This window comes from Belliella filtrata (assembly GCF_022549775.1).
Classification (GTDB): Bacteria; Bacteroidota; Bacteroidia; order Cytophagales; family Cyclobacteriaceae; genus Belliella; species Belliella filtrata.
The window spans coordinates 1-92041 of the sequence record NZ_JAKZGP010000013.1; the positions used below are offsets into that span (position 1 = coordinate 1).

Below are 92041 nucleotides of genomic sequence, written 5' to 3' on the forward strand. Positions count from 1 at the left end.
TAGCTACAGATTGCAACTCATCCTTTAAATTTTCACTATTTTCATAGACATGCTCAGTGTTACTGAGAAATTCATTGGCTTTATCAGTAAGTTTTTCATTGAGTATTTTTATACTAATTTGAAAAAGTGTTAATCTTTCTGACATATTGGCTATAGTTCCTGTATGTGGTTTTTGGTCAAGTATAGCTTTTTGTTCATCAACGAGTTTATTTGTAAACTCTTGAAATTCTTCTTTCATATTTTCTTTTTTACAGTATTTCTGATTTTATTGGAAAAGGGATTAATTACTAATTCCTTTAAATGTCATTTTATTACTGGTCTGGTATCACTAGCCTATTGCCTTGATTTATTGAATCCTAATGATTACTGAATTTCACTACAAAGTTTATAATTGCTTTTATCTTAAAAAGATATCCATAATTAACTTATAGCCATTTGGCGTTTAGTTATAGTTTTTAGTAAACTTTACACTAATTTAAGAATTAGTTTCTAAAATCCTAAGTTAACATTCTTAAAATCTACCTTATCAAATTCTACATCTTTGTTTTTATCTCTGTTCGCTCTGTAAGTACCCTGATGTTTCTTTATTTCCTGTGGTATCATTGTCTAAAAAGCTTAATTTCCTACTAGTTTAATAGGGGTATTTCTTAAAAAATTGGCATAGTGTGTTTGGGGTAGGGGTAAATGGTACTAAACATATCTTTAATCCAATATTCAACCCCCGTACCCCTTAATCAAAAAATATCCATTCATACTTAACTTATTTACCCAGTTCTGCTGCTTAAGTGGGATCTTAATCCCAATTCATACTACTTGTATTTTATTAAAGGCAATACACAATTTATTAAAGGTAATTAAAGAAAAAGCAAGGTATTATATTGTTTGATAGCTTTTTGACTGATTAATATTTTGTAATTGATAATCAGTTTATTATAAGGAAGCGGGAAAATAATAGCTTGTAAAATTTGGAATTCAATTCTGAATCATACTACTTTTGTATCACATTGAAAGTCAAATAAGGCTTTAATGTACAGAGACACATAGATAAGAATAGGATTACCAAGGTGGTAATCAACTAGATGATTTTTAATATGCAGTTTAAACTGCAAAATCTTATCAAACTATGTTTAATATAACAGAATCAAACAATCAATTCCAACCGTCTAAAGATGTAAATGCTCCTTATCTTATTGGCGAGGAAAAAGCTTTTAAACTAAATGGTAGTGAATTACTCTATCCGTTCTCAAAACCTGAACTTTGGGGGCATTTGATTAATCAAGGTGGTATTATTGTAAGTATCAGTGAATTAAAGATTGCTACAATTGACCCAGAGATTAATAAACTACAAGCAGCACAGGATTATCAGGGAATCATTGATTTCTTAACTAACATACTGAAACCTAGTTGTAGAATTGAAGCAGCAAAGAAAGACATCTCAAATGCACAAGCACTCGTGGAAGGTACAAAAGCAGCCCCTGTTTACTCTTTAGTCACAAAGAGAACAATACATCAACAAAGCACAAAAGAAGGCTGGAACAACTCTAAAATAGCTAAAGAATTGGGTATAACATCACCTACTGTAAAAAGTGCAATTGCTAAAATTGAGACTGAAATCGAAGCTGCGAAAGCTAAAGAAGCGTAAAGACACCAACAAGAAAAACCAACTATCACTAGTTGGCTTTTCTATTTTTAAGGGAGATCAGGATCAAGAAAACCCAATTTTTACTAGATATTTATTAAAAATCTATATAAATATATACTATCTGAAAAATAATTTAATCAAGCTAAAAGTACTAATAACCTTGTGACTTATTTGTGACTAAGGAAAAGAAAAAACCCTGTAACTAACTGTTTTAAAGCTAATTACAGGGTTCATATGCAGAGAGGAAGGGATTCGAACCCTCGATACCCTCACGGGTATACACGCTTTCCAGGCGTGCTCCTTCAACCACTCGGACACCTCTCTAGTTGAATTGGAGTGCAAAGAAAATTATAAATTCTTGCCCAAACAAGCTTTAAACACTTTTTCTAGCCAATCACTCCCCCTTCTCCAGGGGAAACAGAAAGACTAGAAAACAGCAAAGAACCTAAACTTCTAACATCAAGCTACTTAAATCAAAAACACCTTTAAGACTGCGTGGTCAAGGACATCTCTCCTGCTATTGGCGTGATCAGCTTTCTTCTGATATCGTGGTCACTTGGCTCATTGGCTAGCAAAAACATCAACTTGGTCACTGCTGCTTCTGTAGTAATATCCCCTCCACTTAGTACACCTATACGTTTCAAATCCTTACTCGTCTCGTACCTTCCTTGAATCACCCGACCACCATTACACTGAGATACGTTAAGGATAATCAATCCCTGCTTTACTGCCCGCTCCAAAGAGGCGATAAACCATGGTTCACTTGGACTATTTCCTGATCCGTAAGTTTCTAAAACCACACCTTTGAGCCCATCGGTGGCAAAGCAGCTATCCATAAGCTTCTCAGTAATACCAGGGAACAACTTCAAAATCATCACCCTATTATCTAGCCTATTGAAATATTTCAACTTCCTTCCTTCTTCAAAAGGCTTGATAGCTGCATAGTTATAATCTATCACAATGCCAGACTCTGCCAATGGAGGATAATTTTCAGATTCAAAAGCATCGAAATGCACACTCTGTACTTTCTTTGACCTATTTCCTCTGAGCAGCATATGATTGAAAAAAATACAAACTTCTGGCACAACTGGTTTTCCATTGGCTTTGGCAGTAGCAATTTCCAGAGAAGTCATCAAATTCTCCCTTGCATCTGATCGCATCGCTGATATTGGAAGCTGAGCACCTGTAAAAATCACAGGCTTGCTGAGTCCTTTGAGCATATAGCTAAGCATAGACGCTGAATAGGCCATGGTATCTGTTCCATGAAGTACCACAAAGCCATCATAGCTATCATAATTTTCATAAATGATATAAGCCATATCAGCCCAGTGCTGCATATTCACATTGGAAGAGTCTATAGGTTCGGGAAACGAGATCACTGTAATGGCAGCATTCATGCTGGTCAGCGTAGGAATCTTTTCCAGGATTTGTCCAAAATTAAATGGAACCAGGGAGCCGCTATCATCATAGGCCATGCCTAGCGTTCCCCCGGTGTATATAATCAATACTGAAGATGTTATTTCACTTTTTGCTGCTGTATTGAGTCTTACGATTTTGTAATTCATGGCTGAAAACTATGAAAGATATTTTGGGTGTTATATTGGGTAATTTTTGATACTTCTTCTAATGTCGTCTCACAGAGGTCTGCCACCCGCTGTGCGATTACTGGAATATATTCTGGAGAATTTCGTTTTCCTCTATGAGGCACTGGAGCCAAATATGGCCCATCAGTTTCGAGGACGAGGTTTTCTAAACCTATCTCCCGAAGTACTTGATCCAGCCCTCCATTTTTATAGGTAGACACACCTCCGATTCCCAGCAGGAAGCCAAGGTCTGTGATCTGCTTGGCTTGGGCTACTGATCCTGTGAAACAATGAAAGATCCCTTTTAAGTTCGCATCTTTGGCTTCTTGAATCAAGGAAATTGTTTCATCCATTGACTCTCTACAATGCAATATCAATGGCCATTTTTTATCTTTTGCCCATTGAATCTGGATCTTTAAAGCCTCTTTTTGTTGCTCGAAATAAGTCTTGTCCCAATACAAGTCTAGCCCTGTCTCTCCTATCCCAGCAAATTCACGCTTTGAAATCCAATCTTCCATTACATAGAGCTCCTTTTCAAAGTCTTTCTTCACATCACATGGATGTAGTCCCATCATGGGTAGGCATTGAGTGGGATGATTTGCTTCTACTTCAAGCATGGCATCTATGGTTGTCACATCGACATTGGGCATGTAGATCTTGGAAACTCCAGCTTCAAATGTCCTCCGAATTACATCTTCCCGATCTGAATCATATTTTTCTGAATAGATATGAGCATGCGTGTCGGAAAATTGATTTGAATCCATGATGTAAGTTAATAAATAAATGCAAAACCTTCACTTGCCTGTAGCACTCAGGTAAAGTGATCAATACCTTCTACCTTTCCAAGTAGTATTCGAGGGCCAAAAATAACAAACTATCGTCGCCCATGCTGTAAAAAGATAATATATTTCAAATAAGATTAAGTTGAGCAAACTTACCTTCTGCCCTAGCTTTCTTTGGATAAGGATAATAAAAAAGGATTGCATGCACCATTTGGCAAACCAAAACAGCCAGCCTAAAAACACATAATTGATTAGTAAAAGAATAACAAGAGGAAGAAAAAGCGCTTGCAATGCCAGCAGTAATTTCAATTTGAAAGGTAGCCTCATAGCTCCATACATCCACCTTTTGCGCTGCATCAATAAAGCTGCAAAACTACGCTCTGCCTGGGTTGTGACCATATTTTCTTGGCTCACCAAATGAATTGCCTCAAAACCCTTTGCATGTATTGCCTTGGCTATTTGAAAATCTTCCGTCATCGAAAAACCTACTTCACCGAACCCACCTACTGACAAATAAGCCTCTTTAGAAATAAGCATGTTATTGCCCATGGTAGTCACCTGCTGACCAGTGTCTGATAGTACCTTGACCATTCCAAGGGTAAATAACCAATCTATATTTTGCATCTTCGCCAAAAACCCCAATCCTTCTACCTGAGTAATTCCAGTTACTAGCCCTCGTGGTTTTTGCTTTTTAAATCGCTTTTTGACTTTATCATCCCCTTCTATAGTGGCAGCATTTACCATACTTTTCACCCACGACCCTGGTACAATACAATCTGCATCTGTAAAAAGCAGGTATTCTCCTGAAGCATTCGGTATCATTTGAGCTAAAGCATTTGCTTTGCCATTGACAGCCTTATTTTCTATGTAAGATTCTATGCTTACCAACTGTGCATAAGGCTTACCATCAATCCATTGCTTAAGAATTTCTCCAGTATTATCCTCACTGTGATCATCAGCTAAAATAATTTCAAGTTGGTCGCTGGGATAGTCTATTTTTTCAAAAGCATGCAAGCAAGCTTGTAAAATTTTTGATTCATTGCGCGCTACCATGAGTATGGTGACTTTTGGCCATGTTTCATGAAGTTTCGCCGGGTAGCCACGGAAATTTGTACTCCACAAAATGATCAGAAACAAAAGCTGAGTTAATACTAACATCACCCCTATAATTTCGATAGCCACAAGTGTCATAGGGTGTCAGTTTGGAAATGATTTTGTTTGACAAACTCCAAATATGGTCCCAAAACTTGTTGTAGAATCGGAAAAGCCTTTGGTTGATCATGAAATACAATCACTGAGCCATTTCGAGTATATTTCTTCGTTTTTACCAAGCAGGTATCGCTAGATTGATCCTTATCATAGTCTCCAGATAGGACATCCCACATTACTAGCTCCATTTCGGATTTGATTTTTTCATACTGGCTTTTCTTCAATCTCCCATAGGGTGGCCTAAAGCAACGTACATCAATCCCCAATATAGATGAAATGATTTCGTGACATTTTTGAATATCTGCCAAGTAAAGCTCATCCTTGGTTTTGAAACCATTGAGGTGATGAAAAGTGTGATTACCTACTGCATGTCCTTCATTTAGTACACGCTGTGCTAGTTGAGGATACTTGCGGATGTTATCTCCAACCATGAAAAATGTAGCCTTCATTTCAAAGGACTTAAGCATGTCCAACACATAATCTGTCACTCCTGGAACTGGCCCATCATCAAAAGTCAAATAGATTTTATTGACATCCCTAGATTTGTTCCAAGTGAAACCCTTGAACAACCTAGGTATTATGCTTGGAACATGGTGTATGACCATAGTTTATTGGAATCTTAAGCTAAGCAATGTGATATCATCAGTCTTACCATTCCCGTTGGAAAAAGCATCAAGTTCTTTGAAAAATCCTTCATGAAAAACATCAGGATCTTCACACAATTTGGTTTTGATGTATTTTTCAAATCGCTCATCTCCATATTCTTCTCCCTCCAGGTTAAAACTCTCTGTCAAGCCATCGGTATACAGGTGAATATTGAATCCCTTGAGATGCTCCCTTTTCCCAACCTCCAAAAATGGTAATTCTTCAAAAGCCCCAAGTATAGTCGTGCCAGCTTGTAGCAATTCACTCCTCATCTCTGCTTCCCAACACAGGACAGGAGAATTATGCCCTGCATTGACATAGCTTAGCGATCTTTCTTTGTAATTGTAGTGCCCTAAGAAAAAGGTAATAAATCGCTCTCCTTTCGTATTGTCAAAGATAGTGAAGTTCAATTGCTCGACGATCATTTTGAGATCAGACGTACTTCGCAGTAAGGTCCTAAGTGCCGCCTGAAAATTGGACATGAGCAAAGCAGCGGGCATACCTTTACCTGAGACGTCCGCGATACAGAAAAATACCTCCTCTTCAGACTTCCAGATCAGGTCATAGTAATCTCCTCCTACTGTAGAATGCGGAATGTATGTCACCTTGGCTTTCAATTTCCCATCTTGAGGAAGAACAGCTGGAAAAAGCATCTTTTGTACATTTGATGCGATTTCAACTTCTTTTTTGAGGCGCTCTTGTTCAAGTTGGCGCTTAGCAAACCTTTTATTTTCTAATGCCACCACCAGGATGTTGGCAAGTGCTTGGGTAAAATCCAAGTCCAATTCAGCTTCTTCATCTTTTCTTTTCAGAAAAAGTACGGCAAGCATTTTGTCTTTGTGATACACGGGCAAGTATGTCGCCAATTCATCGAAAGAGTATCCTTCATCAACCACAATATTGAGTGATCCTTGAGACTTATCATCTTGAATCTTGTCCAAAGGTATCAGCTCTGGCACCTTGGATTTGATACCGTGAATGATGCTGAGATTATAGCCTTCTTGGCTGATCACATACAGCACGATAGAGCGAATATTGAGGTGAACTAAACAAGTAAACTTGAAGATATTAAGCAATACTGATGAAGGTTTGTTTTCATTGATTGCCTGGGTGATTTCAAGCAGTGCCTTTAGCTCTAATTCCTTCCTTTGATATTTTACTGTTTCTGTCGTCAACACGGATTCTTATTAAATGGTATTATGATCCATTAGCCCTTTTTTGGTAGCGAGGTAATAGTAATCCACACCTTGATTTGGCAAGTCTACATCATTAAAAACCTCTTCATCTGGACTTGCAAGACACTTGATATAGCCTTGATCATACAGAGACTGCAAGGTAGACAAAAGTACATCATCCTCCCAATCCAATGCATCTTTCAAGTAGTTGTAGTGCTGTACAAAGTACAGCTCATCTAACAAATCAAATTCTTTGGTAGTCATTGGTTATAATTTTAAAGTAAAATTATGGTTTTTTGATAGACTATACAGGATTTTTGGAATATTTAAGAGTATATACTCAAAAACTTACCCTTCCTTTCCATTTGTACCTGCCTCTTATACTCCATATTCCAACCACAATCACATAAAAAGGATGTATCATACTTGTCAATATCCTATGCTGCCAGGTGGGAAATACATTGAAATGACTACAAACTTTTCCAAGCACAAATCCCTCCACTACACACTTAGAAAACCAAAGGAAAATCAGTAGCAATAAACCCTCAAAACCATGCAAAACTGGAAATGCAATGGTGAAAATCCAAAAAAGCTGAAAGCAAAATGGAACCAATGAAAAAATACCGTGAACAAAATCATGTCCTCGCCACTTTGATGCCCAGCGAACCCGCTGCGAAAGCATTGTACCCCAATCACCATGTGAATTTGTGACTACCAAGGATGAGTTTGATCTCTCGTATGCTATAGCCTCACTCCCATACTTCTGTGCAATTTTTTTGAGTAAAAACTCATCATCACCACTAAGCAAGCTCCTATTTCCCTCATATCCTGAAACTTCCACAAACGCACTTTTCCTATACGCCAAATTGGCTCCGCTACACATCAAAGGCCTTTTCAATCGGATAGCTGTATGGGAAACCAAAATAATACTTGCCCAATCAAGCTGTTGAAAAGCATCAAAAAATCCAACTTTTTGCTTATTCATCACTGGACCTGCGACTAGCATCACTTTTGGATCAGAGAACTTTTCTAGCATACTCATGATCCACAATGGAGTAACTTCACAATCTGCATCTGTGGTAAATATCAAGTCCCCTTTGGCCTGGTTCACTGCCGCTTCTATGGCCGCCTTTTTGCCTTGATGAGAAGACCTCAAAAGTATATGCTGAGATGTATAGGTGCTATTTTTAATCAAATCTTCAAGCAATGCAATCGATCTATCTTCACTATGATCATCGATCCAAATCACCTCCATCGGCCTGATAATCTGCCGCTCTACAGATTCAAAAATCAGTCGCAAGTTACCCTCTTCATTGCGAAAGGGAACCAACATCGTCGCTTGATAATCACACCCTTCAGTCTTAGCAAATGATGTATTTCCTTGCCATAAAAGACCCAATAGGATCATCAATGTGGCATAAACAATCCCAAGAAAAAGGAATAATGTTATCATGAATAAGCGTAAATTGCGGAGATGAGTAAAATAGAGAAAAAAGCGCCAAAGGAAAAAATAATATTAGGAATAGATCCTGGAACCAATGTCATGGGCTATGGATTGATCCTGGTCGTGGGCAACAAGTACAGTCTTATTCAGTTTGGAGTGATTCATCTCAAAAAATACACAACGCATGAGCTAAAGCTCAAAAAAATCTTCGAAAGGGTCACTGGCATCATAGATGAGTTCCATCCAGACACTGTCGCTCTTGAAGCTCCTTTTTATGGAGAAAATATCCAATCCATGCTCAAGCTTGGCAGAGCACAAGGGGTAGCTATGGCTGCAGCACTTGCCAGAGAAATCCCCATTACAGAATACGCTCCAAAAAAAGTAAAACAATCTGTAACTGGAAATGGAAATGCCTCTAAAGAGCAAGTTGCCGAAATGCTCAAGACTTTATTAGGCATCAAAGAACTGCCAAAGCTTCTGGATGCTACAGATGCTTTGGCAGTGGCAATATGTCATCATTTCCATGAAGGAAGAATTCAAAGTCGTGGGAGAAATGCGGGATGGAAGTCCTTCTTAGAAGAAAACCCAGACCGAGTGAAAGGCAATTAGCCAGGTCACTTTTCTATTTCACCATGATAGATTGTCCTGCCTTGCTTGTTGATAACATCAAACTGTATTTTATCCGCATCCAAAGCAAATAACATAAAGCCTGCTTCAGATGCTGTAAACTTGGTATATGGCAAGGTCTTGCTCGGAGTCACTTCAGATGCGGAGCCTGATATGATCTGACGAATTCCATCCTTTTCGAGGTATTGCAAACTATGGTCATGCCCACTGATATACAGGTCAACTCCTAATTCCTTAAAATAAGCTTCGAGAGATTTTCTAATTGCAATGGTATCATAGCCCTCTGTCCTTCCTCCCGTGTACATCGGGTGATGTCCCACTACGATCTTCCAGCCGATTTCCTCATCCTTGCTTGTCAGCATCTCCTTCATCCATTTCTTTTGAGCTAATGTATCCGTTTTAGCTACATTCGGCCCATAAGTGGGATTATCATAAAACTGTGGGATAAGACTATTGGTATCTATAAATAGGAAAAGTGCTTTCTTTTCCGAACCTCTCACACCGATAGTTTTTGCAAAATATCGCCCTGGCATGTTCCATCTGCGCGAGAGCTTGCTGTACTCGACCTGAGCATCAGGATCACCTAGATAATCATGATTTCCCAAGATGGCATACCAATCGATCTGCAAATGGTAACTTTTATATATTTCTTCGAAGGAATACTTCCACAAGGGATCTTGCACACTTCTTACCCCATTTGGATAAAAATTATCCCCAGTAGAAATGATAAACCCGGGCTTATATTTGATTACCTGATGAAGAAGCTGGTCTGCCACCTCTAGCTGATGATCGTCACCATTTCTTCCCCAATCTCCTATCACGATAAATTTCCCAGATCGATCCGCAGGATCAATGGTCTGGGACTGAACTTCCAGTCCCAAAGCCATAAATGGTATTATGAATACTAAATAAATAAACCTCATACCTACCTATATCCTGGATTCTGAACCAATCTTGGATTTGTAGCCAATTCCCCTTGTGGAATAGGATAAAATCTCCTGTAGGTTTCTTGGTTTGTTTTGACGGGCAAGCCTGTAGCAGCATCCCTTCCCCATGCTGATTCATAAGTACCAAACCTAATCAAATCATTTCTCCTCCATGTTTCACCTGCCATTTCTCTGCCACGTTCATCTAGCAAAGTAGATAGGTCTATTGAGGTATAAGGGCTTGCATTTCTTATCGATCTAACCTGATTGACTAATTCTAAAGCACTTTGTCCCATTGGATCTGCCGCCCCTCTTAAGATAGCTTCTGCTTTCAAGAGCACAAAATCAGCGTACCTGAAGAGAACGAAATCATTTCTTGAGTCTCGGCTTGATGTCCATGTGCCATCTGGGGTATATTTTACATTTCTAGCTCCTTGTGCTATCTGCTGTGGCGACCTACCTCTATCAAAGGTCTCTACATTCACAAAAGCTATCTCCGGGTCATGATTGACATGATAAGCCCCATCCATCATTGGGCTTCCGTCATTATAGAATTGAGGACCAGCAAGCCATATTTGATTTCTAACATCATTTAGATCCTCTTCAAACAAGTAGTAAAAATCAGCCCAAGTATGTTGACAGTTGCCCACACTAATCGTAGTAGGCAAGCCATAGTTCACCCTTGAAAGTGGGTGTAGCGGAAACCTACCCAATCTCATTCCATTGGCACCAAAGTTTTGATCAAATGGAATAGCAAAGATTATCTCTCTAACCTGTGGGCCATTAGCTACATCAAACATCCCCATAAAATCTGCCTCTAGTTCAAAAGATCGATTTCCACCATTGCTAGTTGCATTCATGATCAAGTTGATCGATTCAAGGGCTTCTTGATACTTAGGAGTTCCAGCGTAAATCTCTGCACTCATATGTAATTTGGCTAGCAAGGCATGCGCCATCCAGAAAGTAGGCTTACCATAAGTCACCGTCCCAATTTCTTTGGACAAATAGGGTAAAGCATCATTGATTTCATTGACTAAGAAGTTGTATACCTCTCCACTACTGCTATTGGAAGGAAGCTCCAAATTCCCATATGCAGGACTGATAGGAACATTCCCGAAGAGGTCAAGTGCGAAGAAATAGTACAATGCACGCATGGTTCGGATTTCGGCCAAAGTCCTTTCCTTTGTTTCACTTTCAGGTGCTGGCTCCAAGGCTGCAAGTATCTCTCCACACAAGCTTACTCCCCTATAAGCCCATGTCCATGTAGTAGCGATATGTGGATGTGTCTCATCCCAAGTATGAAGATTGAGCTGAATGTATCGCCCGCCATCATAATAATCAGCTCCTCTAGCTGTCAGAACAGCTTCATCTGTAGACAATTCTTGCAAATAGTAGTAGTCTAGTGCAATGTTGTTTCTCATTTGCACATACACTGGCCCTGTCACAGAAGCAAATTCAGCTTCTGTTTTAGGAAAAACATCAGATGTATAACTGGACTCGATTGGCACATCCAAATCTGTACATGAGATCACAGCTAATGATAGTATTGTATAAAATAGTTTTTTCATGTTCTGTTAATTTTAGAAGTCTAAAGTCATCCCAAGCATGAATCCTCGGGTTCTAGGATAGAAATTATTATTATCAAACCCTGGAGTCAATCCACCGAGGTTTACTTCAGGATCAATGCCTGAATATTTGGTAAAGACAAACAGGTTGTTACCTGTCAGGTAGACATTTAAGTTTTTGACATGGCTGCGATTCACCAATGGGAAGTTGTAAGCAAGGGTAGCATTATCTACTCTTAGAAATGAACCCGACTCTAAGTACCTGTCTGAATAAAAATTGTTGTTGACATCCGTCATAGGTTCATCGGCAGCAGAAAGTGGAATGTTTCTCAGGTAAGCTTGACTTACACTGCTGAGCACTGCACGAGTTGAATTCAGGATTTGATTCCCATATACTCCTCTGATAAAGACGTTCAAAGACCAGTTACCATAATGGAAGTTATTACCTAATCCGTAAGTGAACTTGGGTTGTGCATGGCCCATAAGCACAGCATCTGCTGGAAATCTAGGTGCAGCAGTCACTCCACCGTCTGGAGTAAAGAATGTTGAGACGCCGTTCTCATTTCTTCCTGCCCAATGGTATAAGTTGAACAATCCAATGGGATAACCTTCCTTGATCAATTGGGTATTGACCCCACTTACACCAGCACCAGATCCTCCGGCAGTAGGTATGGAGTCAAGCTGATACTCGAAATTTGAAAGCTTCTCCACCCTGTTTCTATTATGCGCTATATTTCCAGTCACATCCCATCCAAACTTACCTTTTTGCATCAAATTGGCTTGTAGAGTAAATTCCACACCTTTATTAGAAATCTCTCCAACATTGGCTGTCATAGTAGGGTGCACAAATAGCGTAGTAGATACAGGATAGTAAAAGATAAGGTCTGAAGTGTACTTATTATACCATTCGACTGTACCGCTGATTTTACCTTTGAACATGCTGAAATCAAGACCTAAATTGAGCATGGATGTCTTTTCCCATCTTAAATCATCGTTAACATTGGCCACTGACCCCATCGCTTGTTCATATACCCCATTGTTGTAATACATCCCAGAGCTTCCAAACCTGAATACTGTCAACAAAGGATCAAAACCAAGTGAGTTACCCGTCACACCGTATCCAGCTCTAAGTTTTAGTTGTTGAAAAGTGCTTTGATTGGAAAGGAATCCTTCTTCGTGCATAAGCCAGCCGAAAGATGCCGCCGGGAAGTTCCCCCACCTATTTTGCTCACTAAATGCTGAAGATCCATCTCTACGCATGGATACTTGCAACAAGTATTTATCCAAAAAGGAATAGTTCAATCTTGAATAAAAGGAAATGATCCTCAATGGTACTTGACTAAAGCCACCATAATCTACCCGGATATTGCTAGAGCCAAGTCCCAAATTTTCAGCACCAGTCACATCTGACACAAAACCTGTGTTGGTAGATTGAAAGCCATCATTGTTCACGTCATTTTGCCATGAATACCCTCCTAATATTTTCAATTCATGAGACATGGTATTGATCGGAGTGTAATCGAAAAATGTCTCAAGCACTTTCCTTGTATTCTGCACACTGAAGCGCTTAGCGACACCGCCCGCTTGTAGACCAGAATAGGAAGTACCTTCATAATTGATCGGTAAGATAGAGGCACTATTTTGGTATTGCTTACCCTCAAACTTCTCCAATTGATAAGACCCTAAAACATTGACATTGAAATTCTTAGTAACATCAAATTTTGCTGATATAAAACCAAGAAGCGTATTATTCTGCCTTTCATCTTGATTCAACGCTATGATTCCAAGCGGGTTGAAATAGTTGGAGGTATGATCTATTGTGTTTTCCTTGAAGCTACCATCTGTATCATATACATTGACTGTAGGAAGGTAAGAAATCATCTGTCGGTATACTTCCTCTCTGACAAGCTTTTGATTGTCAAGTGAGTTGGTCAATTGAAAGTTTAGCTTAAACTTATCATTGAAACCTTTCTGATCTAAAGAGAATTGAGCTATCACCCTTTCTCTGCCTGATCCCCTTATGATACCTTCTTGATTGAAGTAATTCACACTGGCATTGAAAGTGGCACGTTCAGTACCCCCACCATAGCTTAGGGTATGATTCTGACTTACCCCTTGTCTGGTTACGACATCTTGCCAGTTGGTATTGACAAATGTTGTATCTCCTTGATTGACAATGAAGTCATTGTCATTTGGAAAGAGTCGCTGCTCATTTCGTGCAAGATAACCTCGTAACTCATCTCCAGTCATCATTCTAAGTGAATTTGAGGCATTTTCTAAACCAGCGTAAGCATGATAGCTAAAACCATATGTAGGTTGGGCTTTTCTGGTAGTGACCATAATCACCCCATTGGCTGCCCTACTCCCATAAATTGCCGTAGCAGAAGCATCCTTGAGCACTTCGATAGACACGATATTATCAGGAGCGACCAGGTTGATCGAAGCTCCTGGCACGCCATCTATCACATAAAATGGCTGCTGAGCCGCTCCTTCACGCAATGTGGATGCTCCGCGAAGCACGATATTCGCTCCACCATTCGGATTTCCATCTCTACTGATCACAAGGCCTGCAACTTTTCCTTGAAGAAGTTGCTCTGGTGAAGCAAGTACACCTCTATTGAATTCTTTTGGAGATACACTGGTCACTGAACTGGTAAGTTTCTCCCTACTTACTTCCCCATAACCAATCACAACGGCTTCTTCCAAGACATTTTCTGTACTTTTCAACCGAATAAGGATGTCAGTTTTGTTGCCCAACACCAATTCCATAGACTCATATCCCAACATTGAAATCACCAATACATCAGTTTCTTCCAGACCCGAAAACCTGAAATTCCCATCCATATCACTGATCTGACCTGTGTTCTTGTTTTTCACTTGAATGGTCGCCCCAAACAGTGGCTCATCAGTCTCTGCATCTATCACTTGCCCCTTAACCTCGACTTTTCTGACCTGGGCACTTGGTGAAGGTGATGTTGGTACTCTAGTAGTTGTGACTCTCTGTACCAAATGAACCCCTCCCTTTTCTACTATCTTTACTTGATGATTTTTTTCTATTTCTAAGATTACCTCTTGTAATTTTTTTCCATGAAATTGCTGATTTTTGATTTGAATACCTTTTAGCTCACTTGCATTATAGACCAAGTTCAAATTATGCTCTTTCTGAAGCATTTTAAGAACTTCCACTAGTGCCACCTCTTGGCTATCTAGTCGTGCCATGGCCAATTGACCATAACTGGGATGATTCAAACTTGCACTGTAAAGGAATACCCCTACGAGCAACCTCATCCAAACTGCTTTGAAGGCTGATTTTCGCCTTTTGTTTTTTTTCATTACTTTCGTATTTAAAGCGTATAAATTGGTTTATCTGCTTGACTTCAAGTCATTGGCGGTAGCCTGTTGATCGGTACCCGTTGGCGCGGGTATCGATTTACCGAACGACATATTGATCAGCACTGGTTTTGATTAATTCGTATTGATGATTTTTCAAGAGCTCCCCTATTGCTTGCATCACTACTTCTTTGTGTAATGTGGCATCTAAATTTGCCGAAAGACTCATATCTACTTCTGTAGAAAATTTGATTTCAAGCCCAAAATAGTTTGATAGTATTGTTGCGACTTGATACATACTGGCTTCTTCGAAGATTGCTCGAGCCTGATCAAGTCCATCGATCTCCGCTACTTTTCTCTTACTGATTTCTCCTGTCTGTTTATTGACCTTCCATTGATCCGACTTAGTCAAAAATGATTCTGCTTGTCCTCTGTATTTCACAGATACCAATCCACTCACCACAGTCACTTGCTGTTCGCGTGATTCTTTATAGCCAATGATTTCGAAGGATGTTCCAAGCACTTCTATGGATGTTTCTTCAAACTGTATCGAAAACGGTTTTGTAGGATCTTTGAAAACTTCAAAAAAAGCATTGCCCTCAAGTTTGACTTCTCTAGATTCACCAAACGCTTTGGGGTAATACAGCTTGGAGTTTGGCTTCAAGGTAACGATAGTCCCATCTGAAAGCGTCAATTCTCTAAACTCTCCAACTCCTGTACTTGCCATTAAGCCAGCACTAGGAGTATTAAAAAACACCATCAACCAGAACACTAAACCCAGGCCCACAAGTGGAATAATAGCTGCGGCGATTTTCCAGTTTCTGCTAGGGAATCTTTTGACTTTCCTATGATTCACTTGATCAAGCAAACGTCGTTTTGCTAAGCTTTTTCTAGCTCTAGACAGTTCAATAGGCTGACCTGACTGATCACCAATAGCATCAAGCCAATCATTTACTATTTTTTGTTCGGCTACAGTCGCTTCTCCCGAGATATAGCGATCGATGAGTTTTGAGAGTTTTTTCTTTTCCAAAGTTCCTTCGTTTGTATAGAAGTTCCTTTGGATCGCCTTTCTAACTATCCAAAAATCTGAATTAACACAAACTTAGCAATGAAGCTAATTTGGTAACAGGATGTTAATAATCTAGTAAGAAAAGGGGAGAGCTTTTTATTTGCAGTAGCCGCTTGATTTCTCACGGTCTGCTCTGATACTTGATGCATTTCTGAAATCTCTCGGGTACTATAACCTTCAAGTTCATGCAAAATAAATACTTGCTGTTCTTTGAGTGGAAGTGAAGATAATTTTGATTTTATAACATGGATCAACTCATCATACATCAGGTCCTTTACGGGATTTTCAGCTCGATCGTAGGAAGAAATCAAGTAGTCAAGATGCTTTCTTTTGATGCCTTGATCTCTAAAAAGTTTCAAGATTTTTTTTCTTAATGAAGCAAAGAGGTATGATCTGAGGTCATTTTGAAGAGCCGGGAAGGATTGATGTTTTTCCCATAAATTTAAAAAAAGCTCCTGAACCAAGTCTTCAGCATCATCCTGATTTTCCAGCGTATTGTTGGCATATTTGATCAGTTCCTCCCAGTGCCTATCAAAAATCATTGAAAATGCCTCCTTATCCCCTGAACGAAAAGCATCGATCAATGTCGCCTCCGAGTGGTATTTGAGAAGTATTTCCATGAGTACAAAGTTAGACTTAATTACATCTCACGATAACCACTCAAAGCGATACAACAAAATGTTGAACTGGGAATAATATAAAATTAATATACTTATAACAAAGCAGCGTTTGGCATTAACACCTATTCGATAATAGCTTGAGAAGATTACCCTCTCAAGCTATTAGTATACCTCAAACAAACCAAGAACAGTGTTCCTACCCTTTCATTTTCTTATACCTTAACAAAGCTTCCAAGAAATAATAGTCTGCATAAATTAGGGGAACATCTACTTCATTGCCACTAGGCAGGTTCCCTGTGCTGTGCTTTAACAGAAAATATGGATTGGCCTCACCTGAATTCAGGTATGTATCTGAACTTAAAGATTTCAACATATTTTCTGCTGCATCAAAATACTTCTGCTTTTGCTCACCATCAACATAAGTCGACAATGCTAATAAAGCTGAAGCCGTGATGGCAGCAGCTGATGCATCCCTTGGCTGCTTGTCAAATAGTGATGGATCAAAATGCCAATCAGGAACAAAACCATCTTCTCCTACATTGAAATCCCAAACAGGGATAAAATCTTCAGGCAATTTCGGGTGATCAAGAAAGAAATCTGCCAAACCAATAGCAGTTTCCAAAAACTGCTTGTCTTGGGTAGCGCGGTACATGGTCGTAAAACCATAAATTCCCCATGCCTGTCCTCTTGCCCAAGTAGAATTATCAGAGAACCCTTGTAATGTCTGCTGATGAAGAACTTCTCCATTTTTAGGATCATAATTGACCACATGGTAGGTGCTGAAATCTTCCCTGATATGATTTCTCATCGTTTGGGTAGCATGCTTTACAGCTACATCATAATATGTAGAATCTCCAGTAATCTCAGTTACATAGCAAAGCAATTCCAAGTTCATCATGTTATCCATAATGACAGGAAATTCCCAAGTGTTGATCTCTCCCTTTGATTTTCTCTTGTTCCAAGATTGGATGCTTCCAACTATCGGGGAATATCTTTTCAATAATGACTTTGCTGACTCAATCAGTATTTGATCATACGCTTTATTTTTCTCAAACCTCAAAGCATTGCCATAGCTACAAAACATCATGAAACCAATGTCATGATGACTTGTATTGAATTGGTTAGATTCCAATGAATGAGTCCAATCCAAAGCGGCATTTTTCCATTGCTCATCCCCCGTGTATTCATACATATACCAAAGTATCCCAGGCCAAAAACCACCTGTCCATTCATCGATTTGCAAATATTTGATGCTGCCATCAGCATTTACAGCATGAGGGTAGTCCTCGAAGTTTCCTTCAGTTTCTTTGAGCAAATTAACATAAAGTGGCTTTGCAGCTTCAAAACTTTGATTTACAAAATCGACACTTGGAACTTCAGATGCGGTCTCTTCTTGGACTTTTTCAGAACAGGCAAAAAAAAGTTGAAAAACCAATCCAAAAAGGAGGAAAATAGAGATTTTAGTATTGAAAGCTTTCATTTTTTTTAATTTTCATCGTAAACACATGATTGATCAATTGGACTTTGGCTTGTATGACCAAAGCTCGGTCGCTTTTCTGAAGAACAATGTCCCATCATCTCCCATCACCAATAGCCCCGTATCTTCTGCAATTTTAGTAACAGCCTTGGACGATGGATCAATTTTGAAAAGCATCCGGTTATCAGTCCCATAGATGTTTCCATCTGGGTGCAATACCAAAAATGCACTTCTCCAAATATGACTTTTGAACTCCGGAAAATCATAAAGCTTATGTGTGGAAATCAAGCTGTTGCTCTCAACATCAAAGATAAATAGCGTACCATCTGCCATACCCCAGATATTCCCGTCTGGCCCTTCGATCATCCCTGTGACCGCAGAAGCTCCAGCTACAGGAACTAATTCTTCCACCACTTCCATTCTGTCCAAATCCCACACAAACAATTTTGCTTCCTTGGTTTCTGGCATTTTTCCCAATCCTCCAGAAATGGTTGTACCTCCGATTAAAGCACCTTTGTTAAAAATCAAGCTCGAAATACCTTGTCTTGGTACAGGCTGCTCAAAAGTCTTCAATTCTTCTGAATCAATATCATAAATCACCAAAGCACCTCCTAGCTTGCCATACTCTGGAATCATCCCAAATGCCATTTTTCTTAATTCAGGAATTGCCGCTAAGGCAAAAGACCTACTTTGACCATCTATCTGACCCAGAGCTTTTGGATTGCTGTCTGCTATACTCCATTCATTTTTGGTATCCAAGACATAAAATTTCCCTTTAGGATAAATCCCAATATAGATTTTATCTTCAAAAACAGCCATTCCTTCTGTTTGATCTAAGCCCTTATGCTCTTGGTGAATTCCTGTAGTAGGATCAAAAGATGCATGCCCACCTGCCAAATATCCCCCCGTCCACACCTTTCCATCAGGACCAAAGGTGATCGCATTGATGGGAATAGGCTGCCCAGGGATTGCCAGTTTTGTGCTTTTTTCAGTCTTTGCTTTGAAGTTGTATTCGATCAGGTTTCCACCTGAGCTTAACATCAGAAGATCTCCGTTCTCTTTATGCAAAAATGCATTGGAAGTTCCTGATTCTTTCAAAATCACTTTACTTTTCCTAAAGTTTTTCTTTGGATCAAAAGCCAAAATATTGCCTTTGGAAGTCAGATATACTTGCTTTCCTGTCTTATCTGAGGTTATAGCTTTCATATCCATCCCTGTGATTTCCTGCTCAAACACCTTAGTTTTCAGGTTGTAAATTAGCGTCTCGCTACCCGCTGTGAGCAGTGCAAAAAGTCTATCTTCGCCATTTTTACCTGGAATGATTTCAAGGGAATAGACAAACTCTTTGTCTTGATATTTCTCTGGAAGCAAACTCTTCTTGCTACCTGTCTTTGGATCTATCTCAATCAGATGCGCACGCGAACCAATTCCTGCATACAAGAGCCCTGTTCTATGATGAAATGCCAAGCTTCTAACATAATTCTCCCCTTCCACGATTGGTCCATTTCCAATATCTGAAAATCCATGATCAGGATGATACCTGAAAATCCTACACCCAGGATAAGTCGCTCCAAAAACTTCTCGGTCAAAACCAGAAGTCAAATTCCACAGATAGGTCTCACCTTCTAATACAATGCCCAGGTCTTCGATTTCCTGAGTACCGGGCGTATGTTTGAATAGACTTCCATTTGCTCCAGGAATATACAGATCACCATCAGTTGATTGGGTAAGGTCCCACACCCCGTCAGCTTTTGGCAAAGGAACATCCAACACCAGCTTCTTTGATGCCACATCAAAAGCCAAAAGATGTGCTGGTTCTCCTCTGACTACCGTATAAATTAATGTATTGCCATTTTTATCATCGACAAACAAACTACCTTGAATCATAGAGGCGGTCAATTGGACTCCATGATTGACAAATTCAGCAGATTTCACTTCTTGTGCCTGTAGGGTACCGATGGCGATACAATTGAGCAAGAAAATGGAAATTACCCGAGTTAAAATCATCGCATTATGCTTTATCATTTTCAAAAAAAGAATTGACAAAATCATCATCATTCAGTTCTGGATAGCTTTCATATACCCTGTCTAACTCCTCTTTTTGACCTGGAGAAAGAACTTCTTTGGGGTTCAAGCACCAAATACCTTCCAATAATCCTTGTCTTCTCAAAATCTCGTGAATACCTGGAATACATCCATGGAAGCTATTTGCAGGATCAAACATCGCTGCATTGACATCTGTAATTGCGATGCCTTTTGTCAACAGTTTTTGGTAGCCTTCTCCATCACTTGAGGATTTGAAAGATTTGATTTCATCCAAAAGCGCTACAGCCTTCTGTGTCCAAACAGCCCAGTGGCCAAGCAATCCTCCAACAAATTCCTTTTCATAGGTTTGGCCATTGACATTGAAACTATATTTGGTCAAGAGGTCAGCTACAATATTGTCATCATTTCCAGTGTACATGGCAATCTCATCCTTGCGGCTGCTTGTGGCTACTGCCCGCATGACATCCAAGGTTTGGTACCTATTGAAAGATGCGCATTTGATTGCTTCCACATTGGGGATTTCGGCGAATCTTGACCAAAAATTAAAGCTGAAAATTCTACCTCCAACTGAAGGCTGTAAGTAGAAACCAAAAACAGGGATGATTTCGGCAACTTTTCTTACGTGTTCAAGAATTTCAGACTCTGACCATCCTTGTAAACCGCCCATACTTAGCAAACCCATATCATAACCATACTCCGAAGCCAATCTCGCCTCAGCTATGGCCTGATCTGTAGGGCCACAGATTCCTGCAATTTTCAAAAAAGGCCTGTCCAAATGCTGCTTTTCTACTTCCTTTGAAGCCAATCTGAGGACAGTTTCAAATAGATTGATCTTTGGATCTCTAATCTCAAATTGCGTCGAATGAACTCCTACAGCAATACCTCCTGCTCCAGAGGAAATATAATACCTTGTCAATTGCCGCTGTTTTGCCTCGTCCAAAGACCTATCAGCTCGCAATGCCAAAGGGTGAGCAGGTATAACTGTCCCTTGATGTAAATGTGTCTTTAACTTTTCGCTTAAATGTGTCATTAGAATTTACCTCCTCTTTCTTGAAAATGTGTTGATTTACCAAATTCATCACCGCCTTGCAGCATCCATGCCGCTGTGACATCAATGATTTCTCTGACAGAGACTTTCGGATAGCCAAAAATGCGATGGCTTTCAGAAGCATTATTGAGCAAAGCAGTACCCGTAGGTTCATTGACAAACTGTGGAATTTTACCAAACAATTCTCCGAATCTATTTGCAATCCACCTGATCGATAGTATCTCAGGGCCTGTCACATTGAGTATTTTTGCGGGAGCTTCAGCGTGCAACAAGGACCTGATAGCGATTTCATTGGCATCATGCTGCCAGATGACGTTTACATTTTCTGTACGAAGATCTATAGGGTTTTCATTCAATACCGACTTGGCAATTTCCATCATCACACCATACCTGAAATCCACGGCGTAATTGAGTCTATATATCAGTGTTTTAGTTTTGTTTTTCTTTGCGAAATATTCAAATACCCTCTCTCTACCAAGGCATGATTGAGCATATTCACCTATGGGATCGGGGGTAGTCTCCTCGGAAGCTCCTCCAGATGTCACAGGAACAAAAGGGAGCACATTACCTGAAGAGAAGACGACTAAATTTGAATTCTTGAATTTCTCTGCTACCCTTCCTGGCAAATAGGCATTCATGGCCCAAGTAAACCCTTCATTGCCAGTAGTTCCAAACTTATTTCCTGCCAAATAGATGACATTCTTCACATCAGGTAGATTTTGTAGCTTTTCATCATCAAGGAGATCACACACAATCGTCTCTATACCAACATCTTCAAGTGCCCTTTTCGCATTTTGGTCAGAAAACCTTGATGCCCCAATGATTCTTTTCTCTATACCTGCTGCTTTGCAAGCGTCTACTGCAAGCTTGCCCATACTCGGCCCCATTTTTCCTCCAATACCAAGAAGCAAGATATCACCTTCGATCTTAGCCATATCATGAATCAAGGCCTCAGATGGCATCGTCATCTCTTGCTCCAATGTTTTTAAATCTTTCATATTTTATATTTTCATTTTGTCTTACCAGAAGCATTTATTTAATAAAGAGTTGATAGAAATTCCATCCTGCAAGGCCAAAAAGCAAAAGCAATCCTATCATACCTACATACCTTGAAAACCAGCTATTCACATTATTCTTCATAATCTTTGCATCATTTGCTATGGCGAACATGGCCATACCTATGAAAGGAACAAGAAAAATGGTGACACTTTGAGCGAAAATGATCAGTTCTAATGGTAACTTTCCGAATATCAATGAAATACTAGCTCCGCACACCATTACCAAAGCGATGAAGCTTTTGACAATTTTATCATTCAAACTTTTTCCAAATCCTAATGAATCAGCCAACAAACTCCCACCCACGGTAGCATTGCCAACCAAAGAAGAAAAAGATGCTCCAAACAAACCTGCTAAAAACAAGTGAGATGCATAGGAGCCAAATAGTGGCTGCAAGGCCATGGACATTTCTGAGGCGCTATTCACCTGGATTCCCTGTGGATGCAATACGGCTGCCCCACAGATAATTACTACTGCACTCATCACACCCAAAATCATGATCCCTGTAGCACTTTTGTTCTCTCCCTGCTGTCCAGGCTTTCTGTTTTCCTGCACCAAATACGCCTGATAAAATGCTCCTACAATAGAAAAACATGATGCCACAAAGGCTATCAGCAATCCTTCAGACCCATCAGGAATCGATGGAATAAAACCATTTACAATCCTTGAGAAGGAAGGCTTGGCCAAAAAAACTGTCGTCAAAAAGGATAAAAGCATGATGCCCACCAATGTGATCATCAACCTTTCTAAGGTCTTGTAGAAGCTCCTAAAAAAAAGCAACGCAACTCCTAAAGCATTGAAAACCAAAACCCAAACCCATGCAGCTGTTCCAGAAGCTTCAGCGACAGCTATTCCCACACCAATGGAGTTTCCTGCCTGAAATGATGTAGAAACGAGAAAAACACCAAAACCAATCGTGATACCAGCAATTCTTCCCCATTTGGTTCTAATCAAAGAAAGTAAACTTTCTTGGCTACTGATGCCGATTCTAGCTCCCATCCCTGTAAAAATCAACATAAAGAAAATAGCGATCACCACTATCCAAAGCATGTCATAAGCATACTCAGCACCCAATCTGGAAGTTATGGTCATTTTGCTAGGACCGAAAACCAAAGCAGCGGTGATAATGCCTGGCCCTAAGGCCATCAATTTCAAGATAAGTTTATTGCTATTCTTTTGATTAGACATGATTATCTATTTTCTGTAATTGTATTTGCACTTATTGGAGGAGCTGAATTCCCCCATTCTTGTCTGATAAATGTCAAGATCGCAGCTAGTTCTTCATCTTTCATAAAGGAAAATGAAGGCATCATCTGTCCATTTTCTTTGTTTTCTAGGCCTTTCAGCAAGATTTGGATCAATGGCTCTTTGTTTCCCACCACTGCTTGACTACGTATCAAAGAAGGAAAAATGTCATGGACACCAGTACCATCTTCCTTGTGACAGGAAGCGCAATAGCTGCCATATAGCTGCTTTCCATCCATTCCAAGTTCAGCTTTTGGCTTCTCCCCTTTCAAAGGTTCTTTGGTTGTAGCTTTGGTCAAGCTAATTTTTAGGATTTTATCATCTCCTTGTAAAGGAAATCCAGGCTGAGGATTCCAATCATTGTTACTTGTCGCTACGTAAATCTCTCCCGATGGAACCACCGCCACATCTCGCAACCTGCCATAATGATTGTCAAAAAATACCGTTTCATCAATGATAGATTTTCCACCTTCGCTGAGCTTCAACACCCTCAGACTTTTCCCTTTCAAAGTGGTCAACAGCAAACTATTTTTCCACTCATCAATGGCCAAATCACCATAAAAATTAAGTCCAGCAGGTGCTACGACAGGGGTCCATGAATAGACAGGCTCAAGGGCTTTGTTGATTTTGGCAAATTGCTTTTCTGCTTCTAAATCATGAAATCCTTCAATATGTGGCCATCCATAATTTCCTCCTTTTTGAATCAAATTAATCTCATCTTCTATGGCATCTCCATGTTCAGAAGTAAAAATATTGCCCTTGTCATCCAGGGTAAGCCCCTGAATATTTCTAAAGCCTTTTGCCCACACATAGCTCCTGGGATCAGGATTATCTTTTGGAATGCTGCCATCCAGATTGATCCTCAAGACTTTCCCGTTGAGGCTTTCATCACTCTGGGCATTGTCGAAACCATATGCATCACCGGTCGCCCAAAGGATTTTTCTATCATGACTAAACTTGATCCTTGAACCATTGTGGGCTGTGTTCCCAGGAATTTCTAACAAAACTTGCGGAGAAACCAAAGCTTCATTCTGCAAGGTATATTTAACAAGTTTATTGGAAATGATGCTATCCACCATGACCGTGTAATTCACAATAACAAATGGGTTGTTTCCAAAATCAGGATGTACCGCCAAGCCCAACAAGCCTGCTGTCCTCTTTTTCCACACTTCATCAATCCTGAGTAGCTTTTGAATTTCGCCAGTTTGCAAATTGATCCGTGAGATTGTACCTAGCTGCTCATTGAACCAGAGGTATCCATCATCAGCATATTCCAAATCCCATGGAACATCAAGATCTTTTGCCAAAACCTCCACTTTCAACAGGCTTCTTTCAAGTGCTATGTTGTCGACCAATGGAAGTTCTAGCTCCTTATTCGATGAACAGGACAGTAAGACTGAAATTATTAAAAATATGGTAATTTGAATTTTCATGTTTTTAGATTCTTTTCAATGCTCAAAGAGAGAATTCAAAGTAGGATATACATTTTTTGGCAACCGGCACACCGAATCTGGAAAAGGAGGCAACCTGCCTGACAGATGTGCTTTTCATTGGTTGAATGGATGATTTGCTTTAGCAGCATTTCTTTCTTTTCATAGTGAATGCTTTATCTCTTCCATTGCTCATTGAAGGCATCATTTTTTTGAAATTTTCAACCTTGAAGGCTTTACAAAATCCTTTTTCATTTTCTCAGGAAGTAGGAATACCTGGCCTTTCTTATTGGCGAAGTAGAGTTTCGAAATATCATGTTTTTTACCATGTCCATCTGCCCAGAACGCATAGAAATCATCATGAACATTGACAGGTCTCCTTGCATATGAATGATTGCGTTCGCTATTGCTTGTCATTGTTTTGCGCTTCCAATTTTCACCTTGATCTGAGCTTGACCAAAGCACCATTTCACCACCTGTATTATAAGCCTGAGGCCCTGGAGAAGTAGGACCGATTACTATCCAATCACCTTTGGAATCTACATAGAGCGAGCCCATATCATAGTTATTGTCAGAGTCTGCTAAGTGCTTAATATCCCAGGCAGACCCGGTAAATCGCGCGGTAAACCATGACCTCGGCCCATTTGAAGGGCCTGATTGGTAGCCTTTACTCGTGAGATACAAAATGATGGGGTGACCCTCTCGGTCATAAGTCAGGTCATTGATGTATACATTCAACCCTAAAGAACTATAGTCTTTTACCAAAGCCGAATTATTAATGTCTTTCAGTGGGATTTCCTGTGTTTCTCCAAAAACATTTTGCCAAGTTTTCCCAAAATCACTTGTCTGTAGGTAGTACAGATTCGTTCTGTAATTGAGTCCATTTTCACCTTCTTTGTAAGGATGAAAATTGAATGTGGTTCCGACAGTATTTTCATATTGGCCACTTGTCTGATAATGACCCTCCTCAATGATTGCCAAATCCTTCCATTCAGAATAGGTGACACCATCCTCGCTAGTCATAAAACCAATAGTTCTCCTTGGCTTAGAAGGCTGGTTGGGAATCACATTTCGATCATAATGCGTAAAAAGGTTCAAGAAGCCATTGCCTTTTTGATACCAAGTCTGTAGATAGGAAAAATTATTCATAGCCACATTTTCTCCTTCTACCTCTTTAGTAGCAAAGACCTGTTCAAACTCGGAAATATCATATGGCTTGGAGCTCTTATGAATGTAAGCTGGTGTATTGGTTCCATGTGCAGTTGAAAAAATCCAGATGTAGCCTTCATCATCCATGTTCATCACGGGATTATCGTGTGCATTGTCAGTTTTCTTATCCAAAACAATCGTAGGTTTTGGTACTTTTTTACTTTTATGGTCAAAAAATGAAACTGCATGAAGCAAGGTTTTACCTTCTAGGTCCGAGCCTCCATAGCAGAAAAAGGTCTTATTTACTTCTTTTACATAAATTGAAAATGGGTAATGGTTTGCAGGATAAGTCCCAAGACCACCGCTGTATTTGTAGACGTACTCATCATTAGATGGCTGATCACTATACCAAATCCCCCGATACCCGTCATCCTTGACATTTAAAGTCAATACTTCCTGGGCAAAAAGTTCTGAATTTTGAATAATCAAAACTATTAAAACACTTAGTAATAGGGTAAGTCTCATACTGATTTCAGATTCAAATTAGTCAATGGGATTCCAGTCCACGAAATCAATTTTGATTTTGAGGACAAAAGTGTGATCATTCCCGCCACTCCACCGAAATGGAGCAGCAGGGATAATCGTGTTCTATGTGGGATTTATTTAGTAATTCGGATTCTGGGAAATTTTCGTAGGATTAATGTCAATCTGACTCTGCGGAATAGGGAATATTGACATATGAGGCTGCATTCCTTTGTCGGTTAGAAATGCTAAAGCCCTGTCAGTCCTTATCAAATCAAACCATCGGTGCCCTTCGAATGCTAATTCCACCCTTCTTTCTTGCTCGATGGCAAGCCTGAATGCTTCTTGATTTGGAAGACTAAGATTTGGATTTGAATTTGAACTTGTCTTGCTAGGCAATCCTGCTCTATTCCTGATTTGGTTCAAGTAATCAAATGCAGGACCATCCGCTACATACCCTTGCTCGTTCAATGCCTCGGCATACATCAAAAGCACATCAGCATACCTCAATACGATCCAATTATTGTCACTATCAAGGTTGGCAGCAGGAGTACCGGAATACTTTATTACATAATTATGATTTACAGTATTTCCATTTAGCACATAACTTGTGCGCATAGAAGCTTCTTTTCTTAAATCATTATCCTCATAAGCATTACTCATTTCTCCAGTAGGAATATTTTGTCCTAAGGGATTACCTACAGAAACCACAGCTGTACCTGAGCCTATTGGTGCAAACTGATTTGCGAATGGGCTTCCTTCGCCGCTAGAGCTACTTTTGAACTGAACTTCAAAAATAGATTCGGCATTGTTCTGATTTGCTGCTCCAAAGATCAATGCGTAGTCAGGTAAAATTTGATAACCTGTCTGAGCAGATGCGTCAATTAACTCTTTTAACTTTTGAGCTGCCTCTGGATAATTTCGAAGTGTAAGGTAAACTTTCCCTAAAAGTGCCATTGCAGCTCCTTTGGTTGCCCTACCAATGTCTCCTCCACTGTAAGTAAATGGCAAAGATTCTTCAGCGTCAATTAGGTCAGATATGATTTGAGTATAAACATTTTCCACAGGCTCTCTTCCATAATCATAACCTTGTTGGGGATTATTGATGACTGTTAAGACCAACGGCACATCTCCAAAAATCCTCACCAGGTTGAAATACATTAAAGCCCTCAAGAATTTAGCCTCCCCGATAAACCTGGTTTTCAAATTTTGATCCATTGGTACATCATTTATCTTTTCGATAACGATGTTTGCTGATTGGATACCTTGATAATGAGCATTCCAAGTATTGGCACTGATAGAGTTTACTGCCACATTTGTAAAATCGTCTACTGCTTGTAAATCCGCACCTGCATTAGGGTTGGTGATTTCAGTATTATCAGACCGCATATCCCCAATCACATGCATTGATGAATAATACTGCCCTCCATACTGGAGAGCACCGTACACAGCGGTGAGTGCACTCCTCATATCGTCAGCATTTCTATAGAAGTTATTGCTATTTAGTTGTGAGATTGGTGCTCTATCTATAAAATCTTCACTACAACTTGTTACTGTTAATAACCCAGCTATTCCAATTATCAATAAGTTTTTAATATTTTTCATCACTATATCTATTTAGAAGCCAAAGTTTAAACCAAACATAAATGAGCGGGCAAGGGGATACCCCCCAGCATCAACCCCTGGCACCAATGGACTACCTCCTTGTGCACTTACTTCTGGATTGAACCCTTCATACTTCGTAAAAGTGAAGGCATTTTGTACAGTAAAATTCACCCTCGCATTTGAAACCTTAAACCTATCCAATAGTGTAGAAGGTAATGTATAGCCCAAAGTGATGTTTCTGATTCTTAGAAATGAACCATCTTCTACAAATAAGGAAGTGATATTATTCACAACATTACTCCCTGCATAAGCATTGAAATTTCTATCTATCATTGGAGACACACCATCTCCTTGATCAGCTTCAGACTTCCATCCATTTGAAGCACTACGCAATACATTGTAAGAACCAGCATAATTGGCGTAATACCTTCTTGCTGCATTGAGTACTTCAAAACCTTGTACACCTTGTAGGGTAAATGAAAAATCAATGTTCTTGTAAGCAAAAGTATTGGTCATACCATAGGTGAAATCAGGGAATGGACTACCCAGAACGGTCCTATCATTTGCATCTATAACTCCATCACCATTCACATCTTCAAACTTCAACTGACCAGGCCTTGATTGCACTGTTCCATTTCCATTCAAGATTACTGCACTGTTCTCAATATCTTGTTGATTTTGGTAAACGCCTATCACATTGAAACCAAAAAAGCTTCCTGGAGGAGAACCGATCTGTGTGATGTGGGTCGGTGCTGTCGCCGAAGTTGCCTGTCTTGAAATGATTGGTGAGCCATCTGGGCCGAGTGCCAATACCTTGATATCATTGGTAGAAATATTGAAATCAGTAGTCCATTTAAATGCCTTGACCATATTTCTACTTGTAAGTGTATATTCAAATCCCTTATTTTGGATTTCACCAATATTTTGCAAAGCTGTAGCGTAACCTGTTAAGGTAGGAACTGGAACATTCAATAAAAGGTCTGAGGTTCTTTTGTTGTAGTAATCAAAGGACATATAGAATCTATCCCCAAACAAACCAAACTCCAAACCTATATCCAATTGCTTGTTTCTCTCCCAACCCAACCTGCTATTCGGTATATTGGTCAACCTGATACCGTTATTCAATGTGCCTGAGCCTGTCCCAAAAGGATAATTTTCTGGCCCAGTAAGACCAATTGAACCGTAATTGGTAATAAAGTTATTTCCTGTAAGTCCATAACTTGATCTCAATCTCAACTCAGAAATCCAACTAACATCCTTCATGAAGTGCTCTTCGGAAAGCCTCCACCCAAGAGAAATGGACGGAAATACTCCCCATCTATTTTCTGACCCAAACCTTGATGAACCATCTCTTCTCACTGTACCTGTAAGCAAATACCTGTTATCAAAGCTGTAATTAATCCTTGCCAAATATGAAATCAACGACCACTCTTCTTTTGAAGACAATGCACTGGTAATCAAACCCGCAGCATTCATCGTCTTGATTTCGTCGTTAGGGAAATTTGTTCCATTGATTCTGTTGAAATCAAACTGTTCTTGCTGAATGGTATAGCCTGCTACGACGTCAAATGAATGCTTTTCCAAAGATTTTGAATAGCTCAATGTAAATTCAGATAACCAATTTCTTGTTTCTGAAGTTGTATTCGTTCCAGTAGCTGGTTTAGTTGGATTCACACTGTTTGGATTGATGATAGAGGAGCTAAAAATATCTTCTCTAAAACTTCTCATATCAGCACCCACAAGCGTTTTGAAATTCAAATTGTCAACAATATTAATTTCTGCAAATGCTGTACCTAACAACCGAAGATTACTCTGCTGGTGAAAGTATTCGTTTGCAATTTTCACTGGATTATCTACCTCACTTGTACCTATGCCTTGTCCAGTAATTTGCGTATAATTTCCATTTTCATCATAAGGAGTCAAGTGTGGGCCAGCTGTAATAGCAGATTGAATGATTCCACCACCTTGCCAGTTGCCTTCAGCTAATGATTGATTGGAAAAGGTGTAAGATGGTGTAATATTTGCACCGACTTTAATTCTATCATTTACTTTTGAATCGACATTTACTCGAAATGAGTATCTCTTTAAGTCTGAATTGATTATAACCCCTTCCTGATTTAAGTAACCTCCAGAAATAAAATATTTTGTCTTGTCATTACCTCCAGAAAAATTCAACTGATAATTACTCATTTTTGCGGTTCTAAAAATCTCATCTTGCCAATTGGTTCCTTCCCCCAAAGATTCTGGATCACTGAATTGCTCTGGCAATAAATACATTACATTGTTTAATCTAACAGCGTTTGGGTCAGAAGCAGACCTGCCCGGAGCTGAATTAACCCATGCATTGTTTCTGGCCTCATTGATATAGCTAGCAAATTCAGTTGCATTCAACACATCTAATTGTCTTTCAACTTGCTGAATACCAGTACTGAGGCTAAAATCTATCTTTGAAACTCCAGATTTTCCCGACTTGGTTGTAATCAAAACCACACCATTTGATCCTCGCGACCCATATATGGCTGTAGCAGAGGCATCCTTAAGAACCTGAATATCTGCAATATCATTTGGATTGATTGTATTTAAAGGATTGTTCCTTTGATCAAAATCATTGGTAACTGGAAATCCATCAACAACATAAAGCGGCTCATTACCTGCCGTCAAGGATCCTGCTCCTCTAATTCTTACTGTAGCGCCTCCTCCAGGAGCACCAGTGGCTTGAGTCACTTGAACACCCGCCATTTGTGCAATCATAGCTTGATCTAAACTTGTGATTGGCTGGTCTTCAATCTGCCTTGAACTCATAGAGCTTACTGCACCCGTGATATCTCTTTTTTGTTGGGTTCCATACCCTACTACCACAAATTCTTCTAGGTCACTTTCTTCCTTTCTCAGCGTCACATCAATGCTATTTGAGGAACCAACTACTCGCCTTTCTCTTTGAAAACCCAAAAATGAAAAAACCAAAGTCTGCCCTTCATTAGCCTCTATTTCATAAAAACCATCAATATCTGTAACTGTACCATTGGAAGTCCCTTCCACCATGACTGTCACACCAGGTACAGGATCTCCCAAATCATCAAGCACCTTTCCTGAAACCGTCAAAAATTCAATTTCAATAACTTTAACCCTTTTTGTTTGCTTGTCTGCATTTAATATTACGCTGATCGTATTATTCACTTGCTTGAAACTCAAATCCGTCTGCTTTGCTATCTGTAAAAGATAGTCTTCTACACTGCCTGAGTTTGTGACCAGCGCTATGTTAGAACTTGTTTTTATTGCTTGATCTGTGTAGAAAAATTTGAAGTCTGTTTTATTCTCTGTCTCTTTAAAAAATTGTGCAAGCGTATAATTCCTTTTTTCCAATTTCAAGAATACCTGATCGATACTCTTTACCTGTGCTTTCGATGTGTTTGCCATTAAGGGGCCCAATGTCAAACAGAGCAATGCAACTCCTTTCAATATTAACTTGATTGACATAATTACCGCTAGTAATATTTTTTTCATATTTTTGGAAGTAGTAAATGAAACATTGATTTTAACTATGAATAGCAGCTACCACACGTCTTTTCATAGCTTATTAAGATTTGATGTTTGCAGGGACGTATTCGCAGTACGTTCCTGTTTTTTTATCAGTTTTTTTTATTCATAAGCCTATTTATTTGAATTCTATTAGCACTTCTTTATCTTTCAATTTGTAATCAAAACCTATAGAGGCACTCAGAACTTGAAGGACATTTTTGAGTGTTTCATTATTTTCAAATGTTCCTGATGCCAATAATTTCTTTTGCTTACCTCTAACGCTTATCTGCACACCATACCATCGTTCAAGTATAGTTACCATTTCGTCTATAGAAGTCTCTTCGAACCTAAGTACACCATCCATCCAAAGGATCCTTTGATTGACATCGACTATTTGTTTGTCCATCATAGACATATCTTTGGAAAGTACTGACTCCTCCCCTGGGTTGAGGATCAAGTAACCATCTTTATCCTCTAGGTTTAATTTCACACTACCCGTCAGTAAAGTGACGACTATCCTTTCTTTTGTGCTAAAAGAGGAAATATTAAAAGAAGTCCCCAGGGCAGTAGTTATAACCCCTCTAGAGGATACCCTGAATGGGTTTTTTTCATCTTTGGCGACATTGAAAAATGCCTCACCTTCCAGGGTAATGTACCGATCGGTGAGGAAATCCTCACTGTATGTAATCCTACTCTCTGAATTAAGATATACCGTAGAGCCATCAGGAAGATGAATTTTTGTTTTTTGACCTGCGGGATTATACCTTTCTATAGTTTTTTTGGCTAATACTTCATTTTTTGTATTTGATTTTTCAAAATCAAGTAGTGTAAATACCAGCATGGAACATATTCCAAAAATCAATAAAGAGGCAGCTATTCTTAACCAAACTGGCAACAAGCTTCTCCTACTCACTTTTTCTTTGAGCAATTGAGGTGTGGGGTATCCTTCCTTATTTTTGTTGATCTTATCCCATAAGGATTGGGAATCCCATTCTTTATACTGTGAAGTTGGTGACTTCTCTGACCATAGTTGAAGTATCTCTGCTGACATAAACTCCTCGCCTTCTGATGTATTTAGCCACGCAAGTAGATCCCTTGCCTGTTCCTGAGTCAATTCACCATTAAAAAAATCTTCTATTTGCTTTCTTCGATCCATTTTTCTCTTTACTTGATACATATAGCTCCAAGTATTCGATTTTACTCACGCAACTTTGAAAAAAAGTGAAAAACACCTACTAAGTCACCGCATACAAGTGTAAACGGTTGACAAACAGCAGTTATATATTTAAAAATTTAAATTAGTGCGTGCTGAAAAACGCCATCTGGAGAATAATTCCTTTAAATTTTTACTGATACATCATTTAACAGGTATTGTCTTTTAAACTGGAGCAAACTTATTCCATGAGCTATCTGAATTTGCTTGCTCCAGAAAATTTCTAAACTCGAAATTTTCGAGATAGCCTCAGGCATACCATCTCCTTCATTGGACTCATTCGAAGTATAGGTTTACACCTTCATTCGTCCGCTTTGAATCTGGCATACTGGAGACTTTTTCAGCAAGCCCTTAATCAGGGCTTAATCGATTGGGCTTAAAGAGACTGTAAGCATACCAAGTCGATATGCTAGTACTTCTTTATCTTCAATGAAAATATGGGGAAGAGCATTAAATTTATCTCTCTAAAAAATAGCATCGATCATCAATAAGAAAATACTTGCTGAAATGATTTTAAGTTTTTGAAGCTTATCTTTGATACCTTTTGATGCGCGGAAAATTTGATTTTCTACAGTTCTTTTGGATAAGTTTAATTTTTCAGCGATTTCGTCTGTACTCAGATTTTCAAAATTCTTCAAAATAAACACCTGTTTTTGACCTGGAGGAAGTTTCTCTATAAGCGCTGAAGATACTTGATGAAAATCTGAATAAATCAAATCTAACTCAGGGTCACTATTCGTTTCAAAACTTATCAAAGGGATTTTGTACTTTTGATAAGCAAAAAAGCGTGCTTCTTTCTTTGATTTTTTTATGACCAAAGAGCGCACAATAGCAATCATATAGGCATTGATGGAAAGTTCAGGATCAAGGTTGGCCCTTTTTTTCCAGATCTTCAAAAACACCTCTTGTACAACACCTTCGGCATCTTCATGGCAAAGGTTCATTTTTCTAGCAATGTGATACACCTTCTCTCCAAATAGCTGATAAAGCTTCCCAAAGGCTTTTTCATCCCCCTTAGAAAGATCCTCTACCAATTGACGAAGTGCTTGTTCTTTCATTTCCATTGCCATGATATAGCCATACGATCTATTGAGTACATTCCAAAGAAACTAATTATATTTCATCAATCAAAAAAAATTCCATGCAAGGTATATTTTTAATTCAACCCAACACTTTATTTAATACAGTGATAAATTTTCCTTTTGATTCTTTGTATTCCATGTTTAAGTTTGGCAAATGACTTCAGAAAAATGAAAAAACCTATCTTAATTACCCTATTTTTAATTTGGCTTACAAGTTGCGGTCGCCAGGAAATTTTGATTACCATTGACCCAGGAAATTATGACAGGATCGCTATTCCAATCAATATCTCCTTGAATGCCCCAATTGACACTTCAGGAGATTATCATCTTTTAGAAGCCAATTCTGGCAAAATATTTCCTGTAGAATTCTTAGACAGTATGACAATTTCATCATTCATTGATAGTATCAAATCTAATGAGCAAACTACCTTGAAACTGGTAAAAGGAACGAATAAATTAGCAAAAAAAAATTCCTTGGAAATCATTGAAAATCAAGATGGCGTTCAAGTAAGAATCGAAGGAAAAGACCTATTCTATTATCATAAAAAAATAAAATCACCTCCAATTGGAGAGTCTCAGCTTTATGCTAAAAGCGGTTTCATTCATCCTCTAAAAAGTCCAAATGGTGCTATACTCACTGACGATTTCCCTGCCGGACATATGCATCAGCATGCGCTATATAATGCATGGACAAATACTAGATTTAAAGGCGAAAAAGTGGACTTTTGGAATCAATTAGACAGTTTGGGAACAGTTGTTCATAAAGAGATACTTTCTAGTAAAGCAGGAAAAGTAATGGGACAAATAACGGCACTACTTAGTCATGCTAGTTTTAAGAATGGGGAAATTTTAGAAGAGAAGTGGGACATTAGAATCTATCCGGTGTCTGATTTCTTCATGTTTGATATCTACTCCGAACAAACAAATACGAGTAGTGACACGCTATTTTTGGAAAAATACATCTATGGAGGAATGGCATTAAGAGGAAGTCGTGCATGGAATCCTGATGATAGTATACACTACCAGCAACAATGGGAAGTTTTGAGTGACCAAGGCTTTACACTTGAAAATGTAAATCACACCAAAGCAAAATGGGTTAGTGTCAGTGGGAAAATATCAGATTCGGATGCTGGAGTTACTGTATTTGGATTCCCAGATAATTTCCGTTATCCACAATTTGTCAGAGTTCACCCGACTATGCCTTATTGGGTGTTTACCCCCGTCTTCGAAGAAGGGTTCAGCATCAAACCAGGAGAAACTTTCAAAAGCAAATTCAGGTACGTGGTACACAATGGAAAGGCAGATAAAAAGATGATGGAAATAATTCAAAAAAACCTAGAAGATCCTGTTATTATTACTGTTCATTGAAATTCAATCTAGGCCCCCTTTTGGGTGGTTTCTAGATTGAATTTCTGTACGCTATTGTATTTAGTTATTTTTTTATGCTCAATAACAAACCCCTTATTTTCCACCTAGACCTCTCATTCGGATATTTCCTCGAAGAAGTCGCATTATTTACAACTAAGGCCACAAAAAAAAGAATTAAAACTCCAGACAGTACTGGGAAAAACACATAAGCGTAGCCTAAATCCTTTATCTGAGAAGAGCCTGTCACAGCTATCAAAGCTGTAGCACCTCCAGGAGGATGGAGCGTTTTGGTGAGCTGCATGGCTATGATTGCGAAGGAAACAGCTAGTGGTGCTGACAACCACAGGATATCTGGTGTGATTTGATATATACTCACCCCTACCAATGCACTTATCAAATGGCCTCCTAGGAGATTTCTCGGTTGGGACAATGGACTTTGAATCACCCCATACACCAAAACACTACTTGCGCCAAAAGATCCAATTAAAAATAAGTTATCGCTTTCCACAAAAAAAATGTCTTGTATAAAAGCTATAATCCCAAGTCCAATAAAAGAACCCACAAAGGACCAAAAATTCTCTTTGAGGTCAACAAGTGTTTCTTTGTAAAATACATATTTACTAAGTCTATAGCTTCTGCTAATCTTCTTTCTCAACATTTACCTATAAATTGCTTCATTTAATGCTGCAAAATTAAGACTATAACATGGTAACAGAAATATAACCACAAAAAAAAGCCAACTCGGAAATCGAGTTGGCCTTACTATTTATTTGATTTTTTTGATTAGAAACTATAACCTAAAGATACTTTGAAACCTCTGTTATAGATATCAGCATTTGAATCTTTGAATACAGGTGAAGTACCGTAATCGTAGCTACCCTGGATATTCAAACCTCTTGGAAGGTTATAACCCACACCCACTACAAATCCTAAATCAGTTTTGGTAATCTCATCAGTTGCAAAACTGAATGATGACCCAAAAAAGTCACCTTCAAAAGTAGAAGATGTCAAAAATGAAGCTTGTGGACCTGCAAAGATGTTAAAACCTTCAGTTACATAAAGTCTTAGCAACAATGGAACGTCTACATAGTTCAAAATTGCTCTACTGTTTAGGAAATCATCGTTTTGGGTACCTTTTACGGAGTAGTACACCCCTGGCTCAATGGCTATCCTTGAACCCAGAAACAAGTTGGTATAAATACCACCATGAAATCCTACCCTGTTATCGTAGTCATTATTTGAGGCATCCGAACCGCCAAAATTAAAAAAGTTGGCACCACCTCTAATACCGAATCCACCGATAGCATCGTTTCTGTCATAATTCTGTGCATTGATTTCAAATGAAAAAAACGCTAGCACTGCGAATAATAAAATTGACTTTTTCATAATATATAATAGTTGGTTTTTTTCGTCTATTACTCTAAGATCATGCCAAAAAAGGCCAACAAGAATCGAAAAAAAACCAATAAAAATTAAAACAATCTCATTATCAGCCACTTATTTTTTTATCTACATAACTGGAGTTCATGATCCCTAAAGCACCCATATACTTCAACCCAAATTTTATAGTGTCTCCCACCTTATAATCTTTCGGGTTCAAGCCGAGGTTTAAGATGATCATGTCTGAACTTGCGCCTAGGATTTCGAACTCGCCATCTTCCGCTATAAGATACTTGGGGTCTACATCAAGAAGACCTATATCCAATATTGCCCTGAAGGATGATTTACCATATAGAGATTCATCTATCGCCAAAACTTCACCTTGCGGATTTGCTGCAAGTGAACCAGTGGGAAGCATTGGCTTTTCTTGCATTTCTATAATTTCAGCATACAGCTCAAAAACATCACCATGCATACCTGATATTACCTTTTCTTCAAAAAGGTCTACCCCAAAGTACAACGTTTCACCTACTCGGAAATGATTAACTCCCTTAGGTAACTGCTTGTGAAGCAAAAGCGGAATGGTAACAGAAGTACCAGCAGATACCCATGGGATTTTTTTATTAAACTTCAATTCTATGATTTGCTTGTATAAAGAAAGCTGAATAAGCTTGTCTGCTGACGGCATCACACCATTGAGGCAGTTTAGATTGGTTCCAAGCCCAATGATCTCAATATTGGGTAATTCAAAAATTTGAGCATAAAAATCGACTAAATGATCTCCCATCACACCCTCGCGAAGATCCCCTGTCTCTACCATGATGATGATTTTGTGCTTTTTACTTTGCTTTACAGCTTCTTCACTGATCCATCGGATAGTAGTCAGCTCACTATTTAAGCTCACATCGGCATATTTTACCATGCTTGGAATGTTTCGCTTTGATACAGGCTTGATGTACACTGTCTGAACATTGGCGTCTATTTCTTTCACTTTAGCCAAATTGCTGATTCTTGAATCATGAATTTCCTTCACCCCAAGATCTATAAGTTCTTTGAGATACTTCCTGTTTCCACAAAACAACTTGGAAACTACTCCCCAAGAAATCTCATCTGCCTTGAAGGTGCTTTTGAGATATTCAAAATTCTCTTTAAGTTTTCCCCTGTGCAGGTTCAAAAATGCCATTGTATTTTAAATTTACTCGCCACAATTTGATTGTGGCAATTTGTTCGAATTAGAATTTTATAATAAAGTCCTATTTATGTTTAAAACCTATATTGATGAATCTTGTCAAAGGCGACTATCTTTGTAATTAATAGCTCATCTTCCACTTTAAGCGATGCTTGATTCTAGATCATTTTTTCAACCTCATTTCAAGGTATTTGTTTGTAAACCCTAAACTCTCATACAGCTTTTTGGCAGGATTTTCTGGTTCTACATGAAGTGCAATATCTCCATTAGCCATATCTATAGCTGTTTTCATCAGCTTCTTCCCTACTCCTTTACCTCTTTGAGAAGCATCTACTGCGATATAGACCAGGATATTTTCAGGTATATATCCTGACATACCCGTTTTGTTTACCACCACTGCGCCAACGATTTGATTATTTTCCCTTGCCAAAACTGCAAATCCTCCCTTGTCAACAGCCTGATCCAAAGCGTAATCCAAACACTTCATAATATCATTCACAGGATCCCCATATTGCTCCAAATGAGTAAAAAGAAAATCTGCTACTTCTTTTTTCTGCAAATACGTTGCATGGTCTATTGCTGATAGGGTTTCAATTTTAAGCATACTTTATAATTTTATTTTGATTGATTCGATTTTTGAACATAATAAATAAGCAAATACATTGCTAAAGAAGCAAAAACTCCAAAAAAGTTTGGATCAAGCCCAAATGGCAAGTCAACTTCTAGCAGACTTAGCCCCGCTGTCACCGTGCCTCCGCTGATCATTGCCCAAAGAGCTGCTTGGGGACTTCTCCTGTTGGAAAACAATCCAAAAAGCACTGGAATCAGCAATCCTGACACCATGAAAGCATAGGAGTAAAGCATCAAGTCGAGTACATTTGTCATTTGCAATGCCACTATCAAGGCTAGGGTTCCTAAGATAAGGGTAAATAATTGAGCCCATCTGACTTGTGCATTTTCTGATAGGCTGTTGATCCATCTACCAAAAATATCCGAGCTGAGATTACCAGAAGCTGCCATTAAACATGAATCAGCTGTAGACAAAACAGCAGAAAAGTAAGCTGACATCATCAATCCCAAAATACCTGAGGGTAAAATTGTTCTTAACAAAACAGGCAAACCCATTTCTGGATCTAAAGCATCCACATCAATTATCAAAAGCCCTTGTTCGAATGCTACCCTAGATAGCAAGCCCAATGCTACCCCCATAAATGCCATAATTGGCCACTCGAATAAACCTGCAATAAACCAGGCCTTCTTCGCCGATGCTACGTCTCTACTAGCAAATATCCGCTGATACAAGGTCATCCCTATAAACCAAACTGGTAAAATTGTGATACCCCAATTGGCCAAATCTTGCCAGGTAAGGTTACTTAAGCTAAAAAATTCAGCTGGCAAAGTATCTTTGATCACATCCCAGCCACCGACATGATAATAAGATACTGGTAAACCAATAAAGATAAAACCAAGCATCAATACAATCCACTGAACAGTATCTGTGTAAATCACCGCTTTCAAACCTCCTAAAACGGTATAAACAACTGCTATCACGCCCATAATCCAGAGCGCATGATTGACTGAAAGCCCCTCGAAGGTTCCTGAAGCGAGTTTCGCACCAGCCAAGAGCTGTGATGAGGTAAACCCCAGATAACCTATCAAACAAATCATTGCTGCAACTAACCCCGCTCGACGATCAAATAAGTGCTGGATGATCTGTGGAAATGTATAAAAATTAGCAAATGCACGATCACTCTTAACCCGGGGTATTAAAAAAACAGCGGCTAACCATGCTCCTAACAGTCCTGTAAACAGCATCCAACTACCTGAAAGCCCCATTACAAAGCCCAGTCCTCCCAGACCTACTGAAAAACCTCCACCTACATCAGTCGCTACCACAGACAAACCAATGTGCCAGCTTCCAATATCTCTTCCCCCTACATAATAATCGTCCTGACTTTTATTGCGGCGCATGAAGTAGTAACCTACCCCAAGCATCACCAACATGTACCCGACGAATATGCCGAGGTCAATGAAATGCATCTATTTCCTTTCTTCTTGAGTGAGTAAAATTTTATCCAATATGCTAAAGTTACAAAATCCCAAGCCCGACAAAAAGTATATCCTTACCTAAATGAGCAATTAGCCAAATATTCAAATCATGCCTTCTTATAATACCATCAGACAAAAAAAAAGCTGGACTAGCCAGCTCTTTCTATTTTTAAATCTCCTTTGGTTTGTGTCCTCTACTTTGGCCTGTGTCTCACAGAGCATTCCAAAACCCTCAACTCAATCCCCTGTTGGATTGTGTCTCCACAAACCAATCTTCACAAATCAATAATTAAACATTATCACTACTAGCAATCGCAGAGAAGTACTCTCTGTTCATCCTAGCAATGTTAGTAATGCTAATACCTTTAGGACATTCAGCCTCACAAGCACCAGTATTTGTACAAGCACCGAAGCCTTCAGCATCCATCTGTGCTACCATCTTCTCTGCCCTCACTTTTCGTTCAACCTGACCCTGAGGAAGCAAGGCTAGCTGTGAAATTTTAGCTGAGGTGAACAGCATTGCAGAAGCATTTTTACAAGCTGCGACACATGCTCCACATCCAATACACTGGGCTGCATCCATCGCCAAATCAGCAATTGATTTAGAAATTGGAATCTCGTTGGCGTCAGGAACACCACCGGTATTCACAGACACATAACCTCCAGCTTGGATGATCCTATCAAAGGAAGACCTATCTACTACCAAGTCTTTCAATACTGGAAAAGACTTCGCTCTCCAAGGCTCGATCGTGATCACATCTCCATCTTTGAAGGAGCGCATGTGTAGCTGACAAGTGGTCGTCTGCTGTGGTCCATGTGGCTTGCCATCTATATACAATGAACACATCCCACAGATACCTTCTCTACAATCATGATCAAAATGAACGGGATCCTCTCCTTTTTCAGATAATTCTTCGTTCAATACATCAAGCATTTCTAAGAATGACATGTCCTCAGAGATGTTTGATATCTTATATTCTTTAAGTGCACCTTTATCGGCGCTATTTTTCTGTCTCCAGATTTTCAAAGTTAAATTCATAGCTCTGATAATTTTAATGCTTTAGATTATTTGTAACTTCTTTGTGTCAACTTCACATTTTCAAAAACAAGCTCTTCTTTGTTCAAAGCCTCTTCTTGTCCTTCACCCTTGTACTCCCAAGCAGCTACATAAGCAAAGTTTTCATCATCTCTCAATGCTTCACCTTCAGGAGTTTGGTACTCTTCTCTAAAGTGACCTCCGCAAGACTCATTTCTGTGAAGTGCATCATCCACCATTAACTCACCCAATTCTATAAAATCGGATACCCTATTTGCTTTTTCCAAAGAAAGATTCAACTCTTCATTGGCACCTAGCACATTTACATTTGTCCAAAACTCTTTCTTAAGCTCCTTGATCATGCCCTTGGCTTTGGTAAGTCCCTGGGCAGTCCTCGCCATACCACAGTATTCCCACATGATCTTACCTAGCTTTTTGTGGAAATAATCTACTGTTTTCTCTCCTTTGATGCTCAATAGTTTTTGTAACCTTTGAGTCACTTCTTGCTCTGTCTTTTTGAAGTCAGGATGATCTGTAGAAATTCTTTCTGCTGAATTTTGTGCCAAATAATCACCAATAGTATAAGGAATCACAAAGTAACCATCCGCCAGACCTTGCATCAAAGCAGAAGCTCCGAGCCTGTTGGCCCCATGATCAGAGAAGTTAGCCTCTCCCAATGCGTACAAACCTGGAATAGTCGTCATCAAGTTATAATCAACCCAAAGACCACCCATGGTATAGTGTACTGCTGGGTAGATCATCATTGGCAGTTCGTACGGGTTATCACCAGTGATTTGCATATACATATCGAATAGGTTACCATACTTTGCCTCGATTACATTTCTACCATCCCGCTTGATTGCATCACGAAAATCCAAAAATACAGCTTCTCCTGTTTCATTCACTCCCCTTCCTTCATCACATACATATTTGGCATTTCGAGAAGCTACATCGCGAGGTACCAGGTTACCAAATGAAGGATACTTCCTTTCTAAGTAATAATCCCTATCCTCTTCTTTGATATCATTTGCATTGATCTGTCCCTTTCTGAGTTTTTCTGCAATTTCCACAGTAGCGGGTACCCATACCCTACCATCATTTCGAAGCGATTCTGACATCAAAGTCAGCTTAGACTGATGATCACCAGATACTGGGATACAAGTCGGGTGTATTTGTGTAAATGAAGGGTTCGAAAAGAATGCCCCTTTTCTATGTGCTCTCCAAGCTGCAGTCACATTTGACCCCATTGCATTAGTAGATAAGAAAAATACGTTTCCATAACCACCAGTACAAAGTAGAACGGCATGTGCACTATGCGATTCGATTTTTCCTGTAACCAAATTTCTGGTTACAATACCTCGTGCTTTGCCATCTATCATTACCACATCCATCATTTCTGTTCTAGGATACAGCTTCACCTTTCCATTGGCAACTTGCCTACTCAAAGCTGAGTAAGCACCAAGCAAAAGCTGCTGACCTGTCTGACCTTTGGCATAAAAAGTTCTTGAAACTTGTGCTCCACCAAAAGATCTATTGGCTAATAAACCTCCATACTCTCTTGCAAAAGGAACACCTTGAGCCACACATTGATCTATAATATTAACAGAGACTTCAGCTAGTCTATAAACATTGCCCTCTCTAGCCCTGTAATCTCCACCTTTGATCGTATCATAAAAAAGTCTATATACTGAATCACCATCATTTTGATAGTTTTTGGCAGCATTGATACCCCCTTGAGCAGCGATAGAGTGCGCTCTTCTTGGGCTATCTTGAAAGCAGAAAGCCTTCACATTATACCCTAGCTCAGCAAGAGATGCCGCCGCAGAAGCACCGGCCAGACCGGTACCTACTACGATTACATCGTATTTCCTCTTATTTGCTGGGTTTACCAGCTTTACGTTGAATTTATGTTTGGTCCACTTTTCGGCTAATGGCCCTTGTGGTATTTTGGAATCAAGTATCATCGATTATTGATTTTAAATTCTTCTTAATTAACTAACGAACAGCTTACTGGTTTTGAAAAAACATCACCAATGGTATCAATGCAAATAAAGCAGGTATCAAGATCGAAAATCCTAAACCAACCTTTCTGATCAAAGGTGAATACTTGACGTGATTCAAACCCAAAGTCTGAAACGCACTTGCAAAACCGTGTGAAAGGTGAAACGCCAAGAAGCCCATACTCACTACATAAAACGCTACATAAAGGATGTTAGAATAAGCATTTGCTACGATTGCAAAGACATCCTTATATTCTTCTCCATCATAAGAAGCCATTGGAACGGAACCGAATTTTACTTCGTAGTAGAACCCTTTGAGGTGAACGAGTAAGAAAATTAGAATAATAGTTCCCAAGATCCCCATGTTTCTCGAAGCCCAAGCCGAATTGGTTGAAGACTTTGATACTGCATAAGCAACTGGTCTTGATTGCTTGTTCCTTTTGGTAAGTATGATCGAATAGATCACGTGAATTAGGATAAAAGCAAAATTCCCAATAGACACTACCCTGATGAGAGGGTTGTTGGCCATATTGGCTGCATACTTGTTGAAAGACTCCCCACCATCAGGGAACAATAACTGGAGATTACCCGCTAAATGTACTACCAAGAATAGAATTAGAAATAATCCAGTAAGGGCCATCAAAACTTTCTGGCCCAATGTGCTACTTAAGGTCTTAGATACCCAGCTCATACGTTTTATTTAATAGTAAAATTTTTACAGTTTATACTTTGGGCTCAAATTTACATTTGGAAAGTTTAGCAAACAATCAAAGCCCAATGCTTTAAACTTATTTTAAAACGTTCTAAATAAACCACCTATTTTGAAGGCTTTTGAACGTTTTTATTTGATTTAGTAACCAAGTGTCTAATTTTATTGTTTGATATTAGGTAATAAATTTCTACTCCCTTTAGTTATTTTCGTATATCTTGTAATGTTATAAGAAAGACATCCATGAAAATCAAATCTTTACTTTTATCCCTTTTGGTTTTGATAGCCATTTTATATAGCCATCAAGTTTCTGCCACCCACATCAGAGCGGGCGAGATCATAGCCGAAAGGGTATCAACCCAATCCTTGACCTATAGGATCACCGTGGTAGGCTACACAGACACACGATCTAATGTCATCTTTGGTCCGGGTAATATAAATTTTGGTGACGGAAGAGAGGTTGCCCTCAACACAGAAAGTGACTTTGTCTTAGTTGAGCCATTAGGCAATCAAATCGAGAAGAACACTTTTGTGATTACTCATACCTACCAAGGCCCGGGAGAATATATCATCAGGTTCAAAGAATTCAACAGAAATGACAACACCCTGAACATGGATAACTCTGTAGACACACCTTTTTATGTGGAGACCATGATTAGGATTGACCCATTTTTTGGAGTGAATAACTCTCCAGTATTAACCATCCCACCAGTAGATAATGGGGGGGTAAACATACGCTACATACACAATCCTGGCGCTTACGACCCAGACGGAGATAGCTTGGCATATACCATGGATATCCCTAAGCAAGATTTCCAAAGAACAGTAAATGGATACAGCAGCCCAGCATCTTCAGCGTTTAGCTTTCAGCGAGAAGACGGCTCTACACCTCCATTTTTAACATTAGATCCACTTACAGGAGACTTGATATGGGATGCACCTGGTTTAGCTGGTCAATACAATGTAGCTTTTCGAATAGAAGAATATAGGAAAATCAATGGAAGCTTTGTTCTCATTGGCTATGTGGTCAGGGATATGCAAATCATCATTGAAAACACCAATAATCAAAGACCTGAACTGGTTATGCCTGAGGATATCTGTGTGGTGGCAGGAACCAATATCCAAGAGATCATCCAAGGATCAGATCCTGACGGTAACCCTGTCAAAATAGAAGTTTTTGGAGACCCTATTGAAATATCATCCTCTCCTGCCTCATATGATCCAGAATCAGTATTCCAACCAAGCCCCGGTATTGTCAACTTCAATTGGCAAACTGTTTGCAGCCACGTGCGTGAAAGACCCTATCAAGTCCGTGTGAGAATCACCGACCAACCAAGTTCTGGACCAGCCTTGGTAGATATCAAAACATGGAACATTACTGTAGTCGGTCCTCCTCCTGTCATTGATGATATTGTACAAGAACAAGGAAGGTCTGTAGACATAAAGTGGGATCCCTACAGCTGTGGATCAACAGCTCAAACAATGCAAGTTTGGAGAAGATTGAATAGTGATCCTTATGAGCCAGACTCATGCGAAACAGGTATTAGGGAGGGTTATGTGCTTGTTGGAACCACTGATATGGACACATTCAACTTCTTAGATGATAATGATGGAGAAGGTTTAGCTCCTGGGAATACCTATTGCTACAGATTGGTAGCAGCATTTCCAGCACCTAGACTTGGAGAAAGTATCGTCTCCGAAGAGTTCTGTGTGACCATAGATGTGGATGTGCCATTGATAACAAATGTAAGTGTAGAAAATACAAGTTCAGAAGAAGGAGAAATTCTTATAAGATGGACGCCTCCTTATGACATTGATCCTGTTCAATTCCCTGGGCCATTTACCTATGAGCTCATCAGAAATACTGGTTTTACAGGAAATCAAAACAGACAATCTATCATCACCACCTCCGACACAGTATTTACTGACACTGGTTTGAACACTGAGAATCTTGTTTACAACTACAGGGTTTTGCTCAGAGAAAACAATACGGTGATAGACAGCTCTAGTGTAGCATCATCTGTCAGGCTTGAACCTGTCATCATCAATGAGGCTATTGAGCTGAACTGGTCTTTCAATGTCCCTTGGAACAACTCATTATCTGAATTCAGACACGAAGTATACCGAAACAAAACAGACCCTGAAGCTCAAGATGAAGAAAATTTCACCTTAATTGGGGAAGTAGATGTCACCAATGATGGCTTTACCTTCTTGGATGATGGAAGCCATAATGGAGTACCATTGAACAAAGAAATAGAATATTGTTATTATGTAATTACCAAAGGGGCATATAACATTGATCTTTTGACATATCCACTGGAAAACAAAAGTCAAATCACCTGTGCAAGACCCGATGATGATAGCCTTCCTTGCCCTCCTGTCTTAACTTTCGAAGGCCCAGATTGTAGCGAGTATCTTTCTGATAAGAACTGTGGATTCAATACATTCGAGCATGAGCTGAGTTGGGAAGGGGATTTTAGTGGAGATTGTGATACAGAGTTGAGCTCATATAGATTATACTTTAGCCCTGATGGAGAAGATGCTGCTTTCACATTGATCGAGACATACTCAGCCCTTACTAATTCTGCAAGAATCACCAACTTACCTACTTATAAAGGTTGCTATTATTTGACAGCAGTAGATAGGTCAGGAAATGAAAGTGATCCAAGCAATATTGTTTGTGTGGACAATTGTCCAAATTATGAACTCCCTAATGCATTCACTCCGAACGGTGATGGAGCCAATGATACATTTATGGCATTTGATAATCCATTTGCAAAGTGTCCTAGATTTGTAGAAGCTGTAGAGATTTTTATAGTGAACAGGTGGGGAGTTGAAGTTTTCAGCTACAACAGCTTAACTTCTACAGAAGCAAATATTTACATCAATTGGGATGGGAAAGATAAAAACGGGAAAGACCTTCCTGCTGGTACATATTTCTATAATGCTGTAGTAAGGTTTGATACTTTCGACCCAGACTTGAGCGAAAGAAAAATGAAAGGAACAATACAACTTATTAGATGAGAATACAAGATGAGTATCATATAGTCTTATTCGATGGGGTTTGTAATCTGTGCAACAGTGCTATAGATTTTATCATAAGAAATGATAAAAAAAACCGATTTAAAGTAGGCGCATTACAAGATGATAGGGTAAAAGAAATTTTAAAAAATTACCAAATAGATGAAACTTATCTAGATTCATTGATACTGGTTTCTGGTGATCAAGTGTACTATAGAAGTACGGCGGCATTGAAAATTGCAAAAAATCTTTCTGGATTATGGCCAATACTATATGGTTTTATAATTTTGCCAAGCTTTGTCAGAGACCCTATCTATGATTGGATAGCAAAAAATAGGTACAAGTGGTTCGGCAAAAAAGAAACTTGTAGACTACCAACAGAAGAAGAAAAAGCAAAATTCATTTGAAACGTAAATCATAAACATGGACATCGCAAAAGTATTTGAAAACAACGCTACTTGGATAGAAAGTAAATTGGAAAAAGATCCAAATTATTTTAAAGAACTGGCTAAAGGCCAAAACCCTGACATTTTATACATAGGATGTTCAGATAGTAGGGTGAGTGCAGAAGACTTGATGGGAGTTCAGCCAGGAGATGTTTTTGTACATCGAAACATTGCAAATATGGTAATCAGTATAGACCTGAACTCAATGTCTGTATTGAACTATGCTGTTGACAATTTGGGAGTAGATCACGTTGTCGTATGTGGACATTACGAATGTGGTGGTGTAAAAGCTGCGATGAATGCATCTGATCTAGGGATCTTAAATCCTTGGCTAAGAAATATCAGAGACGTATACAGGCTTCATAAGAAAGAATTGAATGCCATCGAAGATGAATCTGCTCGATACAATAGACTTGTAGAACTCAATGTCCAAGAACAATGTGTCAACGTACTCAAGACAGCAGTGGTTCAAAAAGCCGTTAGGAAAAGAGGACTAAAGGTCCATGGATGGGTGTTTGATGTGGGCCAAGGAAAGTTGATTGACCTAAAGCTGGATCACGAAAAAATCCTCAAGGAAATCCGAGAAATATACGATCTAGGTGTCTAAGATGAAAACACCTAATTTAATTTAATATAAACTTTATGACTAAAAGAGCATACATCTTCCCAGGCCAAGGTGCACAATTTTCAGGAATGGGAAAAGAGCTGTACGAAACAAACCCAGAAGCAAAAAAATTATTTGATAAGGCAAATGAAATCTTAGGTTTCAGCATCACAGATATCATGTTCCACGGAAGTGATGAGGATTTGAAACAAACCAAGGTTACTCAACCAGCTGTATTCTTACATTCAGTAATCTTAGCAAAAACCAGTGAGCATTTCAACCCGGGCATGGTTGCTGGTCACTCTCTTGGAGAATTTTCCGCATTGGTTGCAAATGGCACTTTAGCATTTGAGGATGGTCTCAAACTTGTCTATCAGAGGGCATTAGCCATGCAAGAAGCTTGTGAAATCAACCCCTCAGGCATGGCAGCAATTTTAGGTCTTGCTGATGAAAAGGTAGAAGAAATATGCGCAAGTATCAACGATGAAATCGTGGTAGCAGCTAACTACAACTGCCCAGGTCAATTGGTAATATCTGGGTCCAATAAAGGAATAGAAATCGCTTGTGAAAAAATGAAAGAAGCAGGAGCGAAACGAGCACTTCCGCTTCCTGTAGGAGGAGCATTTCACTCCCCATTGATGGAACCCGCTAGAGAGAAACTTCAAGCTGCCATAGAAAACACCACTTTCAACCAACCCACTTGTCCAGTATATCAAAATGTAAGTACTACAGGTATAAGTGATGTTGCTGAAATCAAAAAAAATCTAATTGCGCAACTTACAGCTCCAGTGAAGTGGACACAGTCTGTGCAACACATGGTACAAGACGGTGCAACCGAGTTCATCGAATGTGGTCCGGGAAAAGTTCTCCAAGGTTTAGTTAAAAAGATTCATAAAGAAGCAGAAGTTTCTAGCATCTAAATCAGCGTAAACCAATCCTGATTACTCAAGAGGTCTTCCATTTCGGACAGCCTGAAAATCAAAAAAAGGGTGTTCCGTCTTTTCGGACACCCTGTTGATGTTTTTAGACCGAATGGTATATAGTCTCAAATTTCATTTAATCTCAAACTTTGATTCACTTTGAAGAATACCATGATAATATTACTTAGGATTCGCTGAATTTCAGCAAATGTTATTCCTACAACCTATCCCCTTTCCCAATCTTACGAACCTCACATTGGTCTTCACATGCTGACAGCATTTCTTTCATACTCATTTTCAAAACAGGGTGAATCCAGTCAGGTAAAATCTCCACAATTGGCACTAGTACAAACTTTCTCTCTTTCATGAATGGATGTGGGATAGTGAGCTCTGGTTCCTCGATGATGCTATTATCATAAAATATAATATCAATATCCATTGTTCTATCCCCCCACTTTTCAACGCGCGCTCTCCCTAGACTTTTCTCAATACTCAAAGCAGTATAAAGTACTTCTTGTGCACTCAAGGTGGTATTGATGAGCAAGGCTTGATTGATAAAATCCTTCGTGGATCTTTCACCCCAAGCCGCAGTTTCATATAAGACAGATTGTTTTTGTATCTCCCCAATTTCCATTGATATTTTCTTTTTAGCATCAGTTATCAGCTGAAACCTATCACCAAGATTCCCTCCTATAATTAGCACTACTTGATGTGAAGGAATTAATTCCTCTTGAAGTTTATCCATAAATAAAAATACAGTATTTTAGTAGCTTAAACAGAAAATGCATGAAATTTCTAGGAAATGTTTTAGCAGTAATCGTAGGCCTCTTGGTGTTTACTGTATTGAGTTTTTTTATTTTAGTGGGGATCATTGCGATAGCATCATCTTCAGATAGTGAAGTAAAAATCAAGGAAAAGACCGTCTTGGTGCTTGATCTTAATGGCAGAAGCATTGTAGAAAGAACAAACGATGATGACATAGACTTATCGTCCTTTGGACCATTTACATCTGTATCTACTGTCGGTCTAGCAAACTTGAAGAAGGCCATCACTACTGCCAAAGAGCAAGATGATGTCAAAGGAATATATTTGCGAACTGGGATGGTTTTCGCTGGTCAAGCCATGCTAGAAGAGTTGAGAAATGAGTTGATCGCTTTCAAAGAATCAGGAAAATTCATCATAGCATATGATGAAATCTATTCCGAGAGTGGATATTTCTTAAGCTCAGCCGCTGATGAGGTTTACCTCAATCCTCAAGGAGGTATAGAATACAATGGGTTTTCTAGTGAGATTACTTTCTTCAAAGGACTATTTGAAAAACTAGAAGTAGAGCCAGTTGTCTTTAGAGTTGGGGAGTTCAAAAGTGCTGTTGAACCATTTTTGCTAGATAAAATGAGTGAAGAAAATAGGCTACAGACTACTGCATTTTTGAATGACCTGAACGACTATGCCATCAGTAAGGTAGCTGATAGTAGAGGTATCCCCGCTGATAGCCTGAAGGTAATCAATAGCAAAATGCTAGTTCGCAAAAACAAAGACGCTCTTGAGTTAGGCCTTGTAGATGGTCTGTGGTATGAAGATCAGGTAAGAGACTTGATCAAGGAAAAACTTGAGCTTGAAGAAGATGACAAAATCAACACCATAAATGTCACTACTATCAATAAATCAGCAAAATCAAAAAACAAGCTCTCTAAAAATAAAATTGCTGTAATCATTGCTGAAGGAGAAATCGTAAGTGGAAAATCTGAAGGTGTGATCGCTTCTGAATCCCTTGTTCAAGAGATCAATAAAGCCAAAAATGATAAAGACGTCAAAGCAATTGTACTTAGAATCAACTCCCCAGGAGGGTCAGCATTGGCTTCTGAAGTTATCTGGAGAGCACTAAGTGAAGCCAAAAAAGAAAAACCAATCATTGCTTCCATGAGCGAAGTGGCTGCATCTGGAGGCTATTACATCGCCGCTCCTGCAGATACTATTTTCGCTCAACCAAACACCATCACTGGTTCCATTGGGATTTTCGGGCTTTGGTTCAATGCAGAAGGTTTGTTGAAAAACAAGCTGGGTATAACCACTGACGTAGTAAAAACAGGGGAACTTTCTGATTTTCTAAGTGTCACAAGAAAACTTACAGACCTAGAAAAATCAATCTATCAGGAAACAGTTAACGACGGATACGACACATTTATATCTAGAGTAGCCGAAGGGAGAAGCATGGACAAAGATCAAGTCCTTCAAGTAGCAAGTGGTAGGGTGTGGTCAGGAATCCAAGCCAAAGAAAACGGGCTAGTTGATCTACTTGGTGGATTGGAGGATGCTATTCAAGTAGCAGCCACAAAAGCTGATGTGGCTGATGACTTTAAAGTAATATACCTACCTCAACAAAAATCATGGTTTGAGACGCTCTTCTCCAGTATTGGAAATGATGTACAAGCCAGGTACTTGAAAAACAAATATGGAGATCTATATCCTGTCATCCATCAATTGGACAAGCTTCAGAAGTATGAAGGCACTTTGTACAGAACACCTTATGATATGATCATCAAATAATGAAAAAGGGGAGTCAAAAGCTCCCCTTTTTTTAATTCACATAATTTATTTCAAGTTTATTAGCCTTTTACTAGGCGTTTAGGATTGTAATAAAACCATCCAGGCTTCCATCACCAAACCTTGATTTAATAATTCCTTAGCGTGTTCATGCAGGTAATATTGAAGACTTTCTGGATCGTTTTGAAAGCGCACTTTCATCTCTGTGATTTCAGGACGGTCACCATAGTTTAAAATATCGAATTTGGAGGGTAAAGCTTCTACATTCCCTAATCTCCCAAGATTGTTTCCCGTCAATACATGGCTATTTTTGATCACTTCTGGAATCTGGTCAACGCCAATACCTTTGGTTCTAAGAGGTTTTAGAATCTCAAACAAAGCTGAACCATTTGCTCTACAATACCAATTCCCGCCCATTCTAGATACTGCGTCAAGCTTAAAAGGATCTATACTTCCATTGGCATCTAGAATTTCCTCCTTGACCCTGGCAAGCAACACTTCACAAATCACCAAATTGCCCGCTCCGCCTTGATCTCCAAGAGAGATTATATCAATCACCTTGCATTCAAAAGCAACAGGCGCTTCTTTCACCCTTGGCGGGGTGACCAATTGTGAAGACTCTTCTGTCAATCCAGATTTCTGAAATTCATTGACTCCTTTATCATATTCCGTGCTAGACAAAGACATCTGCTCTACCATGGAAAAATCCACAATATTGATCACAACTTCCTTTACTGCTTCGACATTTTCCAGGGTATGCTTATTAGTATTGTCACGAACTCTTCTAGCCGGAGAGAATACCAAAATTGGTGGGTTTGCACTGAATACATTAAAATAGCTAAAAGGGCTCAAGTTTACTTGACCATCAGTGTCAATGGTACTAGCAAATGCGATTGGACGAGGAGCTACTGCACCTTGTAATATTGCTTGAAACTCTCCTGCCGTTGCATTTTTTGGGTCTATAATCATCTTGTCTTCATCTATTAAACCTGCTTAAAGCCAGTTTCCATAAACTTCTAAAGAAGTTTGACTTTTTTCAAGTAAGTTAAATACAATTATATAATAAACTTATACACCAATTGTTTACTTGGTAATAGCTTCTAGAATATCATGCTTGGTGATGATATGAATCTGATGATGTTCATCTCTGACCAATACAGCCTTTTCCTTGTCTACCATAGAAGACAGCACATCCAATGTACTATCCAAAGCCACAAACTTCATAGAGTCTTCCATCACTTCGGATACGGGTGCATCTTTCAACCCTGGATTCTCTATGATTTTGCTAAGCAACTTATTATCTGTCAAGCATCCTACCACTTGGCCATCTTCCATTACGGGTATTTGAGAAACACTTGTCTTGTTCATCAAGGCAATGGCCTCTTTGATTTTATCTGACTTCTGCGTAACGACAAGATGATAGCTACCATTTCTAGAGGACAATATATCCCTTGCAGTACCAAAAGTTTTGTTTTCAAGGAAACCATGATTTCTCATCCAATCATCGTTATAGACCTTTCCCAAATACCTTGTACCATGATCTGGCAAGATAATCACCATAGTATCTCCTTCTTTCAAGTGTTCTTTGGCATACTCCAATGCACCATGTACAGCAGAACCACAAGACCAACCCACAAAAAGTCCTTCTTCTCTAGAAAGCCTTCTGGTCATCACAGCAGAATCTTTGTCGGTAACTTTCACAAAATGATCAATCATATCAAAGTCCACATTTTTAGGCAAGATGTCTTCCCCAATTCCTTCTGTCAAATAAGGATAGATTTCGTTTTCATCAAACACGCCTGTTTCTTTGTATTTCTTGAAAACAGAGCCATAAGTATCTATTCCCACAGTGATAATATCTGGGTTTTGTTCTTTCAAAAATCTGGCTGTACCACACATTGATCCCCCGGTTCCTACTCCTGCTGCATAATGGGTAATTTTCCCTTCTGTATCCTTCCAAATTTCAGGACCTGTAGTTTCATAATGAGCCTTCCAGTTTGATAAGTTGTCGTACTGATTTGGATAAAAGGAATTGGGTATATCTTGATTGAGCTTTTTAGCCACAGAATAATAGGACCTTGGATCTTCAGGAGACACGTTGGTAGGACATACAATTACCTCAGCCCCCACAGCCTTTAAAATATCTATTTTCTCTTTAGATTGCTTATCAGCCATGGTAAAAATACATTTATAGCCTTTGGCAATGGCTGCTAGGGCCAAGCCCATCCCTGTATTGCCACTAGTGCCCTCGATGATAGTTCCCCCTGGCTTTAATATCCCTTCCTTCTCTGCATCTTCAACCATCTTGATCGCCATCCTATCTTTCATAGAATTTCCTGGATTGAAATATTCTACCTTCACTAAGATATCTCCTTTGATACCTTTGTTCAGGTTGTTCAGTCTGATAAGAGGTGTATTACCTATTGTCTCTATTATTGAATTGTAAATCATAAGATCGCTATTGCTAATTTCAGGGCAAGTTACTAATATTTTTACTCAATAATATTGAAAAAACTGATTTTCCAGAATATCATATCGGTAAGTCAAATCTCAATACCCCCCATGATGAAACTACATCAGCAACTCACCCATCCTGCTCTTTGAACTCTATCTTGCTGATCAAATCCATGGCTACATGTAGCATCACACCAGTCACCAAGGCCATCCCAACACAAATCCCAATCATTCCATAAGCAAACTGTTTGCTGATGATAAATACAAAAAGACCCGTACCAATGGCTGGCACGAAACCAAACAGCAACACCCCAATCATCATCACAGGTTTGATCAATTTCCTATCCCACCCTTCTTCAAAACCAACATTGGTCACAGTAGTCATCGCAAACCCTGATAAATAAAACATCAACATGGCTAAGACAAATGCTGGAATAAGTAAAAGACTCAACTTAGCGATAAAAACAGTAGGAACTATCAAAATTACCGCAAAAATTAAGGTCTGCATCAAGTCTAATTTGATCAAATTCCAAAACTTAGCAGACCACGTAGCTGGAATAAGGATAAAATACGGCTTCTTCAAATCCCCAACATTGTTTCTTCCCATTCCAGCTATCCAATAGATAAAAATCAAAATCAACAAATAAAAATAAATCACTTGATGTGAAAACCAATCAAAGTAGGTAAGCCCGGCAAATATAAACGACAAGCCTGCAAACCCTAATCCATAAAGTCCAAAAAGTGGATGAAAATCTTGTCTGGAACTGTGTACATAATTCCTCCAATACAAAGCTTTGGCTCCAAAGCCAAAATCTGGAACATCAAGCTGCTTTTTAGCATTTAGACTCATGCTTGACTCATTTGCTTCTTTCTTGCCCTTTACTTTTTCTTTGGCTTCCTCTTTACTTTTTGTGGACTCCAAAACATCTTCATAGTAATATCCCGAATGTATCACAACAGTGTAAAGCACTATCCCAAAAACAAGAAAATAAACAGTAGAAAAACCAATTACAAGCCATATATTCTCATGTGAAGGATAAAGTATAATGGCCCTACTCCATCCTACCAAAGGAAAGAAGTCAAACCATGGAGATGCTATCCAAGCGAACATCCCATGCCAGAACTTCTCTGCCATCACGCCAGGAATAACCATCATCAAAAACAATATCAATCCTAGCCCAAAGACTCCTCTTTTGACATAATCTAATACATTGTACTTAGTATGTAAAGTATAAATTAAAAACTTCAATGGAAACAGCATAAACACAAATAAGGCTAAGCCAAAACCCATCAAAATAACTTCTGCAATGCTCATCCCAATTTGATTCACGACTTGAGCACTTGCATATAGCATAAAAAATATACTACCTCCCAATACAGGAAGAATAGACCTAATCATATAATATACCAAAATATTGGAAGGTGAAACTGGGGAAGTAAACAGCAAATTCACATCAGCCATTGTGAAAAAACTAATATTTTTCTTCGTTGCGCGAAACAATTGAAAAATCAACACCCCTAGTGCTATTAATGTCAATCCTCCAATGATAGCTAACTTTGCATAATACTTATCAGGGACTACATTAAGGGCATTCGCAGCATCTTGTATCTGATCCAAATCCACTTCAGGCATTGACTCAGTCGACTTTACTGTCCTCCTGAAATAGAAAAAACTAAAGTACCCAACAACAAACAAGTAAGGCAAAAGCCTTAATGGATTCTTGAGGATAAGTTTGATATTATTGAACAGAATGAGGATATCTTTTCTGAACAGTAACTTGATTTCATTCATCTTTTGTCAATTCTAAAAATAAATCTTCCAAACTATATCCTGCCTCTACCATCTGTAGCTTCAGCTTCTCCAAGGTATCATTCCCAACAATACTTCCATCCTTCATGATCATGATCCTATCAGCAATGCTCTCTACCGAATCGATCAAGTGTGTGCTCACCAAAATTGTTTTTCCTTGATCTTTTAAATCTTTGAAAATCTTTTTTGTATTCCTGATAGCTTTTGGATCTAAACCTATCATAGGTTCATCGAAAAACAATAACTGTGGATCAGGCAACAAGGCACAGCAAATAGAAACCTTTTGCCTCATTCCCTTGGATAGATCTCTCCCTAACTTGTCCTTTTTATCATGCAAGTCATAATATTCAAAAAGCGCTGTAGCTCTAGGCTTCCAATCAGACAAACCATATGCTTGAGCGATGAATTGCATGTGCTCTTGTACGGTAAGCAGATCATATACGCTTGGTGTCTCTGGTATATATGAAAAAAATCGCTTGGCCGCTACGCTCAAGTGATCATGGCCACCAATATACACTTCTCCAGCAGTTTTTCGCAACAATCCCACGATACATTTCATGGTAGTACTTTTACCAGCACCATTGGGGCCAAGCAAGCCTACCACTTCTCCTCCTTGGAGTGAAAAAGAGATATCGTTGACAGCATTTTGCTTGTCATACTTTTTGACTAAGCCGATTACTTCTAGCATATCTTGTCTAAATTTCAAGCAAGATAATGATTACCTGATAAAAAACTTAAAAAAGAATGCCCCATCTAAGGATAAGGCTATTGAATACATAACGCTCTTCAAAAATCGAATCATAGCCTGGACGAATCCCATCTACTCCACCTACCCCAGTGCCTCTTACTCCTTCAAAAGTTGATGCAAATTGCTTCTTAAACCCTAAATTCCAAGTATAGGCTAATGCACCATTCTTCGATTTTCTAGCAATTCCTATTATGGGGCTCACCATAAATCCTCCCTCATTCCACTTTTCAAAATTCCCTTCTAGCTCTTTTCTATCCAACCAAGAGGAACCATATCCGATATCCAATCCAAAACTTAAACTATTTCTTCTATTGGGACTTAGGGTGTTTCTCCAACCAAAACCTAAAGGCATCAGCACTTGCTTTGGGTAGGAATCAAGACCTACAAAAAAGCCGAGCTTATTATGTGCATCAAGCTGTATCCCATGCAAAGACTGTAGCGTATAATCAAGCCTGGGGCTATTATTCAATCTTCCTGAAGTAATCCCTACTTCTATATGATGAAAATATGAGCCAACTGCCTTCTGACCAAAGGCAAATTGGCTCATTACCAAAATTTGGATTAATACACAAAAAATAAATTTCATTACACGACTACTGGATTTTTCACATTGATACAACTCAATTGAACTAATCTATTTGGATTAGAATAATCAAACTGACAAACTCCATCTGGCCCAATTACAATCAATGATTTTGGCCCAGGAATGATATCGACCGACTTAAGCGACTTGAGAAACTCCAGTTGATTCTCATCTATTGCCAATACATCTGCTACATTAAAACTTTTCAATCCATGCTTTCCCTCTGCCAGGTAAAGCATATCCCCAGCCAAGCCCAGCCCATGAGGATTGAGCATCTCATAAGACTTTAACAGCTTAGGCTCATACAAATTTGTAATATCTAAAACTTGAAGTTCATCCACACCAAACCTACAATTCACCCCCGATCTCAAGGTCACGAAAGCGTGATTTTCGTTAACTACCACGGGATCACACGCTGTTACATGTTGATACACAGACATCATGGTAGGTGAGGAAGGCTCTGTAGCATCATAAATATGCATGCCTGTGTTGGATCCTATGAAAAGTTTGTTTTGAAAAGGAAAAATAGTCTCAATGCCCCAACCAAGATCGATTGTACTTAGAAACTTGGGCAACTCCTTATTTTGAACGTCAAAGACCCTTAGTGAATAATCATCTACTGCATAAAGGTGTGCGTTCATCAATGTAAATCTTGCCATCGATCCCCCTTGCCCATAGCTTTCTCCGCCTCCTGAACTAGCTGCATCATTACTAAATGAAAGCATCCCCCCTCTGTTCCAGAAAATATTTCCTCCCCACCAGCCTCTCATAAAATTAGACTCTGCCGTCAAAATTGTATCCTTCAAAGTCATAAAAGTTCCACTACTAGCATCTGTGTACATATTTTGAAATACATCTTCGACTCTTTGTACTTGCTTGATCGCTCTAGGATTGGAAATATCAAAAACCAATAAATCCAGGTAGTTGTCCGCATAGAGCATATTACTATTTACTGCCAGATCTACATTGCCTGGAATTTTGATAAAGTTGAGACTTTCAGGACTTGAGGGGTTTGAATTATCTAGGATGTGAATCCCCTTTTGAGGTTCATTGATAAGCAAAAAATCACCATAAATATAAATCTTACCTGGGTTTTCCAATTGCTTCCCAGGCTCAATCAAGGCTTCATTTGTACGGAAATCACTCATTTGAAGATATACTGGCACCATCGTTCGATAAGTATACGTACTAGATACTTGATCTTCACATGATGAAAAAAGTATCATTACAAACACAAAACACAAACTCGATATAAGTGCTAAAGAGGGAGAGTTGAAGTTCTTCATATACATTGAGGTTTGGTAAAAATTTGGATTTGACAAATAAATACTTGCTTTACGCTATCAAGACGTAATCAATACCTAAAACGCTACAAAAAAGATAAAAAAAGTTTCTTAATTTGTTCGAGCTGAAAGCTTTCTGTTAAAATTCTCAAATAAACTTATAAAATCCTTCTTCACCCTTTCCAACAACTCATTTTGAGCACTCTCTGGATAAATTGGATTATACTTAATCCTAAGGATGATCATATCCATCCAGCCTTTCCCATCGTCGATCAAATCCTCATTGAAAGCTTCTACGGTAATATCTCTTGATCCCGAAAAATTCAAGCTATGCTTTTGTTGCCTAAAGAACTCTGTCATAGTTTGCAGAGCCAACTCATGAGTCAATTCAAAACTCCTGACAATCTTTGCATCACCTTTATCTCCTAGATTTTGCGATTTAACCTTCTGAACTTCATGTTTCAATTGCTCTAAAGCATCTTGAAAATCAACAAAACATTTTTCGAAGGTTAAAGGTGTGGGTTTCATGGCTGACTATTTTTAGAATCTAATATAACGCTTACTTTCCTTCATGCCTATTCTATTGGCATTTTTTTATAGGACTGATGATTTTAATTTGAAAGAATGTCAAGATTTTTTGGCTTCAGAGATTTTGTTTCTCATTCCTTTTTAGCACAAACCTACCGGAAAGCCATGAATTGCAAAAGGCAAACTCCTCAAAGTTGACACTTGTCCCTCATGTCTGTTTTCTCTCTGGTCTCGCTTCTAATCTCCCAGGCTACAATCCTCAATCTTACTCCTACCTCACACTATAGCTTTGCATAAAAGGTTGTCCATTGGGAGATAGTCCTTCAAGGCGAAGTCTACCAGAGAAATCTTCTAGGAACTTCCCTACCTTCTCTGGGTTTCGGGCAGGTTCTCCATTAACTTGAGTAAGAACAAATCCACTATTGAGACCAAGTTCTCGCAAATACCCCCTACTGATAGCAGAAATCTTCACCCCGTAATCTATTTCTAACCGATCCCTTTCTATGGCATTTATAGCTTCCAGCCTTGCACCAAGGATGTTGGAAGAATAAAACTCCCTTTTCATAACCCCCGTACCGCCATCTAAATTCTGAAGGGTCAGCTTGGCCGTGTTTCGATTCGATTTCCTCAAATATGTCATATTCAGCTCATCACCAGGATAATAATAGGACAATACTTCTTCAAAGTTCCCCTTACCTGTCACAGGATATCCTTCGATTTGTATGATCACATCATTCTTTTGGATACCTGCCTTCTCTGCTCCACTTCCTCTAAACACATTTGTCACGATTACACCATCCAAAGTATTTAAATTCATTTCTTCAGCCAACTCAGGTGTAATTTCCACAACATCTAAGCCTGGAAGGGCCTTCTGAACCTCTCCATATTTGATCAAGTCATTAGCCACTTTTACAGCTATATCCACTGGAACAGCAAACCCATAGCCAGTATATGAACCAGTTCTTGATAATATCGCAGTATTGATACCTACCAGCTCTCCCTTGGTGTTTACTAAAGCACCTCCTGAATTCCCTGGGTTGATTGGTGCATCAGTTTGAATAAAGGACTCTAAAGGGAAATCTCCTCCCAGAATATTAATCTGTCGCTCTTTGGCAGATACTATTCCAGCTGTAACAGTAGACGTCAAATTAAATGGATTTCCTACAGCAATCACCCACTCACCTATACTTAAGGTTCTACTGCTGCCTTGCTTGATAGCAGGAAGATTTGCAGCCTCAATCTTCAAAACAGCAATATCTGTATTCTTATCCGTACCGACGAGTTCAGCTTTATAAGTACGCTTTTGATGCACAACTTCTATTGTTTCTGCCCTGTCTATAACGTGATTGTTTGTTATGATATATCCATCTTTACTGATGATAACCCCTGACCCAGTACTCACCCTTTGGGAAGGGCCATTGCCAAAGAAATAGTCAAAAACGCTATACCTCCTATGATCTGAACCTGAAAAGTTTTTAATAAAAACTACGGAAGGAGTACTCGCTTCAGACGCTTCTACGAAAGAGACTGGCGCATTGTAATGCCGCTCATCTGTTGATTCACGTGAATAATTCACATTATAGGTTGCAGAAGGGTTATTATATGCAGTAGCTAGTTTTGGTTCATCTTGAGGGTTTAGATAGGTTACAAAAACATATGCCCCAGCAAGTCCTGCCACAAATGCAAGGAGAATTAATTGCAAGTTTTTCTTCATGTTGACCTGATGAATGATTTTTACAAATAAAATTAATGAACTGTCTCTTCAATTAAACAGAAAAAGAGCCGTTTTTTTATCTTAAACGAAGAAATGTCAAAAAGACTGAAAAATCATGTGGAAAAGTCTTTGATCCTTGTAATTTTGTCAGTCAATTAATCTGATTTGGAGAATCATCTAGTATATTCCAGATCCAAAAACAGGCATTAAAATTTTCATGTCAGAAAAAAGAAGCGTAGCTATTTTAGGTTCCACAGGCAGTATAGGAACACAGACTCTAGAGGTCATCAGATCGCACCCAGAAAAATTCGAAGTAGAAGTTCTCACTGCACAGAACAATAGTGCACTTTTGATTCAACAAGCTATTGAATTTAAGCCCAACTGTGTAGTTATTGTAAATGAAGCGCTTTATGATCAAGTAAAAGAAGTACTCTTGCCTTTAGACATAAAGGTATATGCAGGAGAAAAAGCATTGAGTCAAGTAGTAGAAATGGATAGTATCGATGTGGTACTAACGGCGCTTGTTGGCTATGCTGGACTAATCCCTACGATCAAGGCGATAGAAAGCGGAAAACAAATCGCATTAGCTAATAAAGAAACGCTTGTAGTGGCTGGAGAACTGATCACCAAGCTAGCTAGAGAAAAAGGTGTAAACATCTATCCAGTCGATTCTGAACACTCCGCCATATTCCAATGTCTGGTTGGTGAATTTCATAATCCTATAGAAAAAATCATTCTTACAGCTTCTGGAGGTCCTTTTAGAGGCAAAGACAAAGATTTCTTAAAGTCAGTAAGCAAAGAGCAAGCTTTGAAACATCCCAACTGGGATATGGGAGCCAAAATCACGATAGATTCAGCCTCTATGATGAATAAAGGCCTAGAAGTGATTGAAGCCAAGTGGCTTTTCGGACTTAATGCTGATCAGATAGAAGTAATCGTTCATCCCCAGTCTATAGTACATAGTTTGGTGCAATTTCAAGATGCCTCTATCAAGGCACAACTCGGACTACCTGACATGCGTATTCCTATTCAGTTTGCATTGAGCTATCCTGAAAGATTCAAAACTGATTTTCCAAGGTTCGATTTCGTACAATACCCGAGTTTGACCTTTGAAAAGCCCGATCTTGAGACATTTCAGAATTTACAATTAGCTTTTGACGCAATGAAAAATGGCGGAAACGCTCCTTGTGTACTCAATGCTGCCAATGAGATCGTTGTGGCTGCATTTTTGAGAGACCAGGTCGGGTTCTTAGAAATGTCAGAACTCATAGAAGCTACAATGTCAAAAGTTGATTTTATAGAAAAACCTAGCTTGCAAGATTTTGTAGATACCGACAAGATGGCTAGGGCTTACACAAATGAATTAATAAAGCGTAAAAAATAAATAATGGATACATTAATCATGGTAGGACAACTTTTGTTGGGTCTATCAATTTTAGTTGGATTGCACGAGTTAGGGCACTTGCTTACGGCAAAGATGTTTGGCATGAGGGTCGAAAAGTTTTCTATTGGTTTCCCTCCCAAAATCATCGGTTTTCAATGGGGTGAGACAGAATACTCTATAGGCGCTATACCTCTTGGGGGCTTTGTAAAAATCTCAGGAATGGTTGATGAGTCTATGGACACTGAACAATTGGCTTCAGAACCACAACCATGGGAATTTAGAGCAAAACCAGCTTGGCAGCGTTTGATTGTGATGCTTGGTGGTATCATCGTCAATGTGATCACTGGTATATTGATATTTGTAGTGCTTGTATACCAAAAAGGTGAGACTTACTACTCACAAGAGCAAGTTATTGAACATGGTATAGTGGCTTATGATATTGGAAAGCAAATTGGATTTCAAGATGGTGATAAGGTATTAGATATCAATGGGCAACCTTACAGAAGTTTAGGAGACCTAAGTAGCGGAGAAGCACTTCTTAGCACAGATGGTTACTACACTGTAGAGAGAGATGGAGAGATCATCAGGATAGATATTCCAAGAGGTTTTATCAATTCATTCTCCAATGAAGAAAGCTTGTCTAAGTTCATCAACATCAGAATGCCTTTTGAAATAGTCGATGTTACTCAAGGTGGTGAGGCTGCTGCCGCTGGCATTGAAAAAGGTGACAAAATTGTCTCCATCAATGGCAATGAGATAACCTACTTCAATGAGTTGCAAAGCAATTTGGCTAAAAATGCTGGTGAAGAAGCAACAGTAAAAATCCAGAGAAATAATACAGAGATAGAAAAAACACTAGCTGTCAACGAAGACGGTATCATAGGGATTCAGCTAGCTCCATTGCTAGACCCAGTGACCAACCGATACGGTATTAGTGAATCAATCGTAAAAGGAACAGAGCGAGCATTTGGAGTAGTAATCATAAATGCTAAAGCTTTAGGTAGAATGTTTACAGGTGAAGTATCCACCAAAAATGTCTCCGGACCGATAGGAATGGCTAAAATTTATGGCAATCAATGGGATTGGACAAAATTTTGGAGTATTACAGGTCTGATTTCTATGATACTTGCTTTTATGAACCTCTTACCTATTCCAGCCTTGGATGGTGGGCATGTAGTATTTTTACTATATGAAATGATTTCTGGCAAAACCCCTTCCGAAAAATTCTTAGAGAATGCACAAAAAGTAGGGATGGTTATGCTTCTAGCACTTATGGTATTCGCAATTGGAAATGATATTTTGAAGCTGTTCACTGGAGGGTGACCTCCAACAATCTGACAATATGCCAACAAAATAAGCTTGGCATAAGCATTGAATTATTAACAAGAACCTTCTAAATTGAAGGTTCTTTCTTATTATACCTTATTAACATGACAGCCTATCTGTCATATTGTCCTTTATGAACAATTTTGAAAATAAATTATATCAATCACTTATGGTCGGAGAATTTGCTAGCGAAGGTGAACTCATACAGTTAATCACTGATGACGAAGCTGATGATGCCAACCAGCAGGAGAATTTACCAGATCAAATACCAATATTATCTGTTAGAAACACGGTTTTGTTCCCTGGTGTGGTAATTCCTATCACTGTAGGAAGACAGCGATCTATCAAACTTGTCAAAAAAGCCCAACGCGGTAATAAATATATCGGAGTATGTGCTCAGATAAACCCAAACAATGATGATCCTGCATGGGAAGACATCTATCATGTGGGTACTTTGGCCAAAATCATAAAAATGATCGTATTGCCAGATGGAAATACTACGATCATCATTCAGGGTAAGAAACGATTCCAAATCACAGAGACTGTGACCGATGATCCGTACTTCCTGGCAAAGGTTTCTTACATGGATGAAAGCTTCCCCAAAAACAATAAAAAAATTGAGGCGCTTGAAGAATCTCTTAAAGAAGCGGCTGCCAAAATTTTACATTTAAATCCGGAGATCCCCCAAGAAGCTCAAGTAGCACTTGACAATATAGATAACACTCCTTTTCTGACTCATTTTCTTTCTTCCAATATCAATGCATCTGTTGAGTCTAAGCAAAGGCTTTTGGAAATCAATGATGGGGTAGAAAGAGCTACTTTACTTTTGGAGTTCATGATGAAAGACATTCAAATGTTGGAAATCAAAAGTGAAATTCAGAAAAAAGTCCATACTGACATTGATCAACAGCAGCGGGATTACTTTTTGAGGCAGCAGATGAAAGTGCTTCAAACCGAACTCGGAGAAGAAGGCCCAGAGAAAGATGTAGAAGAATTACGTCTAAAAGGTGTCAAAAAGAAATGGTCTAATGCAGTCTCACGCCACTTTAACAAAGAACTGGATAAGATTCTAAGAATCAATCCTTCAGCTGCAGAATACCCTATCGCACTCAATTATGCAGAGACATTGGTTGAGCTCCCTTGGAATGAATATACTTCTGATAATTTTGACTTAAAAAGAGCCAAAAGCATCTTGGACAAAGATCACCATGGTCTGGAAAAAGTAAAGGAACGAATTATCGAGTACTTGGCTGTACTTAAGCTAAAAGATGATCTAAAAGGGCCAATACTTTGTTTATATGGCCCTCCAGGAGTAGGTAAAACCTCTCTCGGTAAGTCTATTGCTAAAGCTTTGGGCAGAAAATACGTGCGTATGTCACTTGGTGGTGTACATGATGAAGCTGAGATCAGGGGTCACAGAAAGACTTATGTGGGTGCGATGCCAGGTAAGATCATCCAAAATATGAAAAAGGTCAAGACAAGCAACCCTGTTTATGTCTTAGATGAAATTGATAAATTAAGTTCAGATTTCAGAGGAGACCCATCTTCAGCCTTCCTAGAAGTTTTAGATCCTGAACAGAACAGCACTTTCACAGACAACTACCTTGAGGTTGAATACGACCTTTCCAAAGTCTTGTTTGTGGCCACAGCCAATTCATTGGAAACCATTCAGCCAGCGCTTAGAGACAGGATGGAGATCATCGAAGTGACTGGATATACGATAGAAGAAAAACAGGAAATTGCTAAAAAGCACCTTATACCGAAACAACGAAAGGAACATGGGCTTAAGGCTAAAGATTTGACTTTTGACAATGCGGCAATTGCCAAAATTATAGAAGATTACACCAGAGAATCTGGTGTAAGAAGCCTAGAAAGAGCTATTGGCAAAGTGGTGAGAAACATCGCAAAATCAATCGCTCTGGAAGAACCTTACACAAAGAAAATTTCTACTCAAGCCATACGGAAAATACTCGGCGGGGAAATCTTTGACAAAGAGATCTACCAAGACAATAGTGTAGCTGGAGTAGTTACAGGATTAGCTTGGACATCTGTAGGTGGAGAAATCTTATTTATAGAAACTGCCTTGAGCAAAGGAAAAGGAAAACTTACCCTTTCTGGACAACTAGGTGAAGTGATGAAAGAATCAGCAATGACAGCTTTGTCTTACCTTAAGTCAAGAGCTGAAAAGTATGGCATTGATCATAGGGTATTTGATCAATATGATCTTCACATTCACGTACCAGCAGGTGCAGTACCAAAAGATGGTCCATCTGCAGGTATCACTATGCTCACAGCCATAACTTCTTTGTACACACAAAGAAAAGTGAAAGCTAAAATAGCCATGACAGGTGAGATTACCTTGAGAGGCAAAGTGATGCCTGTAGGAGGTATCAAGGAAAAAATACTAGCAGCAAGAAGATCTTGTCTGAAAGAAATCATCCTTTGCAATAAAAATCAAAGAGATATAGAAGAGATTGACGAGCAATATCTAAAAGGTATTACTTTTCACTATGTAGACAATGTAGACGAGGTCCTGGAAGTGGCTTTGATGAAAACCAAAGTTCAAGACCCAATAAAGTTTACATTTACGGATGATAATTCAAAAAATTGAATGTAAGCCGCTTACATATCCTTTTGATCCTGTTGGGAGCCATGCTCATCAACCAGCAGGATCTTAAAGGACAGTCTAGCCATGCTGCATTTCAATTTGTAGATCATCCTTCCTATACCCGACTAGCATCACTGGGTGGCGTGAACATTACGGCACAAAGTGATCCCTTAATGTTCCTATCCAATCCTGCACTTTTGGATAGTAGTAACCTCTTTCACCCAGCTTTGCATTACCTCAATTTTCCTGGTGGTATCAATGCAGCAACGCTTGGATATAGCTTTTCTGGGTTCTCTAACGGAATCATTGGAGTTGGAATTCAATATTTTAACTATGGGGAGCTTCAAGGCTTTGATGACTTAGGCCTACCCACAGGTGGATTTCTTGCTAATGAATTTGCTATTTCTACTTCCTATGCAAGACAGACAGGCATATTCAATTATGGAGGAAGCATAAAATTGATGGGGTCAGTTTTGGATAGTTTTCAAGCTTATGCTATTGCCTTCGACTTTGGAGTCAATTATCAACATCCAGCTCAAGACCTAACACTAGCCATAAACTTAAGGAATTTGGGATTTAACGTAAAAAACTACATCGATGAACAAAACCTTCAGCTTCCTACCGATGTTCGAATAGGAGCGAGTTTCAAACCAGAGCATGCACCTTTTCGATTCCACCTTACCCTTAGAAACCTTCAAGCAAGAGAAATGGATTTTTATAATCCAAACATTATTGATGAAAATCAACGAAATAGCATAGGTGCTAGCATTTTCAGAAGAGCTGTATTTGGAGTAGAAATCATTCCTTCAGAATACTTTAATCTCCAAATGGGATACAATCATCTGATCAGAAGAGAATTTGACACCACCATAGGAGCTGGCTCAGCTGGCTTTACTGGAGGTTTAGCATTCAAAATGAAGCAATTCGAATTTTCATATGCCCGCATGTTCTACCATGTACCTGGAGGTTCAAATGTAATAGGGGTAAGTAGTATTATAAACAATAAAAAAAGATCGTTCTAAAACGTAACCATATGAGAAGTGATTTTAAAGATTTGACACCAAAGCAGATTGTATCTGAACTTGATAAGTATATTATCGGCCAACATGATGCAAAACGAAACGTTGCCATAGCATTGAGAAATCGAATCAGGCGACTAATGGTAAAAACTGATATCCAAAAAGATATCGTCCCCAATAACATCTTGATGATCGGATCCACTGGAGTGGGTAAAACAGAGATAGCAAGAAGGCTTGCAAAAATTGCAAATGCACCCTTTACCAAAGTAGAAGCCTCGAAATTTACCGAAGTGGGATATGTGGGTAGAGATGTAGAAAGCATGGTAAGAGATCTAGTAGAGCAAGCTGTCCACCTTGTGCAAGCTCAAAAAAATGAAGAAGTCAAAGAAAAAGCTGCTGCAGCAGTAGAAGAAGCTATTCTTGACATCTTAATACCTCCTGTCAAAGCTCCAGGATTTGGAAAAAGTGAGTCAAGCTTCTCAAAAGAGAATTTTGACCCGAGTAATTCTTCTGATGAAGAGCTGAATGAGAGAACTAGGGAAAGATTCAGAGAAAAACTTCGAAATGGAGAAATGGAAGACAGGAAGATCGAAGTCAATGTAAAGCAAAGTCCACCTGTGGGTATAGGTATGATCGGAAATGGCATGATGGATGACGCTAGTATGGCTGGTCTTCAAGACATGATCAGCGGCATGATGCCGAAGCGTAGCAAAAAACGCAAAGTCACCATCTCTGAAGCTAGAAAAGTTTTACTTGAAGAAGAGGCCAGCAAGTTGATAGATTTTGATGAAGTCAAAGAAGAAGCTATAAAACTTGCAGAAAACAACGGAATCATATTCATCGATGAAATTGACAAGATCGCATCTAAGTCAAGTAAATCAGCTGGTGGACCTGATGTATCCAGAGAAGGCGTTCAAAGAGACCTTCTTCCTATCGTAGAAGGTTCGGCTGTCAATACCAAATATGGCATCATCAATACTGACCATGTGTTGTTTATAGCAGCTGGAGCATTCCACGTATCGAAGCCATCAGACTTGATTCCCGAACTACAAGGAAGGTTCCCGATCAGGGTGGAATTGAATAGCCTTACCGAGGAGGATTTCTACAAAATTCTAAAAGATCCTAAAAATGCGCTAACGAAGCAGTATCAAGCGCTTTTTGAAACTGAAGAAGTTTATCTCGAATTCAATGAAGAAGCTATTCAAGAAATTGCCAAACTTGCATTTCAAATCAATGAAGAAGTTGAAAATATTGGAGCAAGAAGACTTCATACAGTAATGAGTCACTTACTCAACGACTTCTTATTTGAAGTACCAGATACTATCGAGGCAAATGCTAAAATCATGATCACTAAAGAAATGGTCAATGAAAGACTAAGCGTTTTGGTAAAAAATAGAGACCTTTCACAATTCATACTTTAAAAAGTCCCAAAAGGCTACCTACAAATGGGTAGCCTTTTTTGTTTGCTTGAGTATCTTGCACTAGCATTGAGTAGCGCTTCGAAAACAATTAAAACACTTATCTACCATGAAATCATTATATATCATTACAGGAACAAGTAAGGGAATCGGGGAAGCACTTCTTCATCTACTCGCTAAAAATAATGACAACACCATAGTCAGTATTTCTAGAAGTAGTTTGAACTTTGAGCAATCAAATGTTAAACATTTTGAGATAGATCTAGGGAACTTTGATCAATTAACCCAGTGCCTAGACAAGGTTTTTTTAAAAGATACTTTCGGTAAAATTGTGCTAATAAACAATGCAGGGTGGATTGGTGAAATAAACCACTTCGGGAAGCTAGCTCATCAAAGCATTGCAGATATCTATAAAATTAATGCAATAGCTCCCGCCATTTTGATGAATGAGTATTTCAAAAGATATGCGCATCTGAGCGCGGATAAAATCATTATCAACATCAGTTCTGGTGCAGCGGAAAAAGTGATCGACGGCTGGTCTGGCTACTCTTCCACCAAATCCTCACTCAATATGCTCAGCAAAATTGCACAGGAAGAGTCAAATCAAAATCAAAATGGCATCAGGGTCTTTGCCGTATCTCCAGGAGTTGTCGACACCAAAATGCAGGAAAATATCCGGTCAGCTCCACGATCTGGATTTTCAAGTCTCGAGAAATTTGAGAAGCTGAAAAGTGAAAATGTTCTAAATTCTCCTAAGGAGGCAGCTGAAAAAATAATTTATATTATTTCCCAGTTCGATAGGCTTGACGGAGTACTCCAAGATGTAAGAGATTTCTAACAAATTGCACTATGAATCTTTGAATATAACATGTCAATGGAAGAAACAATTTGTAGTTTGAAAAAATAATTTAATTTTTTTATCCTTTTTCCCAGAAGACAGAATTTGAATTATTCCAATATTCACCTATACTCGGAAATGTGTAATTAATCTACATTTTCAGCACATTTACTTCTATTTTTTAGACCTAAATGTTGTTGATATTTTTATTTTTTTGACTAAAACAAGTCTTAAATACTTGTGAGAATTAACTACCTATAGCATCTCATTTTTTGGAAAATCATAAGCTAAAAATTCGATTTCAGCAGGTGAAATGGATGTCCATGATTTAGATCCAATCTTGAATATAACTACTCCACAAGTAGGTAAATTGTTTAACCTAAATCCAAAATAACTCAACAAATCATTCATTCCGGGGTTATGACCAACTAAATACAAATTTTCAACATCATCTGATACATGTCTGATAGACCTGATCAATTCATATTGACTTGCATGATAGAGTTCTCTTTTATAATGAATCAATTCATCACTCACTCCAAGATTTTGAGCAAAAATCCTGGCAGTTTCTTTAGTCCTGACAGCATCAGAAACTAACATATATTCGGGAATAATCCCTTTTTTTTTCAACCGCTGTGCCATTCGTGGAGCATCTCTCAACCCCCTCTCAGAAAGTGGTCTTTTGTGGTCGTCCAAAAATGGATTATCCCAAGATGACTTTGCATGCCTTACGATTATTAGCTTTTTCATAATGTCAATTTTCAAGAATTTTTTTTTGATAGTTTCTGCAATTTATTTACATTTATCAAAGATTTAACCACATAATTTTAATATTCATGCTCACCGGTATAGTAAAATTCTACAATGACGCAAAGGGTTTCGGTTTCATAGTTGATGATGAATCTCAAAGCGACGTATTCGTTCACGCTACAGGCTTAGTAGACAAAGTAGCACAAGATGACAAAGTAACATTTGATGTCAAGGAAGGCAAAAAAGGCCCAAATGCTATCAATGTAAAGAAAGCTTAATCTCTTGTTAAAAATCAAGCCTTGAAAGGGATAATGAAAAAATTCATTATCCCTTTTTTATTTTATATCCCTTATAGTCAAAATGCACTTTACCAAATTAGTCAATTTTACTTTTTTTCACTATTTTGATCATCATTAATGACTTTATGATGATTCGCCCCACTGATATTCAAGCAGACAAATTTTACTCAAAGAAAGTAGGTGACTTACACCATAGAAATCTTCGGACTTGCGCTGCATCTACGCCAATTTTTGAAGCCGCTCAGATCATGGCAAAAGAAAAAATCTCATGCTTATTCATCAGTGATGAAGAACAAGTTATCATGGGATTCGTAACAGACATCACCCTAAGAGACAAAGTAATAGCGACACAACTCAGCCCAGCTTTGGCCATTGAACAAATCATGGACAGGGGAATTGTTGCCATTTCAGAATCTGCCTTTCTTTACGAGGCACTTCTTCTGATGTTCCAAACCAAAACACGTTACTTACTTGTCAAAAATGTAGATCGATATGTTGGCTGGATCAGTAGGAACAAGATTTTGACAGAACAGTCACAGGGTCCTTTCATATTTATCCAATCAGTAAAACAAGCTCTTGACGTCGAAGAACTAAAAGAGAAATGGAATCAAGTTCCTAAAATCATACACCAGCTGGTGACCAATGGACTCAAAGCAGAAATTATCAATCAGATCATCACAACTGTGTCTGATACAATTGCGCTTCGTGTGATTGAAAACACGATCAGAGAGATAGGCTCACCTCCAGCAAAGTTTGTATTCTTTGTACTTGGTAGTGAAGGCAGAGGTGAGCAAACCTTAAAAACAGATCAAGACAATGCCATCATCTATGAAGATAAGGCCAATGAACAGCGAGAACTCGTGAGGACTTACTTTCTTGATTTTGCAGACAGGGTCTCTACTGATCTAGATAAAATAGGCTTTAGCTTCTGCCAAGGCGGACTTATGGCAAAGAATCCAAAATGGACTCATTCTCTTTCGCATTGGAAAAGAAACTATGAGAGTTGGATTCAGGAACCCACTCAAGAGACTGCAATGAAGTACTCCACTTTCTTTGACTGTAGGGCTATTTTTGGTGAATTCTCTTTACTCGAAGAGCTGAAGACCTTCATGGATATCCAATTACAAAACCCAACAGAAAGGTTCTTTATGAATATGGGCACCAACTCCTTGCAGTTTGAACCACCGCTAACCTTTCTCAAAAATATTCGAACCTTTAAAATTGAAGGCGAAAAGTATTTTGACATCAAAAAGACTATGAGTCCGATCGTAGACCTGGCTCGAATCTTCGCACTCAAAAATAGGATCTTCGAAACAAACACAGGTAAAAGAATCACCGCTCTGAATCATGCAGGCATTTTTACAGACAAAGAAGCACAAGAACTCAGCCATGCTTACTATTACCTGATGGCTCTGAGGCTTGAGAAGCAAGCATTACTCATTATGGATCAAGAAAAAAACCCTGAAAACTACGTCAGTATCAATGAACTCACAAAAGTCCAATTGGTCACATTGGTGGAGATTTTCAAGGTGATCAAGGAGTTTCAGCTCAAAATCAAAGTCGAGTTTACAAGAAATTTATTTTAACATGATTTAAATCAGGAAACAGCCCTTTTTTAATCAGCTTATTACCAATGAATAGCATGCATTTTTGTCTCTCACTAATAGAGATTCAAAAAAATGTATTCAATCGAGTCACTTATTAAGAAATATAATATACCCGCACCTAGGTACACCTCCTATCCCACTGTCCCACTTTGGCAAAATGACCTTAATCATGGAAATTGGGAGATTTTAGTCAAAAAGGCCTTCCAAGATTTTGGTGATAAAGAAGGTCTTTCATTATACATTCACCTGCCATTCTGTGAAAGCCTATGTATCTATTGTGGATGCAATAAGCGAATCACAAAAAATCATGCAGTAGAAACTCCCTACTGTGATACTATCATCAGTGAATGGGATATATACATGAATTTATTTAGGCAGAAACCCAAATTAGCAAGTATTCATCTAGGAGGTGGGACGCCGACTTTTTTTTCTCCAGAAACACTTAAAACCTTAATGGCATATATCTTGGAACGGGCTGAACTAATGGATGATGCAGAGCTAAGCTTCGAAGGCCACCCAAATAATACCACACAGAAACACTTAGAAGCTTTGTTTGAGATGGGATTCAAAAGGGTAAGCTATGGTATTCAAGATTTCAATCCAGAGGTGCAAAAAGCTATTCATAGGATACAGCCATTTGAAAAAGTGAAAGAAGCTACATTAAATGCCCGAATGATCGGATATGATTCAGTAAATTTTGATTTGATATATGGCTTGCCCTTTCAAACCATAGACTCGATCACTGATACTTTTGAAAAAGTCTCAATGCTGAACCCAGACCGGATTGCTTTCTATAGCTATGCACATTTACCGTCTGTATTCCCTGCGCAGAAATCATATGAAATGCATCTGCCCACTGAAGCTGAAAAAAGAAAACTCTATGAGAAAGGACGAGAGATTTTAGCAACTATGGGCTATATAGAAATCGGAATGGATCATTTTGCATTGCCAACAGACCCATTGTCAAAAGCTAAGAAGGACAAAACCTTGCATAGGAACTTCATGGGGTACACAACTTCACCTTCCAAATTACTCATTGGTCTAGGAAATAGTGCCATTTCAGACATCCATTATGCATACAAACAAAATGCAAAAGATGTAAAAATCTATCAACAACAAATTGAAAATAAACTTCTCACAGCTTCAAAAAGCCACTTAATGTCAGTTAAAGACATCCAAAACAGGGACATTATTCTTTCATTGATTTGTAATCAAAAAGTAAGCTGGAACAGGTCCTTTCTCCAACATATAAATAAAGTAAACCTTTCAAAACTTAACACTTTTCAAAGCGAAGGATTGATCAAATTCAATTCAAATGGACTAAAGGTATTGCCCAAAGGGCAACCATTCTTAAGAAATATTTGTACCATATTCGATGAAAGAATGCAAGATAATGAAGCTAAGCTATTTAGCTTTAGTAAGGCTATCTGAGGCAATTCTGAATATATTCTCTTTCAATATCAGTTTCATTATGCTACAGGTGAAACTGATATTATTATTATTTGCATAATGTCATCTCGTACTGATCAGAGCCTTGTTCTACAAAATGAAGGGCTGGACTAAGCATGTGAATCCCCAACCCTAAACCTCTAATAATAAACAATACACCAATAAACATGGCGAAATATGGCAAAGCATTGGTGAGCTTGGTCCGTATCCTTGAGGAAATAATCTTACCAGAAACCATCACACCTATCAGCATTGGTATGGTACCAACTCCGAAGGACAGCATGTAGAAACCGCCTTCGATAGGACTTTGAGTCGCCAACGAAGCAATCAAGGCGATATATACCATCCCGCAGGGTAAAAGTGCATTCAGTATCCCCGAAGCAAAGAAAGCTAGACTTCCACCTTTTTTTAAAAAATAGCCTAAAGAAGATTTCAACTTATAAACGGCTCCAAACAAGCCCGATTGGGTAATCAATCTCTCTGAACTTTTGTAAAAAAATGCCATTAACAAAATCAAGGCTCCCATAAGCACTGAAATCCACTGTTGAATACCTGCCAATGCCAATGAAAAACCTATCATACCCAGCAACACACCCAATACAGAATAGGTAAGTGTCCGCCCAAGATTGTAAATGATTTTATTGCGAAGAAACGGTGAATTGTCTTTCGCTGAAATTGCCAAAGCAATAGGACCACACATTCCAAGACAATGGAACGAGCCTAAAAAGCCCAAAATAAAAGCTGTCAAGTACATCTAAATATCTATTTTGATCTCGTCGTAATACAATACCCCCTCGTTTTCCCAACTGACCTTCACTCTCCAATATCCAGGCATAAGCATTGCCAAATCCACTAATCCATCTTCTGTTTTGATTTCTTGAAAATTCAACTTTGAATCTAACCTCGCATCTGAAGGTCTAAAAAAATGGATCGTTCCTATAGCACTTTCAGGTACGTTCAAACTTAAGGCTTTGAGCTTAGCATTATAATCCAAAACCTTATATTCAAGAGATTTAGCATTAGAAATCTTATCTATTTGTTCCTGATACTTGATCTCTTCTTCATAGTATTGCTGGGTGACCAGATGAATATCATCTTGCTTCATGCATATAGTCACCAAGCCAATCATAAACACCACAAATGCGGCAATTACTATTACAATTCCTTTTCCCCAGTCCATATTTATTTGATTTAATTTCTTGAAACAGGCCCTACAAAACTCGTCTTAATTTTATCGATTACTTCACCATTCTGAAGTAGCATCAATACTACATCATCCTGATTTACAATCACATCTTTTTGATTCTTTACAAGAAAAAATCGTCCCTCAAACTTTGACTGACCTTCCAGTCTCCAATTTTGATCTCCAACTACTTCCACCCTATACAAAGGATCCTGAGCTACCAACTCCACTTGCTGCACATCAAAAGTCTTGTTGATAAATGATACCTCATAAAGATTACTAACCTCTCCAGTTTCTCTGACCTGATAGGTGATACCTCTAAACCTAGTAACTGTCGCACTTAAATCATCTCTAGTCACTATCAATGCGACAAATCCCCCCAAGAGAGCTAGTAATAAGACAATGTAGAACTTAACTCTAGGTGTCAAAAGCTTTTGAGTCCGGCTCAAGACACTGTTATCCGAAGCATAACGAATCAGGCCTTTTGGTCTTGCTACTTTATACATCACTTCATCACATGCATCGATACAGGCTGTACAGTTTACACATTCCATCTGAACGCCATTGCGGATATCAATCCCTGTAGGGCATACATGAACACATAAACTACAATCTATACAATCACCTTTATCGTTTTCCACCAACCTACTTTTTCTAATCATCCCCCTTGGCTCTCCCCGAACATGGTCGTAGGTTACATTGATAGAATTGGCATCTAACAAAACGCCTTGCAATCTCCCATAGGGACAGACAACTATACATGCTTGCTCTCTAAACCATGAAAACACAAACAAAAAAATCCCAGCAAATGCTATTAAACCAACAAACCCAGAAAGATTTGCTGTTGGAGGTTGACTTACGATTTCTTTGACCTGATCTAGCCCGATCAAATAAGCCATTACAATATGAGAAATCAGAAGAGAAATAAGACTGAAGATCATCATCTTCAAACCTTTTTTCCACAATTTCTCTGAATTCCATGGCATGGCATTGAGTTTACGTTGCTGACCAGCATCCCCTTCTATCCAATATTCTATCTTACGAAACACCATCTCCATGAACAGTGTCTGGGGACAGGCCCATCCACAGAAGACCCGTCCAAAAACAGCAGTAAACAATATGATAAATACAAAGAATATCAGAAGGAGGAAGATCAGCAAATGGGTATCTTGAGGCCAAAATGCTGCACCGAAAATGATAAATTTCCTTTCGAAAATATTGAACAACATATACGGTCTTCCATCCACTGAAATAAATGGTCCTACAAACAGTATCGTTAGTAAAACCCATGATAAGTAAGTCCTCCACCGGTAGAATTTCCCTGATACGCTTTTGGGATATATCCAGTTTCTCTTACCATCAGACTGAACCGTCCCTAGGGTATTCCTAAAACTATCAGGGTCAAAGACTACTTTTTTTGTATTCATCGTGTGGATATCAATTCTCTTCCTCTACTACTGGGACTAGCTCCAACTCATCCTCGATCAAAGCATCCAATGGCTCCTCTATTGCTGGTTCAAACTTCTCTCCTTGAGGTTCTTTTGGACTGGAAGGTGTAGTACCCTGCAAGGTCAATATGTAGCTAGACACTTGCTGAATCTGTTCAGGACTCAATTGATCTTGCCAAGGTATCATCCCCTTTTCTACTACCCCATATTTCACTACTTTGAAAATATCACTGATACCACCACCATGAAGCCAATACTCATCTGTAAGGTTAGGCCCTACGCCGCCTCCTCCATCTATGGCATGACAAGCTGCACAATTGGCTTCATAAATTGACTTCCCTGCATTGATCGAAGGGGTGGAAGCATCAAACACCACTGAATTCTCATCAATTGAACTCAATGCCAATGCCTTGTATTCTTCTGCTTTGACTGCAGCTATAGCTAGTTCTGTCTGATATTCTTCGATTTGAGATTGTCCCATTCCCAATACAGCATAGTAGGTAAAATAAGCTACCGCAAAAGCAATCGTGATATAAAATACTGCTGCTAACCAAGGGGGCATATGATTGTCAAGCTCAACTATCCCATCATAACTATGATCTAGCATCAAGTCCTCCTCTTCTTTACTACCTACAGGCTTCATTTTCCCCACAATGTATTGCCTCTTGAAAGACTCCCACCAAGAGGGCTTTGTAGAAACCCTACGCTCAAAGCCTTGCTGCTGCTTGAGAACGGTCACCATGAATGACATCAAGTAGATCATCAACACTAAAAGCAAAATGATCACACCTAAAACAATTGCGAGTATAATCATGAGTGTCAACTCATTGGAATCCATTCCCTGAAGCTTTGTTACCCAAGACAATTCGCTGGTCTGCGCTATAGAAGGCATGGTTAAGATCATACCCAACAGCATCAAGAATATTCTCTTAAATCTTTTCATTTCTTTTAGCATTTTTAGATTCATGATCAAATGGCAGGTCTTTCATATGATTGATGTATTGGCGATCAGCCTTTACTACCCACATGAACATCCCAATAAAAAAGACCACAAAGATCAAAAGGGAAATAACGGGATAGATTTCAATGTTCTCTATGGAACTCAATATGTCCTTTTTCATAGCTTGGCGTTATATTGATTAAGGTTGAATAGTAGTTGCAGTCTTCTTGATATCGGTTCCCAACCGCTGTAAGTAGGCAATGAGCGCTACAATTTCTGATTGTGGCAATACCTCTACTCCAGAAGACTTTAAATTTTCTGTGATTTTATCTGCCTGTCCCCAAAGTTCCTTCATGACATACTGATCATAATCATCTGGATAAGGCACCCCTAGTTTTTGAAGTGTTTTGATCTTATCTAAGACATCTTCATGACGCATCATGTTAGTCTCTAGCCATGGATATGGTGGCATAAGTGAGCCTGGAGACATACTTCTTGGATCTATCATATGATGATAATGCCAGCTATCAGGATACTTTCCTCCCACCCTGTGTAGGTCTGGGCCTGTTCTCTTAGATCCCCATAAGAACGGGCGATCATATACAAATTCTCCAGCCTTGGAATATTCTCCAAATCGCTCAGTTTCGGAGCGAAAAGGCCTAACCATCTGAGAGTGGCAACCCACACAGCCATGAGAAATGTATAAATCTCTTCCTTGAAGTTCTAGTGGTGTATAAGGTTGCACACTACTTATGGTAGGCACATTTGACTTGACAAGTATGGTCGGGATGATTTCAATAGCACCTCCGATCAAAATAGCCACAGTTGCTAAAATCGTAAAGAAAATAGGCTTGCGTTCCCATGCCCGATGCCAAAACTCACCTTTTTGCTCCACATGGCTCACGAGAGCTGGTGCTTCATCAGCTTCTTCTTCGACAAACTTCCCTTGACTTGCAGTTTTAAACATATTGTAAACCATCAAGAATACTCCAGATAGGTATAGCAACCCTCCAAAAGCTCTCAACATATACATAGGAACAATCTGAACTACAGTCTCTAGAAAGTTAGGATAAGCCAATCTTCCAGCTTCTGTAAACTCCTTCCACATCAATGATTGTGTCAAGGCCGCCACGTACATCGGTAGTGCATAGAACAATATTCCTATAGTTCCCATCCAAAAATGGGTGTTTGCTAGTTTTGTAGAGTAAAGATTTGTCTTCCACATTTTTGGCCAAAGCCAATATAACATTGCGAATGTGAAGAACCCATTCCAACCCAAACCTCCGATATGCACATGGGCAACTATCCAGTCTGTATAATGCGCTATGGCATTTACATTCTTGAGTGACAACATAGGTCCTTCGAAAGTAGCCATCCCATAAGCTGTGACAGCCACTACCATAAACTTCAAAACTGGGTCTATTCTTACCTTATCCCAAGCTCCTCTCAATGTCAATAGTCCATTGACCATTCCTCCCCAAGAAGGTGCTATTAGCATGATAGAGAATACAACACCGAGGATTTGAGCCCACTCTGGCAAAGCTGTGTATAACAAGTGATGTGGCCCCGCCCAGATATATAGAAATATCAATGACCAAAAGTGTACTATAGATAACTTATAGGAATATACTGGTCTATTTGCCGCTTTGGGCAGGTAGTAATACATTAAACCTAAGAAAGGTGTGGTTAGAAAAAATGCAACAGCATTGTGACCATACCACCATTGTACCAACGCATCTTGAACACCTGCATAGGCAGAATAACTCTTGAAGAATGAAACAGGTAAGGCCAAAGAATTGAAAATATGTAGTACGGCCACTGTCACAAATGAGGCTAGGTAAAACCAAATAGCTACATACATGTGCTTTTCTCGTCTATTGATTAAAGCACCTATCATATTTGCTCCAAACGCTACCCAAACTACTGCAATCAAAATATCTATTGGCCATTCTAATTCAGCGTACTCCTTTGATGTAGTCAATCCCAATGGTAAAGTGACGGCTGCCAACAGAATAATCAGTTGCCATCCCCAGAAATGAAACCAGCTCAAGGCTTTGCTCCACATTGGCGTCTTAAGTAGTCTAGGCATAGAGTAGTATACCCCTGCAAAGATCGCATTGCCCACAAAAGCAAAGATGACTGCATTAGTATGCAATGGTCGGATTCGACCAAATGTGGTGTATGGGTTACCTAAGTTTGCTTCAGGTAAAAACAGCTGGGTTGCAGCCAATACCCCTACTAACATCCCGACGATGCCCCAAGCTATGGTAGCAACACCGAAATACTTTACGATTTTATTATCGTAACTGAACTTTTCTAATGTAGTTCCTGACATGCTCATTTCGATTTAGTTGACTTTACTTTATTACTCTTTTTTGATGGTTTGCTATCGAATAGTATTCGAATAGCTGGTGTATGATTATCTTCAAATTGTCCTGACTTCATGGCCTTGAAAAACAGAAGAAGAAATGAACCCGCCATGACCAAGCTGATTGCGATCAAGATGAATATTACTTCCATAGCTTATATTATTTTTGATTTTAGCCCTTGTTTGTAGGACAAGTAATTTGTAGTTATCGTTGTAAATAGAATTACTGACACACTACTGATCGGCATGAGTATTGCGCAGAAAACAGGACTAACTAAACCTTGAACTGCAAAGTAGATTCCGACTACATTATAGGTAAAGCTTAACATGAAACTGGCCTTGATAACCTTCCTACTTAGCTTAGAAAAGTTTAGAAAATCGGGTAGTTTATCTAAAACTGATGCATCAATGATAGCATCAGATGCTGGAGAAAAATTAGTCACCTTATCAGTCACCGCTACCCCTACATGACTTTCTTGCAAAGCCCCAGCATCATTCAATCCGTCACCCACCATCATGGTGGCATATCCTTTATCATTGATTGATTTGATATAGTTCAGTTTATCAGCAGGGCTTTGATTGAATTTCATAATCACTTCATTACCCAATACCTTACTAAGGTGAGTCCTCTCATGATCCTGATCACCAGAGAGTATGTGTATATGCCTTCCAGTTTTCAACCTATCTACCACCTGACCTATTCCTGTCCGTAGTCCGCTTTGAATGTAAAAGCAACCAATCACTACATTTTCTACTGCAAAAAAAACTCGATTCCCTCCCACTAATGCATGCTCACGATTCTCATTGACAAACGCTGCTGAACCTAATTTCACCTCCTGATTTTGATAAACCCCTTTCATCCCCTGTCCAAAAACTTCCTCTATATGTGTGACTTCTGATTTGTCAATATCACCGAGCCATACATTGATCCTATTACTCAAAGCATGGGTGGATTCATTGACTAGTGCTTTGATTATGGCTTTAGAATCTTGTGAAAGCCTTTCTCCTGCATAGCTGACCTTCGCCAAACCTGGATCAGTCAAAGTCCCTGTTTTATCAAAAATTATGGCGTCCAGCTCGGCCATTTTTTCAAGTACTTGAGCATTTTTGAGGTAAAATTTACCTTGGCCAAATACCCTCAGCGTATTTCCCAAAGTAAATGGGGTGGACATAGCCAATGCACATGGGCATGTTATGATCAAAACTGATGTGAATGATAAAACGGCAATGGAAAACTGCCCTTGAAAAGCCCAATATGCAAATGCAATTGAGGCAATGAGCAATACTGTAAAAGTAAACTTCCCTGAAATCTTAGTAGCAAGCGAAACTAAACTATGATCTTTCTCCTTTTGAAAGGCTTCAGTATTCCACAATCCTGTGAGGTATCCCTGTGAAGGAGATTTCTGAACAGTCAAAGTCAAAGACTGACCTTTTTGTCTACCACCAGCATAGATCAATGCCCCTTTACTTTTGATTACAGGAACCTCTTCACCAGTCACAAAACTGTAATCTATGTACCCTTCACCACTGATCAATATGCTATCCGCTGGGATAAGCTCACCATGCTTGACTTTTATCAAATCCCCAACCTCAAGCTTACTCAACGGTGACACTTCTTCCTTCCCTTTAACGATTTTAGTGACCGCTACTGGGAAATATGCTTTATAATCTCTGTCAAATGACAAAGTCTCATAGGTCTTCTGTTGATATAGCTTACCTATCAATAAGAAAAACAACAAACCACCTAAAGTATCCATATACCCTTCTTGGTGTAAGGCAAAAATATCGTACAAGCTATAGAAAAAGAGCGTTACTATACCAATGGCTATGGGCACATCCATGTTGACATTTCTATTTTTGATAGAAAGCCAAGCTGATTTGTAATAATCTGTAGCGGCATAGAAGAAGACCGGCAATGAGAGCATTACATTGAGGTAGTTAAAGGTCTTTTTGAAACCATTACCAAGTAACGCTGCCTCAGAAAAATATTCAGGAAGACTAAAAAGCATCATGTTACCAAAGCAAAAACCTGCAACAGCAAGCTTAACTATCAATCTCCTATCGACATTAGAGCGCTTCTTGCCTTCTACATCTGATAGATTCAATCTAGGTTCATAGCCTATCTTGGACAAAACAAGCACTACCTCTTTCAATGAAACCTCTTGATGCTTGAATTTAACTTGAACCTTTTTCCTCACCAAGTCAACTCTGCCAGCTAAAATCCCCTGGTGTATTTTATGAAGATTTTCTAACAGCCAAATACATGATGCACAGTGAATCATAGGCACATTGAAAGTCACATGAGAAACTTCCTCATTTTGAAAATCTAATAGTTTTGTCTTTACATCAGTATCATCCAGGTAATCAAACCTGTTATCATTGGCAACCGACACTTTTTGAGGTTGACCAGGTTGATTTTCGATCTCATAATATGTACACAAATCATTCTCGCTAAGTACTTCAAATACGAGCTTACAGCCTGTGCAGCAAAACGGCTTTTCATCAGCATATAAAATCTCATCTATACAATACTCTCCACAATGGTAGCAAGTGGTCGTTTGATTGGCGATATGTAGGGACTTATTTGACATATTTCTCAAATATTTAATAAGCCAAGTAAAATGACAGCTTGCTATACCACATTCCACCTTTGTAAAAGTGAAAAAGGACTTTGGCCAAATCTGCTTGGTATGCTTTGGTGGTCACTAAAATGGTACACTGATGCTTCACCGCATAAGACCAAAAATCCCCGATTCGATTAAAATTCAGTTTAATAAATGATGTTTCAGAAGTTGCATTTCCAACTAATTGAATGATGTCTTGCTCTTCTTTTTGTTTGGACTTGGGAATGAAAGAGGGGGAAATAATGGTGGCTCTACTTTCGACTATATTCTTTCTAAAAAGTGATACAAAATTCCTAATTAAAGAGGCAGAAGTTGGTGTTCCATCATAATGAAATAACACATGATCCATAGAAAGCACTTCATCATAAAGTAGCACAGGAGTTAGGCAGGGAACAGAAAGAAGTCCTCTAGGTATTTCCATTCCATGTAGCCAATTAAGGACTTCAGGTAGATGTGCTGTCATCAATGTGGCAGGCGATTCTGGACTACAGTATACTCCAGAAGCTCCAGCACCTATATTTTTAGCAAAACCTTCCGGTAAACAATCGCAGTAATGTCTTGTAATCAGCGCCTCTGGCATTGCTGAGCTTATCAACTTCTTTGAATCGTCTTGCATCTTTTGTCCATTTATCACACGACAAAACTAGCGGAGACTTACCTTGAAAATACTGATAAGAAAAAGGAGTAAACATGATTTAAATCATAAAAATCATGTTTAATTGTCAAAAATACACTAATTTTAATTTTCTTGCATTCCTAATAAAACCAATGAATAATAAAACCCGATGAAGTATTTATCTAATATTCTTGTGGCAATAGCGATAAGCCTAGCCACTACTTTAACAATCCACGCTCAAGAACAAAAGTTTGAATTTGATAACCCAATTGCTGAACAGCGTGCTGACCCATGGGTCTACAAGGATACAGACGGTACTTATTACCTCATAGCTACTGCGCCAGAGTACGATAGGATTGTCATTCGAAAAGCAAAAACAATCAATGACCTAAAGCATGCACAGGAGACTGTAGTATGGACTAAACACCGCACAGGTAAAATGGGACACCATATATGGGCGCCAGAGTTACACAAGATCGATGGAAAATGGTACATCTATTTTGCAGCAGGTGAGGCTGAAAACATTTGGAACATTCGGATGTGGGCACTTTCTCTGGATGCAGAAGACCCTGTGCAGGCTGGCTGGAAAGAAGAAGGACAAGTAAAATCAGAGATTGACTCATTTTCTCTTGACGCAACTGTTTTTGACCACAATGGAAAATTATACACCATCTGGGCTCAAAATGTACGAGGTGGTGATCACGGCACTGCCTTAGTCATGTCTGAAATGAAAGACCCTGTCACCCTTACTGGTCCTGAAATGGTATTGACAGAACCTGAGTTTGACTGGGAAAGGGTAAAGTACAATGTCAATGAAGGCCCAGCTGTACTCAAAAGAAATGGAAAAATCTTCGTAACCTATTCCGCAAGTGCCACCAATGAAAACTATTGCCTCGGGATGATGTGGATAGATGAAGATAAGGATATCATGGATATCGCTAACTGGCACAAGTCCCCAGGTCCAGTTTTCTTTACCAATGAGGAGCTAGACAGGTACGGCCCTGGACACAATTCTTTTACTTTGGCAGAAGATGATGAGACCGTTATTATGATATATCACGCAAGAGATTATAAAGAAATTCAGGGTCACGAACTCTCAGATCCAAATCGAGCTACCAGAGCTAGAGTTGTGAGATGGACAAATAGTGGTTTTCCTGACTTTGGCCAAAAAATTAAAGACTAAAAACAAGAAAGCGACTTATAGATAAGTCGCTTTCTTGTTTTATATTATTTGAAAATTCAAGCCTATTCTCCTTGGGACAAGCTATAAGCCCTTACTCCATCAAATGAATACAAGTTTTCAGACTTGATGAAATCGAATCCTAATCCTGCCACTTGATTCATCAAATCTAATATTTGAGAATGTGTCACAGGTGACTGATCCGACTTTTGGAACCTGCATCTCCAATGATCCGTGCAGAAAGTCTCTTTCATTCCACCAGGATATACTTTGATCCCTCTATTGGTAATCAATTGTAGTACTAATCCATCCGCATCAGCTTTTCTCAAAGCATCTCCTAGTGCATTTGGATCTCTTCGGTCTTCATCCCAATCCACAAATACATCTACTCCTATAAGCTTCTTCTCTGCTTTGACAGCTGGAGATAGTTTGATACTGATTGGATCTGTAGATGATTTATCAAAAACAGCCGGTTTCATATTGATCGGCTTTTGTCCTATTCTTTCTATCACAGCTTGGGCAAAAGCTTGAGTACCTACTTTTTCCTTTGACTTACCTTCTTGATAAATATCTCCAGTATGAATTCCATCTTCCAAAGTTCTCATCCAAGCATTGGCAACTTTTTCAGCAACAGCTGGCTGACCAATATGAACCAACATAGAGATTGCACCATTCAACAATCCAGAAGGGTTCGCCATATCCATTCCTGCTATATCTGGAGCTGATCCGTGGATAGCTTCAAACATTGCCACTTCTTCACCCACATTAGCGGACCCTCCAAGGCCAACAGATCCTGTTACTTGGGCAGCAATATCAGAAATAATATCTCCATACAGATTCAATGTTACGATCACATCAAATGTCTGTGGTCTTTCTGCAATAAGCGCTGAACCTATATCAATGATTTTATGATCAGTTTGAATATCTGGATACTCTTTAGCTACTGCATCAAAAGTTTTGTGAAAAAGACCATCAGCTAGCTTCATGATATTGTCTTTTGTCATACAGGTGACTTTTTTTCTACCATATTTACGGGCATATTCAAAGGCATACCTAATGATTTTTTCAGATCCTGGCTTAGATATTAGCTTGAGACTTTGTACGACTTCCTGGGTTTGTCTATGCTCAATTCCAGCATATAAATCTTCTTCGTTTTCTCTAATGATTACCAAATCAGTCTCTGGATAATGTGTCTTGATGTAAGGAGAATAGGCCTTACAAGGTCTCACATTTGCAAAAAGTCCAAATGAAGTCCTAGTCGTCACATTTAAGCTTTTGAAGCCTCCCCCCTGAGGAGTTGTGATCGGTGCCTTCAAAAATACTTTGGTCTCTTTCAAGGACTCAAATGCTTGAGGTTCCATTCCCGAACTGATTCCTTTCAAATATACTTGTTCACCGATCTCTATCACATCATATTCCAATTGGGCTCCAGCGGCTTCCAAGATTTTTAGCGTAGCTTCCATGATCTCGGGCCCGATCCCATCCCCATAGGCGACAGTAATTTTTGTTTTTGATGACATATGTATTTTAATTATGTTGAAAATTCGAATTGTGACAAAAATAACAAAATTGATTTAAGAGGTATCTTAAACCTATTATAAATTAGCACAATACCATATTGTAAATAATAGAAACATATTACCACAAAAACCTTACCCAGATTTGGTAATATGTAATTTCCCCTTATTTCTTTTGGGATTGAAATCCCTACTTGTATATTTGACCCCTAACATTCACCAAAACACATGGCTGAAACAAAAAACATACTTTCTGAAGAAAAAGAAGGCATTCTCTATCTGACAGTTAACAGAGAATCCAAACTCAACGCCCTCAACATTGATACCCTTGAGGAAATCAGAAATATTTTTAATGAAGTAGTAGACAACAAAGAAATCAAAGGTGTCATCATCACTGGATCAGGAGAAAAATCCTTTATTGCAGGTGCAGACATTAGCGAAATTGCAGAACTAAATGAGCTAAATGCAAGGAAGTTTGCAGAAAACGGTCAAGAAGTATTTAGCCTGATCGAGAATTGTCATAAGCCTGTTATTGCTGTCGTCAATGGATTTGCTTTAGGGGGTGGCTGTGAATTAGCTATGGCATGTCACATGCGGGTAGCAGTAGCCAATGCGAAGTTTGGCCAACCTGAGGTCAACTTAGGCATTATCCCTGGCTATGGGGGGACTCAGCGCTTAACCTACCTTATAGGTCGAGGCAAAGCCAACGAACTGATGATGACAGGTGATATGATCGGAGCAGAAGAAGCCAAAAGACTAGGATTAGTCAATCATATCTTAGCTACCAAAGAGGAAGCCATAGGACAAGCCGAAGACATCCTCAAAAAAATCATGACCAAAGCTCCTTTAGCTATTGGAATGATCGTAGACTGTGTAAATTCTGTATATAATAGGGAAGAAAACGGATACCAAACAGAAGCAAATAGCTTTGCAAGATGTGTCAAATCAGGTGATTATAAAGAAGGAACTTCTGCATTTCTAGAAAAAAGAAAACCAATTTTCAAAGGGGAGTAGTTCCCCTTTTTCTTTTCAAAAATGAGCCAGCTAAAAAAGCTTGCCGGACAGACGGCTATCTATGGGATCAGTAGCATTCTTGGGAGAACTGTAAGTTTCTTTTTAATCTCGGTATATACAGGCTATTTGACCAAAGATGATGTGGGGGCATACACAGCACTTTATGGCTACATAGCACTTTTCAACATCATTTTCACTTACGGAATGGAGACTACCTATTTCAGGTATGCCACGGGTAAAGGCTTGGATCCAGAAAAGGTATTTGCCCAGATACAGTCTCTTCTCATCACCACTTCGCTTTCACTTGGAGCCATCATCTATTTTTCCGCCCCGACTTTGGCTGTCTGGCTCAACTACGAAGGCCAAGAACAGCTATTCCGGTGGATCGCTTGGATTTTGGCTATTGACGCCATATTGGTTATCCCTTATGCCAAGCTGAGAAAAGAAAACCGTGCATTGCAATTCGCATTATCTAAACTAGGCAACATCTTAATCAATGTAGGCCTCAACATTTTTTTTATAGTACTATGTTTCCATATTTGGAATGGAGACTGGTTTGCTGGACTCTCTCCATTTATCGGATATATCTATAATCCCGATTGGGGATTGGAATACATCTTTGTATCAAACCTTATAGCCAACGCCGCCATGTTGCCTGTCCTTTTTTGGCTTACAAAGAAGTTTCGATTTGGCTTCGATAGACAATTTCTCAAACCAATGTGGCATTATGCCTTCCCGCTTTTGTTTATGGGGCTGGCAGGCACAATCAATGAGACTTTTTCAAGGACTGTTTTCGAATATGTCTTGCCCGAGGGTTTTTATGAAGGGTTGACCTCAAGAGAAGTTACTGGGATTTTTGGTGCAAACTTCAAGTTGGCCATTTTGATGAACTTGATCATCCAAGCCTTCAAATATGCAGCAGAGCCATTTTTCTTCAGCCAGTCCACCGAAAAAAATAGCCCCGAAATATTTGCAAAAGTTATGCATGTATTTGTGATATTTTGCGCCGGATTGATGATTGCAGTATCGGTAAATTTAGACCTTCTTGGAAAGATATTCCTCAGAGGAGAAGGATATGCTATGGGGAACTATATTGTTCCAGTGTTGTTGTTGGGCTATTTGATGCTGGGGATTTATTTCAACCTTAGTATATGGTTCAAGCTCACTGACCAGACGAAATATAGTTTTTATATCACCCTAATTGGTGCAACAGTAACCATAACAGTACTACTTACTATGGTTCCACTATTTGGGTTGATGGGAGGAGCATTGAGTACGCTGTGCTGCTATACAGTCATGAGTGTGATTTGCTATTACTTCGGACAAAAACACTTCCCCATCCCATATCAGACTGGAAAAGCCATCTTATATATACTCACTGCCACAGGCTTGAGTTATGCAGGTTTTTATATCCAATCAGATTCAGCCCTATTACAATTTATCTTTAGAAATTTGATGGTCATTCCATTTCTTGTTCTAATTTTAGTCCTTGAAAAAGAGAAAGTCAGGCTCTTTTTGAAAAACAGATAGCCATAGACATTAGAGCATATTTCAAAAAAACTGATATTCATTATTCATATAGCAAAGCATACCCCATCATGAAAGTAAAAGTTATCAATCAATCCAAACACGCACTTCCCGAGTATCAAACACCCCTTTCGGCAGGCTTAGATTTGAGAGCAAATTTAGAAGCCCCGATCACCTTGGGTTCTTTGGAAAGAAGGCTTGTAGGCACTGGTTTATACTTAGAGCTTCCTACTGGATTCGAAGCACAAATCAGACCAAGATCAGGCCTTGCCTTCAAGCATGGACTGACTGTACTCAATAGTCCTGGGACAATTGATGCGGACTATCGAGGAGAAATCAAGGTACTTTTGGTAAACCTTTCACAAGATCCTTTTACAATTGAAGACGGAGAAAGAGTGGCTCAAATGGTAATAGCCAAACACGAACAAATAACTTGGGAATCGAGTGAAAGCTTATCAGAAACAGAAAGAGGCGCTGGGGGATATGGAAGTACTGGGAAATCTTAAGGTATAAACGCACCATTATGCGCTAGTTTCCGTTATAAATTATCTCCAGATCAGTATTTAAATTTAGGGCATCAAGTTTGCACTCAAATTCAGTTATTGACAATCCTAAAAAAGGATAGACTCCGTCGCATAATGGACGAATCTCATTGAAAATTTTAAAACATACCTGTGAAAGCAAATTTCAAATCATACATTCTAAGCCTACTTGCAATTCTAATTTGTTTTAGCACATTCGGCCAAAGCAAATCATCAAGAAAAGAAAGAAAAAGTAAAGTAAACGACACAAAAACAAGTAGGTTATTCATTGAGGGACAAAAGCACCTCATGCTTGAAGACTATGATAAAGCTTATTTTTATTTCCAAAAAGCAGGAGAGCTCTCTCCAGAAGAGCCTGCAATCAATTTTAAACTGGCAGAAGTCTATCTCAAAGCAAACAAAGTAGAAGCTGCCTTGGAATATGGTATGAAAGCTGTGGAAGCCGATCCAGAAAATAAATATTACAACCTTATGATGGCGGAGGTTTACACCAAGCAAAGACAACCTCTCAAAGCCGCTGAAATCATCGAAAATCTGATGGGAACATCAGAGGAAAACCAGAACTACATCCTTGACCTAGCTTCTTTGTACCTTAATGCCGGTGAAAATGACAAGGCACTTGAAGCATTGGACAAAGCTGAAGAATTTTATGGTGTAGCTGAACAGTTGACCGCTCAAAAACAAAGAATCTACCTTAGAAAAAACAACCTGGCCAAAGCAATCGAAGAAGGTCAAAAGCTCATCGAAGCTCATCCAGGAAATTCTCAATACGTTTTGAGCTTGGTAGAAATCTATTTCAACAACGGCAAAACAAAAGAAGCCTTAGAGGCAATTGACAACTCTCTGAAAACTTACCCGAATCAGCCAGAGTTGCAAATGGCAGCTTATGCATTACACAAAGATCTAGGGAATCTAGATACTGCAGAGGAATTGATATTGAGCGCATTTGCTAATCCAGATCTTGAAGGCATGATCAAAGCACAGTCTTTTGCTGAAGTTCTACAGGAAATCAAGACAGAAAGACGAGATCAATTATTAGACAAACTTGAGGCATTGATGCTTGAAAACAGCCCAAATGATGGAAACGTGCAGACTGTCGTAGGAGATAGAAAGCTATTCAATGGAGAAAAAGAGGTCGCACTGGAGTACTATAAAAGAGCGATTGCCATCAAGCCCGAAAATCCACAAGTCTTTCAAGGAGTGATTACCATAATGTTCGAAACTGGAGGTGATTTCACTGAAATCGAACAGTATACAAGTATGGCAGTTGATGAGTTTCCCGAGAAGGCTGAATTTTGGTTTTTCGACGGCACAGCCAAATCAGCCCTTAAGAAAAGTGAAGAGGCTGAAGAATCACTACTCAAATCCTTAGAAATCAACGAAAACAAAAACAAGCAACTTACCATGCTTGTCAATGGACAGCTAGGGGATGTATATCACAACCTGGGCAAAGAAGAAAAAGCATTTGAAAAATACGACAAGGTTTTAGAGGATAATCCAAATGATGAGCATGTTTTAAACAATTATGCCTATTTCCTTTCCCTTTCAAAGAAAAACCTGGACAAAGCTAAAGCCATGTCAGAAAGATTGGTCAAAAGACACCCGAAGAATGCTACCTATCTAGATACTCATGCATGGGTCCTTTTTCAATTACAGGATTACGAAAATGCAAAAAAATACATGGAACTTGCTCTTGCAAACCAAGAAATCCCAAGTGCAATTATGCTAGAACACTACGGCGACATACTATACCATCTTGGCAATAAGAACGATGCCATAGCATACTGGAAGAAAGCAGAGGGGGGAGAAGAAACTACAGACCTATTGAATAGAAAAATCAAGGATCAAAAGTATTATGACTAGAGTATTTTTGAGTATCGCCATGCTCTCAATCATCTTTTTGAGTAGCTGTGCAAAAAAACCAAACTTATACACTTCTGATGAAGTAATGCAGGAGTTTACTCCTGGATACTTTGATTTTAACTACTTAAGTGCTAGGGCAAGAATAGTCATTGAAGAACCAAATGGGAAAACAACCAGGGGAACGATGAGTATGAGAGCCAAAAAAGACAGTGTGATATGGTTTAGCATCACTCCAGGCTTAGGAATCGAGGCATTGAGAGGAATTGTCACAGAGGACAACATTCGTATCAAAGACCGAATCAATGGGCAAGATATCAATATGAGTTACACGGAGTTTGAAGATAGGTTTGGTCTCAAATTATCATTAAACCTTTTCCAAAACCTAATCTATGCAAATATTCCTGAGGAGTTCAGCTATAGAGATAGGTTAATTAGAATTGGAAAAGCATTCGAACTAACACAAGTAAGAGATGGTGTTCGCTACCATTCCAAAGTCAGCACTACCATAGGAAAAGTGGAGGAATTGACAAGCAATACTTTAAATGATTCCGGTGCTTTATTGGCTAGTTTTCCAGTTTTCGAAGAAGTTAATGGCCAGCCTTTTCCAAGCAAATCATTACTAAAAATATCCTTTAATGTAGATGGAGAAATGCAAAACTCTCTAATTCATATAGAAATGTCACGCATAGAGACCACAGATGAGCCTCTTGGGTTTCCTTTCCAGTTTTAAATTATGAAAATCAAGTACACCTTTTTATTAATTTTCACCTTAGGAATCATACTTTTACTTAAGCAAGGTCTTTATGCACAGACAGCAAAAAGTCGGGTGCAATTAGAAAAAGAAAAGGAGTTGGTTCAAAAAAAGCTTTTAGAATTTGACAAAATCTTAAAGCAAACTGCGGAATCCAAAAGGGTGTCCTTAGGTCAACTCAATGTGGTATCCAAACAATTGGAAACCAGGGTTACCTATATACGAACATTAAGCAGCGAAATATCCCTTATCAATAGGGAAATAGCCGAAACAGAAACTAGAATCAAATCTTTAGAAAATGACTTAAAAAACTTGAAAGAAGAGTATGCTAAAATGGTGTACACTTCTTCCAAACTTAATCAAGGCTTGACAATGACCTCTTTTATCTTTAGCTCGAGCACTTTCAAGCAGTTCTACATGAGAATCAAATACCTCAAGCAGTACACTGACGCAAGAAAAAAACAAGTAGAGCAAATTGAAAAGGTAACAGCCGAACTTGCTGGACAAAGAGTCAAACTTGAGGACAAAAAAATAGAGAAACAGCAAGTAATCAATAAAGAAGAAGAGCAAAGGAAGCAACTTTCTGTCGCTAGAACAGATCAGCAAAAGATTGTCACCAACTTGGAAAGGCAAGAAGTGGATTTGAGAAAAAAAATAGCAGAAGCTAGAAAGCAGCAAGAAAACCTTAATAACTTGATCAAAAGGGCTATTGAGGAGGAAATTCGAAAAGCTGAAGCTGAAGCAAAGAAAGCAAACTCCAAGGCGACCAAATCCTCAGGAAGCTCTATTCCTTTGACACCTGAAGCCGCAGCTTTGTCCAGTTCATTTGCAGGAAACAAAGGTAAGCTTCCATGGCCAGTGGAATCAGGCTTCGTTTCGAAAAGATTTGGAACTCACCCACACCCTACCCTCAAGGGAATAGTAGAAGACAATGATGGAGTAGATATTCAAACTAATCCAAACTCGAGTGTGCGGACAGTATTTGATGGAGAAGTGACAAAGGTAGCAACAGTACCAGGGTATGGAGGAACTATCCTCATCAAGCATGGGGAATACTATACCATGTATAGTAAACTCAAAGTGATCAATGTAAAAGCTGGAGAAAAAGTAAAAGCAAAACAAGTGATAGGTCAAGTATACACGAATAAAGAAGGAATTGCTGAAGTACATTTTGAAACATGGAAAGGACTACAACCACTTGACCCCTCTACATGGCTAATGAGGAGATAGAAATTAATAATTCGTATATCAATGTCGTTTAGTTAAGCAAATTAATAAAAAAAATGTGTAAATTATAGGGGTATATAGGGGGTAACTCTAATTCTGAAAAAAAGGAAGATTACAGGCTAAAACTAACTAAACATATTGACAATGA

General features: G+C 38.9%; 76 protein-coding genes and 1 tRNA gene. 24 read left to right on the forward strand and 53 right to left on the reverse strand.

The annotated features are described in order from the left end of the window. Window positions 1-238 (reverse strand): hypothetical protein (locus MM239_RS07130; RefSeq protein WP_241347512.1); only part of this gene is annotated, 238 nt, incomplete at its 3' end. Between the two features lie 885 nt (window positions 239-1123). Here MM239_RS07130 and MM239_RS07135 point away from each other — a divergent pair. After that, complete coding sequence (locus MM239_RS07135) at window positions 1124-1642, forward strand: hypothetical protein (RefSeq protein ID WP_241347513.1); 519 nt, start codon at window positions 1124-1126, stop codon at window positions 1640-1642. A gap of 237 nt (window positions 1643-1879) precedes the next feature. On the opposite strand, the gene MM239_RS07140 is transcribed toward MM239_RS07135, so the two are convergent. The 8 genes from MM239_RS07140 to MM239_RS07175 all read right to left on the reverse strand — a co-directional run bounded on the left by MM239_RS07140 (window position 1880) and on the right by MM239_RS07175 (window position 8489). Beyond that, window positions 1880-1966, reverse strand: a tRNA-Ser gene (locus MM239_RS07140). A gap of 161 nt (window positions 1967-2127) precedes the next feature. After that, entirely contained in the window at window positions 2128-3207 is a 1080-nt protein-coding gene (locus MM239_RS07145) for an asparaginase (RefSeq protein WP_241347514.1), read from the reverse strand. Further along, window positions 3204-3989 (reverse strand): TatD family hydrolase, encoded by a 786-nt coding sequence (locus tag MM239_RS07150; protein WP_241347515.1) that lies wholly within the window; start codon window positions 3987-3989, stop codon window positions 3204-3206. The genes MM239_RS07145 and MM239_RS07150 overlap by 4 nt, the downstream gene beginning before the upstream one ends. Window positions 3990-4049: 60 nt before the next feature. After that, a complete protein-coding gene (locus MM239_RS07155) occupies window positions 4050-5198 on the reverse strand; it encodes a glycosyltransferase (RefSeq protein WP_241347516.1) in 1149 nt (382 codons plus the stop codon). Then, window positions 5195-5821, reverse strand: a complete 627-nt coding sequence (locus tag MM239_RS07160; protein ID WP_241347517.1) for a polysaccharide deacetylase family protein — start codon at window positions 5819-5821, stop codon at window positions 5195-5197. The genes MM239_RS07155 and MM239_RS07160 overlap by 4 nt, the downstream gene beginning before the upstream one ends. 3 nt (window positions 5822-5824) lie before the next feature. Then, window positions 5825-7036 carry a GAF domain-containing SpoIIE family protein phosphatase gene (locus tag MM239_RS07165; RefSeq protein WP_241347586.1) on the reverse strand — a complete coding sequence of 404 codons (1212 nt, stop codon included), beginning with the start codon at window positions 7034-7036 and terminating at the stop codon, window positions 5825-5827. Between the two features lie 12 nt (window positions 7037-7048). Beyond that, complete coding sequence (locus MM239_RS07170; protein WP_241347518.1) at window positions 7049-7300, reverse strand: hypothetical protein; 252 nt, start codon at window positions 7298-7300, stop codon at window positions 7049-7051. 76 nt (window positions 7301-7376) lie between these two features. After that, the gene (locus MM239_RS07175) at window positions 7377-8489 is read right to left on the reverse strand and encodes a glycosyltransferase (protein WP_241347519.1); all 1113 of its coding nucleotides are present in this window, start codon (window positions 8487-8489) and stop codon (window positions 7377-7379) included. Window positions 8490-8510: 21 nt separating this feature from the next. Between MM239_RS07175 and ruvC the strand changes: the two genes are divergently transcribed. Further along, entirely contained in the window at window positions 8511-9089 is a 579-nt protein-coding gene (gene ruvC / locus MM239_RS07180; protein ID WP_241347520.1) for a crossover junction endodeoxyribonuclease RuvC, read from the forward strand. A 5-nt stretch (window positions 9090-9094) separates the two neighbouring features. Here the strand turns inward: ruvC and MM239_RS07185 are convergent, their stop codons facing one another. The 16 genes from MM239_RS07185 to MM239_RS07260 form a co-directional block, all read right to left on the reverse strand. Continuing rightward, window positions 9095-9994 carry a metallophosphoesterase gene (locus tag MM239_RS07185; protein ID WP_241347521.1) on the reverse strand — a complete coding sequence of 300 codons (900 nt, stop codon included), beginning with the start codon at window positions 9992-9994 and terminating at the stop codon, window positions 9095-9097. 38 nt (window positions 9995-10032) lie between these two features. After that, complete coding sequence (locus MM239_RS07190; protein WP_241347522.1) at window positions 10033-11601, reverse strand: RagB/SusD family nutrient uptake outer membrane protein; 1569 nt, start codon at window positions 11599-11601, stop codon at window positions 10033-10035. Between the two features lie 12 nt (window positions 11602-11613). Next, window positions 11614-14931 (reverse strand): SusC/RagA family TonB-linked outer membrane protein, encoded by a 3318-nt coding sequence (locus MM239_RS07195; protein ID WP_241347523.1) that lies wholly within the window; start codon window positions 14929-14931, stop codon window positions 11614-11616. Between the two features lie 97 nt (window positions 14932-15028). Beyond that, window positions 15029-15958: a FecR family protein gene (locus tag MM239_RS07200; RefSeq protein WP_241347524.1), complete on the reverse strand. Its 930-nt coding sequence runs from the start codon at window positions 15956-15958 to the stop codon at window positions 15029-15031. Between the two features lie 44 nt (window positions 15959-16002). Beyond that, window positions 16003-16617 carry an RNA polymerase sigma factor gene (locus tag MM239_RS07205; protein WP_241347525.1) on the reverse strand — a complete coding sequence of 205 codons (615 nt, stop codon included), beginning with the start codon at window positions 16615-16617 and terminating at the stop codon, window positions 16003-16005. A gap of 196 nt (window positions 16618-16813) precedes the next feature. Beyond that, window positions 16814-18097, reverse strand: a complete 1284-nt coding sequence (locus tag MM239_RS07210) for a glycoside hydrolase family 88 protein (protein WP_241347526.1) — start codon at window positions 18095-18097, stop codon at window positions 16814-16816. A gap of 33 nt (window positions 18098-18130) precedes the next feature. Beyond that, window positions 18131-20119, reverse strand: coding sequence for a WD40 repeat domain-containing protein (locus MM239_RS07215; RefSeq protein ID WP_241347527.1), 1989 nt, complete (start codon window positions 20117-20119; stop codon window positions 18131-18133). Next, window positions 20106-21170, reverse strand: coding sequence for a dihydrodipicolinate synthase family protein (locus tag MM239_RS07220; protein WP_241347528.1), 1065 nt, complete (start codon window positions 21168-21170; stop codon window positions 20106-20108). The genes MM239_RS07215 and MM239_RS07220 overlap by 14 nt, the downstream gene beginning before the upstream one ends. Then, window positions 21170-22186, reverse strand: coding sequence for an NAD-dependent epimerase/dehydratase family protein (locus MM239_RS07225; RefSeq protein WP_241347529.1), 1017 nt, complete (start codon window positions 22184-22186; stop codon window positions 21170-21172). Before MM239_RS07225 ends, MM239_RS07220 begins: the two co-directional genes overlap by 1 nt. Before the next feature lie 34 nt (window positions 22187-22220). After that, complete coding sequence (locus MM239_RS07230) at window positions 22221-23432, reverse strand: Nramp family divalent metal transporter (RefSeq protein ID WP_241347530.1); 1212 nt, start codon at window positions 23430-23432, stop codon at window positions 22221-22223. 2 nt (window positions 23433-23434) lie between these two features. Next, complete coding sequence (locus MM239_RS07235; RefSeq protein WP_241347531.1) at window positions 23435-24922, reverse strand: PQQ-dependent sugar dehydrogenase; 1488 nt, start codon at window positions 24920-24922, stop codon at window positions 23435-23437. Between the two features lie 201 nt (window positions 24923-25123). After that, on the reverse strand, window positions 25124-26593 hold the full coding sequence (locus MM239_RS07240) for a BNR-4 repeat-containing protein (protein WP_241347532.1): 1470 nt from the start codon (window positions 26591-26593) through the stop codon (window positions 25124-25126). A gap of 138 nt (window positions 26594-26731) precedes the next feature. Then, entirely contained in the window at window positions 26732-28195 is a 1464-nt protein-coding gene (locus MM239_RS07245) for a RagB/SusD family nutrient uptake outer membrane protein (protein ID WP_241347533.1), read from the reverse strand. A 12-nt stretch (window positions 28196-28207) separates the two neighbouring features. Then, window positions 28208-31699, reverse strand: coding sequence for a TonB-dependent receptor (locus MM239_RS07250; RefSeq protein ID WP_241347534.1), 3492 nt, complete (start codon window positions 31697-31699; stop codon window positions 28208-28210). Window positions 31700-31850: 151 nt separating this feature from the next. Beyond that, complete coding sequence (locus MM239_RS07255; RefSeq protein ID WP_241347535.1) at window positions 31851-32870, reverse strand: FecR family protein; 1020 nt, start codon at window positions 32868-32870, stop codon at window positions 31851-31853. Between the two features lie 521 nt (window positions 32871-33391). Continuing rightward, complete coding sequence (locus tag MM239_RS07260) at window positions 33392-33985, reverse strand: RNA polymerase sigma factor (protein WP_241347536.1); 594 nt, start codon at window positions 33983-33985, stop codon at window positions 33392-33394. Window positions 33986-34177: 192 nt separating this feature from the next. Here MM239_RS07260 and MM239_RS07265 point away from each other — a divergent pair, with 192 nt between their 5' ends. Beyond that, a complete protein-coding gene (locus MM239_RS07265) occupies window positions 34178-35377 on the forward strand; it encodes a DUF6807 domain-containing protein (RefSeq protein ID WP_241347537.1) in 1200 nt (399 codons plus the stop codon). A gap of 64 nt (window positions 35378-35441) precedes the next feature. On the opposite strand, the gene MM239_RS07270 is transcribed toward MM239_RS07265, so the two are convergent. The 8 genes from MM239_RS07270 to MM239_RS07305 all read right to left on the reverse strand — a co-directional run bounded on the left by MM239_RS07270 (window position 35442) and on the right by MM239_RS07305 (window position 43722). Next, window positions 35442-36035, reverse strand: coding sequence for an HPP family protein (locus tag MM239_RS07270; protein WP_241347538.1), 594 nt, complete (start codon window positions 36033-36035; stop codon window positions 35442-35444). 125 nt (window positions 36036-36160) lie between these two features. Then, window positions 36161-36763: a porin family protein gene (locus MM239_RS07275; protein ID WP_241347539.1), complete on the reverse strand. Its 603-nt coding sequence runs from the start codon at window positions 36761-36763 to the stop codon at window positions 36161-36163. A gap of 103 nt (window positions 36764-36866) precedes the next feature. Next, window positions 36867-37940: an alanine racemase gene (locus MM239_RS07280; RefSeq protein ID WP_241347540.1), complete on the reverse strand. Its 1074-nt coding sequence runs from the start codon at window positions 37938-37940 to the stop codon at window positions 36867-36869. Between the two features lie 169 nt (window positions 37941-38109). After that, window positions 38110-38550, reverse strand: a complete 441-nt coding sequence (locus tag MM239_RS07285) for a GNAT family N-acetyltransferase (RefSeq protein WP_241347541.1) — start codon at window positions 38548-38550, stop codon at window positions 38110-38112. An 11-nt stretch (window positions 38551-38561) separates the two neighbouring features. Continuing rightward, complete coding sequence (locus MM239_RS07290; RefSeq protein ID WP_241347542.1) at window positions 38562-39986, reverse strand: sodium:solute symporter family protein; 1425 nt, start codon at window positions 39984-39986, stop codon at window positions 38562-38564. Window positions 39987-40284: 298 nt separating this feature from the next. Then, the gene (locus MM239_RS07295; RefSeq protein ID WP_241347543.1) at window positions 40285-41034 is read right to left on the reverse strand and encodes a succinate dehydrogenase/fumarate reductase iron-sulfur subunit; all 750 of its coding nucleotides are present in this window, start codon (window positions 41032-41034) and stop codon (window positions 40285-40287) included. A gap of 26 nt (window positions 41035-41060) precedes the next feature. Then, window positions 41061-42995: a fumarate reductase/succinate dehydrogenase flavoprotein subunit gene (locus MM239_RS07300; protein ID WP_241347544.1), complete on the reverse strand. Its 1935-nt coding sequence runs from the start codon at window positions 42993-42995 to the stop codon at window positions 41061-41063. Window positions 42996-43038: 43 nt separating this feature from the next. Further along, the gene (locus tag MM239_RS07305; RefSeq protein ID WP_241347545.1) at window positions 43039-43722 is read right to left on the reverse strand and encodes a succinate dehydrogenase cytochrome b subunit; all 684 of its coding nucleotides are present in this window, start codon (window positions 43720-43722) and stop codon (window positions 43039-43041) included. Between the two features lie 261 nt (window positions 43723-43983). On the opposite strand from MM239_RS07305, the gene MM239_RS07310 reads away from it, so the two are divergent. From MM239_RS07310 to fabD, 4 genes are read left to right on the forward strand one after another with little or no spacing between them, the layout of a single operon-like run. Then, window positions 43984-46764 (forward strand): T9SS type B sorting domain-containing protein, encoded by a 2781-nt coding sequence (locus MM239_RS07310; RefSeq protein ID WP_241347546.1) that lies wholly within the window; start codon window positions 43984-43986, stop codon window positions 46762-46764. Next, the gene (locus MM239_RS07315) at window positions 46761-47168 is read left to right on the forward strand and encodes a thiol-disulfide oxidoreductase DCC family protein (protein ID WP_241347547.1); all 408 of its coding nucleotides are present in this window, start codon (window positions 46761-46763) and stop codon (window positions 47166-47168) included. Before MM239_RS07310 ends, MM239_RS07315 begins: the two co-directional genes overlap by 4 nt. 16 nt (window positions 47169-47184) lie before the next feature. Further along, on the forward strand, window positions 47185-47814 hold the full coding sequence (locus tag MM239_RS07320) for a carbonic anhydrase (RefSeq protein ID WP_241347548.1): 630 nt from the start codon (window positions 47185-47187) through the stop codon (window positions 47812-47814). Between the two features lie 35 nt (window positions 47815-47849). After that, window positions 47850-48731 carry an ACP S-malonyltransferase gene (fabD, locus tag MM239_RS07325; RefSeq protein WP_241347549.1) on the forward strand — a complete coding sequence of 294 codons (882 nt, stop codon included), beginning with the start codon at window positions 47850-47852 and terminating at the stop codon, window positions 48729-48731. Window positions 48732-48948: 217 nt separating this feature from the next. Here fabD and folK read toward each other — a convergent pair whose 3' ends face one another. Further along, window positions 48949-49476, reverse strand: coding sequence for a 2-amino-4-hydroxy-6-hydroxymethyldihydropteridine diphosphokinase (gene folK, locus MM239_RS07330; RefSeq protein WP_241347550.1), 528 nt, complete (start codon window positions 49474-49476; stop codon window positions 48949-48951). 41 nt (window positions 49477-49517) lie between these two features. Between folK and sppA the strand changes: the two genes are divergently transcribed. Further along, window positions 49518-51278: a signal peptide peptidase SppA gene (gene sppA / locus MM239_RS07335; RefSeq protein WP_241347551.1), complete on the forward strand. Its 1761-nt coding sequence runs from the start codon at window positions 49518-49520 to the stop codon at window positions 51276-51278. A gap of 78 nt (window positions 51279-51356) precedes the next feature. Here sppA and MM239_RS07340 read toward each other — a convergent pair whose 3' ends face one another. The 8 genes from MM239_RS07340 to MM239_RS07375 all read right to left on the reverse strand — a co-directional run bounded on the left by MM239_RS07340 (window position 51357) and on the right by MM239_RS07375 (window position 60395). Next, window positions 51357-52244 carry a flavin reductase family protein gene (locus tag MM239_RS07340; RefSeq protein WP_241347552.1) on the reverse strand — a complete coding sequence of 296 codons (888 nt, stop codon included), beginning with the start codon at window positions 52242-52244 and terminating at the stop codon, window positions 51357-51359. 114 nt (window positions 52245-52358) lie between these two features. Beyond that, entirely contained in the window at window positions 52359-53726 is a 1368-nt protein-coding gene (locus tag MM239_RS07345) for a pyridoxal-phosphate dependent enzyme (RefSeq protein WP_241347553.1), read from the reverse strand. Window positions 53727-53859: 133 nt separating this feature from the next. Next, complete coding sequence (locus tag MM239_RS07350; protein WP_241347554.1) at window positions 53860-55521, reverse strand: putative ABC exporter domain-containing protein; 1662 nt, start codon at window positions 55519-55521, stop codon at window positions 53860-53862. Further along, on the reverse strand, window positions 55514-56227 hold the full coding sequence (locus tag MM239_RS07355) for an ABC transporter ATP-binding protein (protein WP_241347555.1): 714 nt from the start codon (window positions 56225-56227) through the stop codon (window positions 55514-55516). Before MM239_RS07355 ends, MM239_RS07350 begins: the two co-directional genes overlap by 8 nt. A 46-nt stretch (window positions 56228-56273) precedes the next feature. Continuing rightward, window positions 56274-56834, reverse strand: a complete 561-nt coding sequence (locus MM239_RS07360) for a hypothetical protein (protein WP_241347556.1) — start codon at window positions 56832-56834, stop codon at window positions 56274-56276. Between the two features lie 38 nt (window positions 56835-56872). Then, window positions 56873-58156, reverse strand: a complete 1284-nt coding sequence (locus tag MM239_RS07365; protein WP_241347557.1) for an LVIVD repeat-containing protein — start codon at window positions 58154-58156, stop codon at window positions 56873-56875. Window positions 58157-58264: 108 nt separating this feature from the next. Further along, window positions 58265-58681 carry a nucleotidyltransferase substrate binding protein gene (locus tag MM239_RS07370; protein WP_241347558.1) on the reverse strand — a complete coding sequence of 139 codons (417 nt, stop codon included), beginning with the start codon at window positions 58679-58681 and terminating at the stop codon, window positions 58265-58267. 271 nt (window positions 58682-58952) lie between these two features. After that, on the reverse strand, window positions 58953-60395 hold the full coding sequence (locus tag MM239_RS07375) for a S1C family serine protease (protein ID WP_241347559.1): 1443 nt from the start codon (window positions 60393-60395) through the stop codon (window positions 58953-58955). A gap of 217 nt (window positions 60396-60612) precedes the next feature. Here MM239_RS07375 and MM239_RS07380 point away from each other — a divergent pair, with 217 nt between their 5' ends. From MM239_RS07380 to MM239_RS07405, 6 genes are all read left to right on the forward strand, one after another. Continuing rightward, window positions 60613-61779 (forward strand): 1-deoxy-D-xylulose-5-phosphate reductoisomerase, encoded by a 1167-nt coding sequence (locus MM239_RS07380; protein WP_241347560.1) that lies wholly within the window; start codon window positions 60613-60615, stop codon window positions 61777-61779. 3 nt (window positions 61780-61782) lie between these two features. Next, window positions 61783-63102, forward strand: a complete 1320-nt coding sequence (gene rseP / locus MM239_RS07385) for an RIP metalloprotease RseP (RefSeq protein WP_241347561.1) — start codon at window positions 61783-61785, stop codon at window positions 63100-63102. 136 nt (window positions 63103-63238) lie between these two features. Next, on the forward strand, window positions 63239-65716 hold the full coding sequence (gene lon / locus MM239_RS07390) for an endopeptidase La (protein ID WP_241347562.1): 2478 nt from the start codon (window positions 63239-63241) through the stop codon (window positions 65714-65716). Next, the gene (porQ, locus tag MM239_RS07395) at window positions 65713-66735 is read left to right on the forward strand and encodes a type IX secretion system protein PorQ (RefSeq protein ID WP_241347563.1); all 1023 of its coding nucleotides are present in this window, start codon (window positions 65713-65715) and stop codon (window positions 66733-66735) included. The genes lon and porQ overlap by 4 nt, the downstream gene beginning before the upstream one ends. Before the next feature lie 11 nt (window positions 66736-66746). Beyond that, on the forward strand, window positions 66747-68153 hold the full coding sequence (hslU, locus tag MM239_RS07400) for an ATP-dependent protease ATPase subunit HslU (protein ID WP_241347564.1): 1407 nt from the start codon (window positions 66747-66749) through the stop codon (window positions 68151-68153). 106 nt (window positions 68154-68259) lie between these two features. After that, complete coding sequence (locus MM239_RS07405; protein WP_241347565.1) at window positions 68260-68988, forward strand: SDR family NAD(P)-dependent oxidoreductase; 729 nt, start codon at window positions 68260-68262, stop codon at window positions 68986-68988. 255 nt (window positions 68989-69243) lie between these two features. Here the strand turns inward: MM239_RS07405 and MM239_RS07410 are convergent, their stop codons facing one another. Next, window positions 69244-69738 carry a SixA phosphatase family protein gene (locus MM239_RS07410; RefSeq protein ID WP_241347566.1) on the reverse strand — a complete coding sequence of 165 codons (495 nt, stop codon included), beginning with the start codon at window positions 69736-69738 and terminating at the stop codon, window positions 69244-69246. An 86-nt stretch (window positions 69739-69824) separates the two neighbouring features. Here MM239_RS07410 and MM239_RS07415 point away from each other — a divergent pair, with 86 nt between their 5' ends. The 3 genes from MM239_RS07415 to hemN all read left to right on the forward strand — a co-directional run bounded on the left by MM239_RS07415 (window position 69825) and on the right by hemN (window position 73075). Next, a complete protein-coding gene (locus MM239_RS07415) occupies window positions 69825-70016 on the forward strand; it encodes a cold-shock protein (RefSeq protein ID WP_241347567.1) in 192 nt (63 codons plus the stop codon). 149 nt (window positions 70017-70165) lie between these two features. Continuing rightward, on the forward strand, window positions 70166-71623 hold the full coding sequence (locus tag MM239_RS07420) for a DUF294 nucleotidyltransferase-like domain-containing protein (protein ID WP_241347587.1): 1458 nt from the start codon (window positions 70166-70168) through the stop codon (window positions 71621-71623). A gap of 93 nt (window positions 71624-71716) precedes the next feature. Next, on the forward strand, window positions 71717-73075 hold the full coding sequence (hemN, locus tag MM239_RS07425; RefSeq protein WP_241347568.1) for an oxygen-independent coproporphyrinogen III oxidase: 1359 nt from the start codon (window positions 71717-71719) through the stop codon (window positions 73073-73075). Window positions 73076-73142: 67 nt separating this feature from the next. Here hemN and MM239_RS07430 read toward each other — a convergent pair whose 3' ends face one another. From MM239_RS07430 to MM239_RS07470, 9 genes are read right to left on the reverse strand one after another with little or no spacing between them, the layout of a single operon-like run. Then, window positions 73143-73847 carry a sulfite exporter TauE/SafE family protein gene (locus MM239_RS07430; protein ID WP_241347569.1) on the reverse strand — a complete coding sequence of 235 codons (705 nt, stop codon included), beginning with the start codon at window positions 73845-73847 and terminating at the stop codon, window positions 73143-73145. Further along, entirely contained in the window at window positions 73848-74273 is a 426-nt protein-coding gene (locus MM239_RS07435; protein WP_241347570.1) for a FixH family protein, read from the reverse strand. It abuts the gene before it with no gap. 11 nt (window positions 74274-74284) lie between these two features. Beyond that, the gene (ccoG, locus tag MM239_RS07440; protein ID WP_241347571.1) at window positions 74285-75703 is read right to left on the reverse strand and encodes a cytochrome c oxidase accessory protein CcoG; all 1419 of its coding nucleotides are present in this window, start codon (window positions 75701-75703) and stop codon (window positions 74285-74287) included. 10 nt (window positions 75704-75713) lie between these two features. After that, window positions 75714-76667, reverse strand: a complete 954-nt coding sequence (locus MM239_RS07445; protein ID WP_241347572.1) for a cbb3-type cytochrome c oxidase N-terminal domain-containing protein — start codon at window positions 76665-76667, stop codon at window positions 75714-75716. Then, window positions 76654-76845, reverse strand: a complete 192-nt coding sequence (locus tag MM239_RS07450) for a cbb3-type cytochrome c oxidase subunit 3 (protein ID WP_241347573.1) — start codon at window positions 76843-76845, stop codon at window positions 76654-76656. The genes MM239_RS07445 and MM239_RS07450 overlap by 14 nt, the downstream gene beginning before the upstream one ends. Window positions 76846-76863: 18 nt before the next feature. Further along, window positions 76864-78999, reverse strand: a complete 2136-nt coding sequence (gene ccoN, locus MM239_RS07455; protein WP_241347574.1) for a cytochrome-c oxidase, cbb3-type subunit I — start codon at window positions 78997-78999, stop codon at window positions 76864-76866. Window positions 79000-79001: 2 nt separating this feature from the next. Further along, window positions 79002-79184 (reverse strand): cbb3-type cytochrome oxidase assembly protein CcoS, encoded by a 183-nt coding sequence (gene ccoS / locus MM239_RS07460; protein ID WP_241347575.1) that lies wholly within the window; start codon window positions 79182-79184, stop codon window positions 79002-79004. A 3-nt stretch (window positions 79185-79187) separates the two neighbouring features. Beyond that, entirely contained in the window at window positions 79188-81623 is a 2436-nt protein-coding gene (locus MM239_RS07465) for a heavy metal translocating P-type ATPase (protein ID WP_241347576.1), read from the reverse strand. 13 nt (window positions 81624-81636) lie between these two features. Next, window positions 81637-82272, reverse strand: coding sequence for a hypothetical protein (locus tag MM239_RS07470; RefSeq protein WP_241347577.1), 636 nt, complete (start codon window positions 82270-82272; stop codon window positions 81637-81639). A gap of 169 nt (window positions 82273-82441) precedes the next feature. On the opposite strand from MM239_RS07470, the gene MM239_RS07475 reads away from it, so the two are divergent. Next, window positions 82442-83455, forward strand: a complete 1014-nt coding sequence (locus tag MM239_RS07475) for a glycoside hydrolase family 43 protein (protein WP_241347578.1) — start codon at window positions 82442-82444, stop codon at window positions 83453-83455. Between the two features lie 62 nt (window positions 83456-83517). Here the strand turns inward: MM239_RS07475 and MM239_RS07480 are convergent, their stop codons facing one another. Continuing rightward, window positions 83518-84972, reverse strand: a complete 1455-nt coding sequence (locus tag MM239_RS07480; protein WP_241347579.1) for an NADP-dependent isocitrate dehydrogenase — start codon at window positions 84970-84972, stop codon at window positions 83518-83520. Window positions 84973-85197: 225 nt separating this feature from the next. Here MM239_RS07480 and MM239_RS07485 point away from each other — a divergent pair, with 225 nt between their 5' ends. From MM239_RS07485 to MM239_RS07510, 6 genes are all read left to right on the forward strand, one after another. After that, the gene (locus tag MM239_RS07485; RefSeq protein WP_241347580.1) at window positions 85198-85983 is read left to right on the forward strand and encodes an enoyl-CoA hydratase/isomerase family protein; all 786 of its coding nucleotides are present in this window, start codon (window positions 85198-85200) and stop codon (window positions 85981-85983) included. A gap of 21 nt (window positions 85984-86004) precedes the next feature. Then, the gene (locus MM239_RS07490; RefSeq protein ID WP_241347581.1) at window positions 86005-87513 is read left to right on the forward strand and encodes a lipopolysaccharide biosynthesis protein; all 1509 of its coding nucleotides are present in this window, start codon (window positions 86005-86007) and stop codon (window positions 87511-87513) included. 68 nt (window positions 87514-87581) lie between these two features. Further along, window positions 87582-88016: a dUTP diphosphatase gene (gene dut / locus MM239_RS07495; RefSeq protein WP_241347582.1), complete on the forward strand. Its 435-nt coding sequence runs from the start codon at window positions 87582-87584 to the stop codon at window positions 88014-88016. Between the two features lie 168 nt (window positions 88017-88184). Further along, the gene (locus MM239_RS07500) at window positions 88185-89915 is read left to right on the forward strand and encodes a tetratricopeptide repeat protein (protein WP_241347583.1); all 1731 of its coding nucleotides are present in this window, start codon (window positions 88185-88187) and stop codon (window positions 89913-89915) included. Then, the gene (locus MM239_RS07505; RefSeq protein ID WP_241347584.1) at window positions 89908-90645 is read left to right on the forward strand and encodes a DUF4292 domain-containing protein; all 738 of its coding nucleotides are present in this window, start codon (window positions 89908-89910) and stop codon (window positions 90643-90645) included. Before MM239_RS07500 ends, MM239_RS07505 begins: the two co-directional genes overlap by 8 nt. A 3-nt stretch (window positions 90646-90648) precedes the next feature. Continuing rightward, on the forward strand, window positions 90649-91896 hold the full coding sequence (locus MM239_RS07510; RefSeq protein WP_241347585.1) for a murein hydrolase activator EnvC family protein: 1248 nt from the start codon (window positions 90649-90651) through the stop codon (window positions 91894-91896). The last annotated feature ends 145 nt before the right edge of the window (window positions 91897-92041 follow it).

What these genes read in the sequence shown, in the direction of transcription:
- MM239_RS07135 (WP_241347513.1), top strand. Translation starts at nt 1,124, where the DNA reads ATGTTTAATATAACAGAATCAAACAATCAATTCCAACCGTCTAAAGAT.
- MM239_RS07145 (WP_241347514.1), bottom strand. Translation starts at nt 3,207, where the DNA reads ATGAATTACAAAATCGTAAGACTCAATACAGCAGCAAAAAGTGAAATA.
- MM239_RS07150 (WP_241347515.1), bottom strand. Translation starts at nt 3,989, where the DNA reads ATGGATTCAAATCAATTTTCCGACACGCATGCTCATATCTATTCAGAA.
- MM239_RS07155 (WP_241347516.1), bottom strand. Translation starts at nt 5,198, where the DNA reads ATGACACTTGTGGCTATCGAAATTATAGGGGTGATGTTAGTATTAACT.
- MM239_RS07160 (WP_241347517.1), bottom strand. Translation starts at nt 5,821, where the DNA reads ATGGTCATACACCATGTTCCAAGCATAATACCTAGGTTGTTCAAGGGT.
- MM239_RS07170 (WP_241347518.1), bottom strand. Translation starts at nt 7,300, where the DNA reads ATGACTACCAAAGAATTTGATTTGTTAGATGAGCTGTACTTTGTACAG.
- MM239_RS07175 (WP_241347519.1), bottom strand. Translation starts at nt 8,489, where the DNA reads ATGATAACATTATTCCTTTTTCTTGGGATTGTTTATGCCACATTGATG.
- ruvC (WP_241347520.1), top strand. Translation starts at nt 8,511, where the DNA reads ATGAGTAAAATAGAGAAAAAAGCGCCAAAGGAAAAAATAATATTAGGA.
- MM239_RS07185 (WP_241347521.1), bottom strand. Translation starts at nt 9,994, where the DNA reads ATGGCTTTGGGACTGGAAGTTCAGTCCCAGACCATTGATCCTGCGGAT.
- MM239_RS07190 (WP_241347522.1), bottom strand. Translation starts at nt 11,601, where the DNA reads ATGAAAAAACTATTTTATACAATACTATCATTAGCTGTGATCTCATGT.
- MM239_RS07195 (WP_241347523.1), bottom strand. Translation starts at nt 14,931, where the DNA reads ATGAAAAAAAACAAAAGGCGAAAATCAGCCTTCAAAGCAGTTTGGATG.
- MM239_RS07205 (WP_241347525.1), bottom strand. Translation starts at nt 16,617, where the DNA reads ATGGAAATACTTCTCAAATACCACTCGGAGGCGACATTGATCGATGCT.
- MM239_RS07210 (WP_241347526.1), bottom strand. Translation starts at nt 18,097, where the DNA reads ATGAAAGCTTTCAATACTAAAATCTCTATTTTCCTCCTTTTTGGATTG.
- MM239_RS07215 (WP_241347527.1), bottom strand. Translation starts at nt 20,119, where the DNA reads ATGATAAAGCATAATGCGATGATTTTAACTCGGGTAATTTCCATTTTC.
- MM239_RS07220 (WP_241347528.1), bottom strand. Translation starts at nt 21,170, where the DNA reads ATGACACATTTAAGCGAAAAGTTAAAGACACATTTACATCAAGGGACA.
- MM239_RS07225 (WP_241347529.1), bottom strand. Translation starts at nt 22,186, where the DNA reads ATGAAAGATTTAAAAACATTGGAGCAAGAGATGACGATGCCATCTGAG.
- MM239_RS07230 (WP_241347530.1), bottom strand. Translation starts at nt 23,432, where the DNA reads ATGTCTAATCAAAAGAATAGCAATAAACTTATCTTGAAATTGATGGCC.
- MM239_RS07235 (WP_241347531.1), bottom strand. Translation starts at nt 24,922, where the DNA reads ATGAAAATTCAAATTACCATATTTTTAATAATTTCAGTCTTACTGTCC.
- MM239_RS07240 (WP_241347532.1), bottom strand. Translation starts at nt 26,593, where the DNA reads ATGAGACTTACCCTATTACTAAGTGTTTTAATAGTTTTGATTATTCAA.
- MM239_RS07245 (WP_241347533.1), bottom strand. Translation starts at nt 28,195, where the DNA reads ATGAAAAATATTAAAAACTTATTGATAATTGGAATAGCTGGGTTATTA.
- MM239_RS07250 (WP_241347534.1), bottom strand. Translation starts at nt 31,699, where the DNA reads ATGAAAAAAATATTACTAGCGGTAATTATGTCAATCAAGTTAATATTG.
- MM239_RS07255 (WP_241347535.1), bottom strand. Translation starts at nt 32,870, where the DNA reads ATGGATCGAAGAAAGCAAATAGAAGATTTTTTTAATGGTGAATTGACT.
- MM239_RS07260 (WP_241347536.1), bottom strand. Translation starts at nt 33,985, where the DNA reads ATGAAAGAACAAGCACTTCGTCAATTGGTAGAGGATCTTTCTAAGGGG.
- MM239_RS07265 (WP_241347537.1), top strand. Translation starts at nt 34,178, where the DNA reads ATGAAAAAACCTATCTTAATTACCCTATTTTTAATTTGGCTTACAAGT.
- MM239_RS07270 (WP_241347538.1), bottom strand. Translation starts at nt 36,035, where the DNA reads ATGTTGAGAAAGAAGATTAGCAGAAGCTATAGACTTAGTAAATATGTA.
- MM239_RS07275 (WP_241347539.1), bottom strand. Translation starts at nt 36,763, where the DNA reads ATGAAAAAGTCAATTTTATTATTCGCAGTGCTAGCGTTTTTTTCATTT.
- MM239_RS07280 (WP_241347540.1), bottom strand. Translation starts at nt 37,940, where the DNA reads ATGGCATTTTTGAACCTGCACAGGGGAAAACTTAAAGAGAATTTTGAA.
- MM239_RS07285 (WP_241347541.1), bottom strand. Translation starts at nt 38,550, where the DNA reads ATGCTTAAAATTGAAACCCTATCAGCAATAGACCATGCAACGTATTTG.
- MM239_RS07290 (WP_241347542.1), bottom strand. Translation starts at nt 39,986, where the DNA reads ATGCATTTCATTGACCTCGGCATATTCGTCGGGTACATGTTGGTGATG.
- MM239_RS07295 (WP_241347543.1), bottom strand. Translation starts at nt 41,034, where the DNA reads ATGAATTTAACTTTGAAAATCTGGAGACAGAAAAATAGCGCCGATAAA.
- MM239_RS07300 (WP_241347544.1), bottom strand. Translation starts at nt 42,995, where the DNA reads ATGATACTTGATTCCAAAATACCACAAGGGCCATTAGCCGAAAAGTGG.
- MM239_RS07305 (WP_241347545.1), bottom strand. Translation starts at nt 43,722, where the DNA reads ATGAGCTGGGTATCTAAGACCTTAAGTAGCACATTGGGCCAGAAAGTT.
- MM239_RS07310 (WP_241347546.1), top strand. Translation starts at nt 43,984, where the DNA reads ATGAAAATCAAATCTTTACTTTTATCCCTTTTGGTTTTGATAGCCATT.
- MM239_RS07315 (WP_241347547.1), top strand. Translation starts at nt 46,761, where the DNA reads ATGAGAATACAAGATGAGTATCATATAGTCTTATTCGATGGGGTTTGT.
- MM239_RS07320 (WP_241347548.1), top strand. Translation starts at nt 47,185, where the DNA reads ATGGACATCGCAAAAGTATTTGAAAACAACGCTACTTGGATAGAAAGT.
- fabD (WP_241347549.1), top strand. Translation starts at nt 47,850, where the DNA reads ATGACTAAAAGAGCATACATCTTCCCAGGCCAAGGTGCACAATTTTCA.
- folK (WP_241347550.1), bottom strand. Translation starts at nt 49,476, where the DNA reads ATGGATAAACTTCAAGAGGAATTAATTCCTTCACATCAAGTAGTGCTA.
- sppA (WP_241347551.1), top strand. Translation starts at nt 49,518, where the DNA reads ATGAAATTTCTAGGAAATGTTTTAGCAGTAATCGTAGGCCTCTTGGTG.
- MM239_RS07340 (WP_241347552.1), bottom strand. Translation starts at nt 52,244, where the DNA reads ATGATTATAGACCCAAAAAATGCAACGGCAGGAGAGTTTCAAGCAATA.
- MM239_RS07345 (WP_241347553.1), bottom strand. Translation starts at nt 53,726, where the DNA reads ATGATTTACAATTCAATAATAGAGACAATAGGTAATACACCTCTTATC.
- MM239_RS07350 (WP_241347554.1), bottom strand. Translation starts at nt 55,521, where the DNA reads ATGAATGAAATCAAGTTACTGTTCAGAAAAGATATCCTCATTCTGTTC.
- MM239_RS07355 (WP_241347555.1), bottom strand. Translation starts at nt 56,227, where the DNA reads ATGCTAGAAGTAATCGGCTTAGTCAAAAAGTATGACAAGCAAAATGCT.
- MM239_RS07360 (WP_241347556.1), bottom strand. Translation starts at nt 56,834, where the DNA reads ATGAGCCAATTTGCCTTTGGTCAGAAGGCAGTTGGCTCATATTTTCAT.
- MM239_RS07365 (WP_241347557.1), bottom strand. Translation starts at nt 58,156, where the DNA reads ATGAAGAACTTCAACTCTCCCTCTTTAGCACTTATATCGAGTTTGTGT.
- MM239_RS07370 (WP_241347558.1), bottom strand. Translation starts at nt 58,681, where the DNA reads ATGAAACCCACACCTTTAACCTTCGAAAAATGTTTTGTTGATTTTCAA.
- MM239_RS07375 (WP_241347559.1), bottom strand. Translation starts at nt 60,395, where the DNA reads ATGAAGAAAAACTTGCAATTAATTCTCCTTGCATTTGTGGCAGGACTT.
- MM239_RS07380 (WP_241347560.1), top strand. Translation starts at nt 60,613, where the DNA reads ATGTCAGAAAAAAGAAGCGTAGCTATTTTAGGTTCCACAGGCAGTATA.
- rseP (WP_241347561.1), top strand. Translation starts at nt 61,783, where the DNA reads ATGGATACATTAATCATGGTAGGACAACTTTTGTTGGGTCTATCAATT.
- lon (WP_241347562.1), top strand. Translation starts at nt 63,239, where the DNA reads ATGAACAATTTTGAAAATAAATTATATCAATCACTTATGGTCGGAGAA.
- hslU (WP_241347564.1), top strand. Translation starts at nt 66,747, where the DNA reads ATGAGAAGTGATTTTAAAGATTTGACACCAAAGCAGATTGTATCTGAA.
- MM239_RS07405 (WP_241347565.1), top strand. Translation starts at nt 68,260, where the DNA reads ATGAAATCATTATATATCATTACAGGAACAAGTAAGGGAATCGGGGAA.
- MM239_RS07410 (WP_241347566.1), bottom strand. Translation starts at nt 69,738, where the DNA reads ATGAAAAAGCTAATAATCGTAAGGCATGCAAAGTCATCTTGGGATAAT.
- MM239_RS07415 (WP_241347567.1), top strand. Translation starts at nt 69,825, where the DNA reads ATGCTCACCGGTATAGTAAAATTCTACAATGACGCAAAGGGTTTCGGT.
- MM239_RS07420 (WP_241347587.1), top strand. Translation starts at nt 70,166, where the DNA reads ATGATTCGCCCCACTGATATTCAAGCAGACAAATTTTACTCAAAGAAA.
- hemN (WP_241347568.1), top strand. Translation starts at nt 71,717, where the DNA reads ATGTATTCAATCGAGTCACTTATTAAGAAATATAATATACCCGCACCT.
- MM239_RS07430 (WP_241347569.1), bottom strand. Translation starts at nt 73,847, where the DNA reads ATGTACTTGACAGCTTTTATTTTGGGCTTTTTAGGCTCGTTCCATTGT.
- MM239_RS07435 (WP_241347570.1), bottom strand. Translation starts at nt 74,273, where the DNA reads ATGGACTGGGGAAAAGGAATTGTAATAGTAATTGCCGCATTTGTGGTG.
- ccoG (WP_241347571.1), bottom strand. Translation starts at nt 75,703, where the DNA reads ATGAATACAAAAAAAGTAGTCTTTGACCCTGATAGTTTTAGGAATACC.
- MM239_RS07445 (WP_241347572.1), bottom strand. Translation starts at nt 76,667, where the DNA reads ATGAAAAGATTTAAGAGAATATTCTTGATGCTGTTGGGTATGATCTTA.
- MM239_RS07450 (WP_241347573.1), bottom strand. Translation starts at nt 76,845, where the DNA reads ATGAAAAAGGACATATTGAGTTCCATAGAGAACATTGAAATCTATCCC.
- ccoN (WP_241347574.1), bottom strand. Translation starts at nt 78,999, where the DNA reads ATGTCAGGAACTACATTAGAAAAGTTCAGTTACGATAATAAAATCGTA.
- ccoS (WP_241347575.1), bottom strand. Translation starts at nt 79,184, where the DNA reads ATGGAAGTAATATTCATCTTGATCGCAATCAGCTTGGTCATGGCGGGT.
- MM239_RS07465 (WP_241347576.1), bottom strand. Translation starts at nt 81,623, where the DNA reads ATGTCAAATAAGTCCCTACATATCGCCAATCAAACGACCACTTGCTAC.
- MM239_RS07470 (WP_241347577.1), bottom strand. Translation starts at nt 82,272, where the DNA reads ATGCAAGACGATTCAAAGAAGTTGATAAGCTCAGCAATGCCAGAGGCG.
- MM239_RS07475 (WP_241347578.1), top strand. Translation starts at nt 82,442, where the DNA reads ATGAAGTATTTATCTAATATTCTTGTGGCAATAGCGATAAGCCTAGCC.
- MM239_RS07480 (WP_241347579.1), bottom strand. Translation starts at nt 84,972, where the DNA reads ATGTCATCAAAAACAAAAATTACTGTCGCCTATGGGGATGGGATCGGG.
- MM239_RS07485 (WP_241347580.1), top strand. Translation starts at nt 85,198, where the DNA reads ATGGCTGAAACAAAAAACATACTTTCTGAAGAAAAAGAAGGCATTCTC.
- MM239_RS07490 (WP_241347581.1), top strand. Translation starts at nt 86,005, where the DNA reads ATGAGCCAGCTAAAAAAGCTTGCCGGACAGACGGCTATCTATGGGATC.
- dut (WP_241347582.1), top strand. Translation starts at nt 87,582, where the DNA reads ATGAAAGTAAAAGTTATCAATCAATCCAAACACGCACTTCCCGAGTAT.
- MM239_RS07505 (WP_241347584.1), top strand. Translation starts at nt 89,908, where the DNA reads ATGACTAGAGTATTTTTGAGTATCGCCATGCTCTCAATCATCTTTTTG.
- MM239_RS07510 (WP_241347585.1), top strand. Translation starts at nt 90,649, where the DNA reads ATGAAAATCAAGTACACCTTTTTATTAATTTTCACCTTAGGAATCATA.